Raw genomic sequence first — 115023 nt, forward strand, 5'->3', positions numbered from 1 at the left:
GAGGTCATCTCCCAGGCGGTGTGGCTGTACCACCGCTTCCCGCTCAGCTTCCGCGAGGTCGAGGAACTCATGCTCGAACGCGGCGTGATCGTCTCCTACGAGACCATCCGCCGCTGGTGCGCCAAGTTCGGGCAGACCTACGCCAACGCGCTGCGGCGCAGACAGCCCGGACCCGGCGACAAGTGGCACCTGGACCAGGTCTTTCTCAAGATCAACGGACAGGTCCGCTACCTGTGGCGGGCCGTAGACCAGGACGGGAACGTACTGGACATCCTCGTGCAGAACCGCCGCAACAAGGCCGCGGCCAGGCGCTTCTTCCGCCGGCTCCTGAAGAAGACAGGTGCGGTGCCGCGGGTGATCGTCACCGACAAGCTCCGCTCCTACGGGGCGGCCCACCGCGAAATCACGCCCTCCGTCGAGCACCGTTCCCACAAGGGCCTGAACAACCGGGCAGAGAACAGCCATCAGCCCACCAGGCAGCGCGAACGGGCGATGAAGGGTTTCCGCAGCACCGGTGGAGCCCAGCGGTTCCTGTCCGCGTTCAGCGGCATCTCACCCCACTTCCGGCCACGCCGGCACCGGATGACCGCCCCCGGCCACCGCACCGAGATGATCAACCGCTTTGGGATCTGGGACCAGATCACCGGCACCGCCGGCCAGCCCACCGCAGCTTGAGCCAAGGCTGACGCCTCGACCAGCCATATCCTGGCAGCCCCTCAGGCACACACACGCCCAACAACGTGACAGCGCCTCGCCGAGCATTTCGGCGTCTGGCCGGCGGTGATCTCCTGCATCGAACGCGGCACACGCCGCGACGACGACCTCGCCAGCGCCTACCGGGACTGGCTCACCGTGGCCTGACCGTTTCAGGAGCGGATTCACTCATAGACGGTGGCGGCCTGAAGGGCTCTGGCCAGGAAGGTCCAGTCCCCATCCTCGGGGAGCTGCTTCCCGAAGTTTCGGTACCAGCCCGGCGAGGCATCCATCCACGCCGCGAGGGCTTCAAGGAAGTGATCGAGGCTCTGGTTCTCCCATTCGTGCCCCCGGCGGAGGTAGTCCTGGTGCAGTTCTCGGACGAAGGCGACCAGCTCGTCGCGGCTGCGGACCTCGCTGTCGGGAGTGAGTGACATGGAGTGAAGGTACCTCGCTTGGGCGAGCGCCCACGCTTGACGATCAATAGGAGCATCAGTCCCCGTCCCACTGGCTCGGCAAAGCCAGGAGCAGCGGCAAGGGGCCCGAACCCAGAAGTGTGACTGAACGCCACAGTTGGCCAGTCAGAGCGTCGTAGGTGGCCGCGTGGAAACGACCACCTACAGGTGTGATGTAGGTCACGTTGAGGGTTTCCAAGATTTATTGCTGCTGGGGCGCTCTCCCGAGCCCGAGAGGTGAAAGCTGTTGGCACACTCACAAGGAGCGGGCACCTGATGACCTCTGCCTTCGATCCTCCTGCTGGACATTCAAATGGCCGCGTGGAGATGTGGGCCGCGGACGCCGAGACCTCCGGCATGACGGCGACGGAGGCCTGCACGACAAGCGTGCCCGACCTCCTGAGCCTGATTAACGTCAACGGCAGGCTGCTGTCTTCGTACGGCCCCGGAGAGTCTTATCCAGCGAGTTTCGAGGGGGCTGGAGCGGCCGTTGCACATCAAGCTGCCAGGCTAGGAGACGGTCAGATCGTCGACCAATTCGCCAAAGTGGTCTTGTGCGTCCCACGCAGCGAGCGGTGGCGGGAGGCGGTGTCGACGGCGGGAGGCGGTGTCGACCGCGCTGCTCGGCGACTGGGTTAACCCGCTGTACGAAACCAACATGTTGCAGACCCCCTCGGCCAGCTTCTTGAGGGCTGAGGCCCGGGCCATCCACCGGCAACTCGTGCCGGTGTGGCGGCGTCGCACCAAGCATGGCCGCGTGCTTTCGCTGGACCTCCCGCTGGGAGATGGACTGTGCCTGTACGACCTGGTCGCCGACAAGCCAGAGCCGATGGCCAGCACCGTCATCGAGGACGAGCGACTGACCGCCCTGCTGCATGCGCTGACGCTGCAGGAACGCCAGACGGTTGTCGCCCGGGCTACGGCCGATGGCACCACCTGGACGGAAGCTGCACAGATCGTAGGAGTCGACGATCCAAAGTCCTTCGGCGAGCGGGTCCGGCGTAAGGTCAAGCGCTTGATCGACGAGCAGCAACGGCGCCGCGCCCAAGCCGCCGCTGTTAACAAGGCTGGTGCCCGATGAACCGGGGCAAGGAGCGCGCGGTCTTCGTCCGGATGCCCCGCGCATCGGCTGCCACGGCCCTCCTTGGCAGCGGTTCCACCACCGCTCTACTCATAAGCGGATCCGTGCCCGGCGACTCCCCTTCGGTATGGCCGCTGGTCGTCCTCGCCCTGGGCTCCATGGCTAACGACCTGGGAATCCGTGCCCTCCGTCGAACAGCCAAATGACCGGTCGCCTCGGATTCCGGTGATATCCGAGGCACCGACGGAGACGGACACTCAGAATGGCCAGGTAGGACGCTCAGTGGCCAACTGTAACGCTGTCACAAGAAGGCGGTTCGGGCCCTTGCCGTGGGGCGAACTACAGGTCGAACTCGAGGTGCTCGATGTCCGTGAACCGGACCTCTTCCAGGCTTCCGGCGCGGCGGCCGCCGTCCTGGAAGTACACCTCCTTGAGCGCTTCGGCGGCGATCTCCTGGAGCTGCTGGTCGGTGGCGCCGGCCTCCTGGGCGTCGAAGAGGCGGGCGGCGTAGCGGGGCGGCAGGGCGACGGTCAGGTGCCGGATGCGGTCCTGGTCCGTCGACCCGATCGGCGCGGTGTAGCCGAGTCGGGCGCGGGTGTCGACGACGATGCCGCCGGTGGTCGCCGCCTTCTGCCTGGCCTTGGCCCGAATCTGCGGCTGCCAGCGGGCCTTCACCTCGCGCTCCAGGCGGGCGGCGAGGTCCGGGCGGGGCTTCTTGATCTGGTCCTTGACGTACCGTTCGACGGTGCGCTGGGAGATGCGCAGCATCTGGGCGACGGCCTTGGTGCCCTTGAGCTGCTTGACCAGGTACCGCATCTGCGCACCCGCGCTCTTGGGCGCCGGGCGGGTGAACGCCTTCTGCACCGCGGCTTCCAGGCCGTCCCCGAACAGGCTCATCGTCGCCTTCTCCTACTCTCCGTTGTCGACGTCGGTGACGGTGCCGTCCTTGATGTACCGGGCGAGGTTGAGTTCGGGGGCGTTGAACCGCTCGCGGACCTCCTCGCCCCACAGAACGCTCTGGGTGCCCTCGTGCTTGACCAGGCCCGGGTTGATGCCGAGCTTGAAGCCGCCCGGCAGCGGCTTGCCGCCCCGGTAGGGCAGGAAGTCCAGCGGGCTCTCGCCGCCTGCCGCGTAGACGACGCAGTCCGAGAGGATCGCGATCGGGTACTGCCCGGTGAATGCCGCATGCTTGACGATCTTGCGGTGCAGGTTGATCCGCGTGCGGGAGATGACCGCCGCCCGGATGTCCGGCCGCCAGGTCGGGCGGGACAGGGCCCGCCACGGCTCGCCGGGCCGCCAGCCCTCGCCGCGCGGGCGTTCGCGCAGCTTGCCCAGGCCGCCCTTCACTGTCGCCTTGACCGCGGAGACGACGATCGCCAGCTCCGGGTCGCGTTCCTTGTAGCCGTCCATCGCGGCGAGGAAGTCAGCCGGCTCCATGTCCGCGTCCACGCCGAGGTCGGCCATCGTGGCGAGGTAGGCGTCGCGCAGCCGGTTGTACCAGCCGTCCAGGTAGCGGCCGTTCTCGTAGCGCACCCACGCCTCGATCGGGCGCACCTCGTAGCCGAGCTCCACCGCGTAGGCGACAGTGGGCGTCGCGTACCAGGCCGGCTCCTCCGGGCGGTCGCCCTTCGGCGTGAACGGAGAGGGCAGCAGGCTGCCGTCCAGCTCCACCCACTCCTTGCCGACCTTCACCTTCGACAGGTCGACGTGGCTGAGGTCGACCAGCCACGAGCCCGGCAGCTTCGGGTCGAACGCGGGGGCCTTGACGTGCGTCGCCTCACCGAGGCCGACGTTCAGGCCGTTCGCTCCAGCGGCGAAGGCCATGTTGACGTCGATGCCGACCAGGTGGCGCAGGGTGCATTCGGCATCGGTCATCGGCCGTGCCCAGTCGTACGCCTCCTCGAACAGCTTCTCCGCCGGGCCACGCACGTGGAACCGGGGCAGATCCTTGAGGACCGGGTGGTTGTCGGGGACCTCGCAGGGTGGCCAGTTCATCGGGTCGATGGCGTCCTTGCCCAGGGACCCGGGGGCCTTGTCGTCGGCCTGCCGCAGGGCACCGGTGGCCTCATCGCGTACGGCGTAGGTCGGCGGGTGCAGCGCGGTCATCAGCTCCAGGCCGGTGACGGCGGTCGAACCGCGCGGCGTCATTACCCGGGACGCGTACACGCCCAGGACGCGGGCGAGTTCGGCCGGCGGGAGCTGCGCGGCGTGGCCCCAGTGGCGGGTGTCCAGCGCGTTCCACGACGGGATGCACAGCTGCACGCACTGGCGGTCCGAGCCCTTGGCCGGGCGGTAGATCCGCGCCCACGGTCCGAAGCCGCGCTTGGTGAGCTTCCAGTCGGCGCGGGTCAGCTGCTTGATGACCTTGTGGCCCTCCGGGATGCGCCCGGCGAGCCGCTCCTCATCGGTGAGGGAGACCGGGAGGCCGTAGCGCTCGCACGCGGCCTCGGTGAGCACGAGCAGCGGGTCGGCCGGCCTTCCCGGGCCGGACAGCTTCGGCTGCCCGAGCTTGGCCTCCATGAGGGTCCAGTCCACCAGCGTCGGCAGCGACTTGGCGGGCACGTCCAGGACCAGGCCGCCGACGCAGTACGCCAGCACCTTCCCGTCCTCGACGTCGACGACTGCCAGCGGTCCGTTCTCGAACCGCGGGTCGCTCTCGCCCGCCGGGGTCGCGGCCGGGGCTGCCTTCTTCGCACCCGGGCGGCGCGACGTCGACGTGGTCCTGGTGGTGCGCGCCGGACGCGGCGCGGCCGCCGGGGCAGCGGCGGCGGGGGCGGGGCTGGTCTGGGTGTTCTCGGATGCAGTCATGTCCGCAGCGTCAGGCGCCGGACCTGTGGGCAGAGTCCGCGCTTCCGCCGGGTCGGGTGCGGCGGTGAACGTGGCCGGCACCGCAGCGTCCTGGACGGGCACGGTGGCGTCGGCCGGGGCGGGGTAGAGCTCCGCGAGCTTGTCCAGCAGCCGGGCGTAGGCGTCGCGCTCCGGCGGGCGGGGCTCCGTCTTGCCGGACTCCCAGCCAGACACCGTGGCCCGGCGCACCTTGAGTGCGGTGGCCACTTCGTCAATCGTCAGGCCGTGCGCGGCGCGCAGCCGCTTGCGTTCCGCCGGCGGCGGCAGCGTGGCGCGGGACGCGAGCAGTGCGTCGACCGCGTCGAACAACTCGGACATGGAACACCTCCTGACCAACACCCTACCCCATGAAGCGTACGAACTGCGTACTTTTGGCGTACGAAAGGCGTACGACTTCCGTTCTGGGGTGGAACGGCGCGCGGCGCCCCTGCTGAGCAAGGGCACCGCGGTCAGGCTGGATGGCTGGTCAGTCCGACTGGAAGAGATTGTGCGTTTCCGCGTTGGTCCGCCACCGGCCGTTGGCAGCGGGAAGGGCGGACACGGGCCGGACGTACGTGTCGTAGCGGAACGCGACGACCTGGTGCCCGAACTTGTTCGGGCCCTCCTTCTTCCGCAGCTTCCAGTTCCCGCCCGGCAGCACGCCGCGCACCTGCGGTACCTCGTACCGCTCCACCCGCAGGAAACCCGGCCGATCCTTGGCCGCCACGAGCCGGCCTTCCTCCGGGACCAGGACCAGGGCCCTGCCGTCCGCGTCCCAGGACTCCACAAGCAGCTCCAGTTCGTCGTCCTCTCCCTCGGCAGCGTCGGCGTTGGCACGAACCGAGCACGGAGGAGATCCAGTCATTCCCGCTCACGCCGACTCCTGGAGCGGGGCCGGCTGCGGGAGCACGGCCGAAGTCCCGGCCTCCCGGGCCGCGCGCTCCGCTCGGGCCCCGGCGCAGAGCCGCAGCGTGGGAGGCGTCGGCCTGGTGACGGCGCTGGGTACGAGCCGCCGCGATCGGGGCCGGCGCAGCGTCGGACACGGTCTCGGGCTCGGGGAACGCCCTGCGGGACAGCTCGCGCATCGCCCTGGTCTGCCGCTCAACAGCCTCCGAGATCCCCGGATCGATCCGGGACGGCGGCGCGACCTCGCGGTGCGCTTCGAGGGCGCGCCGGTAGCCCTCGGACGCCGTCTCCCTGGTCTTCGCCGGGCCCGTGGGGGCGTCGGCCGGGGCAGCCGGGCGACGTCGGCCGGGTCGGGTGCGGGCAGGGTGCCGGGCGGCAGGATCCGCAGGGACCTCACGACCGTCCGGCCCGCGATGACCCGGGTCTGCTCCAGCCGCGCCTTCGTCGCCCAGGCCGACGACTCCGGGCGCACGGTGAGCCGGCCCGAATCCGCCTCGTACGACACAGCGGCAACGTGCCCGGCGAGCTCGGGGGCGATGGACGCCCACCGGTCGCGCAACGTCGCGCCGGCGCCGGCTGGGAGCTCCCAGGCCCGCTCGGCATCAGGACGCCGATCGCGGCACCGAGCCCATCGGCTCGCGCCCGTCACGCCGGACCACCCGGGTCGTACGCGACTGGGCTGCGCTGTACGGCCGCCGTTCTTCTGCGCTGCCGTCTTGGCGGCGCGCAGTGCGACGCGGGCCAGGTCGAGGCCACTGAGCTGCGGGTTCCTCCGTGCGCACGCCCCGCTCCTTCAGGGCGACGGCCAGCTTGATCAGCATCACGGGGTGGTCGTGCTGCGACGGCGGCGTGGCGTGCGCCGCGAACGTCAGGTCCTCGGTGGCCTGGTCGATGTCGGCGAGGTCACCGCCAACTCGGTACCGCATGGTGAGGACGGAGGCCCGGTCGGTGAGCCGCTGGGGGTGGGCGGGCGAGGCGGCGGTCGCCGGGTCGTCGCACGCGGCCCGTGCGGCCCGGGTGGCCGCCTCCAGATCGAGCGGTTGCTGCAATTGGACATACCGGGCGAGGTGGGCGACGCCCAGGAGGGAGAAAGCGGAGGCACGTAACTCCGGATCGGGGATTCCCGCCGCCACAACGGCCTCCAGCTCGGCGATCGACGCGTCGATGTCGGCCAGCTCACCCGTCAGCTCGAAGCGGATCCGCAGCGCCTGACCCAGTTCGGCACGGCGTCGCGCGCGCTCCTGCTCCTCGGCCGCGGGCGCGTCGGCCATTGCCCGCAACAGGTCGACGGCCCTGTCCAGCCGCTCCGGTCCACCCTCCCGTATGTATGCGGTGATCTCGGCTTCGGGGCTGCCGTCTGGATGGGTGGCCGGCGGCTGCCAGGCCAGCGTCCGCCGGAGCTCGGCCAGCATGACCTCGCGGACGGGATCGCCGGCGGGGAGGGCGGCGATCGCCTCGCGCATCTGGCCGATGCCCTTTTCCCTCGTCCCGGGCGGGGCGTCCTCACGCCGGGCCATGGATGCCAGGGCGGAGCCCAGGTTGAAGGCGATGGAGGGCTCGGAGGGTGTGCCCCGGGCCTCCTTGCGCGCCCAGGCGATGAGGACTGCGCTCGCGACGATGCCTTCCTCGCAACCGTCCTCCCTGCTGCTCGACAGCAGGGCGCTGCCGACGGCGTGCACGGTCTCGTACGCGGGGAACACGGTCGGCGTGTGCTGGTCGAACACCTCGCGCATCGCCTCTGGCACGAGCCGGGGATCCACCGCGTACACGAGACCGAAGAGGAACCAGCTGGCGTGGACGTTCCACTCGCGGCCGTAGGTGTCCTCGGGAAGGTTGCTGCACCGGGCCAGGTAGTAGGAGGCGGCCAGGCAGACCTTGTTGAACGCGTCGCTTCCGGCCGGGCCCACCGCTTCCGGCGTCAGCCGGTCGCGCACCTCGTGGAGCGCCATGGCGACGCTGTAGTGCGTTCCGCCGGCCAGCACGTCGTCACGCGACGCAGCCGCCCACGGCAAGGCCCCTTCGGCACCCTCGGCATCCGTCATTGCCGCTCCCCCGATTCCCCCACCGCGCTCGCTGCCGCGGAGACGGCCACGGTAGTGAGCGGGTGGGGCGGCGGGAGAGGCAATCGCCAAAAGAAGGCGACTAACGAGCTCGTGCATGGTAGGCGGTGAGGCGTCGTGAACTTCGGCGTGGCCTGTCGGACGTGTAGTCGCGGCCGAAGTAGTCGCTGGACGGCGGCCGTCTGGGCAGTTCGCTGGTGAGGCGTGCCAGGCGTAAAGGGCGCAGCCGAGAGCCTGGCCCCGGTCAGGGTGGTGGCGTGCTGCTTGTCCTGGGTGTCGGTGCTTGTCGTGAGCGGCAGTTTGTGGCGTAGATCGTCTGCCAGTGGTCGAGGTTGGTCGGCGACGGCAGCGCAGGTCCGCTGCCGCACTGGCTGACCGCATCGCGGCCGCCTGGGCGAAGTTCACGGCCCAGAGGAACGCCGTGCGCCGACAGTCGCGTGATTTGTATTGTGCGACTGCTCATCAATGTAGTACTTCTTATACATGAGTGAGCAGGTGCACAACAGGCTGGCGGTGGTGAGGGCTGAGCGCAAGGTGTCACGGCAGGCCCTCGCCGAGACGGTGGGGGTCCACTACCAAACCATCGGCTACATCGAGCGGGCGCAGTACAACCCCAGTCTCGACCTGGCACTGAAGATTGCCAGGTTCTTCGAACTACCGGTGGAGGCCCTGTTCTCCCTCGAGCCGTTCCGGCCGCTCACCGACGAGGTCTATGGGAGGAAGCAGTGACGACCGCGACGAAGTACGACCGGCGGATGTACGCCATCATGAACGACCGGGCGGCGGCCCCGATGTACGCAACGGCCACGCGCAGGCGGGCCGTCATCGGCGCCCATCTACTGCTCACCGTAGCCGGCTTCGCCGCATGGGCCACCACGATCTTCAGCGATGCGCGCTGGCCGCTGTTCGCCATGCTGGCCGTGCTGCCGCTTTGGATGGTGGCCACCGGCGTCATCAACGGAGCCACCCGCGGGCTGCTCGAGCTGCGCACCCGGATGCTGGACGAGCGTCAGCTCGCCGAGCGGGATCGTGTCCATGCCGTCGCCCACCGGATCACCGGGGCGCTCCTGCTCCTGGGGGCAGTCGGCGTGGGCGCGGCCGGATGGTTCGGGGATGTGCGGGCCGAAGGCCTGGCCGTACCGGTGCTGTTCGCCGCCCTCACCGTGCACTTGCTGATGCCGCTCTGGGTGGCTGGCCTGCGGATCCAGGACGACCCCGCCGAGGACTGAGCCGCCTCACAGGTGGTGGCCGCGCGACTGACGGATGATGGCTGCCCGCGTACCGCTGGACCGCAGTGAGGATGTCGGCCTCGGAGACGAGCTTCGTGCCAATGCGGTCCGGCCAATGAGGCGGGCCTGCGGGCGCGGGCGGCCGGACTTCCGCCAGAGCTGGCGGCCCGCTACCACCTGACGGGGTTCGTCAGCGGCGAGCTGCCCGACGCCCTGGCCCTAGCCGACGTCGTGGTGTCGCGGAGCGGGGCGGGGACGCTGGCGGAGCTGACCGCACTGGGCAAGCCTGCGGTGTTCGTGCCGCTGGCGTCGTCGGCCGGGAACGAACAACTCCACAACGCTCGGCATCTGGAGCAGGCTGGGGCGGCGGTGGCGCTGACCGGTGAGGCGACGGCGGCCCAGTTGCAGGAAGCGGTGGGCCCGCTCCTGGCCGATCCCCAGGTGCGATCGGGCATGGCGGAGCGGGCCCGTGCGTACGGCCGCCCGGACGCGGCGGACAGGCTCGTGGACGAGCTCTTGGCCGCCGCGGCGGGGCAGCCGGTCAATGCGACGGCTGGCCGACGTGGAGAGTCGTTCCTGCCTCGATGAGGACGGCGCACGCGTTGAACGTCTCCTGGTCCTTGCCCATCGGGTCGGGGACGTCGCGGTCGCGCAGGTACAGGCCGAGCTTGCGCTGAACGTCTCCGCCGGCGATCTCGCGGAGGACTTCCAGCACGGAGGCGTCCATCGCCAGGACGCTGTCGGCCCAGTCGAGCATCTCCCGGGTGAGCTGCTGGGCGCGGTGGGCGGTGAGGTCGAGGCCGAGGCGCCTGGCGGCCTCGATCATCTGCTCGTTGGCGAGCTCTCCCTCCCACTTGCCGATCAGCCCGGCCGAGCGGACTTCCAGCTCGGTGCCGCCCCGCGTGGCGAGCGCGAGCGCGGCGAAGGGCGAACGGCAGTAGTTGCCGAGGCAGACGGTCAGGACCTTGTGCACCATGCGGCTCCCGTGGTCGTGAGGGCCTGGCCGAGGACGTGGACGACCTGGTCGATGTCGTTCTCGGCCAGGTACTGGTGGAACGGCAGCGTCAGCACCAGCCGGCCGGCTTGTTCGGTGGCGGGCAGGTCGCGCCGCCACTGGGCAAAGGCGGGCTGCAGGTGGTTGGGCGGGTAATGGACGCCGACGCCGATGCCGCGAGCTTTCATCTGCGCGTGCACTGCGTCCCGGTTCGGGATGAGGACCTGGCACAGGTGCGGCACGGACCGGTCGGGGTCGACGTCGACCAGGCGTACGCCGGTCAGGCCGGCGAGCGCGTGCTGGTAGGCGCGCCACAGGGTGCGACGGGTCGTCTCCGCCCTCTCGACGCGGTCGAGCTGGGCCAAGCCGATGGCGGCGTTGATGGCGGACATCTGGTAGCGCAGACCGAAGCCCTCTACCTGGTAGCTGGTCGTCTGGCAGCGTTCGGCCTGTGACTGGACGACTCCGAGCATGCGGATGCGGCGGATCGTATCGGCCTCAGAGCGGGTGCGCGGGATGACGATGCCGCCTTGCCCGCAGGTGAGGTTCTTGATCGGGCCGAAGGAGAAGCACGTCAGATCGCCGGTGGCGCCGACCCTGCGGTCACCGTTGCGGGAGCCGAAGGCGTGCGCCGCGTCCTCCATGATGGCGATGTCCCGGCTGGCCAGCTCCGCGCGGATGGGGGCGAAGTCGATGGCCCGGCCGCCGAAAAGGACCGGCATCACGGCGCGGGTGCGATCGGTGACGGCGTCCATGACCAGCTGGCTGGTCACGCACAACGTGGTCGGGTCGATGTCCACGAAGACCGGGGTGGCGCCGACGGCGAGGATCGCCTGGACGGTCGCGCAGAACGTCATGCTGGGCACGACCACCTCGTCGCCGGGGCCGGCGTCGGCGGCGAGCAGCGCCGTATGCAGGGCCGCGGTGCCGGACATGACGGCGACGGCGTGAGGAACATTGAGGAACTGCGCGACGCGGCGCTCGAACTCCTCGGTCACCTCGGTGTGCCCGTACTGACCGGCCTCCAGCACGCGGGAGACCGCGGCAGCCTCTTCACCGTACAGAAACGGGCTTGCGTTGCGCCCCACGCCGGGCGCGGCGACGGCCGTCATGCTACGGCTCCCTTCGGGGCGGCTGCGATCTCCAGCTCGGCGACGTTGCCGACGCGCAGCGTCTCCAGGTAGTTCGTGAGGAACACGCCGGTGCGATAGGTCAGCTGGTCGTGGTCGACCGGCAGACCGAACAGGCCGTTGACCATCTGGCCGACCAGGTCCGCACCTGCCGCCACACTGAGGGCGAACCCTCCGGCGATGCGGACGTTCAGCTCGGTGATCGTGACCTGGCCGTCGCCGGTGATGAATCCCTGCACGCAGCTCAGGCCCCGTGCGCGGACGGCGCGCAGGGTGTTCATGACCAGGTTGTGCACAGCCTGGTCCTTGATCGTCGTGGAGACGACGACGCAGCCGGCTTTCACCAGGTCGCGGCGGCGCAGGATCGCCGAGGCGCGGCCATCGCGGTCCACGAGGCAGTCGGCGGTGAACTCGGTGCCGTGGATGCGTTCTTGCACGAGGGCATCGGGGATCAGCTCACACAGGAGGCGGGCGTGCCGCAGGGACTTCACCATGTGCACACCCTGGGCGCCGTGGCCGACCCGCGGCTTGACGACCAGTTCGACGCCGGCGGGCACCAGATCGACGTCTTGGGGTGTCCAGGTGCGCGGTGTCGGGATGCCGTGCTCGGTCAGGACTTGGTGGAATCGGGCCTTGTCGATGCAGGCGTGAACCGACGTGGCTTCCGGCAGCCAAAGACGTACGCCCTGGGCTTCCAGGCGGGGCCGCAGCTCGAGCAGCGGCGGCAGGTCGTTCTCAATTCCGACCACGATCGCGTCCACGGCGAGCGTCTTGCACAGCCCGGTGATGGCGTCCGGGTAGTCGGGGTCCGTGGCGAGGGGGATGCGGTATGGCGAGACGTCGTTCAGGAAGAAGCCGGGTGCGAGCGGGTTGGCATCGACGGCGACGACCCGATGCCCGAGCCGCTGGAGGCTACGGGCCAGGCCGAAGCCCGGATGGGCGCCGACGCCGGTGACGAGGATCCGGCGCAGGGATCCCGCTGTTCGTCACTCGCTTGCTGCGCGGCCAGCCTGGAAGTCGCGCTGCGGCTGGTAACCGAGGGGGCAGCGACTTTGGACCAGTCCATGGCGTAGCGCAGGTCGTTGGCCAGGCGGTCCGGGACGTAGGTGACGTGGTCCCAGTCGGCGCCGCAGATCCGCAGCAGCTCTGGGCTGGAGGAGACCGTCGACTGGTAACGACGCAATGCGCGCGGGCCAGCCGGGCGAGATCTACAACATCGGCGGCGGCACCGACCTGTCCAGCAAAGAGCTGACGGGGGAGTCGACTGAGGCGAGGCCGCCGGGGAGTTCCACGCCCTCACCGCTGTGAAGGTGACTCATGCCCAGCAGCGGGGCGCTGGCCCCTACATGGTACTGCGCGCGCAGTTCGATGGCGTGGGGACGAGGCCGGCTGCGGTCGTCGGCGGCGTCGGCGATGCCGCCCGCCGGTGGTGTCTTTTGCCTGTCGTGCGGATAGGGCTGCACAACGGGTTGCGGGGGCCATGGTCTGGTAGCCGCAAAGGCACCGCGGGTGCGGGTTGGCCACGCATACCCGTGAGCACACCAGTAGGCCAGGTCCGGGCCCTCGAAGCTTCTCCAGCCCGCTCACGGCGCTCAGCGGCACGGCACACCGGCCCTGTGTGGGAAGTCGTCGAAGAGAAGGGTTCCCACGCCGCTTGTCGTCCCTGCTCCACGCGACGGTCGTCGGGAGACCGTTCTCGTTCGCCGGCCGGTAGAGGTTCGTGTAGATCGTGGTCCCGTCCCGCAGCGCACTGCTACGTCACGGGCGAAGACGATGTCGCACGGCAGCGCACCCTCGCGGTATCGCGTGCTGGCTTGAGCACGGTGGATTCCGGGCGGAAGACCGGGTACCGACCCCCGTACCGATGAACGAGTACCTCTTACTCATTCGGTGACCTCATGGGCGCTCCAGAGTTGCTCGTGTGCGTGGGCTACCGGCTCATTGCCATGAGACCTGAGGAGAACTGATGAGCGCGCACGGCCACGTGGACCTGGGCCACACGGTGGCGGGATGGACCGGCACCTTCATCGCCGTGGTCGGCTTCGGGATCGTCGGCATCGGCGTGATAGCCGTCTCGGCCCTCGTGATCGCCGCTGGGGCTGCGACCGTCCTACTCGCTGCGGGCGTCACGTGGGTGCTCCACCTGGCCGGATGGGGAAAGCCGAGCGGACCTCGTCCCGATGACCAATGGGACTGGCGTGTGCGCGATCTGAGTGCGCGCGGCGGCCACCCCGACTGTCTCGGATGCCGCATGGCTGGTCGACGACTTCGACGACCGGACACAGTCGTGGAGGGTCGTCAGCCGATGCCGGAAACTGCTGAGGCCCGAATCTAGACGAGTTACCCGAAGAGCCCAGCTCGGTCCCTCTCCGTGACTACGGGTGCAGCTTCTCGCCCTTCGCCAGCATCGCTACGTACTTTTCGATCCGGCGCGCCCGGGTCTCGGCCTTCTTGGCCTCTTGGATCCGGTACAGGATCGCGTAGCGGTTCTGCCGGTCCAGTGTCTCGAAGATCTTTGCCGCGGCCGGGTCGGCGGTCAGGGCCGCTGTGAGGTCGTCCGGCACCGTGGCGGTCCTCGCGCCGTCGTAGGCCGCTTCCCAGCGGCCGTCTGCCTTGGCGCGGTCGACCTCGGCCTGTCCCGGCGGATGCATCCGGCCCTGCTCGATCAGGGCGGCCACCTTGTCCCGGTTGGCCTTGGACCACTTGCTGCGCGGCTTGCGCGGGGTGAACCGCTGGAGCCACCAGTGGTCGTCGAACTTTGCCTTCTGGCCGTCGATCCAGCCGTAGCAGAGTGCCACGTCGAGCGCCTGGATGTAGTCCAGCGCAGCGATTCCGGGGCCCTTCTTCCGAAGCTTGAGCCAGATGCCGGGTGAGACGGCGTGGTTCTCGCCGAGCCATGCCTGGAATGCCTCGGCGGATTCGAATGCGACGATCTCCACGTCCTGAGTCACCCCAGCAGCGAACCACACTCGGCCGATCGTCATGAGGCATTCGGCACTGCCCCGGATGCGGGATGCCCGTGGGCCTGCGTGATCATCTCTGGTCTCGACGCAGAACGATCATGCAGGAGCCGCGGGCTAGGTCAACGATACGACGTTGCTGCTCGACCTCGACGGGGTGTCCGTCGCGCGGGTTGAGCGGCTGGCCGACGGAAGGCGCCGAGTTCACCTGGTCACGGCCGACGAGACAGCCAGAGTCTGCCCGGCCCGCAGGGTGTTCGCCACCCGGGTTAAGGGTTCGGCGGTGACCCGGCCACGCGATCTTCCTTACGGCGAGAGCGGATTGGAGTTCCGCTGGCACAAGCGCCGCTGGTGGTGCCGCGAGGCCAGCTGTTTTTGCCGGTCTTTCACCGAGCAGATCCCGCAGATCCCGGCCGGAGCCAGGCTGACCGCCCGGCTGCGGGATACGGCTGGGCGCCGCATAACGGATGCCGGCTCCACGGTCATCCAGATGGAAGCCTTCCGCACACAGACCCGCGACGTCACTGAGGCACCTCTGCCGCAGGTCACAGTCCTGGGCATCGACGAGACCCGCCGCGGACGGCCGAGTTGGGAACAGGATGCGGAGACCGGCAAGTGGCGCCTGACCCGCAACCGGTGGCACACCGGCTTCGTCAACGCCCTCGGCCACGGCGGGCTGCTCGGACAAGTCGAGGGCCGCACCGTCGCCGATGTCCTGGCCTGGCTGGCGCCCCTGCGGGGACGTTGATCGACCGGGCAGGGCACACCGCACGAACCGAGCGCCTCAATTCGTTGCCTCCAGCGCCTTCTTGAGTTCTGCGCGAGTAGAAACGCCAAGTTTGCCGTAAATGCTGTAGAGGTGGTTTTCTACGGTCCGCCGGGAGATCGAGAGGGCCTCTGCCACTGCTTGCGCCGATGCGCCTGAACTGGTCAGGACAGCAATTTCTCGCTCACGGGCCGTCAGTGCCGCAGCTGGCTCGAGGGCCGTGGTCAAGCCGGGAGTGCGGGCGCCCTCACACAGGACAGCAAGCCGGGCGGTCCGGTTGGCGCCGGCGGTGGACTTGCGGGATTCGCCCGCGCGCTTCCACGCGGCAGCAGCCGCCGCGGACGCCTCCGCTGCGAGCAGGTCTGCCCCCATCTTCTCGAACGAGGCGGACGCAACTTCCAAGGCAGGCGGGTCGTTTGCCGCCAGCGCTGCGGCATAGCCTGCCCGAGCGCGGGTGAATGCCGAGTCGCAGACATCGGCGAGTTCGCCGAGTCTTCTCGCTGCCTGCCGTGCGTCGCCCAGTCGGGCGACATCGGTCAGGAGCGCGGCTTCGGAGCTCAGAACTCCGGATGCGCGTGCTGAAGCCGCGGCGGCCTCGAGTACCTCGCGAGCGGCGGCGAGCTTGCCGTCGGCGACGTGGAGCCATGCTGTGGCGAGGTCGTCTTCTCCGACGAACAGGCCGACATGGGGGTACCGCGCTGCTTCTTCGATGGCCTTGCGTGCACTGGCGGTGTCGTTCACCTGTGCGGCGGCCGCTGCGAGGCCGCACAGGGCGGGTCGCATGGCCAGCGTCTGGCCATGCGACCTGGCCAGGGCGACCGACTCCGCGTACCAGTGCCTGGCGGAGCGTGGATGACCTGAAAGCCATTCAGCGCGTGCCATCTGCAGTGCCGTCCACACGTGGGGCACCTGGGCTCGCGCGGCCATGAGCTCGCACAGAGCGAGGTTCCCCACGGCCCGGGCTTCCGGCAGCCGGCCGGCCTCGGCAAGCGCGAAGATCAGGCCATTGCGCTGAGCAGAAGGGTGCAGGTACAGCGCCTGATCGTGGTACTTGAGGTTGATTTTGTACGCGTTTTCGGCGGTGCTGATGGCCTCGGCCGTACGGCCGGTCATGGTCAGTCCCGGGGACTGGTACATGAGACTGAGCAGCAGCACGTTGATCTCTGCTGGATCCTCGACGTCGTAGTCGATCTCGCCGAGGGCGTCCAGGCCGGCCTGCGGATCACCGCAGGCGATGCGGATGGTGGCCTCGGCAGAGCGAATCCGGAACAGTGCCGATGAACTGCGGGCATGCCGGCCGGCCTCGGCGATCACGTCCAATGCCTCAGCCTTGCCGCCCTGGACCCAGAACAGGTTCTGCACCCGAGCAAAAGCGACGTCGAGGATCTCGTCCTCGCCGACAGCCAGCCTCTGAGCCTGAACGAGCACGTCCTCAACCTCTTCTGTCCTGCCGGCCTGAGCAAGGCAGTGCCCCAGAAGGAGGAGACAGGCGGCAGTTCTCTCCGGCTGCGGCACGGCCTCCAGAAGTTGTACGGCTCGGGTGTAGCTGTGAGCGTCCCGGGCGAGTCTGGCGGCCGAGACAAGGTGATCCGTCTTGGCCGATCCAGTCGCTTCGACACGCCAGGCGACAGACCGGAAGAAATCGTCACGGCGCCGGAGCCCGTGAGCTTCCAGCGAGGCGACCTGATTGAGGTACACGCGTCTTCTTTTGAAGGGAGGCATGTTCCTTTGGAGCACCTCACCATAGATGGGGTGCGCCAGGTCGATGCGTGTGCGCCGCCCATCGAGGGATATATTCACCAGGCCCTCGGACTCGAGTTCTATCAGCGCGCCGTCCTGCTTTTCCGGGGGTACGACACCATCGAGTGATGCTTCGCCGCATACAGAGATCGCCTCGAGAAGAGCGCGCCCCTCGGCCGAGATGGCCGAGAGCCTGGACTCGACCAGATCGGTGAGTTGCGGCGTGGTCGTAGCGGATTCTGCCGCCGGTTCCAGTTCCCAGACCTCGCCGTCATTCTTCATGAACCGGGACTCGAGTGCGGCAAAGACAAGTTCACGGAGAAACAGCGGGTTCCCTGCGCTCTTCAAGTACAACTCGTACGAGGTCCGGCGGCTCACAGCTCCCTCAAGAGTGGACTCGAGCAAGCGGTGAATTGAGTCCTGGTTGAGGTTCTTCAGGTTTACTTGTCGGAAACCGTATCCCATAGTAAGGGAATCCGTGTCTGAATTTTCACGCTCTCCGTCGCGTGTGGTCGATATCAGAAATATCTTCCCTACATCGGAAAGCCGTTGAACGATGATGAGAGAGGACTGATCCAGCAGGGGAATATCCTCCACGAGAAGCAGAGTCCCTTTCCTCTTCTCCTCATCGAGACTGGATGCGACTCCGGTGAGCACCGCGGCAATATCGGTAGCTGCCACTCCGACCGGAATGAGGTGCGCGATAGCGCCGAAGGGGACGGTTGAGGCTCCCCTCGTGGCAGTTACCCGGAGCGTTTTCCATCCCCCTGCTGCGCCTACTTTGAGGCATTCATCTGCCAGTCTCGACTTTCCGACGCCTTGCGGTCCGAAGATCGCGAAACCTCTGCACTCCGGGTTGGCCAACGCAGTTCGATAGAGGTGAAGTTCGGAATCGCGCCCTGCCAGCGGGCGCTGTCCGACACTGATCTTCTTCATCCTCGGCCCTTCCTTGCCGACGGCCCGCAGAGCCATCACATGCAGGGCAGGTGAGCACCTTGCTCAGAGCCAGCTCGGGGCACACTCAGCATACGTGTCCTGCTCTGTCTCATTTCATTCTTTTTTGGTTCATGTTCGCGCAAAGCATCGTTGCCATGCCATCCCAGGGCCCGCATCCGCGCCTCCGTGGCACGACGGGCGATCAGCGCGCAGCCAGCTTGTCCTCCGGGGTGAAGGCGTCCTGGGCGTTCATGTCACCGCCAAGGTCCCGATCTTCCCGAGCGCCGTTCCTCTGGCGACTGGTGGAGCATGTCGCGGTGCCGGTTGGCGATCCTCGCGTGGACCTTGGCGACCTTGCGCCGGGCCCTGGCCCGGTTGGCTCCGTCACCGGCGGCCTTGCGGGACAGTTCCCGCTGGGCCCTGGCGAGCCGGGCGCGGTCACGGCGCTCATGCCGGGGGTGGGCGGCCTTCTCCCCGGTGGAAAGGGCCAGCAAGTGGTCGAGGCCGACGTCGATACCAACCGCACTGTCGGTGGCAGGACGGGGCTTGGTGGTTGGGTCCTCGCACAGTATCGAGACCAACCAGCGGCCGGCCGCGTCCTGGGACACGGTCACCGTCGACGGCTTCGCCCCTCCGGAAGTGGACGCGACCAGACGATGTCCGGCCGCTTTGCCGTCTTCGCAAGGGTCAGCCTGCCCGCACGGAACCGGAACCGGAACCCGCTGGTGGTGTACTCCGCCGACTTCCGCGACCTCTTCCGCGACTTGCAACGCGGATACTTCGTCCGCTTCGCGAAGAAGTGGCTGAACGCTATCTACAGATGCCGCAGCGTCTGCTGGAGCGGCACCGACGAGACGTCGCCCAGATAGCCAGCTCCTCGGTCTGCTTCCACCCTGTCAACATCGCCGACGTCGGGCCGCAGTTGACCCGCTCCTGCCGCCCCCACGCCCTCGGTACGGGCGGCGAGCGCCAGGTTGTACACCTTCCGGACACAGCCGAACGTACGCGCCAGCTCGGCCGTCTGCACATCGCTCGGATAGAAGCGGTATTGAACGCCCGCTTCACACGATCCCCGGCCACGCCCACAAACTGGCCAGACCACCACGTAGAGATCAAACCTGCCGGTCAGCGCACTGGGATCCGCCCTGACGGCGAATCCCAGCTCCCTGCCCTGCTCCGCAGGAGTTTCGTTTCCTCCCCCGGCTGAAGCCTGAGGTATCCACGAAAAAACTCCGATGATCACGACCTACGACTGGAACTCTGCGCTCACCTTGACTGCGCGCCGATTAATGGCAACAGCCCGCAAACGGGAGAGGGTGCTCTTTCAGAAGCAATTCGAGGAGGTCGGAATTGACATTTCCACCACTGACTACCGCTACGTGCGCGGCACCGGCCGGGAGGTCGCGCTCGTGATACAGATATGCTGCCGTTGTGACTGCCCCGGAAGGTTCGGCGATCATGCCGGCTTGATGTGCCAAGATTGCTACGCTCGAGCAGATCTCCTCCTCGGTTACGGTGATGATGTCGTCAACAAGTACTTGCATGTGCTCAAAGGGATGCACGCCTACGGTACTCATCTGCATTCCGTCAGCCAGGGTTCTGCTGACGCGCTGAGTCGGCCAGGTCACTCGCCTGCCGGCGCGCAGGCTTTCCCGCGCGTCGGCCGCCAGCTCCGGTTCGACGCCCACTACTCGAACTCCGGGCCTCGTGATCTTCAGTGCCGCCGCAACACCCGAAATCAGACCGCCTCCGCTGACCGGCACCAGCACCGTGTCAACGTCCAGTCCCCGAGCAACCGCCTCCTCGGCGATTTCCAAGCCTACCGTTCCCTGGCCGGCAATGATATCGAGGTCGTCGAAAGGCGGGATGATGACAAAGCCATGCTGTTCGGCCAGCTCGTCAGTCACCCTGGCGCACTCTTCGAGGGGGGCGAACTTCACCTCGGCCCCGTATTCGAGAACGGCGTCGACTTTGGCCTTGGCTGCAGTAGCAGGCATAACGATCGTGACCTTCACGCCCTCTTGGCGCGCCACGTAGGCGAGGGCCTTGCCATGATTTCCGCTTGACCGCGCGATGATCCCCCGGGCTTTCTGGGCTTCGGACAGCCTTGACAACCGGTTGTAAGCGCCGCGGATCTTGAACGAACCTGTGATCTGCAGGTTCTCAGGCTTCAAGAGCAGAGAGCGGTGGGCGCACGAGGCCCAGGACGCCTCGAGCAACGATGTATGGGACACCGCACGCGCCATGCGCTGACTGGCCGCGTAGATGTCATTGAAAGTGACGAGAGCCATTAGCCAGCCTCAATTCGATGGTTTCTCATGGTGTCCACTGTGGCCCGGAATCGTTGGCTATTGATGAGTAGTGCGTACTCGACCACAGGCCACGGAGAGCATTTGGGCGTCCTTGATGATGGCTGCCGAGCCGGTCACCGTTGATGCGGACCCGCACGTCTGTGCTCAGAGCTCGTAAAACCATTCCGTCGAGGGGTCCTGGTCGGACAGGGCCGATGGGACGCTTCACCCGGGAGGGCGCGAGTGCTCCGTGGTAGGGGGAGCCGACATCGGTCCGTCGCCGGTCGGCCGGGGAAGACGGGCGGCAGACGCCACTTGACTTGTGACGCGGCATCCCGCTCCAGGCCGCCACCACCGCGGCCGACGTCAACGACGGCAGCCGGGCGTCCCGCCGCCGCCCCGATTCACCGCTCGGCGACAAGGGCCACGGCTCCGACCCCGACCGCCGCAGCCTGAGGACTATGCGACGGATTCCGCATGTTGCCGGGTGAGTCGGAACTGAGCCATGCGCAGGTTGGGTGCGGGTTCGGTGGTGCCCACGCGGGAGAAGCCATGACGCTCGTAGAGGGCGATGGCGGGAAGATTGTCGGCGCCCGTACTCACCAGCACGTGCCCGCTGGGGGCCAAGTCGGCCAAGAGGTGCCCCAGCAGTCGTGATGCCAGGCCGTGCCGGAACCATGCGGGATCGACGCACAGGCGGGCAATGTCAGTGCCGTCTTCCCCGGCCATGGGCTGCCAGGCGACGAAAGCGACGATCTGTCCGCCGTCCGTCTTCGCCCCAAGCCAACGCAAAGGCTGTGCCTGCATCTCCTCCAGGCTCTCTCGCAGGGCCGGTATGCGGTCGAAGCCGATCAGGTCGGCTTCGACCGCATACGCACGGCGGCCGATCCGGTGCACTGCTGCCGCCGTCGTTTCGTCCCCGAGGCCCAACTCGCACACTACGAAGTCGTGACGGCTGTGTTCACCGCGCTAGGGGAGTTCGCAGGACGGCGTCCCCTTCGCAGTGATGTGGTCCTGCGCCCACACCGTCAGGGCGGCCAGGGGGATGAGAGAGGCCGCGCCATGGGAGGAGAGGGTGTAGGGGGTGCGCGGTGACGCGCCCGGCCGGACGGCGCCGGCCACGAGGCCGGCCGTGGCCAGTTCCTGGAGGCGGCGGGCGAGCATGCGGTCGCTGATGCCGGGGACGCGCTCGCGCACCTGGGCGAAGTCGGCCGGGCCTTTGGCCAAGGCCGTGATGATCAGGCCGTTCCAGCGTCTGCCCAGCAGGGCGAAAGCCGAGGCGAGGGCCAGAAGGGGCTCGGGCAGTTGCGGGGGCTGGGAGCGGTGCGCAGTGGTCACGGTGGGTCCTTGTCTCCGTACGGCGCGGGGCGGCGGGGTGCGGCCCTCGCGCCGTAGGTCGTGGTGGCTGTCGGGCGGTCGGCTGTGGCTACGCGGTCGACTTCGCCGTGTCGCGGTGTGCGCCGCTGCTCGGCGTCTCTGCCTGCTCCGTGCCGGGCTTGCCGGGACGGCGCAGCAGGAGGGTGACGACGACGGCGGCCAGGACGGTGGTCGCGGCGCCGCCGATGAGAGAGAGCTGCATGCCGGAGGCGAAGGCGTCGCGGGCCTCGTCGATCAGTGCCGGGTTGCCCGTGGCGTGGCCGATGTGGTTGGCGGCGGCGAGGGAGGAGCGGGCTGCTTCCGCGACCGGGGCGGGGAGGCCGCCGGTGTCGAGGGAGTCACGGTACTGGGCGCTCATGAGGCTGCCGAGGACGGCGATGCCCAGGGCGCCGCCGAGTTCGCGGGAGAGGTCGTTCACGGCGGATCCCACGTTCTGCAGACGGGGCGGCAGGGCGTCGGTGATGGCCGCGGTGGCCGGCGTCGTGGCCAGGCCCATGCCCGCACCGAGCGGCAGGAGACCGCCGACGACCAGCCAGTACGAGCTGCCGGCGTCGAGCTGGGCCAGCACGACCAGGCCGGTGGTGACCAGGACGAGGCCGACGGTCCAGGGGGCTCGCATGCCTCGCCGGGCGACCAGGAGCGGGCTGAGGCGGGCGCTGGGGATCATCGCCGCGGACATCGGCAGCACGCTCACCGCGGCCATCAGTGCGCTGTCGCCGCGCACCAGCTGGAGGTACTGCATGGTGACGAAGATGAACCCGAAGAACGCGAAGAACTGCAAAGTGGTCGAGATCGACCCGGCCGCGAACAGCTTGTTGCGGAACAGCCGCGGATCGAGCAGGGGGTGCGGGTGCCTGAGCTCCCAGGCGACGAAGGCGACCAGGACGGCGAGCCCGATGGCCATGCCTGCCAGGGTGCGCGTGCTGCCCCAGCCGTGCTCGGGCGCCTCGATGACCGAGTAGACCAGCACGCCCAGTCCCGCCACGGTGAGAGCCGCTCCGGTCACATCGATGCGCTGCCTGCCCGGCTGCGCGGACTCCGGCACGAAGAGGTAGGTGCCGATGAACGCCACCGCGGCCATGACGGCGTTCAGCCAGAACACCGATCGCCACGACCACGCCTCGAGCAGTATTCCGGAGGCGAGCAGTCCCAGCGCGGCGCTGGCGCCCGCGACCCCCGCCCAGATGCTGATGGCACGCGCCTGCTGGGCTCGGGGAAACGTGCTGGTGATCGTGGACAGCGTGGCGGGCATGACGAACGCGGCTGCCACGCCCAGCACCGCACGAAGGGCGATCAGGACGCCCGGCTCGGCCGTGAAGGTCGCGGCGAGTGATATTCCACCGAACACTGCGACGCCGCCGAGCAGTGCCTTGCGACGGCCGAAGCGGTCACCGAGGGTCGCGGCGAACAGCAGGAACGAAGCGAAGACCAGGCTGTAGGAATCGATGATCCACGACAGCTGGGTCTGGTTGGCGTGCGTCTCGCGGGCGACGTCGGGCAACGCCACGCTCAGCGAAGCCATCGCCGAGACGACGGTCGCCAGTGCCAGGCAGGTCACGGCCAGAACCGCACCGTGGCGAACCGCGCGTACCGGTGCGCCGGCCGGATCTGGAATGGGGAGGCCATTCACAGGAATATCCTTAGATCGAAAACTGGTAAAGAGACGGTTCACTCCGACCTGTTCTCAGAACAGCGCGCGGCGCTCTACCATTCGAGAGCTTTTTGCTCGCTAGGTGGTCCTCTGGAGTCAGCGTGAGTGAGGCTTTTCTTCGGCTGCTGTCCTGAGGCTCGCCTCGGTCGAGATAGTCCGCCTAACCAGGCTTACCGTTAGGGTCGCAAGGGACTCAGCAGTTGAAATGAGTAACGGGTACTTACCTGGTGCCGGGCTGCGGTTCACCGCCCGAGCCCACGTTGCCGGGCGTCCTGGAAGGTCGTCATCATAGAGGTCATGTCGACGCCCCGACCATCGCCGGATGAGTATTCGCCCTGGTCACCAGGTCGCCTTTGCCCGGAACAACGGCCTCTGATCGTCGACTTGCCGCTGACTGACGGCCCCGGAAACAGGTGAGGGACGGGCCGGCGCATATCTGCGACTGCCGTGAAGGTTTCCTCAAACGATCTCGTGAGGTGACTCGACCCAGGGGATCTCGCGAGCCGCGATCAGTCCTGCGACGTCCGGCGGTCGTAACTGTCGAACCCGTCACCGAGGAGGGCTTCTGATGCGCGGCGTGACCTATTCGATGGGCGTCTCATTGGACGGCTACATCGTCGGGCCGGACGACGGCTTCGACTGGACGACGGCCAACGAGGAGGTCTTCCGCTTCGCCACCGACGAGGTGCGAGAGGTCGTCGTCCACCTGCTGGGACGACGGCTCTACGAGACGATGCTGTACTGGGAGACCGTCGACCAGAATCCATCCCTCGACAACTCGATGCTGGAGTGGACCGCGATCTGGAAGGCGCTCCCGAAGGTGGTGTTCTTTCACCACGCTGTCGGCGGTACAGGGCAATGCCCGCCTGGCTTCCGGCGGCCTGGCGGAGGAGATCGAGCGGTTGCGAGCCGAGCCGGGTGAGGGCGACATCACGATCGCCAGCGCGGCTCTCGCCGCCGAGGCGGCCGCGTCGGGTCTGATCGAGGAGTACCGGGCCAGGGTCTACCCGGTGCTGGTCGGCGGCGGCATTCCGCATCTTCCCCCGGCATGAGCGCCGGGTGGATGTCGAACTCGTCGAGTTCCGCACCTTCCGCTCGAGAGTCGTCTACCTCCGTTACCGCGTGGCGCGTTAGCCGGCTGGTCCGCCGCGCCTGGGAAGAACGGGCCGGCCAGTGACGTTCTCTCAGCGAAGCGACCTGTGCGAACGGTGTGAACCACCGTCTGGCGAAGGTGAGTCGGACGGACTGCACCCGACCGCAGACGACTGCACCCGACCGCAGACGCACGTAGAGCTTCTGGTAGGGCAGACCTCACCACAAGATCATTGCCGTAACCACCAGAGGCTTCACGTTGGACACCTACATCGCCACACTCGACGTCCCGCGTCACGTCGTGGAGTACCTGGCCCGGTTGTTGGCCGTGCACCGTCGACGGATGAACCCCGAAGGGGGCGCGGGCGCTGGGCCCGTTCCGTCAGGCGGTGCTGGTGCTGCGCTGGTTCGGTGAGCGAGGCTGTGTGCCTGCCTCGCCCGGGACGCCGGGGTGTCCCAGGCGACCGGCTGCCGCTACCTGCACGAGGGCATCGACATCCCTCGCAGCCCAAGCCCCCCACCTGCATGCGGTGTTGGACCGTTGCCGCGTCGAGGGCGTCGCAGAGGCGCCGGGCGCTGTCAGTCGTCGCCGTGGAGTGTTTCGCGGTGGGTGCGCCAGCGTTCCATCATCGCGGCGATCTCGCCGTCGATGAACTCGAAGAACGCCAGGGTCTCAGAGAGCCGGCGCCCGGCCGGGGTAGCGGGACCAAGGCTGTCGACGCCGGCGCGCAGGGCGGTCTCCCAGCGCTTGAGCACCGCGTCGCGGCTGGTCAGGGCCTCGTACCACTGGTCGCTGTGCACGCGATACCGCTCGCGCCGCGAGCCGGGTTCCCGCTCGCGCGAGACCATGTGCTGCTGCGCGAGATAGCGCACCGCACCGGAGACGGCGGCCGGGCTGACCCGGAGCTGTTCACCGAGTTCCGCCGAGGTCATCGCGGCAGAGTCGGAGGCCAGTAGCGCCGCGAACACCCGCGCGGGCATCCGCTGCATCCCCGCCTCGACGAGCTGCGCCGCGAATCCCTCCACGAACTGCGAGACCGGCTCCGGATCCCGCTCCACCGTGGTCGCTTCCGCCATCTGTCGATCATCTCCCCTGCTCATGTCTCATCGTCGAGTGTAACGCGGTTCATACGTTTCCTTAACTTCACAAATTTCTGAAGTAAGCGTAGTGTCTGAAACATGACGAAGGTAATCAGCGTCTCCGGACTACAGAAGAGGTTCGGCAGGACGCACGCGTTGAACGGCCTCGACCTGGAGGTTGAGGCCGGTGAGGTGCACGGCTTCCTCGGCCCGAACGGATCCGGGAAGTCCACCACCATCCGGGTCCTGCTCGGCCTGCTACGCGCCGACTCAGGCGCGGCACGGATGCTCGGCATGGACCCATGGGCCGACGCGGTCGAACTGCACGGCCGGATCGCCTACGTCCCCGGCGACGTCACCCTGTGGCGCAACCTCACCGGCGGTGAGGTAATCGACCTCTACGGGCGGCTGCACGCCGCAGGCCGCACCCGCGGCGGGCGAGCCGAGAGGCGGCGAACCGGCGGGCTCAACCCTGCCCGGCGCGCCGACCTCATCGAGCGCTTCGAACTCGACCCCACCAAGAAGGGGCGCACCTACTCGAAGGGCAACCGCCAGAAGGTCGCCCTCATCGCCGCCTTCGCCTCGGACGTCGACGTGCTGATCCTCGACGAGCCGACCTCGGGCCTGGACCCGCTGATGGAAGAGGTCTTCCGGCGGTGCGTCCGGGAGGAGCGCGACCGGGGCCGCACCGTTCTGCTGTCCTCGCACATCCTGAGCGAGGTCGAGGAACTCTGCGACCGCGTCAGCATCATCCGCAAGGGCCGGACCGTCGAGAGCGGCTCCCTCGCCGACCTGCGCCACCTGACCCGTACCAGCGTCACCGCCGAACTCAGCGGTGGACCGGGCGCGTTGGAGACCCTGCCCGGAGTCCACGGCCTCGACGTACAGGACGCCGGCGTCCTGCCCGACGGCGTTCGGAGCCGGGTCAGGCTCCAGGTCGACACCGAACACCTGAACGCCGTACTGCGCTCGCTGGCCGACTCCGGCGTACGGTCTCTGACCTCGGCTCCGCCTACCCTGGAGGAGCTGTTCCTGCAGCACTACCGGGACGAGGACGAAGGCGAGGACCAGGACGCCGCCCTCCGGGCCATGTCCGAAGAGGCGGCGGCCCGATGACCACCACGACCGCCGGCACCTTCACCGTCCGCGGCGGCGGTACGCGCCCACTGGCCGGCACCGGCACCTTGCTGCGGTTCGCCCTGCGTCGCGGCCGCATGACCATGCCGCTGTGGATCGGCGTGACCGGACTGCTGGTGCTCTCCCTGCCGGGCTCGCTCAAGAGCGTCTACGCCACCCCCGCTGAACGCGCTGACGTGGCACGGCAGATGCTCACCAACAGCTCCCTGCGCGCCACCTACGGGCCGGTGTTCAGCGACTCGCTCGGCGGGCTCACCGCCTGGCGCATCGGCGGTTTCGCCGGCGTGCTCGCCGCTGTGATGAGCCTGATCATCGTGGTCCGGCACACCCGCGACGAGGAGGAGAGCGGACGGCAGGAACTCGTCTCCGCCGCGATGGTCGGGCGGCGCGCCCCGCTGACCGCGGCCCTGCTCGCGGCACTCGTCGCGAACGGCGCCCTGGCTCTGCTCGTCGCGGCTGGCCTCGCCGGTCAGGGCGGCGCCGGTGCCCTGGCGCTCGGACTGACCGTCGGCGGGGTCGGAATGGTCTTCGCGACCATGGCGGCCCTCGTCGCCCAGTTCACGGAGAGCGCGCGGCTCGCCAAGGGGCTGACCGGCGCACTGCTCGGCGCAGCGTTCGTCCTCAGGGCGGCGGGCGACGCGGCGAGCGACGACGGCTCGTCGGTGCTGACCTGGATCTCCCCGATCGGCTGGCTGGAGAACATCCGTGCCTTCGCGAACGAACGCTGGTGGGTCCTCGCGCTGTTCGTCGCGGCCATCGCCGCACAGGGCGCCGCCGCCTATGCACTCGCCGGACGCAGGGACGTCGGCATGAGCTTCCTGCCCAGCCGGCCGGGGCCCGCGACCGGCCGCCTCGGCGCGGCCGGAGCACTGGCGTGGCGGCTGCAACGCGGCGCGGTGCTCGGCTGGAGCCTCGGCTTCCTCGCCGCGGGCGCCGCGTTCGGCGGCATCACCAAGGGGGCGGCCGACCTGGTCGGCGACAACGCCAGGACCCGCGAGATCATCGAGCGGATGGGTGGCCAGAGCGGGATCACCGACGCGTTCCTCGCCGCCATGGTGAACATGCTGGGCCTGGTCGCCGCCCTCTACATCGTCTCCTCCGTACTCCGGCTGCACGCAGAGGAGACCTCGCAGCGCGCCGAACCCCTGCTCGCCGCCGTCGGCCGGCTGCGCTGGGCCGGCGGACACCTTGTCATCGCCTTCGGCGGCGCGGTCCTCATCATGCTGCTCGGCGGGCTCGGCCTGGGCCTCGGCCACGGATCGGACCTCGGCCCCATCCTCGGTGCCTGCCTCGTCCAGGTCCCGGCGGTCTGGACACTCGGCGGCCTCGCGGTCCTCCTGTACGGCCTCTCCTCTCGGCTCGCGCCCGGCGCCTGGGCCGCGGCGGGCCTCGCCCTCCTCCTCGGCTGGATCGGCCCTGCCCTGAACCTGCCCCAGGTCGTCCTGGGCCTCTCCCCCTTCGGCCACGTGTCGAAGCTGCCGGGCGGCACCATGGCCTGGGCACCGGTCCTCCTCCTCACCGGGATCGCGGCGGGACTGACCGCGGCGGGACTGGTGTCCCTGCGCCGGAGGGATCTGAGGACGTGAGCGCGTCGGGCCCGCGTATACCGCCTCGCCACGAGAAGCCGCCCGCGCCCCTGCCCCTGGTTTGCCCTCCCCCTTCAGCGGTCCTAAGATGGCCAAATATTTTAGCTCGCGAGATAAATCTTCTCGCTCGCTTCGAGGAGACTCATGAGCGGTCTGCACGGAACGCACGACCTGGGCCACACCGTCGCCGGATGGACCGGCACCGCCATCACGGTGATCGGCTGCTGTGTCGCGGGAGTCGCCATGACGAGGGGCTCGGCGCCGGATCTTGCGCTCGGCACGGGGGTCATCGCCGTCGCCGGGCTGGTGACCTGGGTGCTACATCTGAGCGGCTGGGGTAAACCGAGCGGGCCCCGGCCCGTCCGTGAACAGAACTGGCGCGTCAGAGACCACGAAGCCGCCCAGGGGCACCCCAACTGCCTCGGCTGCCGCATCGCCGGACGAACGGGCACCCGCCGCGGCGCCGCCGCGTCCTGGAGCACGCCGCTTCCGTCCGCTCGCACCTCTCAAGGGAGCGTCCCCATCCGGTCAGCTGTGCCGGCAGGGGCTTCAGCGGTACGGAACGAGAGTGGGGGCGAGCACTGAGCCCGCCCGGACACTCAGTCCTGTGCGGGTGACGGGCCCTCGGCCCGGGCGGCGTCGCGCATGTCGTCCAGACTCTTTTGCATCGCCGTCCTGGCCTTGGCAAACCAGTCCGCCAGTACGGCGACCTCGTCGCGGGTGAAGTCGGAGACCAGAAGGCGCAGGCGCTCGTAGAAGGGGCCGTAGACCTCGAGGATACGTGCCTGGGCCGACTCGTCCATCACGACCCAGACTCGTCGACGGTCCGTCAGGTCGCTCTCCCTGCGGATGAAGCGAGACTTTTCCAACCGGTTGAGCACCCCGGTGACGGCGCCTGTGCTCAACCGGGCTCGCGCGGCGAGGTCGCTCGCGCCCAGGGGCTCACCGGCCAAGGACGCCTCGATCACGAACCCGAGACAGGTCAGGTCGGTGACGTTGAGTCCGAGCCGTCCGGCGATGTCCTGCTGTCCGAACTGCGCCAGCGCGATCAGGCGGTCCATCTCGTACAACGCCTGCTCAGCGGTCGCTTCGGGACGCGCCTTGCCCTCCATGCATCACCCATGACATCACTACACCAAGCCGAAATCGGACTGAACAAACCCTAACGTTCATTCACCCAGGCCACAGACCAAGCCGTGGGAACCGACGAGCACAGGTGTACGGCGACTGGGCGCGTAGATCGCCGGTGCCGCTGAGGCGGATGAGCCCAGAAGGGCATGTGCGTAAGCCGCCGGCCGCTCTGTCGATCCAAGTTCGTCCAGTGATCTGGCCGAGTCTGAGAGGCCACCTCGCTGGGAGCGGTCTTGGTCCGCCAGGTGTGCCGCATGCTGTCCGTTGCCCGCCCGGCAGCGGTCTTTCCCCAACCAACCAGGAGAGCCATGCCCTTGGAAATGCGCGACCGCTGCGAACGATGTGGAGGTCCGCTTCTGATACAGACCTCGTCCGCCCGCATCTGCTCGTACGAGTGCACATTCTGCGTGTCCTGCAGCGACGCGATGCAGGACACATGTCCTCACTGCGGCGGAGAACTCGTCACCCGTCCCCGCCGTGCGCCCTCCGCCACTGTCGAGCCGACGATCAGTCATCCAGACCGGTGATTGCCCACCACACCGGCGTCCAGGCTCTGGTCGCCGACCGGCGACCACCGGGACGGTCAGCCAGGGGCGCCGGCTCCGTGGCGGCGAGGATGCGGGTAGGGTCTCGCACTCGTCGGACTTCGCCATCGACGCGACGGCGATCGGCAGGCTGTCCCTCGCCAGGGGCTGTGTGCGAAACGCAACCGCCTCGTCTCGGAGGTGAAGCCGAGCATCGCCTGCACCACAGCCCAGGTCACCGACTCGGGACCGCGGGGATTCGGCGATGTCAGGCCGCGGCGCGAAATCATCCCGCTCCCCTGCCGACTCCTGCGAAGGCACCCCCAAGACGGGTAGCGGTGAGGCTGCCGGCCCGACTTTCGCGGAAGAGTGAGCACCGTTTACTCAGGTGCTCACATCGCTACCAGCCCACCGTAAGTAGCAAGAGGACGTGTACATGGATGGTCTCCGCGTTCCGCTCGCACCACGTCTGCGGACGCCATCACCACGGCGCGTCTTCGACAGTCCCCACAATCCGACCGGGAGCCTCCGTGGCTACATTCCTCTACCTGCTGTCCAGGGCCGCCTTCCGGCGCCGCCGTCTCGTCGCCGCAATCTGGGTGGCGCTGCTCGCCTGTGCCGCGGTTGGCGCAAGCGTGGCTTCCAGCAACGTCACGTCCTCCTTTTCCCTTCCAGGGACCGAGGCCCAAAAGGCTGTTGGGCTTGTTGAAACGCGGTTTCCCGGGAGCAGCCCCGATGGTGCCGTGGCGCAGATCGTTCTGAAGGCTCCTGCGTCGGAGAAAGTGTCTGACGCTGCCCCCAAGGCGACGGTCAGGAACCTCGTGAAAGAGCTGAGGTCGAAGTCGGACCAGGTGGCGGCCATCACTGATCCGTATGAGGGAAAGAGCGTATCGCCGAACGGGTCAACCGCCTTCGTCTCCGTCACCTACAACAAACCGCCGGGGTCTCTGACAGACGCGACACTCAAGTCACTTGATGACGTTGCCTCTGACGCTCGCAAGAGCGGTTTGACGGTCGAAGTAGGCGGAACGGCTCTGCAGGCTGCGCCGGAGCCCGGCATCGGCGAAGTGATCGGCGTAGTCATCGCTGCCGTGGTCCTGATCATCACTCTTGGGTCACTGGTCGCCGCTGGACTGCCCCTGCTGACCGCGATCTTCGGGGTCGGCATCGGCATCTCCACCATCACCGCACTGGCGAGCACCTTTGACCTCGGCTCCACCACCTCTACGTTGGCGATGATGATCGGGCTCGCGGTCGGCATCGACTACGCACTCTTCATCGTCTCGCGATACCGGGCCGAGCTCACAGAGGGCCACGACCGCGAGGAGGCAGTTGGCCGGGCCGTCGGCACGGCCGGCTCCGCCGTCGTCTTCGCGGGCCTGACTGTGGTGATTGCCCTGGTGGGACTGGCAGTCGTCAACGTTCCTATGCTGACGAAGATGGGCTTCGCCGCCGCCGGCACGGTGGTCATCGCCGTCCTCATTGCCCTGACGGCGATTCCTGCCCTGCTCGGCTTCGCCGGCAGGCGAGTCTCGCCCCGCAAGGCAAGCAGGCCCGCAGGAAAGCCCAACGGCGGCGTTCGGTGGGCACGCTTCGTGCTGCGTCGCCCGGCCACTGTGTTGGTCGTGGGCCTGATCAGCCTCGGCATCATCGCCATCCCCGCCGCGTCCCTGAAGGTGGGCCTTCCGGATGACGGCTCCCAGCCGGTCAGCACCACTCAGCGCAAAGCCTACGATCTAATGTCCGAGAGCTTCGGTCCGGGATACAACGGCCCCCTGCTGGTGGTCGTCGACGGGGACACAGACGCCGCGTCTCACACCCGCGAAACGCTCCAGGGCCTGGACGGCGTTGCCTCGGTCACCCCGGTGACGGTCAACGAGGCCGGCGACACCGCGATGATCACCGTCATCCCCAAGTACCGGCCTTCCTCGGTCGCCACCGAAAGACTGGTGCACTCCATCCGGGACACCACCGCCGGCAATGTCTTCGTCACCGGCGCGACAGCGATGAACGTTGACTTCTCGCAGCGCATGAACGACGCACTGCTGCCGTACCTGACGCTGGTCGTGGGCCTTGCGTTCCTGCTCCTGATGCTGGTCTTCCGGTCGGTACTCGTCCCCCTGAAGGCCGCTCTCGGCTTCCTGCTTTCTGTAGTGGCAGCGCTCGGTGCAGTCGTTGCGGTCTTCCAATGGGGCTGGCTGGGCTCCCTGTTCGGCGTTGAGCAGACAGGCCCGATCATGTCGATGATGCCGATCTTCATGATCGGCGTGGTCTTCGGGCTTGCCATGGACTACGAGGTCTTCCTGGTATCGCGCATGCGTGAGTCGTATGTCGGCGGAGAACAGCCGGGGGCAGCGGTCGTCACCGGCTTCCAGCACGGAGCTCGGGTTGTTACCGCAGCCGCAGTGATCATGATCGCGGTCTTCTCCGGATTCATCGGCTCGAGTGAGCCGATGATCAAGATGATCGGCTTCGGGCTGGCGATCGCGGTGTTCGTGGACGCATTCGTGGTCCGGATGGCGATTGTTCCGGCAGTCCTTGCCCTGCTCGGGCACAAAGCCTGGTGGCTGCCCCGCTGGCTGGATCGACTGCTCCCCAACATGGATGTGGAAGGCGAGAGGCTCCGCGAGAAGCTGGGTTCCGCCTCAGAAAGCATCGCGCCAGGAGATCCGGACGAGGAGCGTCGTCTTTCTCCGGTCTGACGCCCTGGGTTCCGAGGGCCCCGCCATGAGCGGTGGCTGGGCCCCCGGTTACGTGACGGCCTCCGTGGGGACGGGACCGTCACGAACGAACAGGTGGTCGTGTCGACCCCGCGAGGAAGCTGGTTGACACGGCCACCTGTATGCCCCGCAGCAGCCCGTGGACTGCTCACTGACCACGGCACCATCGCCCCCCCTCTGCCCAACCGGGCGACCTGACTCACACCCGCGGAGCCCACCATCGGCGCCCACCCCGCTCGTCACCTCCGATCACCCCACCTTGTCAGCCGCCCGGCAAGGGTTCTCCTTGTCCCGTACGGAAGGTAAGCATGGACCACCTCCCTGAACACACCACCAAGCGTTGTACGTCATCGCAGATCGACGCACCGCTAGGGACCGAGGTCGCCACGCTCGCCGAGGTACGCCAGCTCGGCGGCGCCTCCGCTGAGGTGACGTTGTCTCTTTCCCCGCTCGGATTCTCCCCGGACGAGATGCGCGAGGTCGTCGACCTCTATGAGAGCAACCCGACATACTGCCGCGCCGCCGGCGAATACGATCCCGAGTGCATAGAGCCCGACCGGGTTCAAGCAGACCTGTATGAAGAGGCCAGCAGCGACAACTGCGAGGTCCTGGTCGCCCGAGACGGGCAAGGCCAGCTTGTTGGCCTGGTGGGCGTGCTTGAACAGCATCCTGCGGACGGCTATCCCTGGATTGGGCTGCTGCTCGTGCACGGCAGCCTTCACCGCCAAGGTGTCGGCCGACGGCTGGCCTGCCTCATCGAGGACCGATTTCGTGACGACGGCCGGGACGGAATCCGGCTAGCCGTCCTGGAGGCCACCCCGACCTCTCTGGCCTTCTGGAATTCCCTGGGCTGGGAGGAGTGCGACCGCCGCGCCGACAACCAGCGCGGGCGACCCTGCATCGTCATGCACAAGCAACTCGTCTGAGCTCTTCGGAACTATTCGCTGCTCGCTCGTGCTGGCCGAGCGACACCCTCGTCGCGTCGGCGTCGGGTACGAAGACCCGCGTGTGGGATGTGCTCACGAGGCGGCTCCTTCAGAGGCGGACGACGTGTTGCGCTGAGCGCGTGCGACGGCCCGGGCGGCACGCCGGGCGGCGAGTTCCTCGGCCTCCCGGCGTTCGAGGCGCGGCACGACGGTGAAGACGTAGACCGTGACCAGTGCGGCGCAGCCGAGCACGACCGCGAGGGGGATCGGGAGGATGCGCTCGCCGACACTCACAGAGGCAAGCAAGCCGAGCAGTCCGAACAGGACGGTGAAGACGAGCGCGAGAGGGGCGCCGCCCCGCACGCGGAAGGGCCGGTCGGTGTCAGGTTCGCTGCGGCGCAGTCGCCAGACCACGAAGCCCGCCACCGCGTAGATCATCATTTCCAGGGCCGCGCAGACCGAGACCATGACGGTGAAGGACCCGGTGAGAGCGACCACGACCGCCAGGACCAGCGAACTGCCCCCGAGGAGACAGACTGGCAGGGCGGGCACCGCCCGGTCGTTGAGCCGGGTGAGAGGGCGGGGCAGTTTGCCTTCGCGGGCGACTGCGTAGATGAATCGGGAGAGGGTTACGAAGCCGCCGTTGAAGGTGTTGACGGCGGTCAGTGCGGTGACGGCGAGCATTACCAGCATGCCGGCGTGGCCCATCGCCTGCTGCGCGGCGAGGAGTTGGGGGTAGGCGCTACCCAGCGACGCGTTGTCGAGGGTGGCACCCATGGCCACGGCGAATACGGCCTGACTGGCGGCCAGCACCAGTACGGAGACCAACATCGCGCGCGGTACGGCCTTCGGCTTGGTGACCTCCTCGGCGTTGGTGGTGACCCATTCGAAGCCGGTGTAGACGAAGATCCCGAGGACCAGGGCCTGCAGCGGGGAACTGTGGGTGCCCGCCCCCGGGTGTGACACATGGCCGGGGCTGGCGATCGCGATGACGCCCACGCCGACGGTGACCAGCACCACGACGGTGGTGACGATTTTTTCGGCGGCGCCCGCGAGTTTGATGCCACGCAGGTTGAGCCAAGTGGCGACGGCGAGCAGCAGGGCCACATAACCGATCGTGACCAGAGGGCCGCTGTGGAAGGCGTACGCCATGGCCTCGCCGATGATGTAGGCGTCCGCAGCGATGACCAGCACGATCGCGGTCATGTACGTCAGCGTGATGATGAGGGCGAGGCGGTCGTTCATGGCCCGTGCCATCCAGAGCCGGATACCCGCGGCACTGGGATGCATCCCGTTGAGTTCGGAGAACAGTGCCCTGACTCCGAGCATGAGGACAGCGGCGCCCAGGATCGCGATCCATGAGAGCGGACCGCTGATGTACGTGAGGAGCTGTGCGATACCCAGGAAGTTGATGGCGGCGAAGGCCAAACCTGTGGAGATGGCCGATGCCCCTCCGAGCCCCAACGCGCGGCTGAGGACGGGTGGTTCGCTCATGATGACTCCGGGGTCACTGGCCGAGGAAGATGAACATGGCCATCGCGTCCAGGCGCATGACGTCGTCCGCCCTGCCCTGTGTCCGGATGGCTCCCTGCATGTAGTTGGAGACGGGGTTGGCGTCTCCCCAAAAGATCTCGGCGAGGTCCATGCTGTTGCCGCGCACGACCAGGTCCGGCACGCCCTCAGCGCCGCGGACCGCGGGCGAGGTGTGCCCTTTGTCGATGACGAAGGTGAAAAGGGCGTCCGGCTGGTCGGTCGCCTCGATGTGGATACGGCACGACCAGGCGGCCAGTGTCTTCGCCACCCTCGGGCTCTGGTTGGCCTTCTTCGCGTAGTCGACGAGGGCTTCGTGGAGCTCCGCTGCGTCAACGCTCTGCGCCGCGCTCATCGGCCGGCCTCGGCCAGGATCGCCGCTGCTGTCGTCTCGCCCGAGCGCACCGCCCCGTCCATGTACCCGCTCCAGACGGTGGCGTACTCCGTACCGGCCCAGTGGATGGGTCCGACGGGAGTGCGCAGGACCTGGCCAAGGGTGGACCAGGTGCCTGGGGACAGGATCCCGGTGTAGCAGCCGCGCGACCACTCCTCCTCCATCCACAGCTTCTCGTGGACGTGGACGGGGTGGCGGGCCTTCTCGCCGAAGTAGGTCACAAGGTCCTCGATGACGTGGGCGCGACGTTCTTCAGCGGTCATCGCAAGGGCTCGACGGGCCGAGTTGGAGTCAACGAAGCAGACGAGTACACCCTCGGGGCGGTCAGGATGTGTCTGGTCGAAGGTGACCTGGACCAGGGTGTTGTCGCCCATCATGTGACCGCTGAGGCCGTCCTCACGCCAGAACGGCGTCGCGTAGGCGACGCTTATCTTGATGGAGGAGCCCATGAATATGCGCTGGGTGAGCTGGTCGCGCAGGCCAGGCATGGGTGGGCTGTAGCGGATGCGTCCGGCGAGGGTCGGGGCCAGTGCCACGACCGCACGGCGGGCGCGTGTGATGCCGCCGTCGTGGTGGACGGTGACGCCGCTGTCCGTGTACTCGATGCGACTGACGGGGCAGCCGAGCCGGATGCTGTCGCCGAGCAGTTCGGCCAGTCGCTCGGAAACCTGCATGGACCCGTGGGTTATCCGGGTCTCCTGGGCACTGTTGATGGTGCCGATCATCTTCTCCAGGCCACCGCCCGAGCTGATGTAGAAGAGCGCGTGCAGGAGGGAGATCTCCCCGGGCTCGGCCGGGAACAGCGCACGTGTCATGGCACGCAGCCACACCTTGGCGCCTTCGCAGTACGGCTGCTGCCGAATCCATGATTCGACGGTGAGGCCGTCCAGTTCGGTAGCTCGCGGGTGCTTCCACGGTTCTGCCGTGTCCACCTCCAGGGCGGCGGATGTGAGGTCCACCATGGCGTCCATCAGGTCGGCGGCGATGAGCGGATCACCGGTCGGAACGGCTCCGTGGTAGCGCAGCAGCTTGCCGTCGACGAGCTGCAGGTTGTCGCCGTCGGCGTACTGGGTGAACGTATCGAGCCCGAACTGCTCGATCAGCTCCAGCATCCGGTCCTGGGTGGGGCCTACCCACTGTCCGCCGTACTCGACGAGCCTGCCGTCCTCCTCGATGACCGAACAGGTACGCCCGCCGACACGGTCACGAGCCTCCAGCACCACGATGTCCTGGCCTGCCTCTGCCAGCACCCGGGCTGCCGAGAGCCCTGCAAGACCCGCCCCGACGACTACGACGTCAGCTTCGTTCTCGATCATGAAAACCCCTTGTTGGTTAGTTGACCAAGTCAGTTGCCCAAGTGAAATAGGGTAGTAGGAACACGTCAAGGGGCGCGGAGCGACTTTCCCCGCCCTTTACTGAGGAGGTGCGATTCCGCTGGCCCGCATGAGTGTCGAAGCACGTCGTGAGCAGTTCGTGAAAGCGGCGATCGAGGTCATGTCCCGGGAGGGGCTCGACCGGGCCACCACAAGGCGCATCGCCGAGTACGCAGGGGCACCTCAAGGGGCAGTGCACTACGCCTTCCGCGACAAGAACGAACTGCTCACCGCCGTCGTGGGCGAGATCACCAATCAGATCGAGCAGGTACTGCGCGACGCCGTCGACCCCGCAAAAGGACTCGACGCGGCGATCCACGATGGGCTGCACGCCTTCTGGGCCTATGCCGTGGGCGACGACGGACTGCAGCTCATGCAGTACGAACTCACCATCTATTGCCGCCGGACCCCGGGTCTCGAACGGCTCGCAGAATGGCAGTACACGCGCTACTCGAGGACCGCGCAGGAAGCCTTCCAGAGCGCCCTCGACCAGGAGCCCAAACGCCGGCCCCTCGGGATCGATCTGACGGAACTGGCACGCCTGACCGTGGCGATGCTGGACGGCCTCGTCATCCAGTACGAGGTCCATCATGACCGGGAGCGCTCGAGGATCGACCTCGGCCATGCCATCCGTGCCGCCGTCACTCTGGCGAAGGCACCGGCGGGCGACGACTGATCGGACAGCCCCGGCCGGGGAAGAAGATATCCCACGCGCCCGACGGCGCGCCTTCTAGTGCCGCGGCGGGCAACGTTTGCCCGTCAAGGAGCGGCGTCCGGTGCGTGCTCTCGGCGTGCCGGCCGGAAGTCCTCGTACTGGACGTACCTGGGCTTTCGGCCGGTGCGGCGAGAGTGCGTGCCGGGCGTCGCGACGGGGCGAACGTTGCCTGTCGCGGCACTAGCTCCAGCATGAGTGCTGCCGATGCCGTGAACAGCGGAGCTATCAGCGTCGGCATCGCACACCCTCCCTGCCTGTGGCCTGGAGTCCGAAGTAGACGGCGAGTGACCAGGCGGTCGGACTGCGGGGCATGCGAATGCCGGGACCGGGTGGCGAGCTCGGTGTGCCGGTGCCGGTGCCGGTGCGGGTGCCGGTGTCCGCGATGCGCTCAGCGGGACCGCGGGCGAGGGCCAGCCACGGGGGTAAGGCGACGAGGGCGATGGCGGCCCACGCCCCAGGCCGACCCCGCCAGTCACTGCCGAAGACCTCCGCCAGCGCGATGGTGACGGCGTCGGCGCTCGATCCAGGATGAGGGTCATGGAGTACAGGCCGAACGGGTCCGGGGAAGCGTTGCTTGACGACGACGGGCAGGAGGACGTTGGCCACTGCGATCCCGGCAAGGGCGAGGGCGCTCAGGGCGACGAACAGGCCGGTTCCTCCGACGACCGGACGCAGGGCGAGTCCGGCCGCGATCGCGGCCATACCGGCGGCGATGACACCGTCGGGCCCGTGACGACGGGCGAGACGGGGCGCGACAGAGCCGACCAGGCGAAGCACACTGCGGGAACGGAGGTGAGCACACCCGCTGCGGTGGCGCTCATCCCGAGGCTCGCACGCACCTCTTCGAGAACCGGCCCGAGGCTGGTGACCGCAGGCCGGAGGTTGGCCGCGGCGACCAGGAGGCAACGAGGGCCGCACCCAGAGCGTGGAGCGGGCCGTGTCGGGGCACGCTTCCGCACACCGGCGGCCACGGGTTCCTCGTTAGGCAGAGCTCAATCCCTATGATCACGCGCCCGTGACAGACAACTGCCATCGGAGCCACGGCCTGCATTCGCCGGTAGGAGTCTCCTGCGTCAGCCCGCCTAATAGAGCGGGTGTCGCAGGTTCGAATCCTGCCGAGAGCACACGGGAGCGGCCCCGGCCCGATCATGGTCCGGGGCCTTTGACATCCACTTCTGACGGCGACGACGCGGAAACGGCTGCGGGCCAGCAGATCGTCCCGCCGCCCCATTTACCCTGGTAGGGAGCTGTACCTGGCCGGCCAGGCGAAGCCTCGCGGAACACGACTCACAGCGATGTGCCTCCACCTGACCGAATGTTCAACTCACCGCTCGGTCCCGAAAGTCAGGACTATTTCATCTCATCGCGCCAACCGCTGCTGTAGGACCTGTTCCAGGCGATCCACAAGACGAGAGCCGTGCCGATCCCCGTGCTGACGAATTCCCAAGCTGCGCGTACAAGCAGGTCAGAGCGGTCGGCGACAGCCCAGTCCTGGCCCGCGAACAGCGGTATGTCCGTCAAAAGCTCTTCATCGGCAGCGAAGGAGAGACCGCGGATCTCACCGGTCCCACGCTGCCCTCCAGGCAGACGCCACACGCCGCGACATGGGCCGCCCGACTCGCAGTGCACGTATCCTTCCGTGTTCGTGCGGTGCCCGTCGATGAACCGATAAGTGTTGTGCGCGGCGAACCACAACGGCAGCGCGAGAGCGCACAGGCACACGAACAGCACCACCCGGAACAACGGCTTAAGCCCACTCAGTAGCTCGGCACCCCATGACGACGAGCCCATGCCACACCACCTCATCGTCTTTGTGCATGTACCGAGGTCCAGGAGACAGCAGGCTACCCAAGCGGTACCACCGAACGGTCCCCGAGAGCAGCGCACCGACCACGCGGGGACCAGCCACGTTTCCTGGCCCTCACCCCGCCCGCGGCGCTCACCAGTGCCTTCCCCTCCGAAGGCATCCGATCATCCTCCCCCGCCACCGGGGTCCACTGTCAGCGAGGACTGCAGGTGTACGACCCACCCACCACGTGGGCTGGCTCGCCGGCTGCCGCCGACTCCACCGCCGCTACGAGCGCAAAGCCGAACACTTCCTCGCCTTCGCCGCCATCGCCTGCACCCTCATCTGCTACCGCCGACTCACCAAATGAGATGAGGGGCGGACAAGGCAGGCCAGGCAGGTGGCCTTGTCGAACTTGGCCTGGACGTCGTCGTGGCCGCTCATGCGCAGGGGGCGCCATTCCCGGCTGAGGTGGCCCTGGGGGCAGGTGGCCTACTGATTCCCCCAGTTGATGTGAAGGCGGACTTCCCGAAGCCGTGGCCGCTCTTGGCCTGGCGGTTGTGGTCGGCGACGATCGGGCCGAGCAGTGTGATCCCGTGAACTTCCTGGGCGCGTTGGATGTGCGCCGGGGTGATGTAGGCGGCATCGACCACGTGCTCGGCTGGCACCAGAGCTATTTGGCCTACGATGTCGTGGACCTGCTCAGTGAGCCGGACGTCCTGGACCGGGGGGATCGTGGTGGCGACGTGCACGACGATCTCGGGTCGCTGTTCCTCGCAGGTTTTCGGTGTAGTGCACGCGATAGCCGCTCCACTCGGTGCCGTTCTTGGTGCAGTGGTGCGCGTCGGTGTGGTAGGGAGAGTCAAAGCGCAGGCTTGCCTGTGGCAGCGTGTGCCCGTCGCGCCAGCGGAGCTGTCCTTCCTCGTCCCAGTAGTAGTGGTGGACCCATACCTGTCGCAGGATCTCCACCTGGGCAAGAGCCCGCAGCCGGCCAGGCGTGCTGGGAGACCACAGGGCGGTCAGCAGCTTGTGCCCGTCCTGTCCGGAAGTCTCCGCCCGCGCGATCACGGCCTCCGGCCCGCCGGGCACCTTCCTGATCTCGATCTGCCGTCCGTACCGTTTGTGCCGATCGGGTTCGATCAGCGGCTCCGATCGCGTTCATCGACTGACGGACGCCGGCCTTGCGGCAGGCGTCGGCGAAGGCCCGGCTGGTGTACTGGGTGGGCTACGTGGTCCGTGTGCATGACAGCTCCGGCGCAGTTGTCGTGACGGGTCAGAGGACCAGGGGCCCGGTGAGGTAGTGCTGGAGTACATGGCCGACCGCTCCGGCCAGGATCTCGGTCTCGGTCTCGGCCAGTACCTCCAGGCCGATCACATCGCGAGCCATGATCAGTCCGACCGCCTGTGATGCGGCCAGGGCGGCGCGCAACCGGGCCTGGGGCACGTTCAGCCCCTCGGTAAGGGGAACGAGCATGGCCTGGGTGACCCGCTCGCGCAGCACCCTGGCGGCCGCCTCCTCGGAAGCCGCCGCACGGATCAGCCCCGTGATCTTCAGCCGTCCGTCCGTGGTGTCGACGGTTCCCAGAACGTGGGCTGCCAGCCGCCGGCCGATGGTCTCTCTTGGGCCGCCGAGCAGCTCGGCCAGCACGGTCTCCGGGTCGAACGGCAGGGGCGCTGCTGCGGCGAACAACTGCTGCTTGGAGCCGAAGAAGTGGGAGACCAGGGCTGCGTCGACCTCGGCCTCGACCGCCACGCTCCGCATCGTCGTCCGGTCGTAGCCGAGTTCGGCGAACTTGCGGCGCGCCACTTCCAGGATTGTCTCGCGGGTGCCGGTTTCTCCCGGGCGGCGTCCGAGCCGGGTGGGTGGGGTCATGGCGAGCCTCCTGGCATGGGTTTGACACAGCAATTCACCACGTGCAGAATTAAATATCAGCACCTGGTGAATTCATTCTAGAGGGCTGCCGCCGACGACGCCGATTCTGCGTGCCGGCCAGCACCGTGCGCCACTTCCCTCCGCCTCCTGAGCAGGAGTTCCTCCATATGTCTGTCCGACCGCCCCGCTCCGCCGAGGCACTCCCCTTGGACCGCCGCCGCTGGTGGGTGCTGGCCGTCATTGGCGTCGCCCAGCTGATGGTCGTCCTCGACGCCACGATCGTGAACATCGCCCTGCCCTCCGCCCAGCACGATCTCGGCTTCTCTGACTCCGACCGGCAGTGGGTGGTGACCGCCTACTCCCTGGCCTTCGGCAGCCTGCTCCTCGTCGGCGGACGCCTGGCGGACCTGTTCGGACACAAGCGCGTCTTCCTCGTCGGAGTCACCGGCTTCGCGGTTGCTTCCGCCTTGGCGGGCGCCGCCGGGAACTTCGAGCTGCTGATCGTAGGGCGCGCCCTGCAGGGCGTCTTCGGGGCGATCCTGTCCCCCTCGGCCCTCACCCTGCTGAACGTCACCTTCACCGAGGGCAAGGAACGTGCCAAGGCGCTGGGCGTCTTCGGCGCCATCGCGGGCACCGGCGGCGCGATCGGGCTTCTGCTCGGCGGTCTGCTCACCGAGCACCTGAGCTGGCGCTGGACCCTGTACGTAAACCTGGCCTTCGCAGCACTCGCCCTGGTCGGAGGCGCCCTGAACCTCCACCGCACTGAGCGCGGGGCCAAGCCCATTCTCGACCTGCCCGGCACGGCCCTGGTCTCCGCAGGACTGTTCTGCCTGGTCTACGGCCTGTCCAAGGCCGAGTCCAACGGCTGGGACTCCGCGGCGACCTGGGGCCTCCTGCCCGCCGGAGTGGCACTGATCGCCGCGTTCGCCTTCTGGCAGACCCGGTCGGCCAACCCGCTCCTTCCCCTGCGCATCCTGCGCGACCGCGACCGCGCCGCCTCCTTCACCGCCGTCCTGGTCGCCGCGAGCGGCATGTTCGGGATCTTCCTGTTCCTCACCTACTACCTTCAGATCACGCTCGGCTACAGCCCGGTGAGCACCGGCGTCGCCTTCCTCCCGATGATCGGCTCACTCATCGTGTCCGCACAGATCTCCACCAACCTCACCGTCCGGCGGCTCGGACCCCGCATCGCCGTCCCAGCGGGCATGCTGCTCGCAGCCGCCGGCCTGGCCTGGCTCACCGGAATCGGCCTCGACACCCCCTACGCCAGCCACGTCCTGCCGCCCTTGCTGATCATCGGCCTCGGCCTCGGCCACGTCGTGCCGCCCGCCCTCGGCATCGCCACCGCCGGTGTCGCCCCCACTGACATCGGCGCGGCCTCCGCCACCGTCAACACCATGCAGCAGGTCGGCGGCTCCATCGGCACGGCCCTGCTCAACACTCTCGCCGCCAGCGCCGCGACTGCCTACCTGGCAGACCACACCCCCAGCGCCGACACGCTCGCCCAAGCCCAACTGCACAGCTTCACCACCGCCTTCTGGTGGTCCGCCGGCATCTTCGCTCTCGGCGCCGTCATCACGGCCTTCCTCTACCGCAGCCGGAGCAGCACGCCAGCACAGCCCCACCAGGAGACAGCACCGGAGCCCATGGCGGCACACATGTGAACGACCCCAACCGTGCATAACTGACACCAGAAGGGATACGTCCCCCGCGTCGACCTGGAGCGGTTCTGCCGTGAACTCGGCCCCGACTATGTCCCGCTCGTACGCACCCACTACTTCTACGGAACGACCCCCGCCTGGCCGCGCTCCAGGAGCGCGGCCTGATCAAGGACGTGTCGAGGTATCCGGTCGTGGAGGATCCTGCCTGGCGGCCGACGCGTTGATCACCGACTACTTCTCCATCATGTTCGACTACGCGTGCCTCGACCGCCCGATCATCACCTACGCGGACGACTGGGAGGTCTACCGCAAGGCGCGCGGCGTGTACTTCGACGTTCTCTCGGACAACCCGGGCGAGACCCCGGGAGCGACGGCGACCACCGAGGACGAGCTGATCGAGACCTTCCGCTCGGGCGCCTGGAACGGCCCGGCGGCAGCTGAGCTCCGCGCGGTCTTCCGCCGCCGGTTCGTCCAGTACGACGACGGAAACGCGGCGGAGTGCATCGTCACACACCTCTTCCTCACCGAGAAGGTCGCGATCCCCCCGGTGCTCCCGCTGCACGAGCGAACACCGGCACCATCAGCAGCAGCGGTTGCCCAGGGCCTTCTTCCTGGGCAACCCCCCGCGGACACCGCCCCTGACCCGCGCCTGAAGCGCACGATCAGAAAGGCGAACCGGGCGTGTCAGCGATCTTGTGTAGTCGGTTGGTGTCATTGGATGCTGAGCTGGTCCTCGAAGAAGAGTGAGAACTGGTTCAGTGCCTCTTTCCAGTGTGCGGCGACGTGGTTCGCGTCGCGCGCTTTGGGGTTGATCTGCTCGCGGACCGCGAGGTAGAGGACCTTCAACGCGGCTGTTCCGAGGGGAAATGGCCGCGGTTGCGGGTGGCTTTGCGGAGCCGGGAGTTGATCGACTCGACCATGTTCGTGGAGTAGACCACCGTCCTTATGGCCGGCGGGAACGCCAGGTAGGGCGTGAACTCCGGCCAGGCCGACCGCCAGGTCCGGACGATCGCCGGGTAGCGTTGACCCAGGTCAGAGGCCTCGAAGTTGTCGAGGGCCTGTTCGGCGGCCTGTTCGGTCGGGGCTGCATAGATCGCTTTGAGGGCCGGGACCAGTTTGGGGTGGTCCCGCACCGATGACAGCCGGAGCGAGGCCCTGGTCAAGTGGATCACGCAGGTCTGGACGGTGGCCTTGGGCCAGGTCGCGGTGATCGCGTCGGGCAGGCCTTTCAGGCCGTCGCAGGCGACGATGCAGACGTCTTCGACGCCGCGGTTGCGTAGTTCTGACAGGACTGCCATCCATGTGGTGGCGCCCTCGCCCTCGGAGCCGACCCATAGGCCCAGGACGTCCTTGTGGCCGTCCATGTCGACCCCCGACGGCCAGGTAGACCGGCTTGGAGGTCACCGAACCCGAGCGGATTTTCACCCACAATGCGTCGATGTAGATGATGGGCCAGACGGCATCGAGGGGCCTGTTCTGCCAGGTCACGAGCTCATCGACCACGGCATCGGTGACCTTGCTGATCAGGTCGGGGCTGACCTCGGCCCCGTAGATCTGGGCAAGGTGGGAACGGATGTCACGCACGCTCATTCCGCGGGCGTAAAGCGAGAGGATCCGGTCGTTGAACCCGGAGAGCCGACGGGCGTTCTTCGGGACCAGGCGCGGTTCGAAGTCGCCGTTGCGGTCCCGCGGCACCGCCAGAGCGATCGCGCCGGCATCGGTGAGAACTGTCTTGGGCGAGGGCCCGTTGCGGGAGTTTCCCGACCCGCGACCAGCAAAATCGCCCCGCTCATAGCCAAGATGCCCGCTCATCTCGGCTTCCAGAGCCTGCTCCAGAACAGCCTTGGTGATCTCCGTCAGCAGCCCACCCTCACCGAGCAGAGCCACCCCGGAAGCATCGGCCTTGTCGAGCAACCGCTCGGCGACCTCATTCACCATCTCGTCCCCGGCCGCAGAGGCAACCGGTTCCGTCTTGTCTGCCATGACTCGTCCGATCTGCCCGGCCCAAGAGCCCGAGGCCGAGCCCCGGGCCAGGCTGTCACATCACGGACTTACACGATCTTTCAGACACGCTCAACTCGCCGGCCGCGGTGGCGTGTGAGACCTCTTTGCGGCCCGGTGCCCGCTGTCCCCGAGTACAGCCACCTGAGGCTTCGCATCTGGACGATGGTCACCAGCAAGGCTTCAGCCTCTCGATGGAGAACGCCCGGCTGGGTTTCCCAGCCGGGCGTTCATGTGCTGTTGGTGGTGTCGTCTACCGTTCAGGTGGGTGTGGGCGTTGTTACCAGGGTTTGCCCTTGGGCCAGTCGTATCCGGTGTAGTGGTTGCCGTTGCGGAGGGAGACGACGCCTGGGACTTCGGACATGCTTCCCCAGCCGGCTACTCCGTAGCGGACGCCGGCGATGATGTTGTCGACGGGGTTGAAGATGTCGGTGTGTCCGGGGAGCCGGAAGCGGTCGAAGGTGTTCTCGACGACCTGCATGGGACCGATGGAGGGGTGTCCTCGTACGGCGTTGCTGTCGGTGGTGTTGATGGCGTAGGGGGTGGGACCGCCTTCGCTGCGGACGATGAGGCCGATGGCCTCATGGTCGAGCTGCCAGTCGGCGTATCCGTAGTCCTTGAGGACGGTGACGGCCTCGTTGATCCAGGTGGCGGACGTGCCGGTGGTCTCGGGATCGCTGTAGAGCCGGTTGCCGGCCTCCTCGACGACGCTGTTCAGGCGTTCGGCGGCGGCGGCTTCCTTCGCGGCCTGCTCGTAGGGGTCGGAGGAGGTGGTGAAGGCCTCCTTGTAGTCGGCCGCCATCTGCTTCTGCTCGACGAGGTCCTTGCCGGTGTTGTAGTTCCTGCTCTGCTCCTTGGGGAAGCTGGCCTTTATCCACTCGGCCGTGTCGGCGGCCTCCAAGGCCTCGCTGACCTGCCCGTCGTCCACGATGCCGTCGGTGACGGCCGCTTGTTCGAACTGGGAGCCGGAAGAGACCGCGGCCTGGTTGTAGAGGGTGACCGTCGTGGAGCCGGTGATCGTGGAGAAGCCGTTGTTGGGGTTGGCGTATGTCGAGGTCGGAATGGTGTAACCGGGGAGGCTGGACATCGTCGCGCCGCCGGCCGCGTAGGAGGCGCCGCCCTCGCTGGAGCAAAAGCAGTCCCCTTCGCCGTCGTAGCCGGTGGGGTCGGTGGCGTTGACGGGGTTGTTGCTGACGTAGCTGTAGGGGTTCCAGTTCTGGGGGTCGTCGGGGTTGGTGATGTGGGGGTCGGGGGCGAGGAATCGCTTGGTCTGGGGGTCGTAGAGGCGGCCCTTCATGTTGATGAGGCCGAAGTCGTCGTCCATTTCGTGGCCGGTGTAGCCCTGCGTGATGCCGGTGGGACCGTTGTTGACTGCCAGGCCGTTGGCATCAGTGCGCCTGCCGAACGGTTCGAAGTACTGGCGCTGGGGGCTGGTGCCGCTGCTGCTGGTGACGGTGGCGGTGCTGCCCTGGGGGTCGGTGAGGGTGTATTCGGTGGTGGCGGTGCTGGTGCCGCTGTAGGTGACCTGGGCGACGCTTCCGGGCGGGCCGGCGACGTGGAAGACGTGGGTGGTGCCGGAGGATGTCTGGCGCTTCTCGTAGAGGTCGCCGATGTAGGTGGTGACGGTGTTGCCGGCGGCCTTCTTGAACCGCCGGCCGTCGGCGGTGTAGGTGAGGTTCCAGGTGGTGGAGCCCTGCGCGACGGTCTTCGGGGTCAGGGCCATGCCCTGGTAGGTGAGGGTCCGCCCGGCGCCGGTCAGCTGTCGGCCCATGCTGTCGTAGCCGTAGGTGGTGGTGCTGCCGTCGGCGGTGCGTGAGGACACGGCGTTGGGGTGTGCGGCGTCCTTGTTCTGGTCGGTTTCGGTGACCGTGCCGTTGACCTTGACCTGGTTGAGGTTGCCGGCGGTGCTGTAGGTGTAGGTGGTGGGCCGGACGTAGTCGGCGGGGGTGGTCAGACTCCAGCCGGTGAGCCGGTTGAGCTTGTCGTAGGTGTAGGTCTCGTCCCGGTGGTTGACGGTGGTGTCGTTGCGGCGCTTGACGTTTCCGTTGTCGTAGTATTCGTAGCCGGTCTCGGTGAGCTTGGTGCTCGCGCTGTTGGTGTCGGTGGTCTTCTTCAGCCTGCCGGTGGCGGGGTCGTAGTCCCGGACGGTGGCGATGGCACCGTTGCCGTAGGAGCCCTCGGTGAGACTGCCGTCGGCACCCAGACCCTGGGTCTTCCACAGCTTCTGGTAGGCGCGCCCGGGGCTGTTGTCACCGATCTCGGAGAGCTGCCCGAAGTCGGTGTACTGGTACTTGACCGTGAACCGGTCGGTGCGCCCGGGAACCTGCGGGTAGGCGACCGTGTCCGGACGGCCCGCAGCGGTGTACGTCAGGTCGGTGCTGTAGACGGTGCCGCTGTCGGTGTAGTCCGTCCCGGCGGGCCGGCCGTGCACGTCGTAGCGGTACGTGGTCTTGATGCCGTCGCGGCTGGTGGTGTAGTCGATCTTCCCGATGCCGTGCGCGCCGCTGTCCCACGCCGTCGTGCTCTGGCCCGTCATGGCCAGACCGGTGTACTCCGCGACCGTGGTGGTGCGGCCCAGGTCGTCGAAGGAGGCGACCTGCCGGCTGCTGGATTCCGAGTGCCCGCTCTCACGGATGTCACCAAAGCCGTTGTACTTGCGTGTGGTCGTCCCCGCGTTGGCGTCCACCGACTTGGTGAGGCGGCCCAGCGTGTCGTATGTCGACGTGGTCGTGTTCCTCGGGTCCGTCGTCTCCAGGACACCACTGGGGCCCTGCTTGAACGTGACCTTCACATCACCGTTCTCCGATACCGTGCCGGACGTCACGGTGCGCCCGTTCAGGTCCGCCACCGCGAAGGACTCGTTGTCGTTCTCGTCGAAGTGGCGGATCTCGAACGGCGAGGGGTACTTCACCTTCGTGGAGGTGTGGTCCGCGTTGGTGGTGCCGGTGGGGCGGTCCATGCTGTCGAAGTCGTTGTCGGGACGGTCGAAGTGGCTGTCAGCTGGGGTTCGGCAAGGCGTGGAGCCTGACGATCGCGTGGGTGATGACGGCGGTCCAGAACCATCGGGCGGGATGCAGAGCCAGCGGCGGCGGCCGGTGTGCACGAGCTGGACGCCAGCGGAGAACAACCGGAGGCGTTTCACCGCCAGCGGCGTCGCCACGGTGCACCCGAGCTCCATCGCGCTCGTCAACCACCGCTTCGGCGAGGACCGCGCCCGGGCACTGGCCCGCGGCGACCAGGAGGCAACGACGGCCACGCGACGCACCCAGAGCGTGGAGCGGGCCGTGTCGGGGTGCGCTTCCGCACACCGGGGGCCATGGGTTCCTCGTTCGGCAGAGCTGGATCCTTATGATCACGCGCCCGTGACAGACAACTGTCATCGGAGCCACGGCTGGCCTGCATTTGCCGGGTAGGAGTCTCCTGCGTCGGCCCGCCTAAAGGTGATCGGCGCCCTCAAGGCGTGGATACCCGAGCGGATCGGCACCGCCCTGACCGCGGTACCGACCACGCGGGCATTCACCGGGGGACCAGTCACGTTCCCTGACCCTCACCCCGCCTGCGGCGCTCACCAGTGCCTTCCCCTCCGATCGAAGAGGCACCGATCATCCTCCCCCGCCGCCGGGGTCCACTGTCAGCGAGGACTGCAGATGTACGACCCACCCACCACGTGGGCTACGGAAGGTAACGCGCTGATGGACTTTCGGTGGCAACCACGGTGGAAACAGGAGTGATCAGCGCGTTGGCCACCACCAGGGGGAGGCTGCCGTCCATCAGGATCAGCGCACCGCTGGGTGCTACCCACCCGCCTCCGCATATGACGAAGCGCACGAAGACAGCTGCCAGACGGTTCGCTGCGACGTCGACCCGCTCACGAGATGCCTCCGGGGCATCGGCGCAAGCCGGGCTCCAGGTTGCTGGGCAGACGGGCTGAAGTCATGCGCTGATCCGTGGTTGGTAGGGAGAAATGGCAGCGCAGATGCGTTCTGGTTCTACGGGACGCCGGCCCGCTGCTGGAGCTGTGCGATATCGCGGACGCGCTCTGGAAGATCGTCGGCAGGCGCGCGTAGTCAGGCCGCGTCGAAGCTCGCCCAGTGGTCGATGAGACCTTCGCTTTCGAGTCCGGATCCGGCCTGGCTTGTGAGGGCAGAGACGATCATGTCGCCGCGGCCGTGTTCGTCGGCGGGCCGGGCGGCGGCCCAGTTGTCCGGGGCGGTCTCGGGGCCGCCGTCGCTGACATGGACTTCAACGGGTCCGGAGCCTTCGGTGGAGGCGAGCAGGTGCAGCACAACGGGCGGCATTGCGTGGGAGACAGCGTTGGTAACAAGCTCGGAGATGACCAGGAGGGTTTCGTAGATCTGGTCGTCGTCCAGTCCCCACGCGGCCAGAACAGGGCGGGCCTCATGACGGGCTGAGGCGGGAGCGAGAGGCCCGTGCTCCAGAAGCAGACCGAACACGTGCTCACCGGTGGAGGCTGCTTGCAGCTCGGGACGCTGCTGCCGGCGCGAGATCGTGGTCGTGTTCATCGAAATCACTGCCTGAGGAGCTGGAATGGATTTTCTGTCCCTTCCAGAACACCTCCATATGGCACAGAGACCATGAGCAATCAATACCCAAACGCGAAAGCTCGGGATGCGCCGCCTCGCCCTGGACCGCCGCAGGGATCCAGTCGCCGGCACTGGCGGACACCAAGGTTGCTCGAGCGCGACTGTCCGGCCGCACCGGGCCGGCGAAGAGCATCTGCCCCTCTGCGTCCATGAGGATCATGGACTTCACGGCGTTCTGCTTGGCCTTGCCGGAGATGACGGACCTGTCTGGCGGCTGGACTCGGGATTCTCCGCTATGGCCACCGGCTGATCTTCGAAACACCGTGCTGTTGGGCCCGGGGTCATGGTGGCACACCACCTCGAAACGGTCCGCCAGCGCGGAGGCGTGCGTGGCATTTGCATCCAACGCAGCAGCCGGGCCTCAGCTCGCACCTGGTCGTCCGACCAGGTGCGGAAACGGTCAGGTACCTCCCCCTGTGTCGAACGCGGCCATGCGGCCCGTGTAAACCGGCCGGTAATGCTCCGAAGCGAGCAGAGTCCAGGTCTCCCTCGGGGGCTTCGTCTTGCTGATGGCTCAGGGCCAGGACGACGAGTGGAGTGTGCTCTTGCACGCGCGTTCTCATCACGATCTGGCTTCGCGCCTGCCGTCGGGGTGGCGGTCGATCCAGGACAGTCCGCCCAGGTCGAGGCAGCGGCGCGTACGGGTGACGGCTACGTAGGCGAGGCGGGCTTCGCCGTCGTCGACGGGGCCCGGCACAGCGCAGCCCTTGTCGTCGTGCTGTTCGCTGTCTTTGGGCGGGTTGAAGTCGTCGGCGATCTTCACGTAGGCCCATTCGCGGCCTTTGGCCCGGGTGGTTCGCAGGCAGCAGGCGGGGCCGCAGGGAGCTGGCCGGTGTCGATCAGGCGGCGGGTGCGGACGGCGAGTTGGCGGCGGACGGCTTCGAGGTGCGGGCCGGTCCGCGCGGTGGTGCGGGCTGGGCAGAGCAGGTAGTGCGGGATGCGGCACCAGGCGCTGCCGTCGCCGTGAGGGTGGGCGATGCCACCGCTGAGGTGCCAGCGGCACGATTCGGGGACGTGGGAGGCGGCCAGTTCCGTTGGATGCAGGGCGATGGGCTGTTGGTCGGCACGCTGGTACCAGTCGATGCGGTGGCCGCACTGGCGGCAGCGACCGTTCTGCGCGGCGCGCAGGAGACGGCTGGGGCTGGTGGCGGTCACCTGCAGCGGGCGGCGGGCACGTGTGATGCGGGTGCTGCCGTCCCAGTGACGGCCGGTGGGGGCGGAGTGGGGTCGCATAGCCCGGACCGTGCCAGGCGGCACCTGGCGGCACAGAGCAGGAGCGGGATGGCGTCACCCGCAAAGCGCAACGGCATCGAACGTCCGGTCTTGCAACGTCGCTGGGTTCGAGGTGTGTTCGTCGGTTCGGGTGATTCGCGGACGGGCGCAGCGGGCTCAGGAGTTGGGTGCGCCGGGCGGGGTGTGGTCGTCGCACAGGGTGCCCAGCAGCTGCTCGATCGGCACATCGAAGGTGTGGGCGAGGACGTGCCAGGTGGTGACGCTGCCGGTGGTGCGGCCGTGCTCGAGATCGATGAGGGTGCGCCGGGCCAGGCCGCTGCGCTCGGCGAGCTCGTCGAAGGTCCAGCCGCGCTCGCCCCGCAGGCGCGCGAGTTCGACGCGCAGCGCGGTGAGGTCGGGGTCGGGCGGCAAGATCGTCACTCCACCATCCGACGGTGCAGACACCTGCCCTGCCAGTGCAGACTTCTGCACTATTTGCCTGGACGGGAGTGACGTTTGCGGTGCAGGGATCTGCACTACCGTCCGGCTCGGCCCGGCACCGGGTCATCGCCGCGATGGGGCATACGGGAGGACGAACAGCCGATGAGGCTTGCCAGCACGCATGCGGCAGTACGACGTACGTGGACGGTGGAACTGCATCCGCGAGCGGAGGGATCTCGTGTGGTCTGCGCTCACTGCACCTCGCTCCCCCGCCCCCTCGCGGCCGTCTCCGCACGCTCCGCCGCCCTGGCCCACCTGGCCTGTCACGTCCGCGCTGACGCGCTGCCCAGGCATCTGCGTACCTGCCAGTGCCGTGAGCGCGGCTGCTCCTGGCATCCGCGTCACCGCGGCTGCGGCGGGCCTGCGCTGCTCGCGCTCACCGGTGACCGCAGCGGCCGCATCTGGCGCCTGGCCGACACCTGCGCGGCCTGCGCGGCGGCAACCAGCCACACCGCCGTCGTGCCGGACACGCTGCTCCGTCCTCGCAGCATTGATCCGGACGCCTGCTCCCCGGCCACTCGCGACAACCCCGAGGTCGGGCGCGACGAACGGGTGCGCGTGCGGGAGATGCTCACCTACCTGGCATCGGCGCTCCCCCACTTCACCTCCCCCGCCGCCCGGCTGCTGGCCATGCAGTGCGCCCTGCGCGCCGACACCCGCGGCCAGGTCCGGCTCCCTGCGGGCCTGCTGCGCGGCATGCGTCTGCAGGGACGTCGCGAACTGTGGCAGGAACTGGCCCAGGACCGGTGGCTGGAGATGCCGGTCCTGAAGTCGGCGCCGGTGACCGTGCACCTGCTCGACGATGCGGTCCTGGAGCAGACACCCGGCCGCACCGCGCGCCGTCGCGCCGCTCACTGGGCGCTTCACTGTGCGCCCTTGGTCCCGCCGGGCGCCGCACCACCCGTGCTGCGGCTGGCTGCTCTGGTGCTGGCGGCGCACCTGTCCGGCCATGGCAGCCAGGGCACCGGCATGGACGTTCTCGCTCGCCTGTGCGGCCATTCCCCTCACCAGACAGGAGAGCTCCTGGACCGGCTGGTGGCTCTGCGCACGCTGACTGCCTGGCGCCGTGACCGGGAGACCGATGAGGTCGTCTGGCAACTGCCCATGCATTACACGCGTCCTGGGCTCGCCCCTCCGCGAACCCGACTGCCGGACCACTGAGGGCTGAGGCCCAAGCTCACAGACATGTCCGGGACGAACAGCCCACTCCGGATATCCGTACTATCTCTATGGCGGGGCACTGTGCACTGAATATGGCTGCTACCCCGCAGACACCGGACCCGGGAAGGCACACATGTGTGCAGGCCCTTCAACTCCGGCTCCAGGCCGAGGAAAGGTTGCGCTCCATGTCCGAGAACGTTTCCGCTACTGAACTCACATCGCAGTACACCGCTCAAGTAAGTGCCGACCTCGAACGCAACGCCAAGGAGCAGCAGCGGATCGGCGCGGAAATCGCCGCCCTTCAGGAGCAGTTGGCCGCCCACCAGCGTGACCACACGGTATTGGTCGGCATCCAGCAGGCGATCGGCGCAGCACCGGCTTCCGCAGAGCCTTCGGCCCTGCCGGACAGCGCCGCGGTGCCTGCCCCCCGCGCGACGAAGAAGGCCGCCGAGTCCGGTACGGGCAAGCGGGCACGGACGAAGAAGACCGCCCCGGCGCCCCGTCGAGACAAGGCGGAGAAGCCGGCCGCCGAGAAGGGCTCCGGCAAGGCCCAATCCGCGAAGACGGTGCAGCCGACGCTGGTCGACCTGGTCCGCGGCCATCTCGCCGAGCAGAGCGAGCCGCGCTCGGCGGCGGAGATCGCCGCAACCCTCGGCAAGGCTCATCCCGACCGCAGCGTCAAGACAACCGTGGTACGCACCACGCTCGAAGGGCTGGTGGCCAAAACCCAGGCGCAGCGCAGCAAGCAGGGTACGTCCGTCTTCTACACCGCTCCTGCGGTACCGGAGCAGGCAAAGGGGCAGCCCGCAGCCGGCGCATGACACTGCTGCGGCACACCCGTAGCGGCCGATGGTTCTTGGCAGAAATACGGGACCGGTCTGCTGCGCGACCCGCAGCACCGATGAGTCCCGGCCTCACAGACCAGGCTCTTTTGTGCGCAGCAGCTTCTCCATAGGGCAGGTGGCGACGGGCCGCGCGCCCTGTCCGGGCAGGCCCGCCTGCTGATGAGGGCCCCGCTTGTCAGGGGCCGTCCGCGTCGGGTGAGGGCGGGAGCGCCGGACCTGTCGGACTGCGCCATGCTTCGATGAGTTGCCCCAGCCGCCGGGCGGGGGTCTCACTGGGGATGAACAGGACGATCGCCACCACCAGGAGTGCGGCTGCGGTGAGCAACTGGCCGCCCAGGCGGTCAGGTCTGCGTGCGCCATGGCCATCACACATCCCGATGCTGCTCCCAGCAGGGCCCCGACGCGGGCCGCGACGCTCACCATCGGCGTTGTCGGGCGGTCGGGCGGTGCAGTGTCATGGACAGCCGTGGTGTGCTGCGCAGGACGCGGGCAGTGAAACGGATACGGGCGCGGCGGGTGGCGTGGGCGGCCAGTTCGGCGTTCCATTCCTCCTGCCAGCGTGCGCGCTGCCGGGTGGGCAGCAGCAGGTTGAGGATGGTCAGTACGCGTGCGGATGTGCCGTGTGCGGAGGGTGAGGGGTGAAGGACGGCTGAGGCGAGGGCGTCGAGTTCGCGGCCGACGGTGTGCAGGCCTGCTGTGCGGGCCACCGGGGCGAACACCTCGAGGGTTTCGCGGGCTATGCGGTAGCGGGTGGCCGGGGAGAGGCAGGCGCTGGTGCGCAAGTTGTGCAGCCGGTCGGCGAGTCGGATGGTCAGCACGGCCATCTGCTGCGACGGGCCGGTATGGGGTGTCGGCGGCTCGGTGACTCTGCCTGCCGGCAGGGTCGGACCGAGCAGGGCGGTGGGGAGGGCGGCCACCAAGCCAGCGATGTCGGTACCGAATCGGTCAGCCGGACGGTTGGGCGGACAGGCGGTGTCCTCAAGGTCATGCAGCAGGGCGGCACACACGACCGACGGCGGCATGCGCAGGCCGGCGACGATCGCGGCAACCGTGAGGCAGTGGGTAAGGACTGGGTCTCCGTTGCGGCGCAGGTGTAGCTCCTCGATCAAAGACACCATCGACACCGCCTCCTCCACCGTCACGGCAGGAGATCAGGGACAGGCGACTGCTCGAACATCACCGTTGGACTCCTCGAAGTAGGCGGCGCTCTCCGCGTCCGCCGGGTAGTAGGACTCGATCGCTACCTCGTCCAGCGTGATGTCCATCGGGGTACCGAATGTGGTGATGGTCGAGAACAGCCGCAGCTCTCGTCCGTCGAAGCGAAGGATCATCGGGATCACGACATCGGATTCGACCGATCGGCTCGACACGTCCTCGGAATTGGGCTCCAGCAGTTCCTCATAGAGCGCAGTGAGCTCAGCGTCGGGAGCAACGGCGAGCTGACGCCTGATTCGGGAACGGAACACCACACGCACATCGGCCAGGTTGACGACCAGAGGAGCGAACCCGCGCGGGTCCAATCCCAGCCGCACCAGGTTGATCGGCGGCCGTAGCAGGTCGGGATCGACCTCCGCGAAGAACGGCTCGACCGCGCGGTTGGTCATCACGATGTTCCACCGGCGATCGAAGGCCACCGCCGGGTACGGCTCATGCGCGCGCAGCACCCTCTCGACCGCGTCCCGGGCCGCCGACAGCGCGTCGTCATCGAGTGGCCGCTCGGCGTACCGGGGTGCGAAGCCGGCCGCGAGCAGCAGCCGGTTGCGCTCACGCAACGGCACATCGAGCTGGTCCGCGAGCCGCTGGACCATGTCGGCGCTCGGATTGGACTTGCCCGTCTCGACCAGGCTGACGTGACGAGCCGAGACGTCGGCCGCGATCGCAAGATCGAGTTGGCTGAGTCGTCGGCGATGCCGCCACTGCCGCAATAGCTCCCCGACCGTATGCATGGTCATCGAGAGTACTCATCGTGGAGCCGTACGCCATGAAATCCGACTTCATCGACAACCGTTGCGACCGCGGAAACACTGCGTCCATGACCACAGACAACAAGAGCATCGTTCAACGGGCGCTGGCGGAACTGATCCAGGCGGGCAGCGTCGACGCGCTCGAACCGTTGCTGAGCGATGACTTCGTCCATCACAGGCCGGACTCGACCTCCTCGACCAAGGCGGAGTGGCTCGACGCCGTACAGGCGGCGCTCATCCCGCTCGCCGATATACGGGTCGACGTCCACCACCTTCTGGCCGACGGTGATCACGTCGTGATGCACTCGCGGCGACGGCTCCCCGATGCCGGGCCGGAGATCGCGGTCGTCGATATCTGGCGGATCGACGAGGGGCTGATCACCGAAGGATGGGAGATCATCGAGCCGGTGGCCCAGGCAGCCGCCAATCTGGTGTGGTGGGAGCCTGCTGAGCGCTGACCGGTGCTATCGCTTCCGCCGTCGAACGACAAGCGGGGGGTGCAACTCCTTCTCAAGGATGGCAGGTATCCGCCCAGCTCACCGGGTCCCTCTAGAAGAGCCGCACCCGTCGAAGATGCTGTCCTGGTAGAGGTGTCGGGCGTAGGGCCAGGCGGCTGCCGCGAGGGCGGTGAACCCGGTGCAGACCCGGCGTGCGGCATCCGGGGCGGGGCCTCCCTCGGGGGCTTGGTAGCCGGGCACGGGGTCGCCGTAGATGAGGCGGAACCCCTGGGGGTTGACCAGGGCCCAGGTCCGGAAGGCGTTGGCCCATGCCTCGATCCGGACGGCGGGATCGGCGGAGGGCGTGGTTGCCCAGGCCGTGTCCACAGCGTCGGCCAAGGCGGTGTACACGTCGTTGACCAGTGTGGTGACCAGGTCGTCCCTTGTCGGGAAGTACCCGTAGATGGCGTTGGCGGTCATGCCCATCTCGCGGGCGATGGCCCGCAGTGTGATGGCGTCCGGCCGCCGCCGGCACAACCTCGCCTCGCCGGCCAGCAACGAAGGCGCAGCTCACCGGGCATGCCTTAGATGATTTACGGGACAGGTCTCAGCCTGCACGATGCTGTCCTTGTCCGACGGGAAGGCGGGACTCGCATCTCCAGCAGTGCGAGCCGGAGGGAACTCGCCGGAGGCGAGCGGCGAAGGAGAGAGGAAAGCCCAAGCCTTCCATGCATGTTCCCTTGAACGAGAGGAGCCCCGATGACCGTCGGGCCAGGCGTCTGCACGGGAGCGGAGAGCGATGCCTCGGTGATTGCGCGGTCCCGGGATGAGCCCGAAGCATTCGCTGTGCTCTTCGACCGATACGCGGATGAGGTACATCGCTATCTGGCGCGCAGGCTCGGTGGCGAGCCGGCCGACGACCTCATGGCAGAGACCTTCACCACCGCTTTCCAGCACCGGCACCGGTACAACCCTTCGCGGGCCCCGGGCGGCGGCGCCCGGCCCTGGCTGTTCGGTATAGCGACCAATCTGGTCGGCCGGCACCGGCGGGCCGAGGGCCGCCGCTTCAAAGCCATGGCCCGCATCCCGGCCCCGGCCGATCACGACGAGCCGCTGGCCGACCGTGCCGCGGCCCGGGTGGGGGCACAGGCCGTACGGCGCGAGCTGGCAGCGGCACTGGCCGCGCTGCCCGCACGGCACCGGGACGTGCTACTGCTGGTGGCGTGGGGCGGTCTCGGCTACGAGGAGGTGGCCCAGGCCCTCGGTGTCCCCATCGGCACGGTCAGATCACGGCTGCACCGGGCTCGCAGCAAGCTACGCGAAGCGTTGGGCGGATCCGATCCCACGACACTGCGAGAGGTACCCGGCCATGACTGACGAACTCGAACTCCTGCGGGACTGGGACACGGACGCCGCCCCGCTCACCGACCCGACCCGAGCGAAAGCCCGCTACCGGCTGCTCAACGCGATCGCGCGCGCGCAGCAGCACTCCGACGCCGCCCCCAGCCGCCGCCACGCGCTCCGCCTCGCGACAGCTGCCGTGGTCGCCGTGGCGGTTACCGGAACGGCGATACTGATCACCGAGGACGGCGCCGAAGGGGGCGATCACCCCGACCGTGCCGACCGCGTATCGGACACGGCGACCCCGAGGATGGGCAACGTCAGCGCCGTGACCGTGCTGAACGGGGCGGCAGCACAGACGGGCAGGGACGAAAAGCCCGTGGCGCCGCGCGACGACCAGTTCATCTACTCGAAGCGGATCATCAAGGAGACGGAACGCAAGACCGGCACGGTCAAAACCTACGAAGACGTGAACTGGGACTCCGTCGACGGCTCCAAGCGCTCCTTGACCATGGAACTCGGCCGGGTGATCTGGGAGGAGCCCTTGAAGAAGGGCGAGAGCGTGTGGCCGCCTCGAGAGTGGAGCAACCTGAAGAAGCTGCCCACCGACCCGAGGAAACTCATCCCGTACATCGCCCACGGCGGACCGTCCAGCAGGTCGATCGGCGACTTCACCGAACCCGAATGGTCCCACGCCTACTTCCTGCTCGGTGAGCTCCTGAAATGGCCGGTGCTGCCCCAGGGGCTGCGTCCCGCCGCGTACAAGGCGCTGGCCCTGGTGCCCGGTGTCAAGGCAGTTCCGGGAGTGAAGGACTCCGGCGGGCGCACCGGGGTGGGGATCTCCTACCCCGAGAGCTCGTTCCCGACGGGCAAGTACCTCATCTTCGACCCGGAATCCTATGAATTCCTGGGCTTCCGCGACGAACGGACTTCGGCGTCCGGCGACAACACGTACATCCAGCTGTCACACGTGGTGGACTGGGCGATCGTCGACCGGCTGAAGCAGCGCCCATAGCCCCGCTGTTTCGCTCGCGCACGGCCGCTGTCGACACGGAAGCGTGAAAGCGCCTTCCTCACCACGGGACGCCGGGCGGGCGCCAGATCGGCCGGCTGACGTGCTCGGTCACATCCGTCTGGAGGGGAAGCCGCCCTCGGGATGCCATCGCCCCTGCCAGTGGTGGCGGGTGAGGTCGGCGACCTTCGCCATCCGGCTCTTGGCGGAGCGCAGGCCGACCTGGTGCAAGACGAGCAGGACCGGCGGGTGCACCCGCTCGTACTCCTCGGAAGGGGGCGCGGACCAGCGGGTGCGCCACAGCGGCTTCTCGATGCCGTCGGTGTCCTTCTCCTGCCGCAGGAAGAACCGGGCGTACTTGTCGAACTTCCTGCCGATCAGGACGGCTTCCTCGGTGCTCGACCTCGATGAACAGCAGCGGCACGCCGGCTTCCGGGGCGGTCAGGACGATGTCGGCGCGGGCGCTGCCGATCGCGGGGTTCTTCCAGGTGCCCTTCACCGGGAGCGCGACCTCGGTGGCATAGGAGGCGAGGGTGCCGATCCCGTCGGGTGCGGCGACGTGCTGCCGGTGCCCTGCGCGGTCGCCGTCGGGCTCGCCCGGGCACACCAGCAGCGTGAGGGTCCTCGCAGCCGGCACGACATGCGACCTCCCGGCTACTGGACCGGCTCGATTCTCACGTTGACCAGCGGCTGGCGCATCGAACGCGCGGCGGCCACCACGACCCCACAGCAAATCCCCTAACCCCTGCCGCAGCACATGCCCACTGTCAGTGAGCGCGTTTCAACCTGAAGTTGCAGGTCCCGGGTCTGGCGTGGGTCGCGGGTGGGATGCTCGTGCCGGTCGGAGGTGTGATCGGTAGGAGGTGATCGTCCGTCAGCGGTGGACCTCGGCGTTCGTCAGCACGAGGAGCGCCCGTAGCAGCGTGGTCGCGTGTCGGGCGTTCATGCGGACCTTGGTGAGGATCCACCAGTTCTTCAGGTCGGCGAAGCCGTGCTCGTTCGCCGCTCGTTCACGGCTGACCAGCCGGTTCGCCTCCTTCTGGGCGTCGGTGAGCGGATGGCCGCGGGTCGCCCGCCGGCCGGTGACGATGACCGGGTCGTCGGGGTCGTCGTCCAGGCCGACGAAGCCGAGATCGGCCACAGCGCCCAGACCGGCCTCCCGCAGGTGGGTGGTGATCCTGTTGTGGCGGGCGGTGGTGATCTCGCTGAAGCGCCCCGGCTTCGCCGCCGAGATCCAGACCAGGTTGCCCGTCTCGTCAGGGCGAGGAACAGCAGGCCGTGGGCCTTGTGCTTGCCCGAATAGTTCGGCCGGTTCTCGTTCCCTGTGCGTCGGCGGGTGCGGACGAGGGTGCCGTCGAGCAGGACGACGACGCCACCCTTTCGGGCGATTTTCTTCAGGGCGCGGTCCAGTCGCGGGGCACGGGCCGACAGCAACTCAACATCAAACTGCACGCGGTCGCCGAGATGCACGGCCACCAGGTATGCCGCGCCCGGTATCCGGCGCAGCACACCCATCGCCACCACCAGCGGCCGGGGTGGGTCCGCCCGCCGCCACCGGGGGCGGGCGAGCCACCAGGCGGGGGCCGCGCCCAGCAGGAAGGGCCAGGGCTGCCAGCCGGGCAGCAGGCTGCCCAGGCCTGCGGCCAGCAGCAGTTGCTGGGCCACCGCGGCGAGGGTCAGTACGGCGGCGGCTACGAGGGCCACACCTGCAGTGCTCCTGTTTGACATCCCAGCAACGCCTCCATCATGCTTGTATTAATTCATTAATGGAAGCACACTGTTGGTCATGGAAGGTGATGTGCTCGAGTACCGGATCGACCGTGGCAGCGGCGTTCCCGCCTATGTGCAGATCGTGGAGCAGACCGAACGGGCGCTGCGGATGGGCACGTTGAAGGTCGGGGACAAGCTGCCCACGGCCAGGGAAGTGGTGGCGGCGACAGCCATCAACCCCAATACCGTGCTGCGGGCCTACCGCGACATGGAGCAGGCCGGCCTGGTCGAACTGCGCCGCGGTCTGGGGACCTTCGTGACGCGGTCGCTCGCCCGGCCCGGCGCGGAGGACGACTCACCCCTGCGCGCGGAACTCACCGACTGGACGGCACGCGCACGGGCGGCGGGTTTAGAAGGGGCCGACATCCTGGCCCTGGTCGCAGCCGCCCTGGACGCCCACGACAGCAAGCAAGACGAGCACTCCCCGGGCGACCGGGAGCAGAAAATGGAGGAAGCATGACCGGGCCTGACGCGCCGGCCGCGCTGCGCGCCACTGGACTCGGATTCCGGTATCGCGTGCGCGGCGGCTGGACCCTGCAGGACTGCGAGTTCACCGTGCCCAGGGGCCGTATCACTGCCCTCGTCGGACGCAACGGCGCCGGCAAGAGCACCCTGCTGCACCTGGCCGGCGGCCTGCTACGCCCCCGCACCGGGGACATACGGGTACTGGACACCGCACCCGGCACGCCCGGGGCCCGCGCCAGGGTCGCACTGCTCACCCAGGACAAACCGCTCTACCCCCGCTTCACCGTGGCGGACACCCTGCGGATGGGGCAGAAGCTGAACGCCTCATGGGACCAGGCTGCCTCCGAGCGGACCGTCCGCGAGGGCGGCATCGCACTCGCCGCCCGCGTAGGGGAACTGTCCCCCGGGCAGCGCACCCGTGTCGCGCTCGCCCTGGCGCTCGGCAAGCGGCCCGAACTGCTGCTGCTCGACGAGCCGATGGCCGACCTCGACCCCGTGTCACGGGGCGAGATCATGGCGGCGTTGATGACCGAGGCCGCCGAGCGCGGCACGAGCATCGTCTTGTCCTCGCACGTCCTGCCCGAACTGGAACAGACCTGCGACTGGGTACTGGTCCTGCGGGACGGGCGCATCGAACTGAGCGAAGACGCCGAGGCGCTGCGCGAGAACCACACCGTACTGATAGGACACGCCGACCAGGCCGACGCCCTGGCCGCACGGCACACCGTCGTCCACCGCCGCGCCGGTGGCCGACAGCTGACCGCCCTGATACGACAGCAGGGACCACTGCGCGGCGACTGGCACGCCGAGCGGCCCACGCTGGAGGACATCCTGATCGGCTACCTGCAGGCCAACGACACGCTGCGCCCGGCCAGCGCCGGGCGGACGGAGGCGGCGGCGTGAACGGCTCCCTCCGAACCGGCTCTCTCTGGCACGGCTCCCTCTGGCTCGCCTGGCGTCAGCAGCGAGTGCTGGTCGGCGTCGGCGCGGCCGCACTGGCCACCGCCGCGGCGATCGCCGCGTACAACCGCTCGGGCATGCTGGACGCCCTGCACAGCGGACTGTTCGACCACTGCGGCACCGGACCGCTGTACTGCACGCAGTCCGACACCGGCGTGCCCCTGCTGCTGGACATCGAGCCGCTGAAGTTCCTCGGCACGCTGAACATCGTGCTGCCCGTCATCATCGGCGTCTTCTGGGGCGCGCCCCTGCTGGGCCGCGACCGGGAACTGGGCACGCACCGCATGGTCCTCGCCCAAGGCGTGAGCCGCGGCCGGTGGTTCGCCTCCCGGATGGCGCTCGCCGCGGTGACCACGGTGGCCGTCTCCAGCGTGCTCGCGGGGCTGTTCGCGTGGTGGTGGCAACCGGCCGCGGACCGGAGTTACGGCCTGTTCTGGTACGAGAACACCGCCCTGAGCGGCTCGGGCCCGAGTGTCGTCGCAGCCGCCCTGTTCGGCCTGGCGGCCGGCACACTGCTGGGTTTGCTGGCCCGCCGGGTGCTGGCCGCGATGGGTCTGACCCTCCTGGTGACAGGGGCGACGACCCTCCTGCTGCATTGGACGCACAGGACCCGCCTGCTGGTCCCGCCGCACACCTACACCAGCGCCGGCAGCACCCCCAAGCCGCCCATGGACGAGAAGTGGTCGACCGGCCACTACGGGCTGATCACCGCCTCCGGCCGCCACGACGACGTAATGAACTGCCCTTTCCCCTCAAGCACCCAGCTCAAGGAGTGCATGGCCCAGCACGGCTACGTCGCCCGCTTCTACGAGGCCAACCCGGCCAGCGACTACTGGACCTTCCAGTGGACCGACACAGCCCTTCTCGGCGGCCTCGCCCTCCTGCTCACGGCCGTCACCATGCTGCTCCTGCGCCGCCGCGTCTGACCATGCTGCGTCACCTGTAACCCCCATACCCCTTTCGTCCCGCACCCCTTCATCCCCTCACCCGGGGCCCCTTTGCACGGAGGTCGCTTCGCCATGCCCGCAGACGCCAAGTCACCGAAGAAACTGCGCAACAACCGCGCCGCCCTCACCCACAAGGTCGGCTACGCCCTGCGCCACCCCGGCCGCGTCGCCCCATACCTCAGCCGGGCCGGCCGGGACGCCTGGCTGCGCCTGAAGCACCCCGACCACGTCGGCTACTACCGGGCCGTCATGGCCTCCGACACCCGCCGCAACCCCGAAGCCGCGGTCGGCAGTCAGACCCATGACCGCTGGCTGGCGCTCGGGCAGATGCAGTTCGACTACCTCACCGAGCACGGGCTGCGCCCCGAGCACCGCATGCTCGACATCGGCTGCGGCAACCTGCGCGGCGGCTGGCGCTTCATCGACCACCTCGACGCCGGCCACTACTACGGCATCGACATCTCGCCCGACATCCTGATCGCCGCCAAGAGGACTCTCGCCGAGCGCCACCTCCAGGACAAGCTGCCGCACCTGACCATCACCGGCGACCTCACCCTGGACTTCCTGCCCAGCGACCACTTCGACGTCATCCACGCGCACAGCGTCTTCTCCCACTCGCCGCTGGACGTCATCGAGGAGTGCCTCGCCCACGTCGGCCGGGTGCTGACCGACACCGGGTTCTTCGACTTCACCTTCGACCGCACCGAGGGCGCCGAACACCAGGTTCTGCGCGAGGACTTCTACTACCGCACCGAGACCCTCCTGGCCCTGACCCGCAAGCACGGCCTGCATGCCTGCTTCATGGACGACTGGGAGGAACGCCCGCACGGCCAGTCGAAGATACGCGTCAGCCGCTGACCTCTGGCCTCGCGCGCGCGGAGAAGGCTCGCCCTGACACCCTGAGAAGAACGAGGAAACACGCGAGACGATGCAAGAACACGGAGACGTACGGCGCTTCCCGCGGACACTCGCCTTGCATCCCGCGATCGAGGACGAACCGTGCGGACGGGCCGATGCCGCCAGGGCGGACACCCCCGCTGTGCCGTGTGTGGTGATCTCCCTTGCCCGGGAGCGGAGCGGTCGCCTCCTGAGAGAGGCACGCAGAACGCAGCTGCTACCAGCGATGGTCAACCCCTGGGGGGCGCTGCCAGGCCTATGGCGAGCTCCTGACCCGGCGGCCACGCCCGCTGGCCGTTATGGACGTGCCGGACGAGGGCTGCGCGCAGGCACTGACCTGGCGTGTGCGCCTTCTGCGGCGGCTGGCGCCGGTGACGGTCCTTGCCCCCGAAGGCGCCTGTTCCGCGGCGCCGCTCGAAGCGGGAGCCACCAACGTCCTGGATCGCACCATGCCGATCGAGAAACTGGCTGCCCGACTGCTGGCGGACCAGCGGTGGGCCGCCAGAGACACGGCACAGGAGTCCCGGTCTCAGGACCCTGGGTGTGGGAGCCGGCCGCCCCGCTGTGGGGCGCAGAGGCCAGGCAGGACGCCGTCCTGGCTGCTGCCAGCACCGTGAACCGCCGACGAGGTGGTTCGTTTTTGTCTGGCGGGCGGACCCAGCGGGCGTCCAGGCCGGTGGCCTGGAGCAGGCGGGTCAGTACGGGACCGGAGGTCTCCACGGTCGCCACGGCGTAGTCGCCGATCAGCCGGGCGCAGGTCACCGGATGCAGCGGGTAGTTCGCCCAGGGCACCCGCAGCGGGTCGCGGGCGGTGCTGTCCAGGCTGGTGACATAGATGTTGTGGTCCTCCCGGCCGGCCGCGATCCCCGCCCGTTGCAAAGCGCCTTCGACGGCGTGCTGATGACGTTCGTTGAACTGCTCGGACGACATGCCTTGCTCGGAGCATGCGTACTGGTCGACGACGAACAGGGCCCGGCTGCCGGGCACCGGCGTGGCGTAGATGCCGTCGGTTGCGGCCCGCTCCAGGGCGTCGCGCAGCACGTCCAGGTGGGTGCGCAGCGGCAGGTCCAGGTCGTACAGCAGTTCCGAGGCGTTGTCCCCAGGCAGCGGGACGCCCTCCAGCACCGCCGCGCGGGCCTGGTTGATCCGCCGCAGCTGCACGCTCCTGCTGTTCTTCGGATTGGTCTTGATCTCTTGCGTGCGGGGCGGGTGCACACCGTCCCATACCGTCATGTCGCCGATGCGCAGGCAGTTGGTCAGGTCGTGCAGGAGCGCGAAAGCACCGTCCTCCTTGCAGGCCCTCTCGAAGTGTTCGAGTTCTGCCGGCAGGCCCGCTTTGCCGTACATCGGGCCGGGCGACTGGTTGCGGCACAGAGCGAGGATGAACGGGCGGTGGAAGCAATCACCATGTCGTCAGGGCTGCGCAGGAGAACCGAAACCCCTGAGCTTGTTCTTTAACTTTCGTCCGTCAGCTGCTTCTGCGTTGCGGCCTCGTGAGCTGCGAGTTCTTCGGGAGTACCAGGGAAGGCAGGACCACATCCCGCGGGGAGGCGTTGGACCACCATGGCGATGGCGTCTTGAGCTGTGAGGGCCGGGCCCACCGTCTGGGTTCGAAGAGGGCCCGAGACCCAGTAGGTCTCTCCGGCGGCGGGCTGGATGTAGGGGATATCCCAGGTCCACCGCTGGCCGGTGCAGCGACTGAAGTGAAGTTCGCCCATCCCGGTCCAGGGAAAAAGTTGCCGCAGGCGGGGTTCCGCGTAGGCCGCTTCCAGTAGTTCCGTCCGCACACGTCCGTCGTCGCGTACCGTCTGCCAGCCTGCTTCAACGGCGGCATCGCCTGCTGCACCCCTGTTCACATCCCCATCGTGCACGAGGAGGACGGTCAACGGGGACCACTTGATTGACCGAATGGTCTCTCGAACTTGATCACCCGGAACGGAGTCCGCCGGACGCGGGGGCGGCCTTCGTCTGATCATGTGCTCCGACCAAGGTGCACGTGACCACGACGAAGGCCGTGAGGGTGAGTCTGCTGCCAGATGATGTCCGCAGGAACGCGTTCGCGGAAGCGTCACGCTTCCGGGGAGAGTTCTACGAGTGTCTGACCGCCCGGCGCGACGAGTTGTTCGAGCTCGTGGACGCGGTGCTGTGTGCGGACGGGGCGGTGAAGTCCCCGGTGGACCAGACGCTGCTGCCCGAGCATCGTCGCGGGCACGGAGCGATGTATGGCGGTCTGAACCACGGCCGGATCGACGTCGACCGGCTCCAGACGGTGCTGGCCGGGCTGCCGCTGCCGCGTTTCGAGGGCGGGCGCCTGGTCCTGGCGGTCGACGTGTCGCCGTGGCTTCGCTCGGATGCGCCATGCTCAGCAGAGCGGCTGTTCTGCCACGTCTACGGCCGCGCGAAGGCAGCATCGCAGTTCATTCCGGGCTGGCCCTACTCCTTCGTGGCCGCGCTGGAGCCGGGCGCCACCTCCTGGACCGCGGTCCTGGACACGGTTCGGCTCGGCCCTGCGGACGACGCGACCTCGGTCACCGCTGCCCAACTCCGAGGAGTCGTTGAACGGCTCATCGTCGCAGGCCAGTGGCAAGCCGGGGACCCGGCCATCGTGATCGTCAGCGACGCCGGCTACGACGTCACCCGCCTGACTTGGGTCCTGCGCGACCTCCCCGTCGAGATGGTGGGCCGGCCGTTGACGCCGTGCATCCTCGGCGGCTTCGGCAGGCGCCCATGACGCGGTCGGAGCGGACTCGGCCGACCCCGCCTGTTTCTGAACCTCGGCCTGTCAGAACGTGTCGCCGGAGTTTGGCTATGTAGGAGACATGGAGGGGGTGAGGACCGATGCCGAGGCGTGCGACGTGCGTGGCGGACGGTCTCCGACGGGGAGTGAGCGGGAGGCACTCACTCGTCCGACGCGTCGTGGTGCAGCTGTCGATCTGCCAGAAGACGGATCATCCCGGCGCGTAGGGAGCGGCGGCTGAATGGCTTGGGGGCCTTCGGCGTAGCTGCCCTGCCGCGTTGGTTGTGGTGCTGTTGCGGGACGCTCGGGGATCGCTCCCCGGGGGTGGCACCGGCGTCAGCCGGTGTCTTCTCGCTTAATGCCCCTTGCCCGGGAGCCTTGGGGGCTCCGGGACTTCCAGTGGCTCGGCGAGCGTTTTGGGTCTCCCCCCTATCGGAGGCGACCGTCCTGAGTTTCCTGTGCGCCGCGTCGACGATGTTCGCGGTGCTGTTCTCGTGTCGGTGTACGACCGCACCGCACGAGGGGCAGTGGAAGGTGCTGCACGATGGGTCGGAGCTTGAGTTTCGCTCCTTGCACTTCGCGCAGGTGCCGGTGACGGGCTCGCCCTGGTCGAGGACGACGAGCTGCGAGCCGTACCAGGCGGTCTTGTATGTGAGCTTCTTGCGGAGACTGCCCGGGCCGGCGTCCAGGAGCTGCCGGTTGAAGCGGGCCTTGACCGTAACGTTCTTGCCCGGCTTGTCCGGGGTGTCCCTGGTCGAGGTGGTGAGAGCGGTGAGGTCGAGGTCTTCGATCGCCACGTGCGTGAACCCGGTGGCCAGCTTCTTGGACAGGCCGTGCAGGAACGAGGCACGTCGCACCGTGATCTGCTGGTGGATGCGGGAGACCCGGGCGGAGGCCTTCTTCCACCGCCCCGACCCCTGCTGGCAACGGGACATCGCGCGCTGGGCCTTGGCGAGCTTGGCCAGGCTGTCGGTGAGCAGAGGGGGGTGCGGTACGAGGGCGGTGGCGGGGTCGGCCGGGTCGAGGGGGCTGGACAGAGCGACCAGGTGGTGTGAGCCAAGGTCGACGCCGACGAGGCCGCCGGCGCGCTGGCGGGCGGTGGGGCGGCCGATCTGCCGGACGCGTCCGCAGTTTCCCGCGGCCTTCTCGGCCTGGGTACGGCTCAGGTACCGGGTGCGGGTGCCGTCGTCGTGGATGTGTACCCACAGCACGGGCGCGTCCTGCTGCACCTTGGCCAGCACGGAGGCGTACCAGCGGTGGCCGCCGCGGGAGACGGTCACGGACTGGATGACGGCCCGCCCGCGCTCTACGAGCCGCGCGAGGCGCTTACCGGAGTTGTGGATGCGGATGCTGCCCAGGCCTGGCATTACCAGGCGCCGGTAGCCCTCCAGACGGATGATCGGCCTCTTCACGTCATGGAAGAGAGAAAACGACTCTGTGTGGCCCTTCTTCTTGAAACGGGGGTATCCCTGGCGCTGGCCGGCGCGGTGGCCGGCGAGCGAGTCCTGCCAGTACTTCCAGGCGACCTGGGCGCGGTCGAAGCCGGAGGTGAAGCAGTAGACGTTGACCTCCCTCCACCAGGGGCTGCCGCCCTCCTCCCTGGGCAGGTCCCGTTCCATCCGCCACAGGGCGCTGGTGTCGGTGGCGGTCGGCGTGCGGAAACCGGCAGTGAACGCCTGGGCCTTGAGCGCGTTCACCGTGGCCCGGCTCTCAGCCAGGAGCTCGCGTTCACCGCTGGTGCCGGCGGCGTCCGCGCGGGCGACGGCCAGCCGGCGGACTAGGGCCTCCTGTCCGGCCGGGGGCTGCATCGCGGGCAGCGGCGGTTTACCGACGACGGTGAGCGTGAGGCTCTTGCGGTGGTGGTCCCACACCTTGACGCGGTCGGTGAGCTCGGCGCCGTCGGCCTTGATCCGCGCCTGCGCCTCGCCCTCACTCAGCCCCGCCTCCAGGTAGGCGGTGCGGCGGTCGGCCCATGCCTGGTGGGCCTGGGTCTTCTTGGCCACGGCGTAGTTGTAGGCCCACCGGCAGGCGCCGGAATAGCGGGACAGGGTGGCGCGCTCGGCATCGGAGGGATCCAGGGCGAACCGGTACGCCCGCACCACCTCTGTGCCGGGCATCGTCACGGCTGCAGGGCCGTGCCCTGGCCCTGCGGGATGGGATCTTGCCGCCACGCGCGGTATTCCTCCGGTTCCAAATCGCTGTGCTGGACCGCAGGTTGCCATGGGGCAAGGGCTGCTGGTCACGCGCGACACCGGCGTGTTCCTCGGGCAGCGAAAAGGACTCTTACACTGGCAATTGCCTCAGCTCAAGGGGATGCAAGAGCCTTCGCCGACACGTGAAGCTAGGACGCCTGGCGGTTCCAGTGGTGAGGCACATGCCGACGTCACAGCCCGCTTTGGCCGCCCGGAGAACACGACGGCATGGCACATGATCAACAATCCCTGCTGCGTGGCAATCTGCGGTCCAGCACGATGACCTGGAGCCGGAGGTAGACCGCTGTGACGGCGAACAGCAATCCCACCGTCAGAAAACGCCGCCTTGGAGCCGAACTCCGCCGGCTCCGTCAAGCAAGCGGCCTGACGAGCAAAGAGGCGGCCGGGCGGCTCATGGTCTCCCAACCCAAGATCAGCCACCTGGAGAACGGCCGCCGCGCCATCAGCCCCCGCGACGTACGCGATCTCTGCGTGATCTACGGAGTGACGGACCAGCAGGTCATCGACTCACTCATGGAGATGGCCAGGGAATCCGGACAGCAGGGCTGGTGGAACGTCTACGGCGACATTCCCCAGAGTGTCTACGTCGGCCTGGAGACGGACGCCGCCACCGTCCGCGCATACGAGCCCATGATGATCCCCGACCTGCTGCAGACCCCCGCCTACGCCCACGCCGTCATCAGGGAGACCAGCCCTCTCCTCACTGCCGGACAGACCGCCACCCGCCTCAAGGTGCGGCTACGCCGTCAGCACCGGATCTACAACCCGGCCCGCCCGCTGCGCCTGTGGGTCATCCTCGACGAATCGGCACTACGCCGTGTCGTCGGCGGCCCGGACATCATGGGCGAACAATTGGAGCACCTCAACTCACTCGGCGTGGAGCCCCACATCACCGTGCAGGTCCTCCCCTACACGACGGGTGCGCACCCGGGCTTCGCAGGACGGTTCTGCATCCTGCGGTTCGCCGACAACACCGAGACAGTGGTGCACCTGGAACACCTGACCAGCGATCTCTACCTGGAGAAACCATCCGACGTGCAGCACTACAGCGCGACGTACGACCACCTCCAAGCCCGGGCTCTCGACCCTGACAACAGCCGTGACTTCATCACCGACGTCACCAAGGTGTACATCGACGCGGCAAGCCACCTCTGAGTACGGCGAACCCGTTGAGTTTGGATCCGCTGACAGGCTTCGTTGCGGTCGGAGAGTGGCTCAGGGCCGCGTCGGGGCCAAGCTGATGGCCCTGACCTTGGAAACGATCAGTCCCGCTGGGCTTCGCGGGATGCCTGCTGGCCGCTTCTGCGGGAGCTTCGTCGTGTGATTCGCCTGGTCATGAGCGTGATCGCTGCCCAGGTGATGAGTGAGTCGGAGTGCTGGATGAGGCGTTCGTAGTCGCGTGCGTGTCGGCGGGCGTGCATGATCCAGGCGAGCGACCGTTCGACCACCCAGCGGCGGGGAAGGATGACGAACCCGACGACGTCCTTGGGCCGGCTGACCGTCTTCAGGGTCAGTCCGAGGTGCTTCTTCGCCCAGGTCACCAGCTGTCCGGCATAGCCTGAGTCGGCCCAGACGATGGTCATTTCGGGGTGCATCAGCCGCAGCCGGAACAGGACTTCCTTGGCCGCGTCGCGGTCGGTCATGTCGGCCGGGGTGACCATGACGAACAGCGGCAGCCCTTTGGTGTCCACGACCAGGTGCCGCTTGCGGTCGTTGATTTTCTTCGCGCCGTCATAGCCGCGCGAGTCGCGGCCGACGGTCTCAGCTGCCTTGACGGACTGGGAATCGATGACGGTGGCGACCGCGCCGGGGGCCCGGCCCATCTGGCGGCGGATGCGCTTGCGGAGCTGGTCACGGATCTGCCCGACGATGCCGGCGGCAGCCCAGCGGGCCATGAATCCGTAACACGTGCGCCAGGGCGGGAAGTCCCTGGGCAGGGCCCGCCATTTGCAGCCGGTGTCGACCACGTATCGGATCGCGTACACGACCTCCCGGCGGGGGTGCTTCTCAGGCCGCCCGCCGGTCCTGGTCTCGCAGGCCGGGGTCGGCAGCAACGGTTCTATCAGCGCCCACTCGTCGTCGAAGGTGTCGGAGGGATAGCAGCGCCTGCGAGGCAACGGGTTCCCCTCCCCTCAAGGACGGGGCTGGGCCAGCCGCTTCGCGGCCGGCCCAGCCAGTCAGGCTTCGACGTAGTCGGCGATCACGTCGAGCGTGATCAGCGCCTCTGGGATCTATACCACATGGCGAATATAGTCCATATCAACAGAATGATAGCTACGCCTATCCAGGCTCTACTGAAGCCCGTAGCAGCAGCAATGATCCCAATGATCAGGCCGATCACCAGCAGCGTCGTGGCGAATTGGAAGTATCGGCGGATCGCCGCTTTCTGCCCTATGTTCGGTTCAAGTCCTGGCATGTGCTCCCTCGCCGGTCGGTGAGCAGCCGGGGCGCGGGCTTACGCCGTACGCCCCGGCCACGGTCATCCCGAGATTGCGTTACTACTGAACTTGAACTCGTGATGTCGGCCCAGGTGCTGATCGTGCTGCCAGGACGGCTGCTCTACGATCCTGTATTTGCCATGCGTGAGGCGACGAGCGCCACGAAGTGCTGGAGGACGGCGAACGGCAGCGTTTGCGTTGCGTCGAAGTAGACCTCTGCCGGCTTCTCCTCCTCGGGCGCGTAGACAAGCACCGTCACGGCTGTCGGCCCTGGAGCAGGTGAAGTAGGCATAGAAGAGGTTCGGCCCGGAACCATGCGGGCCTCACTGAGCTCGAAATGTGTCATCCGGCCCTCGCCCGCACCCGTCTCGGTGGTGAGGGCGCAGAACAGATCACCGTCGTAGTCCCAGGTCAGCAAAGGCATGGCGGTGACTCTGCCATACCAGGCGCCGCCAACGGTCTGGCATTTGCATCACTGCATCCGTCAGGTCCCGGATCCATGCTCAGACCGGTGCCAGCGAGACAGCCATCGACCACATCGGGGCGGTACTGGATCTGCTTGAGCCGACGTTTCACTGCCTGGGTGATCTGGTCGAGGTCAGCCGCCGCGAGGTTGCCGATGTCGCGCTTGACCAGCGACCAGACGCCCTCTTGAGGGTTGAGGTCCGGGGCGTAGGTTGGTAACTGAAACACGGTGAGCCAAGCGGTGTTGGCCTCGAAGAACTGGCCGGCCTCGTCCTCGAAGACCACCCAGGCGTTGTTCACCGCCGCGGTGCTCTTACCCGCGGCCAGACATCCCGCTTCCACAGCTCCACCGCATCGTCATCGCGCTCGATCGCGCGCCGGGCGGGCTGCTGCCAGGACCAGCCGTGCCGCCGCAGCAGCCGCCATGTGCCCTCCACGGTGTACGAGACGTGGAACAGGCGGCCGATCAACGTTTTCACCCGGGCCAGCGTCCACCGCTGGTCGACCCACCCGTGGGCCAGCGGGCCGCGCTCCAACTCCCTTTCCAGCCTGGCCATCTGCACGTCTGACAGTCGAGGCCTGCCGGGTGATCCCTTCGACGCCAACCCGGCCAGGCCCTCCTCGCGCCACTGGCGCCGCCAACGTTCCACCGACCGCTCCGAGACTCGCAACGCAGCAGCGATCTCCCGGTTCTTCTCGTCGGCCTCGAAGCCAGTCACGGCCTGGAGCCGGACCCGCTCTCGCGCAGCTCTCTCGGTGTCAGTCAAGCCGCCGCCCTGCGGATATCTCACCTCACCAGGACTACCGAAGACACCTGCCTGCTGTCCGGTGAACAACCCGACATCACCCGATCAAGTTCAGTAGTGATTGTTCCTGCTGCCCATCCGGCGGCGAAACATACGGGTGATGCACCCTCGAATGCGCCTAGAGTCGCAGGGGCTGCGGCCGTGAGGAATGCTTCACAGCCCAACCCCACGAGCCCGCCTGCCACTACACCGAGTGCATCTCCCCACAGCGCACGCGTGTCACCCTGAGAAAGGTGATAGAAACCTGTGATCAGGTCTCCTGCAGCGCCCAGTGCGTCCCCTATCGAGAACAGACCCGTACTGCATAGAGGTAGGCGTTTCCTTCTTTGCCGCTGGGGTCGGGCTGAGTGAAGCGGCCGAGCTTGAGGTCGGAGCCGTAGCGTTCCGGCAGGTCACGCCAGGAGATCCCGGTCCGGATCTTGTAGACCATCCCGTTGACGACCTGCCGATCTTCCACGCGCGGACTGCCTGTCGCGGCCCGCGGTATGAAGGGAGCGAGTAACTCCCACTCCTGATCGGTGGTCAGCTTCACTCAGGGGTGGCGTGTGGGCATTGCCGGTAGCGTGATCGTCTGCCGCATGGAGGGTCCATGTGGAGCGCGGGGCGGGCACGGAGATCAACTGCGCCTCACACCGACGCGGTGCGAGGCGCACTGTGTCGTGTCTTACTGGCTCTAACAAAAGCGGTTTGATCATGTGACTGTCGGCTTGATCGCTCGTTGGTGAAGCATGGGGAAGCGTCAGTCGCGGCCGTGGATCGTGTCGGATGAACTGTGGTCGCTGATCGAGCCGTTGCTGCCCGAACCACCGCCCAAGCAGGTCGAGGGGCGGCCGCGAGTGCCCGATCGGCAGGCCTTGTGCGGGATCCTGTTCGTCCTTCACACCGGGATCCAGTGGGAGTACCTACCGCAGGAGCTCGGCTTCGGCTCGGGCATGACCTGCTGGCGCCGGCTGGCGGCCTGGAACGAAGCGGGCGTCTGGGACCAGCTCCACCAGCTGCTGCTGAACAAGCTGCGCTCGAAGAACCAGCTGGACTGGTCGAGGGCGGTGATCGACTCCTCCCACGTCCGGGCCGCTCGCCGGGGCCCAAAAGCGGACCCAGCCCGGTCGACCGCGCACGCCCGGGCAGCAAGCACCACATCATCACCGATGGCCAGGGCATCCCGCTCGCGGTGTCGCTGACCGGCGGAAACCGCAACGACGTCACCCAACTCCTGCCCCTGCTCGACAAGATCCCGGCCGTGGCCGGAGTGGTCGGCCGGCCGCGCAGCCGGCCCGACATGCTCTTCGCCGACCGCGGCTACGACCACGACAAGTACCGCCGGCTCCTGCGGCAGCGCGGCATCCGGCCAGTGATCGCCGAACGAGGGCAACCGCACGGCACCGGTCTGGGCACTTTCCGCTGGGTCGTCGAGCGGACGATCTCCTGGCTGCACGGCTTCCGCCGCCTGCGCATCCGCTGGGAACGACGCGACGACATCCACGAAGCCTTCCTCGGCCTCGCCGTCTGCCTGATCACCCACCGTCACGTCCAGAGGCTTTGTTAGGGCCAGTTAGACCGTGTCCTACATGGTCAGTTGGCGGTTGTGCTGGGCATGGGGAGTGGACGGTGGGGATGGATCGTTCCGGACGGCTTGTGGGAGTTGGCAAGGCCGTTACTGCCGCCGGCGCGGGTGCGTCCGCAGGGCGGCGGGGTCGCGAACATCGATGATGAGGCGGTGTTTGCCGCGATCATCTACGTCCTGTCAGCGGATGCGCTTGGCGGGCATTGCCACCGTGCTTCGGAGCGTCGAAATCGACCGTGCACCGCCGCTTCGCCATCTGGTCTCGCGCCGGGGTCTGGGGCCGGCTGCATCAGAAGGTTCTCCAACTCCTGGACGAGCAGGACCTGGTCGACCTGTCCCGCGCGGTCCTCGATTCCGCCCACGTGAGGGCTAAAAAGTGCCCCTATGGTTTTCGTCAAGCGGTGTTGATCTTGGGCGGTTCGTAGAAGGTGCCGTCGCGGAGCATGGCGAAGAGGACGTCGATGCGGCGTCGGGCCAGGCAGACGATCGCGGCGACGTGGTGTTTTCCCTCGCGTCGTTTCCTGTCGTAGTAGGCCCGAGAATCGGGCTGGGACAGTGAGGCGAAGGCGGCGAGGTAGAAGGCCCGCTTGAGCTGTTTGTTGCCTCGTCGGGCCGGGTGCTCGCCGCGGATTGAGGAGCCGGACCGGCGGGTGGCGGGTGCCAGGCCGGCGTAGGCGGCGAGGTGGCCTGCGGTGGCGAAGGCGCTGCCGTCACCGACGTCGATCAGGATGCGGGCTGCGGTCCTGATCCCGATGCCGGGCATCGAGGTCAGGACCTGGGAAAGAGGGTGTGCCTCCAGCAGTTCCTCGATCCTGGTGGCGAGGAGCCGGCGCTGGTCGAGCACGGCGGTGAGCGAGTCGGCCAGGCTGGGGACGATCAGGGCGGCCGCGTCAGTGCCGGGCACGACGACGGTCTGCTCGTCGAGCGCGTCGAAGATGTCTGCAACGAGCTGTTCTGCCATGCGCGGTGCCTTGGGCCGCAGCAGGGATATCAGCCGTCGTCTGCCGGCTTTCCGCAACTGTGCTGGTGAGCCGTGGCGTTCGAGCAAGAACAGGACGGCCGGGTGATCCAGGCGAGGACCCAAGACCCGTTCGAGCGAGGGATGGATCTGGGTCAGCAGCCCGCGCAGACGGTTCTTGGTGCGGGTGACCTCGCCGGCCAGGTCGTCGTCGAAGCCGACGAGCAACTTCAGCTCGGCGACGGTCTCGTCGTCCGGCGCCAGGTCCCGCAGCGTATGCGGCATGGTGCGGGCGGCATCGGCGATGACCGCAGCGTCCCGGGCGTCGGTCTTGGACTCACCGGGGTAGAGGTCGGCGATCCGCCGCATCGTCAGCCCCGGCAGATAGGCGACACGACAGCCGGCATCCCGCGCGACGGCCAGCGGCAGAGCCCCGATCGAGGCCGGCTGGTCCACCACGACCAGCACCGTTCCATGCCTGGACTGGAGCTTCTCGAACAGCTCACGCAGCCGCGGTTCACTGTTGGGCAGCGGCTTGTCGAACACCTTCTTGCCCGCCGGAGTCAGGGCGGTCCCGTGATGCTCGCCTTGCCGACGTCCAGACCGAGGTAGACATCGTTCCCACCCTCGTTGCTCACTCACCCTCCCCAGCAGACACCCTTCCCGGCCTCCGCTGCGGCATCAGCGTGCCGGCATCCACGTTACGAAGGCCTGCCCATCCCAGAGAGTGCGGATGAAGCGGTCATGCCCCTGATCAGCGGTCTGCCGATGCCTCCCGGCCCGGTGACACCACTTTTTCGATCATGCTCGACAAGGGGCGCAAGTCATGCCGGACCCGGAGACCGGGAACCCCAGTGCGGGGCCACGAAAAAGGTAACGGGGGCGAACTTGCAGGTCCGAGCCCCGTGGACCGAGGTAAGCCCGGTTCCAAGATGCATGTCCTGTCCGACGCGAATGGACTGCCCCTACGGGTCGGGCTCTCCGCGGCCAACACCCACGACAGCCTGGCCCTGAAGCCGATGCTGTCCCATTTCCACATGGGACACGAATCCCACGCAGCCGACTCCAAACCCGTGCGCCTTCATGCAGACAAGGCATACGACATCCCTCACCTGCGGCGATGGCTTTGGGGCAAACGCATCGGCGTCCGCATCGCCCGCAAGGGCATCGACTCCAGCGAACGTCTCGGACGTCGCAGGTGGGTCATCGAACGCACCATGTCCTGGCTGACCGGCTACCGCCGTCTCAACCACCGTGACGAGCGGAAACCAGGCACTACCTGGCCTTTCTCGGACTGGCATCCGCCCTCTGCTGCTACAAGCGGTTCCTCAAACTGACCATGTAGGACACGGTCTAAGGGGAGGTGCTGGTGACCCGCAGATTGACCTTGACAAAGCCAATAGCAGGGCGAAGGGCGATGTTTCCGGTCTCAAGCCTCATCGAGACCGGCCCCGTAAGCGAGTGTCCTCACACGCTGACCTGCGTTGTACTGGCCGTGGCGACGACTCATCTGTGTGTATGTAGTGATCCCTGTCCGCCGAGATCGTGGCGGTTGGCGTTGGCGGTCTTGATCTCCACTCTCCCCACTCGTGGTGGCTTGCTGGCGCGGGCCGCCGCATGACCAGTCGCGACCATCCGGACCTGCCCTGGAAGACGTCACAGCGCCGGGACGATGCCCGCCACGGGGATGTCAAGTGGTGGCGCGACGCAGTCTGCTACCAGGTGTACCTGCGTAGTTTCGCTGATGGAAACGGCGATGGTGTCGGGGACTTGGCCGGGCTGCGCCGACGCCTTCTGTATCTGTCAGAGCTGGGTGTGGACGCGGTGTGGGTCAATCCCTGGTACCCCTCTCCGATGGCCGACGGCGGTTACGACGTCACCGACTACCGGGCCATCGATCCCACGTTCGGGAGCCTGCCCGAGGCCCGCGCGCTGATTGAGGAGATCCACGCTCTGGGGCTGCGCATCCTGATCGACCTGGTGCCCAATCACGCCTCCTCGCAGCACCCCTGGTTCAGCGAGGCGCTGGCCGGCGGTCCCGGCTGCGTGGGGCGGGACCGTTTCATCTTCAGGCCGGGCCTCGGGCCGGATGGTGACCTGCCGCCCAACAACTGGCGGAGTGTTTTCGGCGGTTCGGCGTGGACCCGGGTCGTCGAACCCGACGGCATGCCCGGAGAGTGGTACCTGCATCTGTTCGCGCCCGAGCAGCCCGATCTCAACTGGGACAATGCCGAGGTTCGCCGGGAGTTCGAGTCGATCCTCAGGTTCTGGTTCGATCACGGCGTCGACGGGATCCGCATCGACGTCGCGCACGCCATGATCAAGGCCCCAGGTCTGCCGGACCTGGGCCCGGCAGACATCGAACTCATCGGCTCGGCGGCCCATCCAGGCCATCCTCACTGGGACCGCGAGGGAATCCACGACATCTTCCGTGACTGGCGCGCGCTGGCCGACTCCTATGCCGCGCCCCGCGTCTTCGTCGCCGAGGCGTGCGCACGCAACCCAGAACGCCTCTCCCGCTATGCCCGGCCCGGGGAACTGCACACCGCCTTCAACTTCGACTACCTGACAACCCCGTGGCGCGCGGCGCACATGCGCACCGCCATCGACAAATCCCTGACGACGATGGGCGCCGTCGGCGCACCGGCGACCTGGGTGCTCTCCAACCATGACGTCGTGCGACACCTCACCCGCTACGGGCGGCCGCAGTCCGACGGCCCGGTTCACGACCTCGCCGATCATCTTCTCGCCGGTCCGTTCGACCTGGAGCTGGGGACACGTCGGGCACGGGCGGCCGCGCTGCTCACGCTGGCCCTTCCGGGTTGCGCCTACCTCTACCAGGGCGAGGAACTGGGTTTGTGGGAGGTAGAGGACCTGCCTGATGAAGCACTGCAGGACCCCATCTGGCGGCGCTCGGGACACACCAACCGCGGTCGCGACGGCTGCCGTGTGCCGATGCCCTGGTCCGGCGACACCCCGCCCTTCGGCTTCAGTCCCGACCACGCCGGGTCAGCCCCGTGGCTGCCTCAGCCGCAGGAGTGGAAGCGTCTCACCGTGCAAGTGCAGCAAGGTGACGAGCAGTCGATGCTGGAGCTGTACCGGCGGGCGCTGCACATCCGCAGGCTTCACCCGGCCCTGGGCAACGGGGCATTGGGCTGGGACCCTGCCGCTGGATCCGGCGTGCTCTCCTTCATTCGTCCTCCCGGTTTCCAGTGCATCGTCAACTTCCGCTCTGACGCCCTTCAACTGCCGGATCACGGCGGGGTGCTCCTGAGCAGCGTTCCCCTGGAGAACGGACGCTTGCCCGGAGACGCGGCCGTGTGGCTCACTCGATGACACCCGCGCGCCCACCGCTTGGGCCTGGAGCCTCGGCGGGGAGCGCCAACCACACGAGCCGGATGCAGGCCGGTGCCACCCAGATGGGCCTGCGAACTCGGCTGCCAGCTGCAGCAGGGCAACGCCGAAGTGACACCCACGTCGTCGATCATCCGATCGAAGGACGTACGTCTAGTCACGTAAGCCCTTCACGGGTGGTTCCGGAGCCCCTAATCTGGCATGGCGTAACCATTCATATCCGTAGCGTAATCATACAGTGGGTCGGCGATCGTGCCGCTCCCCTGTCCCCGAGCAGCCGGTCACGGAACCCGTTCCCAGACAACGAGCTGCTCCCTCCGGGGCCGACGTCCCTGAAACCTCGACTGCGATCGCTCTGATCGCCTCTCCTCAGGGCCAGCTACCGACTCCGGTGTTCCGCTGCTCCCGGCAGCCCGCGTCGACTTGCAAGCGACGGAGACCGTCATGGCCACCAGCTACTGGTTCAACGTCCTGGACTACGGTGCGACCGCCAACGGCGTCACCGATGACACCACCGCAATCCAATCCGCGATCAACGCCGTGCCCTCCTCCGGAGGAACTGTCGTTTTCCCGGCGGGCACCTACAAAATCTCCTCCGCCTTGGTGGCCCGCTCCAACCTGATCCTGCAAGGTGTCAGCGACGGCTCGTCGGTGATCTCGCAGAGCAGCACCACGGCCCACGGCCTCACCGGCTCGGACATCACGAGGCTGACCCTCCAGGATCTCACCGTCCAGGGTCCGGGCAGCGGCAGTGGTAAAGGGATCCTGCTGACGCGGTCGGCGAATCCCGCGACCGTCTCGCTGACGTTCTCGCGCATGACGGTGAAGTTCTTCGGCAACACCGGCATCGAGCTGTCCAATCCGATCGTGTCCACGTTCACCGGAGTGACATCGGCCAACAACGGCAACCACGGCTGGGACATCCACGGTGTCTCCGGCGGCGCGGCAGGGACGAGTTGCTCGTTCATCGCCTGCTACGCCGACATCGTCACCAACGCCGGTTTCCGTCTCGACACGATGGCCTACTGCTCCTTCGTCGGCTGCGCCGCGGACCACTGCGGCATCGGCTACGAGGTGACCGGTGTCGGAAGCCAGGGCATCAGCTTCACCGGGTGCGGAGCCGAATCCGCAGTCAACCGCGGCACCGGATACAACGGCTACAGCTGGAAGATCAACGCGGCGATCGGTGTGGGCCTGTACAACCCCTTCACCTACAACAGTCCCAACGTCAGCATCTGGGTCACCGGCGGCGCCCGGGCGGTCAGCATCCTCGGATTCGCCGAGAACACACCCACCGGTACGGCGGTCAACTCGATCAAAGTCGACTCCGGCTGCTCGGCCACCCTCGGCGACTGCAGCAACGTGGAGCCCCTGTCGCTGGCGGGCAGTACCAACATCATCAACGACACCGCCGGCGGCACCGTCGCCGCCGGGTTCGTCTACGGCGCGGACTCCGCCTACTACGAAGGCACCGTCTCCTCCGGCACCGCGCCGGCCTCGGCCGAGCACCTGACGCGCAAGGACTACGTTGACGCCAAGGTCAACCCCGCCCCCGTCACCCTCACCGACGCCCCCACCATCGCCACCAACGCGGCCCTCGGCAACCTCTTCCGCGTCACCCTGCAGGGCAACAGGACCCTGGGCACACCGACCAACCCCACCAACGGCCAACGCGTCACCTGGGAACTCATCCAGGACGCCACCGGAAACCGCACCCTCACCCTCAGTTCAGCCTTCGTCCGAGGTACCACCATCCCGACCGTCACCCTCACCACCACGGCCAACAAACGGGACTTCCTCACCGCGATCTACAACGCCACCACGAACAAGTGGTACGTACTCGACTTCGTCAAGGGCTTCTGACCAGCAGGGGCCGTGGCGAGACTCGACCGCAGTGATCCACTTGCCGGGCGGCCATGACCGGGGAGAATCGACGGTAGAGGCGCAACCGCCGTTTCCCGGCGAGCAGAGCCGGTCGGCGGGCCGGATCAGGTCTTGGCGCGGCGGCTGCCGCGGTGCTCCGACGAGGACAGCCTCCTCACCGATGCCGCGAGTCCGTCCGCCGCTGTCATCCTCGCTCAAGGCAATCCGGCGCCCTTCAGGAGCAGGAACCCGATCCTCCTGTCGCAGGCTGCGTCGTGGAAGAAGCCCGTCTGGCCGATGGGCGCTACCCGGAAGCCGAGGTGTCATCGTTGGGCCGGCCGACGCGGGGGGAGACGCGCAAAGAGGCTTGGGGGCCTGCGTTCGTACGTCAGCGCAGAGACCTGACCGCCAAGGGTATGACCCTGCCGGGACACATATCCGACCTTCGCCGCGCCGGTCCTGGACGGATCGTCGTGCTGGTGCCCGCGCACGACGAGGAAGCGCTCATCGCCGAGACTCTTCAGTCGCTCGCGGCCCAGAGCAGACCTGCGGACGAGGTCATCGTCGTCGCCGACCGGTGCACCGACCGCACCGCTCAGATCAGCACAGCCCACGGCGCGAGGGTCGTCGAATCGGTCGGGAACACGCAGGCCAAGGCCGGTGCGCTCAACCAGGTCCTGGACGAATTACTGCCACGGCTGTCCGACGACGACGCCGTCATGGTCATGGACTCCGACACCTCGTTGTCCTCCGAGTTCATCGCCAGGGCAGCTCGCCGCCTACACGAACAGGAACCCGGCCTCCCCCCCATAGGGGGCGTGGGCGCCATCTTCTTCGGCTACCCCCTGCACGGTCTGGTCTGCCACCTCCAGGACAACGAGTACGTGCGCTACGCACGTGAACTCCACCGCCGCCGCGGCCGCGCCGACGTCCTGACCGGCACAGCCTCCCTCTACCCGGCCAAGGCCCTGCGTCAGATCCAGCGAGCCCGCGCAGAGAGCACCCTGCCGAGGGGGGACGACGTCTACGACGTGGAGTCGCTGACCGAGGACAACGAACTGACCCTCGCACTCAAACAGCTCGGATACCGCTGTGTGTCCCCGTGCGCCTGCATCGTGGGCACCGAACTCATGCCCACCTGGTCCCGGCTCTACTACCAGCGGCTTCGGTGGCAGCGCGGCGCCCTGGACAACCTCAAGGCCTACGGCCTCACCCGCGTCACGCTGCCCTACATGTGCCGGCAGGCGCTCACCTATCTGAGCGTGGCGTTCGTCCCCTTCTTCCTCACCGTCCTGGGGTACTACACGGTGACCAAGGGTTTCCCGGGAGTGCCGTGGTTCTGGGCCACGGTCACCGGCATCGCCGCCTTCGAACGCGTCTGGGCAGCCAAACGCGGCGGCTGGAAGTCCCTGCTGCTCGCCGTCGCGATCGTGCCGGAAGTGCTGTTCGACCAATTCCTCAACGTGGTCTACGCCAAAGCGCTCATCGACATCCTGACCCGCTCCGACGCCACCTGGGAACAAGCACGCGGCCGTAAGAAACGCCTCCGTAGGCTGCTGGTCACCACCTGCGGTCTGGTCCTCCTACTGGCCGGCGTCGTGGGTCTGGCATTCGCCTGCATCGCGCTCGGCATCGCCTGGCACCTGATCGCCGTCTTCGTACTCTCCGGCGCCGCCGCAGCAGTCATCCGCCTCAGCCGCCTGTTTCCCCTCGGACTGCTGCTGTCCCTGCCCAGCGGAGAACCCAAGCACGACGACATGCCACCCTGGCGCCAACCAGCGACACCAATCCCGGCATCGACCGGCTCCCGCACCCACGGTTAACTGGTCACGGAAGCCACAACCGCCCCACGGCTACCGGTCCGAACCGCAAAGCCTTGCGCCAGCCCGCACCCACGCCCGCAGCGTTGACCAATCCTCGACGGCTGGAGAAGGTTCGGGGGCCCTACTGCCTCCCATGGACCTGCTTGCAGCCGGATGCGCAACGTCATCACCGACTGCTCCGCGGCGCATGCAACAACAAGCCCTTCGATACAGAAGCCTGGCGTTCCCCGAGATCCGGGCGGCGGCCTTGGCGCAGCTGCCGGAGGACACCGGGCTGGACGGTGTTATGTGACCTGTGCGGGTGTCTCAGCCCCAAGGTGTCTCAGGTGGCGCACTTCTGTAGACGAGAGGCGTTGGCCGCCGATGGTTCAGGGAGCCGAAGAAGGAACAGGGCCGTGCGGCCGTCAGCGCGGCACAGATAACCTGCGCGAATGAAGCGGATTCAGCGGGCCGCTGGCGCGGTCGTCGGCTCAGCGGTAGGTGACGCCCTGGGCAGCCCCTTCGAGTTCGGTCCCCAGGGAGCGTTCTCCGCGCGGTTTCCCGCGCCTGGTGCCGGTGGCGAGATGTGCGGAGGCGGTGGCTGGGACCCCGGCGAGGCCACTGACGACACGCAGATGGCCGTCCTGGTCGCGGAGTCGCTGCTGGAGCAGGGCGGACTGGATCTGCCGGACATCTTCGCCCGCTTCCAGCGATGGGCAGCCTCAGACCCCAAGGACATCGGCCTGCAGACCGAAGACGTCCTGACCAACGGCATGCCCTGGGACCTCGCCGCCGCGATCCATTTCCAGGTCAACGAGCGAGCAGCGGGAAACGGCTCCCTGATGCGGGCATCGACCTCCGCGGTCCACTTCGCGGCCGCCGGCCAAGAAGCCACCATGGACGCGGCCCGCCGCATCGCCGCCCTCACCCACGGCGACCGCGCGGCCTGGGAAGGCACCGCGATCTTCCACGAACTCATCCGTGTCACGTTCGAGGACACCGACCCCCTCGCCGCGCTCCCGGACGCCCTGGCTCTTGTCCACCCCGACCACCGCGGCCGCTACGCCACAGTCCTCGCGCCCGACTGGCACCCCGATCAGGCGACCGAGTTCAACGGTGCCGTCTGGTCCTGCCTGGGCTCCGCCGTCTGGGCCCTGCGCACCACCACCAGCTTCGAAGACGCCCTACGCGCGGCGATCGACCTCGGCGGTGACACGGACACCGTCGCCGCGGTCACCGGAGGCCTCGCGGGGGCGTACTACGGGCTGGACGCAATCCCCGCCCGCTGGACCCAGCCACTCCATGTCCCCCTCCCCGGCTTCGACGGACGGGTACTGCACCTAGCAGATCTGCTCCACCTTGCACACCGCCTCGGAGGCTGAACCGGGTGCTGCTCCGCGACGGCACTCTCCACGAACTACAGCCCTCAGCAGCAGTCACCTGACCAGTGGCTCCGCAAGGAGGATGACTCGATCGGCTTCGACATCGAATCCGAGCACTGGATGACCATGGGCACCCTCCGGATGCATCAGCACCGGCTTGCCCAACCGCCGCCCGATCTCCCGCAAGAAGCCGCAGAACACATCAAGTCGCTCCTGCCCCTGCAACTCGCGCAGGTCAACGTCGAAATCGATCTCCTCGTCCGAGTAGAAGCGGAAGATCGCCAGCACTTCAGCTCTCAGCCAGACACGCAGGTTCGGGCACTCAGCATCCGCCGGTCGAGACAGCGCTGCCTCCGCCCGAGGCAGGGGAAGCACCCTCTCTCCTTCGGAGTACTGGCACTTCCAGCCCCTCTCCACGACGAGATCCAGCACGTCCTGCCAGTTGTGCTCCGAGGCATCAGGGACACTCACGTGCGGAGAACGCCACCCTACGCGAAGCTCTCCGCCAGGGCGGCACCGTCGCCTCCCTCCCTGTGACGCGTTGAATGCTGCCGCCGGAATGACTGCCGTGCCTCTACTCCTGCGGTGGCTTCTATGCCCTTGATCAGCGGAAACAGGGCTGCTTTCAGCCCGGGCGCCGGGCAGTATGACGGTGTGGCTGATCCCCCTGTGGGACGACGTGAAGTGTTTCTTCGATCCGGACCTGATGGATGGGATCGCTACCGGACCGGGAAGCGGAGATAACCGGCGCTTTGTAGATCTCGAAGAACTCCTCGCGTATCACGATCACCGCGGCGCCGAGGCCGGCAAAGTTGGACCACGTGCGGTCACGAGTAGCACGCCTGAGGCGCGCCGGGAGGTCGTCGAACGAGAAGGGCGCTGGGTCGCGCTCCTGAGTACCCCAGGCGAGCCCCAGCCATGCCAAAACAGCCCCCACCTGAGGATGGCGTAGCTGCCCGATGCCATCCCCTCGCCTGCGGTTCCGCGGCTCACGTTGTGTAGCCACTGGGCGGGGGTCGGCCGTGTTCGAGGTGCAGAGGGACGAGCACGGCCTCGACGATCGCGCCGATCCGCCACGAACACAAGCTGCCCGGCCACGGCCTACCGGCCGTGGGCGGGTTCGGTCGCGCGGCGGTAGGTGAAGCGCGGCAGGAAGAACTGCGTGACCGGCCCGACCAGCAGTGCGTAGAGGACGGTGCCGATGCCCACGGTCCCGCCGAGGGTCCAGCCCACGGCGAGGACGACGACCTCCAGCGCCGTGCGGACGAGCCGCATGGAGCGCCCCGTCGCCGACGCGGCCCCGGTCATGAGCCCGTCCCGGGGACCCGGACCGAAGCGCGCGCCGACGTAGACGGCGACGGAGAATCCGTTGAGGAGGATGCCCGTCAGAAGCAGGCCGATCCGGGCCGGCAGCCCCAGATCCTGGGGTATGAGCGAAAGGCCCAGGTCCGACGAGCAAGCGAGCACGGCGACGTTTGCGAAGGTGCCGAGCGTCGGCCGCTGCCGGAGCGGTAGCCACGCCAGCAGGACCACCACCCCCACGACGGCACTGATGGTGCCGAAACTCAACGACGAATGCCGCTGCAGGCCCTCGTACAGCACGCTCCACGGGTTGACGCCCAGCGCCCCCCGGACCAGCAGCGACAGGCTGAATCCGTAGAGGGCCAACCCGGCGAGCAGCTGAACCAGGCGCCGGAGCGGACGCTCGGAGAGGGGCACATAGGCGAGGGGAGGCAGCGGACGACCGTCCCCGCGCGCGTCCTGCTGTGGCTGCCGCGCGGTGGCGTTTCCCATGGTTGCTCCTCTGGTGTCTTGCGGTGCTCCCTGCACCTGACGGCGAGTCTGTAGAGTCGGCGGCGGCAATTGGATTGCCAATTCGGGGAGAGTGGTATGAGCATGTTGGCCAATCTGTGCCGAGTGGCCCGATGAACCACGCCACACGAGCCCTCAGCGGGCGCCAACTGGCCGCCCTGTTGCCCGACCTCAAAGGGGTACGGCCCGCGTACCGCCAGCTGTCCGAGGCGATCAGGGCGCTGATCCTCGACGGCCAGGTCGCATTGCACATCAGGCTGCCCGCCGAGCGGGCACTGGCCACGGCCCTCAACCTCAGCAGGCCCACCGTCACCGCGTCCTACGACCTGCTCCGCGCCGGCGGGTACGCCCACAGTCGGCAGGGCTCTGGCACCTGGACGGCCCTGCCCAAAGAGGTTCTGCCCCACAAGGTCGCCCGGGCGCTCCCGCCCTCCGACACCACCATTGACCTCGCCAGGGCGGCCCCCGGCCTGCCCTCGCACGTGCTGGCCGAAGCCCTGGGCAGGGTCGCACCGCAGCTGGCCGTGCATACCCGCTCCTCCGGCTACCACCCGTACGGGTTGCCGGAGCTACGGGCCGCGGTCGCCGACAGGTTCACCCGGCGCGGGCTCGCGACCGTCCCCGAGCAAATCCTCATCACGTCCGGGGCCCAGCACGCGCTTACTCTGGTCCTCGGGCTCCTGGCCGCGCCGGGCGACCGCATGATGGTGGAGAACCCGTCCTATCCGAACGCTCTGGAAGCCATGCGCCGCGCTCGCCTGCGCACCGTGTCCGTGCCCGTCTCGGACCACGGCTGGGACGTCGAGGTCCTCGAGGCCACGCTGCGCCAGACGGTCCCGCAATTGGCCTTCCTCATGCCGGATTTCCACAACCCGACGGGTCTGCTGATGCCCGACGAGGACCGGGTCCGCGTGCTGCGCGCCGCCCGGCCCGCCGACAGCTGGCTGGTGATCGACGAGACCACAGCCGATCTGGCCCTCGACCTGCCCGCGCCGCGGCCCTTCGCCTCCCACGCGGCGCCGGGCGGGTCCGGCCGGGTCATCACCATCGGCTCGATGAGCAAGACCCACTGGGGCGGTCTGCGCATCGGCTGGCTGCGCGCGCCCGCGCGGCTCGTGACGGAGCTCGCGGCCCAGCGGATCGCCACCGACCTGGGCGGCTCCGTGCTGGATCAGCTCCTGGCCCATGCGCTACTTAGCGGCGCCGAGGACCTGCTGCCGAGCCATCTGGCGCGGGTGCGCGAGCAACGGGACGCGTTGGCTGGGGCGTTGACCGAGCACTTCCCCCAATGGCGGTGGCAGCTACCGCCGGGCGGGCTGTCGCTCTGGGTCGACCTCGGCGAACCCATCGCGTCCACTCTCGCCGAGCGGACCCTGGAGCACGGCGTGCGGATCGAGGGCGGCGCCTGCTTCACCACCGATCCGGGTGTCTTCGAGAACCGCCTGCGTATCCCGTACACCAGGCCGTCCGACATCCTGCGCGAGGCCGTACAGCGCATGGCCGCGGCCGTGACGCGTGGGCTGCGCACCCCGTCGGCCGACCGCCGCCCGCACTGGGTGGTGTGACGGGCCGGTGCCGCCGATGGACTTCCCGGCCCGTCGGCGGCCCCGCTACGGGCCGACCGGGTCCGGGTCCGCGGACGGCACGGTGTGCACCCGGATCTCACCGGTGAACGAGCCCGCGTACCGGCCCGCTTCCGGGTCTGCGCTGCTCGCGAAGAGTTCCATTCGCAGCCCGCGCGACCCGGCCCCGGCGTCCCCGGCGTCCTCCCGGTAGGACAGCAGCAGGGTGGGATCGGTGAGGACGCGCCTGCTGAGCACGAGGTCGGCGCAGTCGTCCCCCCGGAACGGGTGGACCGTCTGGGAGGGCACCGCGCTGAAGCCCAGCCGGGTCTTGAACGCGAAGAGCCCCACCTCGACCACGTGCCCGTAGAGGTTCGGGTCGTTGCCGAGGCTGACCCTGCCGAAGCCCCGGTCCCGGGCGTGGTTCACCGCTTCCGTGTACAGGACGCGGGCCAGGCTCTGCGCTCTGGCCCGCTCGTTCACTGCTGAGAACCGCAGGCGCACGAGGTCCGCCTCGGGCTGGTCCTGGCTCAGGCAGGCGCCGGTCAGGGCGTCGCCGTCGCGCACCTTGACAGCGAACAGGTCGGCCGCGTCCGACAGCAGCTGGTCGCGCTGTTGCAGGGCGACCGGCAGCGCATGGCGCAGGCGCGTCAGCTGCCGCTCGTACAGGTCCAGGAACTCGTCGAGGAACGGCTCTGTCACGGGCACCACGTCGACCGTCAGGCCCGCTTCGTCCAGGCGCCGGCGGGCGGCCTGGATGCTCTGGCGTTCCTTGCGGTGCAGGCCGCTCAGGTACGCCTCCTCGCTCTCGCCCGTGTCCGCCACCCAGGTCAGCCAGCTGGGCTTGGGCAGGAATCCGGCCGCCCGAAGACGCGGCCAGGCATCGGCGGCTGGGTCGACCACCCGGACGACTTCCGCCCGTCCCCGGTACTCCTCCCAGTCGGTCTCCAGGGCTTCCCGGGTGCTGGCGAAGACCATGGGCAGGCCGGTGTTCTCTTCGATCTCCATCATGTGCTTCCGCATCACTCGACGGGGGTGTCGGGGGCTGCTGAGAGCGTGCTGCGTCCCAGCAGGCGCCGGTGGGAGAGGATCAGGAGCGCGGCGAGTGCGACGGCCTCGACCGCGGCGCAGTAGAACATCGCGGTGCGCACTCCGTCGCCCAGCAGGTACGAGGCCGAGGCCAGCGTGGGGGCCGCCAGTGCCGACGCCACGAAGAGCCGCAGCGAGGCGACGCGTCCCAGGATGTGGGTCGGGGAGCGCAGTTGCAGCGCCGTCATCAGCAGCGTCTGGGAGGAGCCTGCCGCGAAGCCGATCGCCACGACGCAGACGACGGTCGCCACCTGGCCGAGGTCGATCATCAGGAGCAGGAAGACGGACACGGTCATGGCCATGAACCCGGTCACCAGGCGCCGGGTCCGCTCCCCGGACCAGGACCGCCACTGCACGAGTCCGGAGAGCATGATCCCGGCGGGCAGGGCCGCGTTGACGACGGCCAGCGTCATGGTGTTGCCGCCGAAGCGGCCGTCCACCAGCGGCACGACGACCAGGGTGAACAGGTACACGGCGACGTAGTCACCCGAGCAGAGCAGGATGTGGGTGATGAGTCCACGCTGCCCGCGCAGTTCCCGGAGCAGCCCCGTCTTCGCGGGCTCGGGACCGGACGACCGCGCCGACGGCCGCGGCGGCTTCGGGAGCATGCCGAGGATGAGGGCGGCCGCCGCGAACGACACGGCCAGCGTCAGGAAGCCCCAGACCGGCGGGAGCAGCAGCAGCACGGTGCCGAGCGGAGCACCGAGCAGCGTGCCAGCCTGGAAGGCCGCGTTGATCCTGGCGTTCAGGGCGGCAAGTCTTTCCTTGCCGACGAGTTGGGGGGAGAGCGTGAACATCGACGCCCGGTAGAACCCCTGGATGACACTGACCAGCGCGGCTCCGCAGACCAGTGGCACGGCTGGGGAGTCGAGCAGTGATACGGCTGCCTCGACGGTGATGGCGGCGCAGGCCAGCCCTTCGCTGAGCACCGCTAGCCGGCGGGCGCCGAACCGGTCGACCACATGGCCGGCGATCAGCTGGACGACGGCGGCGATCGCGAAGTTCGACACCAGCACCAGGGCGAAATGGGACGCGCTGCCGGTGAGCCGGTACAGCACGATCGCGACCAGCGCGTTGTTCCCCGCCAGGGCGAGGTTGACGAAGAGCACCGCGGCCGGCACCTGGAACACGACCGCGCGCAGGCCGGACGTGCCGGTCCCGGTGGTGCCGGGCTCCGACACCCGGCTCGCCCCGGTCACCCCGTTATCCGCACGGTCAGGTCCCTGGCCGCGGCGAGCGCCGCGTTGAGCGCCAGGTTCGAGGAGCCCGCGCGGGTGCGGACCTGGCAGACCGAGCCGCGGTAGTCTCCCGCCGCCCGTACCTCGTCGCCGGGCGCCGCGGTGGTCGCAACCTGCACGACGTGGGCGGCGTGCGCTGCACGGTCGAGTCCGTCCACCCGGAGCAGACGACCGGCCTCGGAGGCGTACACCGTCACTGTGCTGCTGTGGTCCCCGGTGCGGACGGGTTCGGGCACGGGGCGGCCCAGCGCCGCCGTACAGAGCAGTTCGGGCACGGACACGGACAGGCAGTCGCTCATCATCGAGGACAGCAGTCCCCCGCCCATCCGGGCGTTGACCTCCACCACGACGGCGGCGTCGTCGGTGAGGACGAACTCGGTGTGGAGCATCCCCTGCGTGAAGTCGGTGGCGGCTACCAGGGTCTCGACGGCCTTGCGCATCCTGGCCTCGGCCTCCGGCGGTACTTCGACCGGGAAGGTGTACGACACCTCGCAGAACGAGGGGCGCGGGCCCAGCTGCCGGTCGGTGACCCCGAGGTGCCTGCACCGGCCGTCCGCCACGAGCGTTTCGAGACTGTAGAGCGGGCCGTTCACGTACACCTCCGCCATCAGCTCGCCGTCGAGGTAGCGGCCGGCTGCGGAGAGGGTGCGGAACGCGGTGGCGGCCTCGTGCGGGGTGCGGCACAGCAGCACGTCGAGGCTGCCGGTGCCGCGGCAGTTCTTGAGCACGACGGGGGCTCCCGAGGCGGTCACGAAGGCCGCCAGTTCCTCCGCGGTACGGGGCTCGGTCCAGCGCGGCGAGGCGATGCCGAGTTCTTCGTAGAGTTCGCGCGCACACCGTTTGTCGCGGAGCGTGCGCACGGTCTCCACCGGGGCGAACGGCGCGCCGACCGCTTCGGCGAGCACGGCGGCGAAGAGCAGGTGCCGGTCGGTCGCGCAGACCACCGCGGGCGGGCCGTCGTCGTCGCGCAGCGCCGTGACGAGCTCGCCGGGCAGCGTCTCGCCCTCGGTGGTCGCCACCACGAACAGGCGCTCGCGCCGGGCGAGTTCCGCGAGGACGTCGGCGCCCGGCATCCCGTCGTACTTGGCCGGGTTGGTGGTAACCAGGGCGGCGTCGAGACCGTGGTCCACCGCCCAGCCGAGAGCGGTCAATCCGCTGCCCGTCAGCGGCGATTCAACGAAGAGGATCATTCACAGTCCTAGGCCGGGCGCTACGGTCGCCGTCGCCGGTCGCGCGGATGGAGGGGCGTGGTGGTCCGCGTCCGCGTAGCCGCCCAGCACTCGATCGCTCAGCAGTCCCAGCGAGCTGAGGTTGGCGAAGCCGGGGCCCTGGGCCAGGCCGGCCAGCGCGGGGACGTGCAGGCGGGGCCACAGGCCCCGCAGGGCGAGGGATGCGTCGAGCTCGCGGGCCAGGGCCCGTTCGTCGCTCAGTGTGACGCCCAGCCGGGATTCCACCGAGTTGGTGCTCGTCCCGTCGAGCAGGCCCGTCAGCTGGCGCAGCGGGGAGCTGCCGGTGCAGTTGACGACGAGGTCGTACTCGCGGCGCATCACCTCGTCGTGCTGGTCGACGGTGACCAAGATGCGTCCCGACGTCCCGGCTCCCACGTACCGGATCCGGCCGCGCAGGAAGGAGACGCTGCGGGCCCGGGCCAGCTCGCCCAGAGCGCGCGGGGAGATCACCCCGCGGTCCGTGCGGGCGATGAAGTCCATCCGGACGGCTTCGGGGAGCTGCTGCCAGGCGGCCGTCTGCGGGTCGGAGTAGACCCGGTCCTCCACGTAGGACTCGGCGCGGGAGTGCGGCGGGGACGGGGAGATGATGGACACCGTGACGTCCTCGCCCAGGGTCTCCCAGATGTACAGGGCGAACGAGGCCGCGCTCTCACCGGCGCCGACGACGCAGATCCGGCTTCCGGCGCCCAGCCCCAAGGAGCTCAGCTTCTCGCGGTGGGTGGCCGCGGTCAGCAGCCGGTCGGCCACCTCGGGGGAGTGCGGCAGAGGGGCAGGCGCGCCGTGTCCCGTGAAGACCAGCCCGTCGTAGGGGCCCGGGGAGTTCGCGCCGACGGGACCGCGGCGGTCCAGCGTCCAGCCGTCGGTGCTGTACCGCAGACCGATCACCTCGGCGCGTTGTACGTACACGCCCGACACAGCCCGGGTCAGCACCCACTTGAGGTAGTCGGCGAACTGCCGGTGTGTGGGCGACGGCAGTCCGGCGTCGATCCAGTGCTGGTAGCCACCGGTGTCGATCAGGTGACTCTGCCAGGAGAACGCCTGCATCCGGGCGTCGATCTCCTTGCCGCGCACGCCGAACCGGAACGTGCTGTGGTACGGGAAGCCGACGTCCTTCTCGGCGCGCGTGCCCAGCCGCTCACGGCCGCTCGTCCAGCCGGCCCGGCCGGTCCAGTGGGCCGCGATCTCGTCCCGCTCGAAGACGTGCAGTTCCACGGGGACTATGCCGAGCTCGTTGAGAACGTGGGTCTTGGCCGCGAGCGCCGCGGCCTTTGGCCCCGCGCCGATGACGGCTATCCGTCGGCCGCCGCGCGAAGGCCGGGTGGTCACGCCTCGCCGCCTTCGTCGAGTGTCAGGGCGAGGTGGTGACAGTCGAAGTGGAACCCGTTGCGCAGGTATGACCGGTGGGCGGCATGCCGCTGATGTCCGGTATCGAGGTGGAGCTGCTCGCAGCCCTCCGCCCGTGCGATGTCTTTGAGCGCCGTGAGCAGCTGACTGCCCAGACCGGTGCTCCGCGCGCCCTCGTCCACGACCAGGTCGTCCAGGTAGAGGATCCGGCCCCAGGCCATGGTGGTCAGGACGCGGAAGCCCGCCGCACCCCGCACCTCGCCGTCCTGGAGCACGTACATGATCCGGTAGCCCTCGGTGCTCTGGGTCTTCCAGCGGGCGAGGAACTCCTCCTCCCCAGCGAGGTGCGGACGCAGCTGCGCGAACACGGGCCAGCAGCGGCGGAGGGACTCCTCGTCGGCTGCGAACAAGACATCGGCGGGCATGAGCGGCTCCAGGTCGGGAGGAGAGGAGGGAGGGTTGGTCAACCGAGGCTGACGGTCAGGCAGAGGCCGACTCTGTTCGTGGCCTCGCTGAGGACCGTGATGCCGCATGCGGCGCAGAGCTCGGCCAGGGCCTGCGGGGTGAAGGACCGGGACTGGAAAGTGTTCCGCGAGCGGAAGACGACTCCACCGTCGACGTCCTGGTATTCCTGCAACGGGGTTATGCCGCAGGCGGTGTAGTAGTCCCGGCGCAGGTCTGTGGCGGCTGCGGAGGCGGTGAACACGGACAGGACGGCCACTCCCCCGCCCTGCTTGATGCCCTTCAGCAGCAGCTCCGGAGAGGGGAAGTTGCCCAGCAGGTTGAAGGGGAGCAGCAGCAGGGGACGGCCTCCGGTGACGGAGCCGATCCAGTCGGCGCACTGCATGGCGTCGCCCACCTGCGCCCGGGCCCGGTCGCCGAGGCCCTCCTCGGCGATGCGGTGGCGGACCTGCTCCACCGCGATGGCGTTGATGTCGATGCCCAGGTATTCGACGCCCGCGGCACGGGCGACCTCCAGGGAGCGGCCGTCGTAGCAGCCGAATTCGACGAGGGTCGAGCAGGCGTAACGCGAGAGCGCCTCCAGCACCGCGAGGCTTTCCATTTGAATGAAGGGGAGCATCTCGTCGGGGAAATGCGCGGCCCGCATGATGGCGGACGCTCCGGAGTCCCGGTAGAAGGCGAGGTTACCCGGCCCGGTGACTCCGCTGGGTGAGCTAAGGCTGGAGGGGGTCACGCTAGTTCTCCTGTCGGTGCCGAAGGATCGCTTTGGCTGTGTGTTCGGCCATGCCGGCCGCCAGCCGTATACCGGACCCGTGCAAGCCGGTGACGGCGAACAGGTCGCCCGCGGCGTCGAGCGGCACCAGGTGCGGGGTGGCGTCCCGCGTGTAGGTGTCGGCGAAGACCCTGGTGCGGGTCAGCCGCCAGGTGCCGGGGCCCGCGACCACGTCGAGGAACCCGGCCGCGCGAGCAAGGACCTCGTCGGGCAGCTCGCTCTCGGCGGGCGTCACGTCCCACACGTCGTGCTTGATGCTCATGGCGAACTCGCCGTCCGCGACCGGGAAGAGGAAGATCCCGTCCTCAGCCGAGCCCACCCCGTGCTGGACGGCGGCCCGGCCGGAGAGGGCGACGCGCAGCCCGAAGACCCGCTTGGTCCGCACGTCGAAGCCGGACGGCCAGTGCGCGGAGTCCGCCACGAATCCGGGGAGCCAGGCGCCGAGGGCCAGGACGCATTGGTCAGCCCGCCACTGTCGACCGTCGGCCGTGACGGCGGCCAGCGCCCCGTCCGGCCGCGGCTCAGCCCGCTCCACCCGTGCGTGGTGCACGAGGCGGACACCGGGCCGTGCGGCCAGACGGTCCAGGAGCACGGCGCACAGGAGGGCGGGGTCGATGACATGGGCCTGCCCGGCCAGCGCCCGCGTGCCGGGCGGCAGCCGCCAGGCCCCGTCGGCTTGCTCGGGCACCGGCCGTACCGGGCCGAGCAGCGCGTCCTGGAGGTGCGCGGCAGCCTCCGGGCCGCGGACCAGCCAGGTGAAGGGCAGCGGAGTCCGCGGGAGCGTGGCCGTGTCGAGTTCGTTCCACCAGCGCCGGCCCGAGCGGACCAGGTCGCGGTGGAACGGCGTGTGCGCGTAGGGGATGTCCACGGCGCCCGCGTAGCCCGTCGCCCCGGATGCCCAGTCGTGCTGTTCCAGCACGGTCACCTCGAGGCCGGGGTCTCGGCGGGTCAGGGAGTCGGCCAGGGTCAGGCCGACGACTCCCCCGCCGACGATGACGACGTCCTGACGGCTCACAGTCTCTTCCACCACATGCCCAGGACGACGAGATCGCTGGGGCCGGTGTTGGTGATGGTGTGCTCCGTGTCCGGCGGTGCGACGACCCGGGCCCCGGGGATCAGCCCGATGCGCCTGCCGTCAATCGTGCAGTGCCCTTCACCGGACTGGACCATCCACGTCTCCTCGCTGGCATGCCGGTGGGGCTCGGTGGACACCCCCGGCCGCACCGCGAACACCATCGCCCCGTAGGCGAGGCCGTCCTGTTCGGTCTCGATCTCACCGGAGATCACGACGTAGTCCAAGGCTCTGTTTCCTCTCACGAACGCAGCGTGGCCGGGAGGCACGCGTTCAGCTCGGTGCGGGTCAGGGTCCGCAGCCCGGGCAGCTCCCGGGTCAGCTTCACCGGCCGTCGGCCGTCGGACAGCGCGGCCACGTCCGGGCGGCCGCTGAGGCCCGCGGCTTCCCACACGCGCTGCGCCATGGAGGGCATGATCGGTTCCGCGAGCAGCGCGAAGCCGAGCAGCCAGGCGGCCGCCGACTCCTCAGTGGCGGTGTACGCGGGGGCGCAGGCGATCCAGTTCTCGACGCACGTCCAGGCGGCGGTCAGGTTGAAGGTGTCCGGGTCGAGCACGTCGGTCTGGTGCTCCAGCGTCCGGACCAGCGAGCGCAGGACGTCCGGGGAGGGCGCGGTGGCGGCGTCCGGTCCGATCCGCTCGGCCACCGCCCTCAGCGCCGAGGTCACCCGGGCCCCGACCTCGTTGTGGAACGACAGGAACTCGTCGGCCTGGAAGGCGGCCCTGGCGAACTCGGGGTTGCGAAGGCAGAGGTAGGCTCGGGTGAGGTCCGGCTCGGCCCGGCCGAGGGCGACGATGTCGCCGCCCCAGACGACGTGGCCGCGGCTGGTGGAGAACTTGCTGCCTTCCAGGTCGTAGAAGTAGTTCACCAGCAGGGAGTCAACGGGCTTGTAGGTGCTCTGCCCGAGCGCGCAGCCGACCGCGCCGACCATGAAGGGAACGGCGTTGTCGATGCCGAACGAGATGACCGTGCGGACCTCCGACGCATGGTGGAACGGGTTCAGCTTGGCGCCGGTGATCTCCTTGTAGCGCTCCCCGGCGAGCAGGTGACAGCCGATCAGCAGCGCGGAGTACGAGAAGATCACCTGCCCGGGGGACACACCGTCCTCCTCCCAGGGAATGCCCCAGGGACTCGGCACGGTGAGCCGGATCGTCGCGCCGTTAGCCCGTACGTACCGGTCGGCTATCGCCAGGAAGTCGGGCCGCTTGCACACTTCCCGCAACCGCTCCCGGAGGCCCCCGGGGCCGCCGGGCAGGTCCAGGTAGAGCGAGCTGATCTCGTCGAACCGCAGGACGCCCTCGAAGTGAGCGGTCGCCGGGTCGATCATCTCGGACGGCGAGAAGTGGCCTCCGCAGGATTCGCAGAAGAAGCCGACAAGCGGCTGCTCGCACTGCGGGCACCGGCCCTTCAGCCAGCCGCTGACCACGGGCTCGTCGACGCGGGGGCGCAGCGAGCTGCTGTGCGCGCCGACCTGCTCGGAGTCGAGCACCGGCATGGGCTCGGAGCGCGCCACCGCACTGCCCTGCGCCACGATTTCCGCCAGGAAGTCCCGGTTGACCTCGGTGTACCGCTCGGCCCAGTCCTCGTCGAGCGGGTTGATCAGGTCGTCGTAGGCAATGTCCAGCGCGGCCAGGTCGTTCCTGATGAGGTGGTAGTTGCCGTTCGCCACTTGTTCCGGTGCCACACCGTCTTGGTGCGCGCGGACCAGGACGTGCGACTCGTGAGCGTCGCTCACGGAGATCATCGTCGCCCGGCCGCCGCCGCGCAGGATGTGCCGGCGGAGCACGTCCATCTTCAGCAGGGGGCCCGCGATGTGGCCCAGGTGCGCCCGCCCGTTGGGGACCAGGCACACCGGGGTGAGGAAATATTCTTGTCCGTCGAGAGAAATGTGACCCATGTCCAGCTACCTCAAGGCTTTCGAAGATCGTCGTAGAGGTGTTTCACCGGTCCGATGGCGGGCGAAATCCGGGCCCGTCGGCACCGCGTGACCGCCGTCGAGGACGTCCGGCCACTCCGGCAGGACGCCGTCCCTGGCGACGAGGGCGAACGCCACGCGCCCCGAAGCGCCGTACACCGCGAGGCCGGTGACCGTCCGACCTCCGGCGGTGAGATCCGTGGGAGCCGGGCCGGCGAAGCCCAGGACGTCCACGCAGAATCCCGCGTAGCGTTCCAGCACGTCGGGGTCCAGGTGCAGGACGAAGCAGTCGAGCGCGTCCCCGCGTTCCGCAGGCTCGGGTCGCCCCGCGGACGGAACCCACGCCCGCCCGGACGGCAGGGCGCGGGGGTCCTGTCCGGCCAGGGGCAGCAGCGTGTGGACGACCTCCCCGATGCCCGAGAGGACCGGGTCGCCCTGGGCCGAGTACGTGACCGTAGCACCGGCAGCCAGCGCGGCGTCCCGGATCGTGGCCACGTCATCGCACAGGACGGCGATGTCCGCTATACCCTCCCCGTACCGCGACACGAAGCCGCGCGTCGCCCAGCCCGACGTGACCACCAGGCGGATATCACCGCGGTCCAGCAGCACGGAGCTCCGGTCCACTCCGACGGAGTCCGCCACCCGCTCGTAGCCGAGGGCCGAGACGAGGTGGTGGACCGGGGGGATCTTGTCCTTCGTGTACAGCTCGACATGCGACAGTTCTCGCACGGTCATGAGGTGTTACTCCTTGCAGAGCCTGCTCGACGCGTCCGCGTGGTCACTGCGCGACCTGCTGCGCGGCGGCGTAGTCGCGTTCGCGTTCGATCTCGGTGGTCGTCTGGGCGATGCGGCTAGTGGTCCGGCGCAGGAGCGGCGGCGCCATGACCGAGGTGACCACCGCGACGAGGACGACGATGGTGTACGAAGCGGTGTTGAGCACGCCGATGCTCAGGCCGACCGAAGCCAGGACGATCTCCACGACGCCCCGCGCGTTCAGACCGGCGCCGATGGCCAGGGACTCGTCGTGGTCCAGCTTGCCCATCCGGGCTCCGGCGTAGCCGCCCACGAGCTTCGCTCCGACGGCGACCGCCAGCGTGATCAGCCCGGCCCCGAGCACCGAGAGGTCCTTCAGCGCCGACAGGTCGACCTGGAGTCCAGCGGTCGCGAGGAACAGCGGCGCGAGGACCGCCATGACGAACGGCCGCAGGGCCTCGAGGAATCGGCGGCTTCCCGGCCCCAGGGAGCCGATGACGATGCCGCACAGGAACGCTCCGAGGATGGGCTCCATCTTCAGGGCGTGCGTCCCGGCCGCGGACAGCACGATCAATACCACGACGGCCGCGATGCCCAGATCCCCCTGGTTCGCGGAACGCTCGATCGGGCGCAGCAGCCGTCCGATCAGCGGCCGGGCGAGAAACACCGTCACGGCCAGCACGATCAGCAGGTAGGCGACGGACTCGGCCACCACGCCGAGCCGGAAGCCCGCCGTCGCCATGGCCGAGACGATCGACAGCAACAGCCAGCCCAGGATGTCACTGACCGCGGCCGCGCCGATGATGACCTGGCCGACGTTGCGGTGCAGGAGCCTCATGTCCATCAGGGTCTTCGCGATCACCGGGAGCGCGCTGACCGCGATGGCCACGCCGATGAAGAGGGCGAAGGTGGGTCGGTCGCCGTCCTCACCCATCACCGATCCCGGGAGCAGGAAGCCCAGTCCGACGCCGAGCGCCAATGGAAGGAGCACGCTGCCCGCGCTGACCCAGCCGATGGCCACGCGCTTGCGGCTCAGCAGGCCCAAGTCGATGTGAGCACCGGTGATGCCGACCAGGAGTAGCACTCCCAACTGCGAGATCGCACCGAGAAGATGCATCTGCTCCGGGTTCCTGGGCAGCAGCCAGTCGGACACGGCGGGGGCGACATTCCCAAGCAAGGAAGGGCCCGCCACCATGCCGGCGAGCAGCTCGCCGACCACCGCGGGAAGGCCAAGGCGCAGTGCCAGCCGTCCGAGGCCGGTCGCGAGGATCAGAAGGGCACCGACTTGTGTGAGCAGCACGAGCAGCTGTTCGTGGCCAATACCGGGTACGGGCGCCGTGGCCAGCACCATCTGGTTCCTTTCTCTGCCGGCCCCCAGGGGCCGGCGACCTCGCCGGTCAGCGGGTGTAGAGGCCTTCTTCTTCCATGGCGCGCAGGGCGCGGTAGTCGCGCTCGATGTCCCGCGGGTCCTCGGCAGCCAGGAAGACGTATCCGGGCGAATTGATCAGATCGCTGGTGTCGGGGACGTAGTGGCCCACGACGGCCCCGTGCGAGAGGTGGACCAGTGTGGGCAGCGCCCGCACTCGTTCCGTCCAGTCCAGCGACTTGACGATGCCCGCCGAGGGGTTGATCAGGGCGACGTTGCGCAGCGCCCCGGCCCACGTGACGGACGCGTCGTCGAAGGCGCCCAGCCGTGCCGGGTCCATCAGGGTGTCGGCCAGCAGGCCGGTCTGCGACGTGCCCGCGTAGCGCTCCACCACCTCGGGCGCGGTGCCGCCGCCGAGCCGGGCGCCGGTCTCGATGAGGACCGGGCCTCGCTCGGTCAGCATCACCTCGGTGTGGGCCGCCCCGGACACGACGCCCAGGGCGTCGAGGGCCTCGGTGACGAAGCCGCGCAGGACCGCCGCTTCGGCGGAGCCGACCGGCACCGGCTCCTCGTAGTCGTAGACGGGGTAGCCGACACTGCCGGTCCGTTTGGTGTACCGCCACAGTTCGGCGAAGCGGTGGACTCCGTCGTGCGAGACGGTGTTGGCGTAGTACTCGACGCCGTACACCCGCTCTTGGACCAGGACCGCGGTGTTGGGCTGTCCGAAGAGGTTGTCGGAGGCGAGGACGGACTTGCACGCATCGCGCACCTCCTGCACGGTCCCGCAGAACCGCACGTTGTCGGTGCCAGCGCTGTTCGGCGGCTTGACCACAGCCGCGGTCAGGCCGCTCGCCGCGAACCACGCCGCGGCCTCGTCCGCATCGGCGACCGCCGTTCCTCGCGGCACGGCCACTCCCGCGGCCGCCGCCCTTTCGGCCATCACCTTCTTGTCGCGCCGGGCCGGGAGCGTCTCGTAGCGGTTGCCCGGCAGCCCCATGAGGTGGCTGAGGGTGTCGGCGACGATCACGCCCGACTCGGTGCCCGCCACGACCCGGTCCACGCCCAGTCCGGCGAGCTGCCGGGCGAGCGGGACGAGGTCCCCGCTGCCGTCCAGCAGGACTTCGTAGTCGTCGGCGCGGAAGCCGCGGGTGAAGTACTCCGCCATCTGCGGGGAGGACTGCACGTGCACGCAGACGCTGCCGCGGGCACGGAGTGCGGAGACGAGAGCGCGGCCCGTCGAATGGCCGTCGATCACTGCGATCTTCATCAGTACGTCCTTCTCGGTCTTTCGCGGGTCAGGCCGACGCGACGGCTTCACCGGTCTCGTAGAAGGAGCAGGCGACCCGGGCACCACCGGTCATGCTCACGACGCCCACTTCGGGGTCGGTGCTCCCCCGGACTAGGCAGCCGTTGTAGCCGTCCGCCCCGGTGACCTGCGGGTCGGTGAGGAACACGCCCCAGTTGAGGAAGAGTTCCTGGGTGCCCACGCCGTCGTCCGCGGGGAAGACCTCCGGGATCGGCCGGATCCGCTGCTGGACCACGTACGGCCCGTCCACCGCCGCCGTGAGCGCGGCCAGCCACTCCTTGGGGCCCACGGTCCAGCCGGGCACGATGCCGCTGCCGCCGTGCAGCAGGGTCGGCTTCAGGATCAGGTCCTCCTGGTGCGCCACGGCGTACTTCACGAGGTCGACCTCTTCTCCCGCGCCGTCCGTAGCGGTGCCCCGTACGTGCCGGGTCCACGGCAGAAACCGGTTGATGCAGGACTGCTCCTCGGCGGTGAAGGCGGAGCGGTTGTGGTCGTCGGAGAGCATGGCGAGTGCGCCCTTGTTGCCGTACAGCTCCGAGTCGAAGCGGCTGAACATGCCGACCCGGCCCTCCTCGAAGGCGCGCAGCAGGGGCTCGACGAACTCGGCGTCGGCGGCGGTCTCGATCTCCTCGACGAGGAAGAAGCGGTACAGCACGTCGATGGCGCGGCCGGCCACGTCGAGGCGGCCGTCGCGGTCGGTGATCTGGCCCACATGGCAGGGGACGGCGTCTATTCCGGCCTCGTCGAACAGTGCCGCCATGACCTTCAGGCGGGGCTCGTAGGACTTGAAGCTTTCGGGCCAGTCGACGAGGGCGACGACGGGGCGGCTCTCGCGGTCCATGTGCGTGGCGCACTCCGCGTACAGCATCTTGACGATGCCCTCGAAGGTGTCCGCGTAGGCGAGCCCGTGCTCCGCGACGAAGCCGGCCAGGACCGGGTGCATGAGCATGGCCCGGTTGATGCCGGCGTTCTCGAAACCGCCCAGGGCGCTAGTGATGTTGAGCTCCAGCAGCTTGAAGCCGTCGGCACTGCGGTAGAGGTCGGAGCGGGCGAGCGGCAGCAGCGGCTGGCCTGCGGCGGCCGCGCGCCGGACGACGTCGGCCTGGATCTCGGTCATCCCTACGGCCCGGGCCAGGGCCGCAGTGTCACCGCCGAAGAGCCGCTCGGGCAACTCGGTCAGTAGCCGGTGGATCTGGTATAGGTCGGCCGAGACGGAACGGCGTTCCTCGGCGGAGAGGAAGACGGGGGAGGCGAGGAACCGGCCCTTGTAGGCCACCGTGACGAGTTCGTCGGCGATCACGTGCCGGGTCAGCTCGGCGGGGTCGGCCTGCCGCTGCTTCAGCAGGTCGAGGTATTCAGCGCCGAGTCCCGACCGGGGGGCGCGCGAGGAGGAGAGCGGCTGCTTCATGGGGAGTTCACTTTCGGTCGGGACGGAGCTGAGCACGCAGTACGACTGCGGGAAGGAGGGGATGAGGGAGGGCCTTGCGGACGGCGACGACGGACGGCCGACGGCTCAAGTGAGGGCGAACCACTTGCGGGCGCCGAAGGCCAGACGGACCGCGACGACGGCCATGAGGCCCACACCGAGCGCGTACACGGCAGGGGTGCCGTGGCTCTTGGAGATCACGCCGGCCAGACCGGCGCCGATCGGCAGCGCACCCCAGGCGAAGAGCCGGTAGATGCTGTTGACCCGGCCCTGGAGGTCCTTGGGGACGAGCGTCTGCCGCAGCACCACGGTGACGATGTTCCAGGTCACGGTGGCGCACGCGCCCAGAGCCAGGGCGAAGCCGACGGCCCAGGCGGTGGGGACGAGCCAGATGATGAGATTGCTCCACCCGATCGCCGCGACCACGCTCACGAGCGCCCACCCGTTGCCGATCCGCCGGACCAGTGGGGGCGACAGTTTCGCGGCGCTGATCGCGCCCACGGCCTGGGAGGCGACCAACACGCCGTAACCGACGTCGGAGAGCCCCAGTTCGCGGTGTGCGTAGATGACGAGCACGGCCAGCGCACCGGTGTAGACGAGGTTGATCGCTCCGGCCGTCAGCGACAGGTTGCGCAGCAGTCGGTGCTTGAAGAGCCAGCGCACGCCGGTGGCCATGTCGGCGAGCAGCCGGGGGCGTTCCGCCGTGGGCTGGGACAGGGCGTCGCCCGCCGCCGGGAGCCGCAAGCGGGTGAGCAGGATCGCGGAGGCGAAGAAGGTGGCCGCGTTCACGCCGAACGGGACGGCAGGGGCGAGCACGAAGAGCGACGAACCGATGAGGGGCCCGACGAACTGGCTGCCCACCGTCTCCGATCCCATGATCCGCCCGTTCGCCGCGACGAGGTGCTCCTCGGACACGACGGACGGTACGAGGATCTGGGCAGCGTTACGGAAGAAGGTCTCGCATGTTCCGATGAGGAAGAAACACACGTACAGCGCCCAGAGGTTGCCGAAGCCCAGCGCGACCGACACGACGAACGCGGAGATCAGCAGGCCGCGGAAGAGGTCGATGCGGGCCATGGCCCGGCGCCGGTCGACCCGGTCGACGAGGACGCCCGCCGGGATGCCGAACAGTGCGTACGGCAGTGTCAGGGCCATGCTCACGCCCGCGATCAGCCGCGGGTCGTCGGTCAGGGTGCTGGCCATGAGGGGCGCGGCGGCCAGCGACACCCCTTCTCCGACGGCCGAGGCGGACGAGGCGGTCCACAGCTTCCCGAACTGCCTGCCGAGCCGGGGCCGCCGTTCGACGGGCTCCGGTATCGTCTCCGTGTCCAGCGAGCCGTCGATCTTCACTCGGTTCTCCTTACCGGACGCGGCAACCGCCGCGTTCGTACGTTTGCGATCGAGGGCCGACCGGGCCGGTGACCGCAGTCCGGGGCACGGGTCCTCAGGCGAGCGGGAGCGACCGCAGGTACTGGACGCACTGCTTCAGCTGGTCCAGGGAGACGAACTCGTCGGCGGTGTGCGCCTCGGTGATGGCGCCCGGACCGCAGACGACCGTGGGGATCCCCGCACGGCCCCAGATGAGTCCGGCTTCGGTCCCGAAGGGGACGAACTGGGGGGCGTCCTTCGTGCCGAAGGCCTCCCGCACGAAGGTGACGAACTTGTGCGCCGGATCGATGGCGAAGGACGGGGTGTCGGAGAGCTGTTCGGGACGGACTTCGGCGAGGGCGGATCTCGCCAGCATGTCCGTCAGTACGCCTCCGGTGGCGAAGCGCCCGATCTCGGTGGCGATGCCGTCGCACTCGTGTCCGGGGACGTTCCTGATCTCGAACTCCACGACGCAGTCCCCGGGTACGATGTTGGGCTTCACCCCGCCGTCGACGCGTCCCACGTTGATCCACGAGTGGCCGATGTCGAACCGGTCGTCGTGGGGTCCTTCGGACCGGAACGTCTCATTGAGGGACTGGGCGCGGCCGATGACCGCGGCGGCGGCGGCGATCGGGTTCGGCATCAGCGGGGCGAGCGCGGCGTGCTTGGGCTCGCCTTTGAAGGTGACCCGGTGGTTCTGCTTTCCCTTGTGGCCCACCACCACGGCCAGCCCGGTCGGTTCGCCGACGATGCAGCCCTCGACCCGGCCCACCCAGGTGCGCATCTCGTCGACGAGCCGACGTGCTCCGACGCAGCCCACCTCCTCCTCGTACGTGAGCATGAGGGTGAGGGGCGTGGTCAGGCGATCCTGGTCGACCCGGGACAGGATGGCCAGACAGCAGGCAATGAAGCCCTTCATGTCCGCGGTTCCGCGGCCGATGGCGACGCTCTCAGTGACGCGCAGCGTGAAGGGGTCGGCCGACCATGACTGGCCGTCGACCGGAACCACGTCCGTGTGCGCCGACCAGACGACGCCGCGCTCACCGCTGCCGCCCGCGCCCGCGGTCGCCACCAGGTTGGCCTTGGTGCGCTCCTCGTTCCAGTGGAGCTCGCTCGTGATGCCGTTGCCGGCGAGCAGATCCTCGACATAGTCGATCAGTTCGAGGTTCGACTTGTGGCTGGTGGTGTCGAATCCCACCAGGCGCTCAAGGATCTCGAGCATGTGGGAGTAAAGGTCGCTGGCTGCGCTGCGGACGGGAATACCGGAGGACATGGTGGTTCGCTCACGAATCGGCTCGGGCGGTCGGGACCGCGGGTGTATGGGCGCAGCCGTGCACGTGCCCGGAGCGGGGGACCTCCGGGCACGTGCGGCTACCGGCGGGGCCGCGCCTGGGGGGAGAGCATGCTGTGGCCGACTTCCGGAAGCGAGGGGGTCACCGGCTGACCGTGGGTGGTCAGGCGCAGCAGCCGCCGCACATGGCGCTCGTCGAGGTCCTTGGTCGTCGCCGAGTGCAGGACGCACCGGTTGTCCCAGACCACGACGTCGAGCGGGCTCCACTTGTGCCGGTAGACGTAAGGCGCGCTGGTGATGTGGGCGATGAGCTCCTCGATCAGCGCGGTGCTCTCCGCCTCCTCCATCCCGTCGATCGCGACCACGCTGCCGATGATGCGGGGCTGGATGAAGAGGCTCTCGCGACCGGTGTCCGGGTGGCGGCGCACGAGCGGGTGGGTGATCTCCGGGGTCTGCTTGCGCTCCTCCGGCCCGATGTACTTCCAGCGCGCCCAGGGGTCCTCGCGGTCCGGCGACCAGCGGTACTGGTGGCGGACGCGCAGCGTCCGCAGGTACGCCTTGCGCTCCTCGGGCAGCGCGTCGAAGGCGGCCTCGGCATTGGCGAAGAGGGTGTCGCCGCCGTCCGCCGGGATCTCCAGACCATGCAGCATCGTCGCGCTGCCCGGTACGAGCTTGTAGGAGTAGTCCGAGTGCCACCCCTGGCCGGAAGTCTTCATCTCCTTGTTCCGGCCAGGCTCGTTCTGGTTCGAGAGGCAGGTGAGAGTCGGCTCTTCGGGGTGACGCAGTTTGAGGACGTGGTGCTCCTCGGGCCGGCCGAAGATCGTGCCGAACTTAGCGAATGTGCTGGCCGCTATGCCCTGGGACGGGAAGACCAGGACTTTGTGGTCCAGGTACGTCTCGTAGATCGCGCGCCCTTGCTCCTCGATCACCTCGGGGGTGAGCGGCAGCTCCTTCACCTCTGCGACGAACGTCTCGGAAAGCCGGGTCGCGACGACCGCGGAATCAGCAGCCACTTTCTTCCTTTTCCATCAGAATTTAGATTTTCAGGTCCTTGCAGAGGAACACGCGGTGCGCGTGCTCGTTCTGCTCGGAATGCGTGATGACGTATTGCAGACCCTGGTAGAACGCAATGTTGTCGGTCATCTCTGCACGGGTCCACAGCCGCACGCCCCGCATACCCGCGGACCGTGCCATCTCCTCGACAAGGGCAACCAGGTTTCTGCCGATTCCCTGCCCCTGGGCAGACGGGCGCACTGCGAGATTGCGCAGCACAAGATACGGATCAGCCGTCTCCACCGTCACCATGCCGAGAATTCCCTCGGCCGACGCGGCGACATGACACCGGCCCGACGCGGCGACTTCCCGGTAGTCCAGGAGAAGCGGGGCCGGCGTCTCGTCCACCAGGCCCAGGTATTTCCCGTAGGCCTCTCGCGCGATGTCCGCCAGCTGCCCGTGTTCCTGAATCGCGGCCGGACGCAGTCCGACACGGGGACCACGAGTGGTGCTCGCCACGGTGGGTCAGGAGTTCTGCGGCGCGCGGACCGCGTCGAGGGTGCGGGCCTCGCGGGTGCCGTTGAAGTACGGGCTGGCGTAGACCTGCTCGCCGTCCTCGGAAGCCACCTTCTCGTTGAACTCGCTGCCGACGTCATAGTTGAAGGTGACCCGCGGGTAGGCGAGGGCTTCGACGCGGCCCCTGTCGTACTGGGCGTCGATTGAGCAGAAGCGCAGGGCGTAGGCCAGCCGCGACGGGATCGGGCCCTCTTCGAGCTGGACGCTGCGGTGCAAGACGTACTTGTCGAAGATGAGGGCGTCGCCCGGCTCGAAGGAGTCCTCCACGGCGAAGTGGTCCAGCAGGCACTTCATCTGCGGCGAGTTGAGCAGGCTGTTCTTGAGGGCGCTGAAGTCGTCGTAGGTGAGGTCGCGGCCGGACTCGGCCTCACTCTGTATGTACTCAGGCAGCAGGTTGATGTGCTGGTACACGAACTCGCCCGACAGCAGCTGCTTGGAGACGTACTTCATGCCGCCGCGCTGGCCGTCGGCGACGATGTCGCACAGTGGCGTCCAGATGGTGTAGCCCGCGTCTTGGCGGCGCTGGAAGCCGAAGCTCTGGGTGCCCACGTGCCAGGGGAACCCGGTGCTCTTGTTCTTCTCCAGCTCGAAACCGAGGCCCTGGGTGAAGAACAGCTGCTGCTCGGTGAGTTTGGCCATGGCGGCGGAGAAGGTCGGGTCGCCCATGAGGTCGAGGATCGTTGGGTCGTCGTTGCCCACGTCGTACTTCAACTTGCTGAAGCCCGAACCGTAGTTGTCGGACGGCGGAGCGATCTCCGACGTGCTGAGCTTCTTCATGTGCTCGATGAGCCCATCCGAGAAGATCTTCTTGAGCTTCAGGAAGCCGTGCTCCCGGAAGTTCTGTACGTCTTCGTCACTGACAGAAAAACCTGAGTTAATCATGCGATAATTCCCGATATCTGGTTTGTTTGATTCAGCCGAACACGACGAGACAAACCGGTTTTTGCTAGCCGAAGAGCTAAGCAGCAAAGTGACGGAGGGCAACCAACGCCCAACTCCGCCTTGGACTTCGTCAACATATCAACGGAATCCGTTACCGGGGAGTGTTCGTGTTGTGCACACAAGAGACTTTGCCTGCCCGAGAGGCGTTTAAGACAGGCGCTTAAGAGAACCCTGTGATGCCCGGAACACGAAGACGGCCCCGGGGCCGAGCCTTACAACGTCGCCCGCTACGGGCCGACGATGTCCTCGCGCTGCTCCAGGTGCTGGGCGAACTTCAGCCACTGCTCGGCGTACTGGCGTGCCAGACGTCCCACGAGCTCCTCGCAGTGCGGGGGTACGGCACCGCTCAGCCCCGACCATTCGGCCACGGCGTTGTACTGGAGGAGCCGCAACAGGTCGCGCCCCTCTTCCCGCAGTCGCAGCGAGGGGTCGCGCCGGAGCGTCGCGAGGACCAGGTCGGAAGCCGGCTGCGGCGGGCTCTCCCCCTGGTGCCCACGCTCCTGCTGCCCCAGCGGGGCAGCCGAAGCGGACGAGGTGCCGATGTGCGCAGCGGGCGCTTCGCCGAGCGGCGCGGGCGCCACCACGTCCCCGCCCGCCGACTGGCGGCCGGCGGCCGGCGGGCGGCCCGCCTGGATGCGCTTCTTCACGTCGCTGGCGGTCGCCGGCGAGATGCCCGCGACCCGGGCCACTTCGCGCAGGGATGCGTTCGGGTTCTGGGCCATCATGTGCGCGGCCCGCCACCGACCCTCGGCGACGTTCAGCGGACGGGTGCGTCCGTCCAGCCCGAGGCGGCTGTTCAACTGCTGCCCAGCCGCGGTTGAACACGCGCGGATGCCCGCCACCGCCTTCGGGTTCAGGCCCGAGGCCTTCGCGATGGCCCGATCGGACATGTGAGGATGAGAGGTGATGATCCGGGCGGCGGCAGCCCGTCGGTCCTTCAGCGAGAGCGGCAGGCCGTGCGTCACGTTAGCCCGGACGGCACGCAGGAACGCGTCGTCGTCGGAGCCTTCGAAGAACTCGACCTCGATCGTCTGCTCCCCCCGGGCCCGGGCCGCCCGCAGGCGGTGCCGGCCGTCGACCACCGCCAGGTCGGAGCGCCGCACCAGGATAGGCGGTAAGCGCTCGTCCACGGCGGCCAGCCGGGCGACGTGCTCCCCGTCGATACCCTCGGTCCGCGGCGAATCCCCGGGCAGAAGCGCGGAAATTCGCACCAGAACGGCTCCGCCTCCCGTCGGCACGCCGACCCCCCGCTCCGTGGACGCGAAGTGTTTGGACGTGATCCGCTCAGCAGTTGTTCGCTGCATGCTTCTCCCTGGCGCGCATGTGACGACGTTCCGTATCTGGCCCCGACCCAACCGGCGCCGGATCGCGGCGCTGCTCGTGACTCTGGACGTACTGGCCGCACCTGGCAGGTGGTTCCCGTTGTCCCATCGGGGCCCGAGCACCATGATCGTTAAACGTTTACGCCACTGTCGAGCGAAACTGCGCGCCAACCGATGTGATGAACAACGCCCTGCCATGCACAAACGTGACGGATGTGCAGCCGATCGAACAAAAGAGGGCCGCCGATCAATAACTCCTCGGTTTGGCTGGGCTGTTGGTCCGAAGGATGAGGGTGCGGCGGAGGGGCTTGAGGCTGTGCTGGCGGACGTGTTCGCTTTGCTGTTGCCGCGCTGCCGGGCGACCCGCAGGTGGAGCACGGTGGCCAGGACCTGTTCGGGGAACGCCAGCCTGGGCGGACGGCCCCGCCGGGCATCACCGTCAGGGGCCAAAGTCTTGGTGAGGTCGTCCGTGGCCAGGGCGCCCGCGCTGCCCAGCATGGCCAGGGACCGCCCGATGCCCCTGCTGTCGCCCCCACGGTCCGTCCGGTTCTGCTTGGTTCTTGCTCCGCGAATCATCATGTGTTGGATCGCCTTCCTCGCCTAGCCGATGTCCCTCTTGCCCCTGACTGTGGCCTCGCAAGTGAACGGGGAGGTCCCCATCGACGGGACGCCGACAGGTCATCGATTCCTCGGCGTTCCGCCGCACGGCACAGTCATCTGACCGGGGTCTTGTTGCCCGCTCGATGAAGCCTGGCCCACCCGCGCAAGACAGGCCATCATGTTTCAACCTGGCCTGAATCACGGTCTGCTGGGACAATCGCGGGCGATCGCCAGGCATGGCTGGAGCATGGGGGAAGCAGTGGTCTACCGGATCCATTTCACCGCCGAGGATCTGGCACGGACCCGGGTGGCCGAGTCCCCGAGGCCGATGCTGGAACTGACCAATGCGGTACGGGTCCTGCAGGACCGGAATCAGCCGGTGCGGTACGACGTATGGCGACAGCGGTCCATGGCCCAGTTACCGCCGGAGGCGCGCCTGGCCCTCGATCTGATCCCGTTGCGCGGATGGACACCGGACTTCCTGGCCCGCGTGCAACCGGGCAGCCCACAGGACCTGCTGGAACAGATCCGTTCGACCTCACCGAGAGAGATCCGTCAGACCCTGGCAGCCCTCGCGGAACACCAGCCGCTGCCCTCCTGGAGCCGGCGGCTGGACGATGACCCACTCATGCTGCAACAGCTGGCCGACAGCATGCAGGTCCTCCACACGACAGTCATGGCGCCGTACTGGCCCCACGTGGTGACCAGCCTTGCCGCCGACCGTGCCGTCCGGGTACGCGAACTGCTCCACGGTGGCGTCGAGCGCCTGCTGACCGGGCTGTACCCGCGACGCATCCGGTGGACAGCGCCGACGCTGGAAGTCGCCATGGCCTCCGGCATGCAAGGCGACCTGCGGCTGGAGGGTCAGGGGCTGCTGCTGGTGCCCTCACTGTTCGGGTCTGAATCACCGGTCATCGACCCCGATGCCGAGCCCCAGCCCTTCCTGACCTACCCCGCCAACTCCGGTACTGCCCTCACCCCCCTGACCCCCGTCTCCGCGGAATCCGCGGCCGCAAGCGCCCCCGAGGCTCTGACCGCGCTGTTGGGCCGGACCCGCGCCGCAGTCCTCCATGCCATCGCCACCCATCCCGGATGCAACACGGCCGAACTCGCCGGCGTTCTCGGCATCGGCGCCTCAGGCGCCAGCCAACACGCCACCGTCCTACGACAGGCCGGACTGGTCACCACCCTCCGGCACCGCAACAGCGCGGTGCACACCCCCACCAGCACCGGGCTCAGCCTCCTCATGCTGCACAGCTGAAGGCCGCCGTCAGCCAACCAAGGGGTTGGGTTTGCGGGGTGCACACTACGAGGGTTCGGCCCTTGAGGCCGGACTCGTTCAAAGTCCAGCCGTCCAATGAGTTCCGGGACACCTCCGCTCCCGCCAGCACACAAACCTGCTGACCAGTGGACCGCCCTGCATCCGGGCCAGGACAGCAACAGCTCGTACCACGCCGCGCAGATCGCTCCTCCGCGTCGACAGGACGGCGTTCAACCGGCCCACGCAACGCGCCTCGGAACTGCATCATCGGTGCCCTGAGGCATGACCCGGCCAGACCGGGTGTGATCGATACGATGGCCGAGCCCGGCCCTCGCCCCAACGAGAGGAACCCGCGTTGAGCCAGTGCTGTTCGGCCCGTGCTGCGGTGTTCTCGGCCGGGTCCTGGGGCACCGCAGCAGCAAAGATCCTGGCCGACGCCGGCACAGGCGTGGTCCTGCACGCCCGCCGTAGTGAAATCGCCGAGGCGATCAACACCCACCACCACAACCCCGGCTACTTCCCGGACGTCGAGCTGCCCGCAGGCCTGACCGCGACGACCGACCCGGCTGCCGCGCTGGACGGCGCGGACTTCATGGTGCTGTCCATCCCGGCGCAGAGTCTGCGGGCGAACCTCGCCGCGTGGGCGCCGCACATCGGGCCCGCAACGGTGATCGTGTCGCTGATGAAAGGCATCGAGCAGGACAGCCACCTGCGGGCAAGCCAGATCATCACCGAGGTGGCCGGCGTCCGTACGCAGCGGGTCGCGGTGCTTTCGGGGCCGAACCTGGCGCGCGAGATCATGGAAGGCCAGCCCGCCGCGGCCACTGTCGCCTGCACAGACGAAAACGCCGCCCACCGCTTCCAGCAGGCGTGCCACACCTCATACTTCCGCCCTTACACCAGCACTGACGTGACAGGCTGCGAGCTGGGCGGCGCGGTGAAGAACGTCATCGCCCTCGCGGTCGGTATCGCCTCGGGCATGGGACTGGGGGACAACGCCACGGCCATGCTCATCACCCGCGGCCTGGCCGAGACCACCCGGCTGGGGACAGCTATGGGCGCCCACCCAGCCACCCTCGCCGGCCTGTCCGGCCTGGGCGACCTGGTGGCCACCTGCTCGTCCCCGCTCTCGCGCAACCGCACCTTCGGCACGCACCTCGGCCGGGGCCTGAGCGTCGAAGAAGCAACCGCCCTCACCCGCCAGACCACCGAAGGCGTCAAATCCGCGCAAGCGATCCTCGCCCTCGCCCAGGCCCACGACGTCGAAATGCCCATCACGGAAGTGATCTCCGACCTCCTGCACGCGAAGGTCACCCTCAACAGGGCCGCGGCCGCGCTGATGCAGCGGCCCCCCAAGCCCGAGCGCTGACACCCGCAGCCCCACGACACGGGGCTGCGGTTCGACGACGCGCCAGGCGCTATCCGAACCGGTCAAGGTGATGCGGTCTACGGCCTGTTGCTCGCGCTGTCCGCGTATCGGCCATTTCCGGCCCGGCGCCGAGCCAAGCCACTCCAGGGATCCCTCGCCCCCGAAGTTCCCTCACCCAGGAAATAGCGGGCTCCCCAGCACGACCGAACGACGTGTATTCGATATCGCGGCCGGGTCGTTGGACCTCACGACTCCGACACAGCGACCGTCCCAGGGGGAACGATGACCTCGGCCGGACGCCGGATAGCCTGCCCGGACACGACACGGACGTACCGCAGAGTGCGGGCGTACGGACGTGCTGAAGTGCGGCAGCGGCAACGGCCTCGGGCCGCTGCCCGACGACACTACGGCGCACCTCGACGCCTGCTACGACTCGGACAAGATCCGCGCCGAGCTCACCGCCCGCGACCTGCGCGGTCGCATCGCGCACAAGGGCGAGAAGGCGCCGATCCAGGCAAGCCGGCCGTGGCATGTCGAGCGCACACAGGCCTGGCAGAACGCGTTCTGCCGCCTTGCCCGCTGCTACGAACGCCGCAGTACCGTCATCAACGCCCTCTTCGACCTCGCAGCGACGATCATCACCGTCCGTAGCCTGATCCGACGAGCCTGGATCACCCACCGCTGGGACCACCGGCCCAAGCGACGCCCATGAACACCCGCCTGTCTGCGCGAGGACTCTGCTGGAGCACAAGCCGCTCCTGACCGACACTGCGCTCCTCGATCGCGGCCTGCAACCGCGCGGCCGGGCTGAAGTGGCCGCTCCCCACTACCGTCCATGAACACGCACCCCGTGTCCGCGTTCTGCGGGAGCGGCACCCGGACTGGCCAGATCACACGGCCAGCTCGGTCACGAGCGGCCTGTGGTCCGAGAACGGCATGGACGGTGTACTCGTACCGCGCACCGCATCCCGGGGAATCCCGCCCGTCAGAATTCGGTCGAACCGCACTCGCGGACGATGGGACGGATAGGTGGGCTCGCCCCCCAGGTCCCTCCAGGCGCTGTAGCCGTCCCGCCCGCAGCGGGACAGACGGTCCATCCGTGCGGTCCCGGCGAGCACCAGCCGGGGCAGCGGTCCCACCATGTTGAGGTCACCCGCCACGATGTGCGGTCCCGGCAGGCCAGACACCCAGCGGCGGATCCCCGCGAGCTGGACCGCGTTCCAGCCGGGAACAAAGGACAGGTGCACCGCCACCACCGTGAACAGGCCGTATTTCCCCTCCACCACAGCGGCCAGCGCAGCGCGCGGCCGATCCCTTGCCCAGCTCAGACCGGGCCGCCCCGCCACACGCAGCGGCATCCGCACGCTCACCGGCGCCAGCTGCCGCGCATACCATCCGCGTATCGGGAGCCGGGAGAGCAAGGCAAGACCGTGCGAGGAGCGGCCGGCCCGGGCCGAATCTTCCCCCGGGCCATACACGCGGAGACCAGCTGCTTCGGGGTCGAGTGCCCACCCCCGGCCTGGTACCGGGACGCCGTGCAGTGCTGACGCATACCGCCAGTCGCCCGCGCCCATGCCCCCCGCCGCAGCGGCGGCTTGATCTACGCGGCCAGAACGCTCCTGGAACCGATCGACTTCCTGTAGCACCAGGACATCGACGCCCAGAGACCCGACAGCGTCGGCGAGCAGTCCACGCTCGGAAGCACCAGGCCGAACCAGCCGACCAGACCCGACCGGCCGACCATGCAGGATATTGAACGTCGCGAGTCTCACCCGCCCGGAGTGTACAACGAGCCCACAGACCGGACTTGAGACCGACAACCCCGCATGCCTACTTGCGCAGCCTCTTAGTTCGGAGATGCCGAACGCGGAGATCGGCAAGGGCTACGAGTACGCCAGGGACCAGGTCGTCGCCATCAGCGACGAGGAACTACGCGACCTGCCGCTGCCGACAGCGAAGGCCTTCGAGATCGACGCCTTCATCGCGGCCGACGACATCGACCTGATCCGGATCGGCGAGGGCTACTACCTCTCCCCCGACGGCCAGGTCGCAACCAAGCCCTACAACCTGCTCCGCGAAGCGCTGGCCCGTTCGGCGAAGGCCATCGCCACATACGCGTGGTCCGGGCGTGAACGGCTCGGCATGCTCCGGGTCCGCGGCGACGCCATCGTCCAGCACGCCATGCACTGGCCCGACGAGATCCGCGACCCCACCGAGCTCCTCCCCGAGCCCGTGGACGTGTCCGAGGAGGAGATCAAGGACGCGCTCGCCCTGATGGAGTCGATGTCTCGCGACGACCTCGAGGGCGACGACTTCAAGGACACCTACACCGAGGCCTTGGAGAAGATCATCGAAGCCAAGCGGGAAGAGAAACCGCTCCCCGAGGCGCCCGAGCCGGAGAAGCCGCGACGGGTCCTCGACCTGATGGCCGCGCTCGAGGAGTCCGTGTCCAATGCGGCGAAGGCCTCCCGCGGCGAGAACGCCGACGTCCGCGAACTGCCGAAGCCGAGGAAGAAGACGGACGCGATGAAGACGACGGCGAAGAAGACCACGGCGAAGAAGGCAACCTCGAGGAAGCCACGCCGCAGTGCCTGAACCCCCCGGCCACATTTCCACGGCGTTCTTACCGCATCGCTGGCAGCGAGGGGCATGCTCTCGACATGAGCCACGACCCGACGGCCAAGGCACGACGGTGCAGTACGAGCGGGAGGCGGCGTGGGTCGTCGTCGCACACGGCGACTACGACACCACCAGCATCGCCCCGCTCGAGGAAGCACTCGACACCACCGCGCCCAAGCACTCCCGCGTGGTGATCGACGCCTCCGGCGTCTCCTTCGCCGACTCCACCTCCCTCAACCTGCTGCTGCGCATCCACCACCTGACCTCGCTACGCGTGGCAGGCCCACCCCGCCACCTACGGCGTCTCTTCGGGATCACCGGCGCCGACACCGTGCTCGACACCCGCGAGAACATCCAGAACGCCCTGACCTGACCCAACAGCACCCCGGCCCTCGGTATGCCTCCCAACGCACCCGCCTCCCGGCTCCTCCACGGGAGGCCACGCGGCTTGCTCCCCATACGCCCGGCCGCCCCCCGACCACGGCAGGTCAGATCCGCATTCCGACGTGGTCAGGGTGACTCGGTGACGCTGCCCCGATCGAACCGGCAAGCCCGTACACCTAGAATCAAATACGTGTTCGATGACCTGCCCGAGGACCTGCCCCGCCTGGAGACGCTAGAAGTTATGTGGAATCAGCCTGGGTGATCCTGTAGCCCGGCTTCATCCACGATCCTGGGGAACGGCTTGAGCAGTACATCGGTACTCATGGCCAAGTGGCCGGTGCTGGCACGAAACGATCACGCAGCTACCTGGCTGCAAGCCTGGGAAGACCTCGGGCGCGCGCCAGGGACTTTGGACGCCTACGCCCGGGGACTCGCGGAATACCTCGCGCTGTGTGAGCGAGAAGCGGTCGATCCGCTGTCTGCCGGCCGCGCGCACGTGGGTGTGTTCGTTCGCGAGCTGACGTCTCGGCCGCACCGGCGCGGGGCGAACGTCGTCTCGATCGAGTCGGGGGCCGGCCTGGCGAACGCGACGATCCAGCAACGCCTGGTACCGGTACGCCTGTTCTACGACTTCCTCATCGAGGAAGGCCTGCGCGAGTCGAACCCCGTGGGCCGCGGGCGGTACACGCCTGGCCGACGCGGGAGCCACCAGGAGCGAGGCTTGGTGCCGCGGTTCTCCAAGCTGCCCTGGCTCCCGACCGAGCGGCAGTGGCTTGACCTGCTGGAGGTGGCACGGCGTGAACCGGTGCGTAACCGGGTGATGCTGGCGCTCGCCTACGATGCGGCGCTGCGCCGGGAGGAGCTGTGCTCGCTGCGCACCGATGATCTGGATCCGGCGCACCGGACGCTGCGGGTGCGTGCGGAGACGACGAAGAACCGGCTGGCACGCGTGGTGCCGTACTCCGCGCCGACGAGCGTGCTGCTGGCCGACTACCTCGCGCACCGCGCGACGGTCAGCCGGGCCCGGGGGCCACTGTTCCTGTCGGAGTCTCGGCGCAACCATGGCCAGCCGCTGACTCTGTGGACCTGGTCGAAGGTGGTACGCCGTCTCGCCCTGGCGGCCGGCGTCGAGCGGTTCTCCACCCACACCACTCGCCATCTGTGCCTGACCGATCTGGCGCGGATGGGCTGGGAGTTGCACGCCATCGCCTCCTTCGCCGGGCACCGGCACATTGACACGACCCTGCAGTACATCCACCTCTCCGGCCGTGACCTCGCCGAGAAGCTGAAGAGCGGGATGGACCACATTCACGCCTGGCGGGTCCAGATGCTCGCTGGCCCGGACACGTCGCAGGCCGGGGCGGGAGGAGGCTCGCTATGACGGCTGCGTCCCTGCCCGAGGACTCCCCCGGGCGCTGGCACTCCCCGATCGACCTGCGTCACTACGACCGCTCACCTGCGCTGGCAGGAGCGGAGCAGCGTGCCATTCGCGAGCTGGGCTTGCGCAACCTGCGCCGACAGCGATATCACGACCCTGATGCCCCGCAGTGGGCTGACATCAGCCGTCTCACACGCCCTCTGCAGGACATCAACGCCAGTTTCGACGTGCCGCGCACTGAGTATGGACGGCGGGTCATGAACGACGCCGCCGCCGTGGTGCTATTGCGGTGCGCGGATGTCGGACGTGCGTACTGGGACTGGGACGGTGAGGAATGGCTGAGGTTCCTCGGCCACCATCACCGGGCGTTTCAAGAGCAGGTGCCCGACTGGACCGCGGGATCCGTGCGCCCGACTCTGTGCGGGTACGCCTACCACCTGGAACGCTTCACCGGTTTCCACCGGCTCGGACACTTCGACCGGCTGTCGCTCGCCTGCCGCGTCTTCGGCCGCCACCTCGTCGAAGCGGAGATCGGACAGGTCCGTACCGTGCTGACCGGCTGGGGCTACCAGTACGGCCAGGACCACGACAAGAACGTGCCCTCGGTGCTGAGCCAACTCTTCCTGCTCAACCGCAGCCCCCACAGCAGCGACCTCACCACCGCGTTCTTCGACCGAGTCCGGCGAGCGCATCTCCTGACCGACGAGAGCATGAAAGTCCTGTACGCGGTACAACGCGCCGTGGCAGCCCTCGGCTTCTGCGACCCGCCCCCCGCGACCTCCGGCTCTGACGTGGTCAGCCACGACGGAGTGCCCCCAGTCTGGGCCCAATGGGTGGAACGCTGGTACGCCACCGCGACGATGACCCACCGCGCCCGCCTGCACTACCGGGCCGCGCTGCTGAAGACCGGACGGTGGATCGCCGCGCACCAGCCGGAAGCCGCCGACCCCGCACTATGGACGCGGCAGACGTGCGCGGCCTGGATCGCAGCCGTCGACCGCATGAAGATCGGCGACCACGTCGTACGCACCAGCAGCTTCCGGGAACGTCTGGGCCAGCCGCTCCAGGCCGCCTCGAAGGCCGGCCTCATCCGCGCCGTGAGGGTCTTCTTCCGCGACATCCAGGACTGGCAGTGGGTGCGCCTCGGTTTCGATCCTCTCCGCGCGCTCTCCGTGCCCCGCACCATCAGCGCCCTGGTCGGCCCGAATCCACGCGTGATCGCCGACGACATCTGGGCCAAGCTGCTGTGGGC

At 68.3% G+C, this 115023-nt stretch carries 98 protein-coding genes and 14 pseudogenes (2 of these 112 running past the window's edge); 46 read left to right on the forward strand and 66 right to left on the reverse strand.

The features are described from left to right. A protein-coding gene (locus tag OHS71_RS00580; RefSeq protein WP_443047147.1) for an IS6 family transposase crosses the window boundary here: on the forward strand, nucleotides 1-675 show its 3' portion. 36 nt of this gene lie to the left of the window's left edge; the window shows 675 of its 711 coding nt (coding positions 37-711); its start codon lies off the left edge, out of view; its stop codon occupies nucleotides 673-675. A gap of 203 nt (nucleotides 676-878) precedes the next feature. On the opposite strand, the gene OHS71_RS00585 is transcribed toward OHS71_RS00580, so the two are convergent. Further along, a complete protein-coding gene (locus tag OHS71_RS00585; RefSeq protein ID WP_328475666.1) occupies nucleotides 879-1130 on the reverse strand; it encodes a DUF7660 family protein in 252 nt (83 codons plus the stop codon). 625 nt (nucleotides 1131-1755) lie between these two features. Between OHS71_RS00585 and OHS71_RS00590 the strand changes: the two genes are divergently transcribed. Then, a complete protein-coding gene (locus tag OHS71_RS00590) occupies nucleotides 1756-2229 on the forward strand; it encodes a hypothetical protein (RefSeq protein WP_328475668.1) in 474 nt (157 codons plus the stop codon). 339 nt (nucleotides 2230-2568) lie between these two features. On the opposite strand, the gene tpg is transcribed toward OHS71_RS00590, so the two are convergent. The 5 genes from tpg to OHS71_RS00615 all read right to left on the reverse strand — a co-directional run bounded on the left by tpg (nucleotide 2569) and on the right by OHS71_RS00615 (nucleotide 8003). Then, entirely contained in the window at nucleotides 2569-3126 is a 558-nt protein-coding gene (gene tpg / locus OHS71_RS00595) for a telomere-protecting terminal protein Tpg (protein ID WP_328475670.1), read from the reverse strand. 12 nt (nucleotides 3127-3138) lie between these two features. Then, complete coding sequence (tap, locus tag OHS71_RS00600; RefSeq protein WP_328475672.1) at nucleotides 3139-5394, reverse strand: telomere-associated protein Tap; 2256 nt, start codon at nucleotides 5392-5394, stop codon at nucleotides 3139-3141. Between the two features lie 148 nt (nucleotides 5395-5542). Then, the gene (locus OHS71_RS00605; protein ID WP_328475674.1) at nucleotides 5543-5920 is read right to left on the reverse strand and encodes a hypothetical protein; all 378 of its coding nucleotides are present in this window, start codon (nucleotides 5918-5920) and stop codon (nucleotides 5543-5545) included. A gap of 6 nt (nucleotides 5921-5926) precedes the next feature. Further along, complete coding sequence (locus OHS71_RS00610) at nucleotides 5927-6610, reverse strand: DciA family protein (protein WP_328475676.1); 684 nt, start codon at nucleotides 6608-6610, stop codon at nucleotides 5927-5929. Continuing rightward, the gene (locus OHS71_RS00615; protein WP_328475678.1) at nucleotides 6564-8003 is read right to left on the reverse strand and encodes a hypothetical protein; all 1440 of its coding nucleotides are present in this window, start codon (nucleotides 8001-8003) and stop codon (nucleotides 6564-6566) included. Before OHS71_RS00615 ends, OHS71_RS00610 begins: the two co-directional genes overlap by 47 nt. Nucleotides 8004-8504: 501 nt before the next feature. Here OHS71_RS00615 and OHS71_RS00620 point away from each other — a divergent pair. The 3 genes and pseudogenes from OHS71_RS00620 to OHS71_RS00630 form a co-directional block, all read left to right on the forward strand. Next, entirely contained in the window at nucleotides 8505-8750 is a 246-nt protein-coding gene (locus OHS71_RS00620) for a helix-turn-helix transcriptional regulator (RefSeq protein WP_057575148.1), read from the forward strand. Further along, on the forward strand, nucleotides 8747-9250 hold the full coding sequence (locus tag OHS71_RS00625) for a hypothetical protein (RefSeq protein WP_328475680.1): 504 nt from the start codon (nucleotides 8747-8749) through the stop codon (nucleotides 9248-9250). The genes OHS71_RS00620 and OHS71_RS00625 overlap by 4 nt, the downstream gene beginning before the upstream one ends. Nucleotides 9251-9349: 99 nt before the next feature. Next, nucleotides 9350-9838 (forward strand): annotated as a pseudogene (locus OHS71_RS00630) (UDP-N-acetylglucosamine--N-acetylmuramyl-(pentapeptide) pyrophosphoryl-undecaprenol N-acetylglucosamine transferase); the annotation flags it as partial. Here OHS71_RS00630 and OHS71_RS00635 read toward each other — a convergent pair. From OHS71_RS00635 to OHS71_RS00645, 3 genes are read right to left on the reverse strand one after another with little or no spacing between them, the layout of a single operon-like run. Then, nucleotides 9792-10226, reverse strand: coding sequence for a low molecular weight protein-tyrosine-phosphatase (locus OHS71_RS00635; protein WP_328475682.1), 435 nt, complete (start codon nucleotides 10224-10226; stop codon nucleotides 9792-9794). The pseudogene OHS71_RS00630 and the gene OHS71_RS00635 overlap by 47 nt on opposite strands. Then, the gene (locus OHS71_RS00640) at nucleotides 10208-11356 is read right to left on the reverse strand and encodes a DegT/DnrJ/EryC1/StrS family aminotransferase (protein ID WP_328475684.1); all 1149 of its coding nucleotides are present in this window, start codon (nucleotides 11354-11356) and stop codon (nucleotides 10208-10210) included. The genes OHS71_RS00635 and OHS71_RS00640 overlap by 19 nt, the downstream gene beginning before the upstream one ends. Continuing rightward, entirely contained in the window at nucleotides 11353-12345 is a 993-nt protein-coding gene (locus OHS71_RS00645) for an ATP-grasp domain-containing protein (RefSeq protein WP_328484358.1), read from the reverse strand. The genes OHS71_RS00640 and OHS71_RS00645 overlap by 4 nt, the downstream gene beginning before the upstream one ends. A gap of 995 nt (nucleotides 12346-13340) precedes the next feature. Here OHS71_RS00645 and OHS71_RS00650 point away from each other — a divergent pair. Continuing rightward, nucleotides 13341-13709 carry an HGxxPAAW family protein gene (locus tag OHS71_RS00650; RefSeq protein ID WP_328475686.1) on the forward strand — a complete coding sequence of 123 codons (369 nt, stop codon included), beginning with the start codon at nucleotides 13341-13343 and terminating at the stop codon, nucleotides 13707-13709. Between the two features lie 40 nt (nucleotides 13710-13749). Here OHS71_RS00650 and OHS71_RS00655 read toward each other — a convergent pair whose 3' ends face one another. Beyond that, a complete protein-coding gene (locus OHS71_RS00655) occupies nucleotides 13750-14358 on the reverse strand; it encodes a YdeI/OmpD-associated family protein (protein ID WP_328475688.1) in 609 nt (202 codons plus the stop codon). Nucleotides 14359-14470: 112 nt separating this feature from the next. Here OHS71_RS00655 and OHS71_RS00660 point away from each other — a divergent pair, with 112 nt between their 5' ends. After that, nucleotides 14471-15082, forward strand: coding sequence for a hypothetical protein (locus OHS71_RS00660; RefSeq protein WP_328475690.1), 612 nt, complete (start codon nucleotides 14471-14473; stop codon nucleotides 15080-15082). A 36-nt stretch (nucleotides 15083-15118) separates the two neighbouring features. On the opposite strand, the gene OHS71_RS00665 is transcribed toward OHS71_RS00660, so the two are convergent. The 6 genes and pseudogenes from OHS71_RS00665 to OHS71_RS00690 form a co-directional block, all read right to left on the reverse strand. Beyond that, the gene (locus OHS71_RS00665) at nucleotides 15119-17776 is read right to left on the reverse strand and encodes a LuxR C-terminal-related transcriptional regulator (protein WP_328475692.1); all 2658 of its coding nucleotides are present in this window, start codon (nucleotides 17774-17776) and stop codon (nucleotides 15119-15121) included. A gap of 299 nt (nucleotides 17777-18075) precedes the next feature. Further along, a pseudogene (locus OHS71_RS00670) lies at nucleotides 18076-18856 on the reverse strand (RNA-guided endonuclease InsQ/TnpB family protein); the annotation flags it as partial. A 206-nt stretch (nucleotides 18857-19062) separates the two neighbouring features. Further along, nucleotides 19063-20067, reverse strand: coding sequence for a threonine ammonia-lyase (locus OHS71_RS00675; protein ID WP_328475694.1), 1005 nt, complete (start codon nucleotides 20065-20067; stop codon nucleotides 19063-19065). Nucleotides 20068-20526: 459 nt separating this feature from the next. Further along, complete coding sequence (locus tag OHS71_RS00680) at nucleotides 20527-21006, reverse strand: GNAT family N-acetyltransferase (RefSeq protein ID WP_328475696.1); 480 nt, start codon at nucleotides 21004-21006, stop codon at nucleotides 20527-20529. 30 nt (nucleotides 21007-21036) lie between these two features. Beyond that, entirely contained in the window at nucleotides 21037-21405 is a 369-nt protein-coding gene (locus tag OHS71_RS00685; RefSeq protein WP_328475698.1) for a winged helix-turn-helix transcriptional regulator, read from the reverse strand. Nucleotides 21406-21493: 88 nt separating this feature from the next. Continuing rightward, complete coding sequence (locus tag OHS71_RS00690) at nucleotides 21494-23002, reverse strand: MFS transporter (protein WP_328475700.1); 1509 nt, start codon at nucleotides 23000-23002, stop codon at nucleotides 21494-21496. A gap of 661 nt (nucleotides 23003-23663) precedes the next feature. Here OHS71_RS00690 and OHS71_RS00695 point away from each other — a divergent pair. After that, a pseudogene (locus tag OHS71_RS00695) lies at nucleotides 23664-24229 on the forward strand (dihydrofolate reductase family protein). A gap of 537 nt (nucleotides 24230-24766) precedes the next feature. On the opposite strand, the gene OHS71_RS00705 reads toward OHS71_RS00695, so the two are convergent. After that, a complete protein-coding gene (locus tag OHS71_RS00705) occupies nucleotides 24767-25264 on the reverse strand; it encodes a GbsR/MarR family transcriptional regulator (protein WP_327188138.1) in 498 nt (165 codons plus the stop codon). Nucleotides 25265-25366: 102 nt separating this feature from the next. Here OHS71_RS00705 and OHS71_RS00710 point away from each other — a divergent pair, with 102 nt between their 5' ends. The 3 genes from OHS71_RS00710 (at nucleotide 25367) to OHS71_RS00720 (ending at nucleotide 28575) form a co-directional block, all read left to right on the forward strand. Next, entirely contained in the window at nucleotides 25367-26383 is a 1017-nt protein-coding gene (locus OHS71_RS00710; RefSeq protein WP_328475703.1) for an ABC transporter ATP-binding protein, read from the forward strand. After that, nucleotides 26380-27990: an ABC transporter permease gene (locus OHS71_RS00715; protein ID WP_328475705.1), complete on the forward strand. Its 1611-nt coding sequence runs from the start codon at nucleotides 26380-26382 to the stop codon at nucleotides 27988-27990. Before OHS71_RS00710 ends, OHS71_RS00715 begins: the two co-directional genes overlap by 4 nt. A 144-nt stretch (nucleotides 27991-28134) precedes the next feature. Beyond that, nucleotides 28135-28575: an HGxxPAAW family protein gene (locus OHS71_RS00720; RefSeq protein ID WP_328475707.1), complete on the forward strand. Its 441-nt coding sequence runs from the start codon at nucleotides 28135-28137 to the stop codon at nucleotides 28573-28575. A gap of 14 nt (nucleotides 28576-28589) precedes the next feature. Here OHS71_RS00720 and OHS71_RS00725 read toward each other — a convergent pair whose 3' ends face one another. Then, on the reverse strand, nucleotides 28590-29102 hold the full coding sequence (locus tag OHS71_RS00725; RefSeq protein ID WP_327188134.1) for a MarR family transcriptional regulator: 513 nt from the start codon (nucleotides 29100-29102) through the stop codon (nucleotides 28590-28592). 339 nt (nucleotides 29103-29441) lie between these two features. Between OHS71_RS00725 and OHS71_RS00730 the strand changes: the two genes are divergently transcribed. From OHS71_RS00730 to OHS71_RS00740, 3 genes are all read left to right on the forward strand, one after another. Further along, nucleotides 29442-29648 carry a DUF1272 domain-containing protein gene (locus OHS71_RS00730; RefSeq protein ID WP_328484359.1) on the forward strand — a complete coding sequence of 69 codons (207 nt, stop codon included), beginning with the start codon at nucleotides 29442-29444 and terminating at the stop codon, nucleotides 29646-29648. Nucleotides 29649-30175: 527 nt separating this feature from the next. After that, the gene (locus tag OHS71_RS00735) at nucleotides 30176-32347 is read left to right on the forward strand and encodes an MMPL family transporter (RefSeq protein WP_327188132.1); all 2172 of its coding nucleotides are present in this window, start codon (nucleotides 30176-30178) and stop codon (nucleotides 32345-32347) included. Nucleotides 32348-32673: 326 nt separating this feature from the next. Beyond that, nucleotides 32674-33291, forward strand: coding sequence for a GNAT family N-acetyltransferase (locus OHS71_RS00740; RefSeq protein ID WP_328475709.1), 618 nt, complete (start codon nucleotides 32674-32676; stop codon nucleotides 33289-33291). A 93-nt stretch (nucleotides 33292-33384) separates the two neighbouring features. Here the strand turns inward: OHS71_RS00740 and OHS71_RS00745 are convergent, their stop codons facing one another. From OHS71_RS00745 to OHS71_RS00755, 3 genes are read right to left on the reverse strand one after another with little or no spacing between them, the layout of a single operon-like run. After that, nucleotides 33385-34785 carry an APC family permease gene (locus OHS71_RS00745; RefSeq protein WP_327188130.1) on the reverse strand — a complete coding sequence of 467 codons (1401 nt, stop codon included), beginning with the start codon at nucleotides 34783-34785 and terminating at the stop codon, nucleotides 33385-33387. A gap of 13 nt (nucleotides 34786-34798) precedes the next feature. Further along, a complete protein-coding gene (locus OHS71_RS00750) occupies nucleotides 34799-35176 on the reverse strand; it encodes an SCP2 sterol-binding domain-containing protein (RefSeq protein ID WP_327188129.1) in 378 nt (125 codons plus the stop codon). After that, the gene (locus OHS71_RS00755; protein WP_328475712.1) at nucleotides 35173-36531 is read right to left on the reverse strand and encodes a flavin monoamine oxidase family protein; all 1359 of its coding nucleotides are present in this window, start codon (nucleotides 36529-36531) and stop codon (nucleotides 35173-35175) included. Before OHS71_RS00755 ends, OHS71_RS00750 begins: the two co-directional genes overlap by 4 nt. Before the next feature lie 127 nt (nucleotides 36532-36658). Here OHS71_RS00755 and OHS71_RS00760 point away from each other — a divergent pair, with 127 nt between their 5' ends. After that, a complete protein-coding gene (locus OHS71_RS00760) occupies nucleotides 36659-37264 on the forward strand; it encodes a TetR/AcrR family transcriptional regulator (protein ID WP_328475714.1) in 606 nt (201 codons plus the stop codon). A gap of 264 nt (nucleotides 37265-37528) precedes the next feature. Here the strand turns inward: OHS71_RS00760 and OHS71_RS00765 are convergent, their stop codons facing one another. Continuing rightward, entirely contained in the window at nucleotides 37529-38005 is a 477-nt protein-coding gene (locus OHS71_RS00765; RefSeq protein WP_328475716.1) for a hypothetical protein, read from the reverse strand. Between the two features lie 648 nt (nucleotides 38006-38653). Then, nucleotides 38654-39094, reverse strand: a complete 441-nt coding sequence (locus tag OHS71_RS00770; protein ID WP_328475718.1) for a hypothetical protein — start codon at nucleotides 39092-39094, stop codon at nucleotides 38654-38656. Between the two features lie 245 nt (nucleotides 39095-39339). Here OHS71_RS00770 and OHS71_RS00775 point away from each other — a divergent pair. Beyond that, nucleotides 39340-39459 (forward strand): annotated as a pseudogene (locus tag OHS71_RS00775) (IS5/IS1182 family transposase); the annotation flags it as partial. A gap of 903 nt (nucleotides 39460-40362) precedes the next feature. Here OHS71_RS00775 and OHS71_RS00780 read toward each other — a convergent pair. Next, complete coding sequence (locus tag OHS71_RS00780; protein ID WP_328475720.1) at nucleotides 40363-40962, reverse strand: TetR/AcrR family transcriptional regulator; 600 nt, start codon at nucleotides 40960-40962, stop codon at nucleotides 40363-40365. A 167-nt stretch (nucleotides 40963-41129) separates the two neighbouring features. On the opposite strand from OHS71_RS00780, the gene OHS71_RS00785 reads away from it, so the two are divergent. Beyond that, nucleotides 41130-42626: an MFS transporter gene (locus tag OHS71_RS00785; RefSeq protein ID WP_328475722.1), complete on the forward strand. Its 1497-nt coding sequence runs from the start codon at nucleotides 41130-41132 to the stop codon at nucleotides 42624-42626. 24 nt (nucleotides 42627-42650) lie between these two features. Next, nucleotides 42651-43221 (forward strand): annotated as a pseudogene (locus OHS71_RS00790) (CDP-glycerol glycerophosphotransferase family protein); the annotation flags it as partial. 113 nt (nucleotides 43222-43334) lie between these two features. Here OHS71_RS00790 and OHS71_RS00795 read toward each other — a convergent pair. The 6 genes and pseudogenes from OHS71_RS00795 to OHS71_RS00820 all read right to left on the reverse strand — a co-directional run bounded on the left by OHS71_RS00795 (nucleotide 43335) and on the right by OHS71_RS00820 (nucleotide 50881). Further along, a pseudogene (locus tag OHS71_RS00795) lies at nucleotides 43335-44561 on the reverse strand (IS256 family transposase). 343 nt (nucleotides 44562-44904) lie between these two features. Then, nucleotides 44905-47583 (reverse strand): RHS repeat-associated core domain-containing protein, encoded by a 2679-nt coding sequence (locus OHS71_RS00800; RefSeq protein WP_328475724.1) that lies wholly within the window; start codon nucleotides 47581-47583, stop codon nucleotides 44905-44907. 1108 nt (nucleotides 47584-48691) lie between these two features. Beyond that, nucleotides 48692-49147, reverse strand: a complete 456-nt coding sequence (locus tag OHS71_RS00805; protein ID WP_328475726.1) for an ATP-binding protein — start codon at nucleotides 49145-49147, stop codon at nucleotides 48692-48694. A 643-nt stretch (nucleotides 49148-49790) separates the two neighbouring features. Continuing rightward, nucleotides 49791-50018 (reverse strand): annotated as a pseudogene (locus tag OHS71_RS00810) (DNA helicase); the annotation flags it as partial. Then, complete coding sequence (locus OHS71_RS00815) at nucleotides 49988-50461, reverse strand: DUF6083 domain-containing protein (protein WP_328475728.1); 474 nt, start codon at nucleotides 50459-50461, stop codon at nucleotides 49988-49990. The gene OHS71_RS00815 and the pseudogene OHS71_RS00810, both read right to left, overlap by 31 nt. Nucleotides 50462-50617: 156 nt before the next feature. Further along, the gene (locus OHS71_RS00820; protein ID WP_328475730.1) at nucleotides 50618-50881 is read right to left on the reverse strand and encodes a helix-turn-helix transcriptional regulator; all 264 of its coding nucleotides are present in this window, start codon (nucleotides 50879-50881) and stop codon (nucleotides 50618-50620) included. A gap of 240 nt (nucleotides 50882-51121) precedes the next feature. On the opposite strand from OHS71_RS00820, the gene OHS71_RS00825 reads away from it, so the two are divergent. Further along, a complete protein-coding gene (locus OHS71_RS00825) occupies nucleotides 51122-52102 on the forward strand; it encodes a hypothetical protein (RefSeq protein ID WP_328475732.1) in 981 nt (326 codons plus the stop codon). Nucleotides 52103-52287: 185 nt separating this feature from the next. Next, nucleotides 52288-52923, forward strand: coding sequence for a hypothetical protein (locus OHS71_RS00830; RefSeq protein WP_328475734.1), 636 nt, complete (start codon nucleotides 52288-52290; stop codon nucleotides 52921-52923). 199 nt (nucleotides 52924-53122) lie between these two features. Here OHS71_RS00830 and OHS71_RS00835 read toward each other — a convergent pair whose 3' ends face one another. Genes OHS71_RS00835 through OHS71_RS00845 form a run of 3 tightly spaced genes read right to left on the reverse strand, consistent with a single transcriptional unit; the run spans nucleotide 53123 to nucleotide 54893 of the window. Next, nucleotides 53123-53320 (reverse strand): hypothetical protein, encoded by a 198-nt coding sequence (locus OHS71_RS00835; RefSeq protein ID WP_328475736.1) that lies wholly within the window; start codon nucleotides 53318-53320, stop codon nucleotides 53123-53125. 43 nt (nucleotides 53321-53363) lie between these two features. Then, nucleotides 53364-54065: an HD domain-containing protein gene (locus tag OHS71_RS00840; RefSeq protein WP_328475738.1), complete on the reverse strand. Its 702-nt coding sequence runs from the start codon at nucleotides 54063-54065 to the stop codon at nucleotides 53364-53366. A 33-nt stretch (nucleotides 54066-54098) separates the two neighbouring features. Further along, nucleotides 54099-54893 carry a helix-turn-helix domain-containing protein gene (locus OHS71_RS00845; RefSeq protein WP_328484360.1) on the reverse strand — a complete coding sequence of 265 codons (795 nt, stop codon included), beginning with the start codon at nucleotides 54891-54893 and terminating at the stop codon, nucleotides 54099-54101. A 35-nt stretch (nucleotides 54894-54928) separates the two neighbouring features. On the opposite strand from OHS71_RS00845, the gene OHS71_RS00850 reads away from it, so the two are divergent. Continuing rightward, nucleotides 54929-55369 (forward strand): nuclear transport factor 2 family protein, encoded by a 441-nt coding sequence (locus OHS71_RS00850; RefSeq protein WP_328475740.1) that lies wholly within the window; start codon nucleotides 54929-54931, stop codon nucleotides 55367-55369. 78 nt (nucleotides 55370-55447) lie between these two features. Here the strand turns inward: OHS71_RS00850 and OHS71_RS00855 are convergent, their stop codons facing one another. Then, on the reverse strand, nucleotides 55448-55906 hold the full coding sequence (locus OHS71_RS00855) for a TetR/AcrR family transcriptional regulator (protein WP_328475742.1): 459 nt from the start codon (nucleotides 55904-55906) through the stop codon (nucleotides 55448-55450). 201 nt (nucleotides 55907-56107) lie between these two features. On the opposite strand from OHS71_RS00855, the gene OHS71_RS00860 reads away from it, so the two are divergent. Both OHS71_RS00860 and OHS71_RS00865 read left to right on the forward strand, forming a co-directional pair. Further along, nucleotides 56108-56725 carry an RNA polymerase sigma factor gene (locus OHS71_RS00860; RefSeq protein WP_328475745.1) on the forward strand — a complete coding sequence of 206 codons (618 nt, stop codon included), beginning with the start codon at nucleotides 56108-56110 and terminating at the stop codon, nucleotides 56723-56725. After that, on the forward strand, nucleotides 56718-57704 hold the full coding sequence (locus tag OHS71_RS00865) for a CU044_5270 family protein (RefSeq protein ID WP_328475747.1): 987 nt from the start codon (nucleotides 56718-56720) through the stop codon (nucleotides 57702-57704). The genes OHS71_RS00860 and OHS71_RS00865 overlap by 8 nt, the downstream gene beginning before the upstream one ends. 108 nt (nucleotides 57705-57812) lie before the next feature. Here the strand turns inward: OHS71_RS00865 and OHS71_RS00870 are convergent, their stop codons facing one another. Then, complete coding sequence (locus OHS71_RS00870; RefSeq protein ID WP_328475749.1) at nucleotides 57813-57956, reverse strand: hypothetical protein; 144 nt, start codon at nucleotides 57954-57956, stop codon at nucleotides 57813-57815. A 37-nt stretch (nucleotides 57957-57993) separates the two neighbouring features. Here OHS71_RS00870 and OHS71_RS00875 point away from each other — a divergent pair, with 37 nt between their 5' ends. Further along, a complete protein-coding gene (locus tag OHS71_RS00875; RefSeq protein ID WP_328475752.1) occupies nucleotides 57994-58443 on the forward strand; it encodes a hypothetical protein in 450 nt (149 codons plus the stop codon). Nucleotides 58444-58575: 132 nt separating this feature from the next. Here the strand turns inward: OHS71_RS00875 and OHS71_RS00880 are convergent, their stop codons facing one another. Next, nucleotides 58576-58944, reverse strand: coding sequence for a transposase family protein (locus OHS71_RS00880; protein ID WP_328484361.1), 369 nt, complete (start codon nucleotides 58942-58944; stop codon nucleotides 58576-58578). Between the two features lie 35 nt (nucleotides 58945-58979). Here OHS71_RS00880 and OHS71_RS00885 point away from each other — a divergent pair, with 35 nt between their 5' ends. The 5 genes from OHS71_RS00885 (at nucleotide 58980) to OHS71_RS00905 (ending at nucleotide 62701) form a co-directional block, all read left to right on the forward strand. Next, nucleotides 58980-59426 (forward strand): hypothetical protein, encoded by a 447-nt coding sequence (locus OHS71_RS00885; RefSeq protein ID WP_328475754.1) that lies wholly within the window; start codon nucleotides 58980-58982, stop codon nucleotides 59424-59426. A gap of 61 nt (nucleotides 59427-59487) precedes the next feature. Continuing rightward, nucleotides 59488-59931, forward strand: coding sequence for a GntR family transcriptional regulator (locus tag OHS71_RS00890; RefSeq protein ID WP_328475756.1), 444 nt, complete (start codon nucleotides 59488-59490; stop codon nucleotides 59929-59931). Beyond that, nucleotides 59928-60839 (forward strand): ABC transporter ATP-binding protein, encoded by a 912-nt coding sequence (locus OHS71_RS00895; RefSeq protein WP_328475758.1) that lies wholly within the window; start codon nucleotides 59928-59930, stop codon nucleotides 60837-60839. Before OHS71_RS00890 ends, OHS71_RS00895 begins: the two co-directional genes overlap by 4 nt. Continuing rightward, the gene (locus OHS71_RS00900; protein ID WP_328475760.1) at nucleotides 60836-61822 is read left to right on the forward strand and encodes a transporter; all 987 of its coding nucleotides are present in this window, start codon (nucleotides 60836-60838) and stop codon (nucleotides 61820-61822) included. The genes OHS71_RS00895 and OHS71_RS00900 overlap by 4 nt, the downstream gene beginning before the upstream one ends. Before the next feature lie 93 nt (nucleotides 61823-61915). Next, a complete protein-coding gene (locus OHS71_RS00905) occupies nucleotides 61916-62701 on the forward strand; it encodes a class I SAM-dependent methyltransferase (protein ID WP_046917632.1) in 786 nt (261 codons plus the stop codon). A gap of 336 nt (nucleotides 62702-63037) precedes the next feature. Here OHS71_RS00905 and OHS71_RS00910 read toward each other — a convergent pair whose 3' ends face one another. Together OHS71_RS00910 and OHS71_RS00915 are read right to left on the reverse strand one after the other, a co-directional pair. Continuing rightward, complete coding sequence (locus tag OHS71_RS00910; RefSeq protein WP_328475762.1) at nucleotides 63038-64087, reverse strand: hypothetical protein; 1050 nt, start codon at nucleotides 64085-64087, stop codon at nucleotides 63038-63040. Nucleotides 64088-64194: 107 nt separating this feature from the next. Beyond that, entirely contained in the window at nucleotides 64195-64716 is a 522-nt protein-coding gene (locus OHS71_RS00915; protein WP_328475764.1) for a DUF6193 family natural product biosynthesis protein, read from the reverse strand. Between the two features lie 44 nt (nucleotides 64717-64760). Between OHS71_RS00915 and OHS71_RS00920 the strand changes: the two are divergent. Continuing rightward, nucleotides 64761-65426: pseudogene (locus tag OHS71_RS00920) on the forward strand (transposase); the annotation flags it as partial. Between the two features lie 212 nt (nucleotides 65427-65638). Here OHS71_RS00920 and OHS71_RS00925 read toward each other — a convergent pair. Beyond that, a complete protein-coding gene (locus tag OHS71_RS00925) occupies nucleotides 65639-67594 on the reverse strand; it encodes an RNA-guided endonuclease TnpB family protein (protein ID WP_328475766.1) in 1956 nt (651 codons plus the stop codon). Nucleotides 67595-67975: 381 nt separating this feature from the next. On the opposite strand from OHS71_RS00925, the gene OHS71_RS00930 reads away from it, so the two are divergent. Continuing rightward, nucleotides 67976-68845 carry a helix-turn-helix domain-containing protein gene (locus OHS71_RS00930; protein ID WP_328475768.1) on the forward strand — a complete coding sequence of 290 codons (870 nt, stop codon included), beginning with the start codon at nucleotides 67976-67978 and terminating at the stop codon, nucleotides 68843-68845. 107 nt (nucleotides 68846-68952) lie between these two features. On the opposite strand, the gene OHS71_RS00935 is transcribed toward OHS71_RS00930, so the two are convergent. From OHS71_RS00935 to OHS71_RS00955, 4 genes and pseudogenes are all read right to left on the reverse strand, one after another. Beyond that, nucleotides 68953-69807: an IS5 family transposase gene (locus OHS71_RS00935; RefSeq protein ID WP_328475770.1), complete on the reverse strand. Its 855-nt coding sequence runs from the start codon at nucleotides 69805-69807 to the stop codon at nucleotides 68953-68955. Nucleotides 69808-70249: 442 nt separating this feature from the next. After that, complete coding sequence (locus OHS71_RS00940) at nucleotides 70250-70552, reverse strand: hypothetical protein (protein WP_328475772.1); 303 nt, start codon at nucleotides 70550-70552, stop codon at nucleotides 70250-70252. Nucleotides 70553-70623: 71 nt separating this feature from the next. Then, a pseudogene (locus tag OHS71_RS00950) lies at nucleotides 70624-71384 on the reverse strand (winged helix-turn-helix domain-containing protein); the annotation flags it as partial. A gap of 295 nt (nucleotides 71385-71679) precedes the next feature. After that, on the reverse strand, nucleotides 71680-71931 hold the full coding sequence (locus OHS71_RS00955; RefSeq protein ID WP_328475778.1) for a transposase: 252 nt from the start codon (nucleotides 71929-71931) through the stop codon (nucleotides 71680-71682). A 196-nt stretch (nucleotides 71932-72127) separates the two neighbouring features. On the opposite strand from OHS71_RS00955, the gene OHS71_RS00960 reads away from it, so the two are divergent. Continuing rightward, nucleotides 72128-72945, forward strand: a protein-coding gene (locus OHS71_RS00960; RefSeq protein WP_443046835.1) for an IS5 family transposase whose coding sequence is annotated in 2 segments (ribosomal slippage) — nucleotides 72128-72491 and nucleotides 72491-72945 — 819 coding nt in all. Because the reading frame shifts where the segments join, the coding sequence is not laid out codon by codon here. Between the two features lie 48 nt (nucleotides 72946-72993). Further along, a pseudogene (locus tag OHS71_RS00965) lies at nucleotides 72994-73340 on the forward strand (transposase); the annotation flags it as partial. A 17-nt stretch (nucleotides 73341-73357) separates the two neighbouring features. Here OHS71_RS00965 and OHS71_RS00970 read toward each other — a convergent pair. Further along, nucleotides 73358-74559, reverse strand: a pseudogene (locus tag OHS71_RS00970) (IS110 family transposase). 240 nt (nucleotides 74560-74799) lie between these two features. Between OHS71_RS00970 and OHS71_RS00975 the strand changes: the two are divergent. The 5 genes and pseudogenes from OHS71_RS00975 to OHS71_RS00995 form a co-directional block, all read left to right on the forward strand. Further along, nucleotides 74800-75266, forward strand: a pseudogene (locus OHS71_RS00975) (IS5 family transposase); the annotation flags it as partial. A gap of 272 nt (nucleotides 75267-75538) precedes the next feature. Continuing rightward, nucleotides 75539-77257 carry a glycoside hydrolase family 13 protein gene (locus tag OHS71_RS00980; protein WP_328475782.1) on the forward strand — a complete coding sequence of 573 codons (1719 nt, stop codon included), beginning with the start codon at nucleotides 75539-75541 and terminating at the stop codon, nucleotides 77255-77257. A gap of 462 nt (nucleotides 77258-77719) precedes the next feature. Next, complete coding sequence (locus OHS71_RS00985; protein WP_328475784.1) at nucleotides 77720-79138, forward strand: glycosyl hydrolase family 28-related protein; 1419 nt, start codon at nucleotides 77720-77722, stop codon at nucleotides 79136-79138. 416 nt (nucleotides 79139-79554) lie between these two features. Continuing rightward, the gene (locus OHS71_RS00990; RefSeq protein WP_328475786.1) at nucleotides 79555-80961 is read left to right on the forward strand and encodes a glycosyltransferase family 2 protein; all 1407 of its coding nucleotides are present in this window, start codon (nucleotides 79555-79557) and stop codon (nucleotides 80959-80961) included. 431 nt (nucleotides 80962-81392) lie between these two features. Further along, nucleotides 81393-82322, forward strand: coding sequence for an ADP-ribosylglycohydrolase family protein (locus OHS71_RS00995; protein ID WP_328475788.1), 930 nt, complete (start codon nucleotides 81393-81395; stop codon nucleotides 82320-82322). A 54-nt stretch (nucleotides 82323-82376) separates the two neighbouring features. Here OHS71_RS00995 and OHS71_RS01000 read toward each other — a convergent pair. Continuing rightward, nucleotides 82377-82799 (reverse strand): annotated as a pseudogene (locus OHS71_RS01000) (hypothetical protein); the annotation flags it as partial. Nucleotides 82800-83423: 624 nt separating this feature from the next. After that, nucleotides 83424-84116 (reverse strand): membrane protein YczE, encoded by a 693-nt coding sequence (yczE, locus tag OHS71_RS01005; protein WP_328475790.1) that lies wholly within the window; start codon nucleotides 84114-84116, stop codon nucleotides 83424-83426. A gap of 131 nt (nucleotides 84117-84247) precedes the next feature. Here yczE and yczR point away from each other — a divergent pair, with 131 nt between their 5' ends. Continuing rightward, entirely contained in the window at nucleotides 84248-85699 is a 1452-nt protein-coding gene (gene yczR / locus OHS71_RS01010; RefSeq protein ID WP_328475792.1) for a MocR-like transcription factor YczR, read from the forward strand. Between the two features lie 45 nt (nucleotides 85700-85744). Here yczR and OHS71_RS01015 read toward each other — a convergent pair whose 3' ends face one another. From OHS71_RS01015 to OHS71_RS01105, 19 genes are all read right to left on the reverse strand, one after another. Next, nucleotides 85745-86707 carry a GNAT family N-acetyltransferase gene (locus OHS71_RS01015; protein WP_328475794.1) on the reverse strand — a complete coding sequence of 321 codons (963 nt, stop codon included), beginning with the start codon at nucleotides 86705-86707 and terminating at the stop codon, nucleotides 85745-85747. A gap of 11 nt (nucleotides 86708-86718) precedes the next feature. Then, nucleotides 86719-87984 (reverse strand): MFS transporter, encoded by a 1266-nt coding sequence (locus tag OHS71_RS01020; RefSeq protein WP_328475796.1) that lies wholly within the window; start codon nucleotides 87982-87984, stop codon nucleotides 86719-86721. Then, the gene (locus tag OHS71_RS01025; RefSeq protein WP_328475798.1) at nucleotides 87981-89213 is read right to left on the reverse strand and encodes an ATP-grasp domain-containing protein; all 1233 of its coding nucleotides are present in this window, start codon (nucleotides 89211-89213) and stop codon (nucleotides 87981-87983) included. The genes OHS71_RS01020 and OHS71_RS01025 overlap by 4 nt, the downstream gene beginning before the upstream one ends. Further along, a complete protein-coding gene (locus tag OHS71_RS01030) occupies nucleotides 89214-90578 on the reverse strand; it encodes a SidA/IucD/PvdA family monooxygenase (protein WP_328475800.1) in 1365 nt (454 codons plus the stop codon). Further along, entirely contained in the window at nucleotides 90575-91021 is a 447-nt protein-coding gene (locus OHS71_RS01035; protein ID WP_328475802.1) for a GNAT family N-acetyltransferase, read from the reverse strand. Before OHS71_RS01035 ends, OHS71_RS01030 begins: the two co-directional genes overlap by 4 nt. A gap of 38 nt (nucleotides 91022-91059) precedes the next feature. Further along, complete coding sequence (locus OHS71_RS01040) at nucleotides 91060-91791, reverse strand: class I SAM-dependent methyltransferase (protein ID WP_328475804.1); 732 nt, start codon at nucleotides 91789-91791, stop codon at nucleotides 91060-91062. 1 nt (nucleotide 91792) lies between these two features. Continuing rightward, entirely contained in the window at nucleotides 91793-92845 is a 1053-nt protein-coding gene (locus OHS71_RS01045; protein WP_328475806.1) for an NAD(P)/FAD-dependent oxidoreductase, read from the reverse strand. Next, nucleotides 92842-93129, reverse strand: coding sequence for a cupin domain-containing protein (locus tag OHS71_RS01050; protein ID WP_328475808.1), 288 nt, complete (start codon nucleotides 93127-93129; stop codon nucleotides 92842-92844). Before OHS71_RS01050 ends, OHS71_RS01045 begins: the two co-directional genes overlap by 4 nt. A gap of 14 nt (nucleotides 93130-93143) precedes the next feature. Further along, nucleotides 93144-94799, reverse strand: a complete 1656-nt coding sequence (locus tag OHS71_RS01055) for a class I tRNA ligase family protein (protein ID WP_328475810.1) — start codon at nucleotides 94797-94799, stop codon at nucleotides 93144-93146. 6 nt (nucleotides 94800-94805) lie between these two features. Further along, complete coding sequence (locus OHS71_RS01060) at nucleotides 94806-95552, reverse strand: hypothetical protein (protein ID WP_328475812.1); 747 nt, start codon at nucleotides 95550-95552, stop codon at nucleotides 94806-94808. A 43-nt stretch (nucleotides 95553-95595) separates the two neighbouring features. Then, complete coding sequence (locus OHS71_RS01065) at nucleotides 95596-96921, reverse strand: cation:proton antiporter (protein WP_328475814.1); 1326 nt, start codon at nucleotides 96919-96921, stop codon at nucleotides 95596-95598. A 46-nt stretch (nucleotides 96922-96967) separates the two neighbouring features. After that, complete coding sequence (locus OHS71_RS01070; protein WP_328475816.1) at nucleotides 96968-98203, reverse strand: hypothetical protein; 1236 nt, start codon at nucleotides 98201-98203, stop codon at nucleotides 96968-96970. A 28-nt stretch (nucleotides 98204-98231) separates the two neighbouring features. Continuing rightward, a complete protein-coding gene (locus OHS71_RS01075; RefSeq protein WP_328475818.1) occupies nucleotides 98232-99650 on the reverse strand; it encodes a hypothetical protein in 1419 nt (472 codons plus the stop codon). Nucleotides 99651-99755: 105 nt separating this feature from the next. Next, on the reverse strand, nucleotides 99756-101018 hold the full coding sequence (locus OHS71_RS01080; RefSeq protein WP_328475820.1) for an MFS transporter: 1263 nt from the start codon (nucleotides 101016-101018) through the stop codon (nucleotides 99756-99758). A gap of 94 nt (nucleotides 101019-101112) precedes the next feature. Beyond that, on the reverse strand, nucleotides 101113-102258 hold the full coding sequence (argE, locus tag OHS71_RS01085; RefSeq protein ID WP_328475822.1) for an acetylornithine deacetylase: 1146 nt from the start codon (nucleotides 102256-102258) through the stop codon (nucleotides 101113-101115). Between the two features lie 149 nt (nucleotides 102259-102407). Then, nucleotides 102408-103340, reverse strand: coding sequence for a TauD/TfdA dioxygenase family protein (locus tag OHS71_RS01090; RefSeq protein ID WP_328475824.1), 933 nt, complete (start codon nucleotides 103338-103340; stop codon nucleotides 102408-102410). 22 nt (nucleotides 103341-103362) lie between these two features. After that, nucleotides 103363-103839, reverse strand: coding sequence for a GNAT family N-acetyltransferase (locus tag OHS71_RS01095; RefSeq protein ID WP_328475826.1), 477 nt, complete (start codon nucleotides 103837-103839; stop codon nucleotides 103363-103365). 6 nt (nucleotides 103840-103845) lie between these two features. Continuing rightward, nucleotides 103846-104778, reverse strand: a complete 933-nt coding sequence (locus tag OHS71_RS01100; protein ID WP_328475828.1) for a phytanoyl-CoA dioxygenase family protein — start codon at nucleotides 104776-104778, stop codon at nucleotides 103846-103848. A 287-nt stretch (nucleotides 104779-105065) separates the two neighbouring features. Further along, nucleotides 105066-106049 (reverse strand): ParB N-terminal domain-containing protein, encoded by a 984-nt coding sequence (locus OHS71_RS01105; RefSeq protein WP_328475830.1) that lies wholly within the window; start codon nucleotides 106047-106049, stop codon nucleotides 105066-105068. A gap of 958 nt (nucleotides 106050-107007) precedes the next feature. Between OHS71_RS01105 and OHS71_RS01110 the strand changes: the two genes are divergently transcribed. From OHS71_RS01110 to OHS71_RS01120, 3 genes and pseudogenes are all read left to right on the forward strand, one after another. After that, entirely contained in the window at nucleotides 107008-108021 is a 1014-nt protein-coding gene (locus OHS71_RS01110; protein ID WP_328475832.1) for an ArsR/SmtB family transcription factor, read from the forward strand. A gap of 355 nt (nucleotides 108022-108376) precedes the next feature. After that, nucleotides 108377-109390 (forward strand): NAD(P)H-dependent glycerol-3-phosphate dehydrogenase, encoded by a 1014-nt coding sequence (locus tag OHS71_RS01115; RefSeq protein ID WP_328475834.1) that lies wholly within the window; start codon nucleotides 108377-108379, stop codon nucleotides 109388-109390. Nucleotides 109391-109766: 376 nt separating this feature from the next. Continuing rightward, a pseudogene (locus OHS71_RS01120) lies at nucleotides 109767-110102 on the forward strand (IS5/IS1182 family transposase); the annotation flags it as partial. Between the two features lie 178 nt (nucleotides 110103-110280). Here the strand turns inward: OHS71_RS01120 and OHS71_RS01125 are convergent. Then, a complete protein-coding gene (locus OHS71_RS01125; protein WP_328475836.1) occupies nucleotides 110281-111162 on the reverse strand; it encodes an endonuclease/exonuclease/phosphatase family protein in 882 nt (293 codons plus the stop codon). Between the two features lie 85 nt (nucleotides 111163-111247). Between OHS71_RS01125 and ku the strand changes: the two genes are divergently transcribed. The 4 genes from ku to OHS71_RS01145 form a co-directional block, all read left to right on the forward strand. Then, complete coding sequence (gene ku / locus OHS71_RS01130) at nucleotides 111248-111985, forward strand: non-homologous end joining protein Ku (protein ID WP_328475838.1); 738 nt, start codon at nucleotides 111248-111250, stop codon at nucleotides 111983-111985. A 97-nt stretch (nucleotides 111986-112082) separates the two neighbouring features. Beyond that, nucleotides 112083-112382, forward strand: a complete 300-nt coding sequence (locus OHS71_RS01135) for an STAS domain-containing protein (RefSeq protein WP_328475841.1) — start codon at nucleotides 112083-112085, stop codon at nucleotides 112380-112382. A 333-nt stretch (nucleotides 112383-112715) separates the two neighbouring features. Continuing rightward, nucleotides 112716-113774: a tyrosine-type recombinase/integrase gene (locus OHS71_RS01140; protein ID WP_328475843.1), complete on the forward strand. Its 1059-nt coding sequence runs from the start codon at nucleotides 112716-112718 to the stop codon at nucleotides 113772-113774. Further along, nucleotides 113771-115023 carry the 5' portion of a tyrosine-type recombinase/integrase gene (locus tag OHS71_RS01145; protein ID WP_328475845.1) on the forward strand. The gene runs 1033 nt beyond the window's last position, so only the first 1253 of its 2286 coding nucleotides appear in the window; its start codon is at nucleotides 113771-113773; its stop codon lies beyond the right edge, outside the window. Before OHS71_RS01140 ends, OHS71_RS01145 begins: the two co-directional genes overlap by 4 nt.

This window comes from Streptomyces sp. NBC_00377, assembly GCF_036075115.1.
GTDB lineage: Bacteria > Actinomycetota > Actinomycetes > Streptomycetales > Streptomycetaceae > Streptomyces.

Coding starts and splice junctions, on each gene's coding strand:
- OHS71_RS00940 (WP_328475772.1), bottom strand. CDS start 70,552: ATGCCTTTGCTGACCTGGGACTACGACGGTGATCTGTTCTGCGCCCTC.
- OHS71_RS00725 (WP_327188134.1), bottom strand. CDS start 29,102: ATGGAGGGCAAGGCGCGTCCCGAAGCGACCGCTGAGCAGGCGTTGTAC.
- ku (WP_328475838.1), top strand. CDS start 111,248: ATGCCGAACGCGGAGATCGGCAAGGGCTACGAGTACGCCAGGGACCAG.
- OHS71_RS01140 (WP_328475843.1), top strand. CDS start 112,716: ATGGCCAAGTGGCCGGTGCTGGCACGAAACGATCACGCAGCTACCTGG.
- OHS71_RS00605 (WP_328475674.1), bottom strand. CDS start 5,920: ATGACTGGATCTCCTCCGTGCTCGGTTCGTGCCAACGCCGACGCTGCC.
- OHS71_RS00710 (WP_328475703.1), top strand. CDS start 25,367: ATGACGAAGGTAATCAGCGTCTCCGGACTACAGAAGAGGTTCGGCAGG.
- OHS71_RS01060 (WP_328475812.1), bottom strand. CDS start 95,552: ATGACCGTGCGAGAACTGTCGCATGTCGAGCTGTACACGAAGGACAAG.
- OHS71_RS00720 (WP_328475707.1), top strand. CDS start 28,135: ATGAGCGGTCTGCACGGAACGCACGACCTGGGCCACACCGTCGCCGGA.
- OHS71_RS00650 (WP_328475686.1), top strand. CDS start 13,341: ATGAGCGCGCACGGCCACGTGGACCTGGGCCACACGGTGGCGGGATGG.
- OHS71_RS00665 (WP_328475692.1), bottom strand. CDS start 17,776: ATGAAGAAGATCAGTGTCGGACAGCGCCCGCTGGCAGGGCGCGATTCC.
- yczE (WP_328475790.1), bottom strand. CDS start 84,116: ATGGGAAACGCCACCGCGCGGCAGCCACAGCAGGACGCGCGCGGGGAC.
- OHS71_RS01025 (WP_328475798.1), bottom strand. CDS start 89,213: ATGATCCTCTTCGTTGAATCGCCGCTGACGGGCAGCGGATTGACCGCT.
- OHS71_RS01110 (WP_328475832.1), top strand. CDS start 107,008: ATGGGGGAAGCAGTGGTCTACCGGATCCATTTCACCGCCGAGGATCTG.
- OHS71_RS00635 (WP_328475682.1), bottom strand. CDS start 10,226: ATGGTGCACAAGGTCCTGACCGTCTGCCTCGGCAACTACTGCCGTTCG.
- OHS71_RS00750 (WP_327188129.1), bottom strand. CDS start 35,176: ATGAGCGCGGCGCAGAGCGTTGACGCAGCGGAGCTCCACGAAGCCCTC.
- OHS71_RS00980 (WP_328475782.1), top strand. CDS start 75,539: ATGACCAGTCGCGACCATCCGGACCTGCCCTGGAAGACGTCACAGCGC.
- OHS71_RS01055 (WP_328475810.1), bottom strand. CDS start 94,799: ATGGGTCACATTTCTCTCGACGGACAAGAATATTTCCTCACCCCGGTG.
- OHS71_RS00905 (WP_046917632.1), top strand. CDS start 61,916: ATGCCCGCAGACGCCAAGTCACCGAAGAAACTGCGCAACAACCGCGCC.
- OHS71_RS00805 (WP_328475726.1), bottom strand. CDS start 49,147: ATGAACACGACCACGATCTCGCGCCGGCAGCAGCGTCCCGAGCTGCAA.
- OHS71_RS01070 (WP_328475816.1), bottom strand. CDS start 98,203: ATGAAGATCGCAGTGATCGACGGCCATTCGACGGGCCGCGCTCTCGTC.
- tap (WP_328475672.1), bottom strand. CDS start 5,394: ATGTCCGAGTTGTTCGACGCGGTCGACGCACTGCTCGCGTCCCGCGCC.
- OHS71_RS00850 (WP_328475740.1), top strand. CDS start 54,929: ATGAAATCCGACTTCATCGACAACCGTTGCGACCGCGGAAACACTGCG.
- OHS71_RS00755 (WP_328475712.1), bottom strand. CDS start 36,531: ATGATCGAGAACGAAGCTGACGTCGTAGTCGTCGGGGCGGGTCTTGCA.
- OHS71_RS00655 (WP_328475688.1), bottom strand. CDS start 14,358: ATGACGATCGGCCGAGTGTGGTTCGCTGCTGGGGTGACTCAGGACGTG.
- OHS71_RS00740 (WP_328475709.1), top strand. CDS start 32,674: ATGGACCACCTCCCTGAACACACCACCAAGCGTTGTACGTCATCGCAG.
- OHS71_RS00640 (WP_328475684.1), bottom strand. CDS start 11,356: ATGACGGCCGTCGCCGCGCCCGGCGTGGGGCGCAACGCAAGCCCGTTT.
- OHS71_RS00815 (WP_328475728.1), bottom strand. CDS start 50,461: ATGCGACCCCACTCCGCCCCCACCGGCCGTCACTGGGACGGCAGCACC.
- OHS71_RS00675 (WP_328475694.1), bottom strand. CDS start 20,067: ATGGCTCTCGTCACTTTCAATGACATCTACGCGGCCAGTCAGCGCATG.
- OHS71_RS01075 (WP_328475818.1), bottom strand. CDS start 99,650: ATGAAGCAGCCGCTCTCCTCCTCGCGCGCCCCCCGGTCGGGACTCGGC.
- OHS71_RS00745 (WP_327188130.1), bottom strand. CDS start 34,785: ATGAGCGAACCACCCGTCCTCAGCCGCGCGTTGGGGCTCGGAGGGGCA.
- OHS71_RS00785 (WP_328475722.1), top strand. CDS start 41,130: ATGTCTGTCCGACCGCCCCGCTCCGCCGAGGCACTCCCCTTGGACCGC.
- OHS71_RS00990 (WP_328475786.1), top strand. CDS start 79,555: ATGACCCTGCCGGGACACATATCCGACCTTCGCCGCGCCGGTCCTGGA.
- OHS71_RS00800 (WP_328475724.1), bottom strand. CDS start 47,583: ATGGACCGCCCCACCGGCACCACCAACGCGGACCACACCTCCACGAAG.
- OHS71_RS00840 (WP_328475738.1), bottom strand. CDS start 54,065: ATGGTGTCTTTGATCGAGGAGCTACACCTGCGCCGCAACGGAGACCCA.
- OHS71_RS00770 (WP_328475718.1), bottom strand. CDS start 39,094: ATGGGCTCGTCGTCATGGGGTGCCGAGCTACTGAGTGGGCTTAAGCCG.
- OHS71_RS00865 (WP_328475747.1), top strand. CDS start 56,718: ATGACTGACGAACTCGAACTCCTGCGGGACTGGGACACGGACGCCGCC.
- OHS71_RS00895 (WP_328475758.1), top strand. CDS start 59,928: ATGACCGGGCCTGACGCGCCGGCCGCGCTGCGCGCCACTGGACTCGGA.
- OHS71_RS00830 (WP_328475734.1), top strand. CDS start 52,288: ATGTCCGAGAACGTTTCCGCTACTGAACTCACATCGCAGTACACCGCT.
- OHS71_RS00890 (WP_328475756.1), top strand. CDS start 59,488: ATGGAAGGTGATGTGCTCGAGTACCGGATCGACCGTGGCAGCGGCGTT.
- yczR (WP_328475792.1), top strand. CDS start 84,248: ATGAACCACGCCACACGAGCCCTCAGCGGGCGCCAACTGGCCGCCCTG.
- OHS71_RS00780 (WP_328475720.1), bottom strand. CDS start 40,962: ATGACCCCACCCACCCGGCTCGGACGCCGCCCGGGAGAAACCGGCACC.
- OHS71_RS00620 (WP_057575148.1), top strand. CDS start 8,505: ATGAGTGAGCAGGTGCACAACAGGCTGGCGGTGGTGAGGGCTGAGCGC.
- OHS71_RS00715 (WP_328475705.1), top strand. CDS start 26,380: ATGACCACCACGACCGCCGGCACCTTCACCGTCCGCGGCGGCGGTACG.
- OHS71_RS00705 (WP_327188138.1), bottom strand. CDS start 25,264: ATGGCGGAAGCGACCACGGTGGAGCGGGATCCGGAGCCGGTCTCGCAG.
- OHS71_RS01100 (WP_328475828.1), bottom strand. CDS start 104,778: ATGATTAACTCAGGTTTTTCTGTCAGTGACGAAGACGTACAGAACTTC.
- OHS71_RS00585 (WP_328475666.1), bottom strand. CDS start 1,130: ATGTCACTCACTCCCGACAGCGAGGTCCGCAGCCGCGACGAGCTGGTC.
- OHS71_RS00845 (WP_328484360.1), bottom strand. CDS start 54,893: ATGCATACGGTCGGGGAGCTATTGCGGCAGTGGCGGCATCGCCGACGA.
- OHS71_RS00615 (WP_328475678.1), bottom strand. CDS start 8,003: ATGACGGATGCCGAGGGTGCCGAAGGGGCCTTGCCGTGGGCGGCTGCG.
- OHS71_RS00915 (WP_328475764.1), bottom strand. CDS start 64,716: ATGATCAGACGAAGGCCGCCCCCGCGTCCGGCGGACTCCGTTCCGGGT.
- OHS71_RS00985 (WP_328475784.1), top strand. CDS start 77,720: ATGGCCACCAGCTACTGGTTCAACGTCCTGGACTACGGTGCGACCGCC.
- OHS71_RS00835 (WP_328475736.1), bottom strand. CDS start 53,320: ATGTGTGATGGCCATGGCGCACGCAGACCTGACCGCCTGGGCGGCCAG.
- OHS71_RS01015 (WP_328475794.1), bottom strand. CDS start 86,707: ATGATGGAGATCGAAGAGAACACCGGCCTGCCCATGGTCTTCGCCAGC.
- OHS71_RS00860 (WP_328475745.1), top strand. CDS start 56,108: ATGACCGTCGGGCCAGGCGTCTGCACGGGAGCGGAGAGCGATGCCTCG.
- OHS71_RS00910 (WP_328475762.1), bottom strand. CDS start 64,087: ATGTACGGCAAAGCGGGCCTGCCGGCAGAACTCGAACACTTCGAGAGG.
- OHS71_RS00730 (WP_328484359.1), top strand. CDS start 29,442: ATGCGCGACCGCTGCGAACGATGTGGAGGTCCGCTTCTGATACAGACC.
- OHS71_RS00760 (WP_328475714.1), top strand. CDS start 36,659: ATGAGTGTCGAAGCACGTCGTGAGCAGTTCGTGAAAGCGGCGATCGAG.
- argE (WP_328475822.1), bottom strand. CDS start 102,258: ATGCTCGAGATCCTTGAGCGCCTGGTGGGATTCGACACCACCAGCCAC.
- OHS71_RS00925 (WP_328475766.1), bottom strand. CDS start 67,594: ATGCCCGGCACAGAGGTGGTGCGGGCGTACCGGTTCGCCCTGGATCCC.
- OHS71_RS01035 (WP_328475802.1), bottom strand. CDS start 91,021: ATGCCCGCCGATGTCTTGTTCGCAGCCGACGAGGAGTCCCTCCGCCGC.
- OHS71_RS00995 (WP_328475788.1), top strand. CDS start 81,393: ATGAAGCGGATTCAGCGGGCCGCTGGCGCGGTCGTCGGCTCAGCGGTA.
- OHS71_RS01065 (WP_328475814.1), bottom strand. CDS start 96,921: ATGGTGCTGGCCACGGCGCCCGTACCCGGTATTGGCCACGAACAGCTG.
- OHS71_RS00765 (WP_328475716.1), bottom strand. CDS start 38,005: ATGGCCGCGATCGCGGCCGGACTCGCCCTGCGTCCGGTCGTCGGAGGA.
- tpg (WP_328475670.1), bottom strand. CDS start 3,126: ATGAGCCTGTTCGGGGACGGCCTGGAAGCCGCGGTGCAGAAGGCGTTC.